71 protein-coding genes and 1 other RNA gene (1 of these 72 cut by a window edge) are annotated in these 115343 nt (G+C 33.3%); 11 read left to right on the forward strand and 61 right to left on the reverse strand.

The features are described from left to right. The first annotated feature begins 146 nt into the window (after positions 1–146). Entirely contained in the window at positions 147–896 is a 750-nt protein-coding gene (gene ppgK / locus Q0945_RS01460; RefSeq protein WP_299430039.1) for a polyphosphate--glucose phosphotransferase, read from the forward strand. Between the two features lie 46 nt (positions 897–942). On the opposite strand, the gene Q0945_RS01465 is transcribed toward ppgK, so the two are convergent. The 3 genes from Q0945_RS01465 to Q0945_RS01475 form a co-directional block, all read right to left on the reverse strand. After that, entirely contained in the window at positions 943–1836 is an 894-nt protein-coding gene (locus tag Q0945_RS01465; RefSeq protein ID WP_299430041.1) for a hypothetical protein, read from the reverse strand. A 113-nt stretch (positions 1837–1949) separates the two neighbouring features. After that, positions 1950–3749 (reverse strand): translational GTPase TypA, encoded by a 1800-nt coding sequence (gene typA, locus Q0945_RS01470; RefSeq protein ID WP_299430043.1) that lies wholly within the window; start codon positions 3747–3749, stop codon positions 1950–1952. A 114-nt stretch (positions 3750–3863) separates the two neighbouring features. Continuing rightward, entirely contained in the window at positions 3864–4409 is a 546-nt protein-coding gene (locus Q0945_RS01475) for a hypothetical protein (protein WP_299430045.1), read from the reverse strand. Positions 4410–4493: 84 nt separating this feature from the next. On the opposite strand from Q0945_RS01475, the gene kdsA reads away from it, so the two are divergent. The 4 genes from kdsA (at position 4494) to Q0945_RS01495 (ending at position 8096) form a co-directional block, all read left to right on the forward strand. Beyond that, on the forward strand, positions 4494–5312 hold the full coding sequence (gene kdsA, locus Q0945_RS01480; protein ID WP_299430047.1) for a 3-deoxy-8-phosphooctulonate synthase: 819 nt from the start codon (positions 4494–4496) through the stop codon (positions 5310–5312). Between the two features lie 21 nt (positions 5313–5333). Further along, entirely contained in the window at positions 5334–6242 is a 909-nt protein-coding gene (locus Q0945_RS01485; RefSeq protein ID WP_299430049.1) for a DUF3857 domain-containing protein, read from the forward strand. Positions 6243–6255: 13 nt separating this feature from the next. Further along, entirely contained in the window at positions 6256–7326 is a 1071-nt protein-coding gene (locus Q0945_RS01490; protein ID WP_299430308.1) for a transglutaminase-like domain-containing protein, read from the forward strand. Between the two features lie 113 nt (positions 7327–7439). Then, positions 7440–8096 carry a DUF1361 domain-containing protein gene (locus Q0945_RS01495; protein ID WP_299430051.1) on the forward strand — a complete coding sequence of 219 codons (657 nt, stop codon included), beginning with the start codon at positions 7440–7442 and terminating at the stop codon, positions 8094–8096. 3 nt (positions 8097–8099) lie between these two features. Here the strand turns inward: Q0945_RS01495 and Q0945_RS01500 are convergent, their stop codons facing one another. Beyond that, positions 8100–9305, reverse strand: coding sequence for an NAD(P)-dependent oxidoreductase (locus tag Q0945_RS01500; RefSeq protein WP_299430053.1), 1206 nt, complete (start codon positions 9303–9305; stop codon positions 8100–8102). Between the two features lie 267 nt (positions 9306–9572). On the opposite strand from Q0945_RS01500, the gene ssrA reads away from it, so the two are divergent. Then, positions 9573–9970, forward strand: a transfer-messenger RNA (tmRNA) gene (ssrA, locus tag Q0945_RS01505). Between the two features lie 212 nt (positions 9971–10182). On the opposite strand, the gene Q0945_RS01510 is transcribed toward ssrA, so the two are convergent. From Q0945_RS01510 to Q0945_RS01555, 10 genes are all read right to left on the reverse strand, one after another. Continuing rightward, positions 10183–11322, reverse strand: a complete 1140-nt coding sequence (locus tag Q0945_RS01510; RefSeq protein WP_299430056.1) for a lactonase family protein — start codon at positions 11320–11322, stop codon at positions 10183–10185. Positions 11323–11505: 183 nt separating this feature from the next. Continuing rightward, positions 11506–13932, reverse strand: a complete 2427-nt coding sequence (locus tag Q0945_RS01515; RefSeq protein WP_299430058.1) for a glycoside hydrolase family 2 TIM barrel-domain containing protein — start codon at positions 13930–13932, stop codon at positions 11506–11508. Positions 13933–14029: 97 nt separating this feature from the next. Further along, on the reverse strand, positions 14030–15211 hold the full coding sequence (locus tag Q0945_RS01520; RefSeq protein ID WP_299430060.1) for a glycoside hydrolase family 88 protein: 1182 nt from the start codon (positions 15209–15211) through the stop codon (positions 14030–14032). A gap of 15 nt (positions 15212–15226) precedes the next feature. After that, a complete protein-coding gene (locus Q0945_RS01525) occupies positions 15227–16744 on the reverse strand; it encodes a RagB/SusD family nutrient uptake outer membrane protein (RefSeq protein WP_299430062.1) in 1518 nt (505 codons plus the stop codon). Positions 16745–16761: 17 nt separating this feature from the next. Continuing rightward, complete coding sequence (locus Q0945_RS01530) at positions 16762–19782, reverse strand: TonB-dependent receptor (protein ID WP_299430064.1); 3021 nt, start codon at positions 19780–19782, stop codon at positions 16762–16764. Between the two features lie 184 nt (positions 19783–19966). Next, entirely contained in the window at positions 19967–24079 is a 4113-nt protein-coding gene (locus Q0945_RS01535) for a hybrid sensor histidine kinase/response regulator transcription factor (RefSeq protein ID WP_299430066.1), read from the reverse strand. An 84-nt stretch (positions 24080–24163) separates the two neighbouring features. After that, entirely contained in the window at positions 24164–25582 is a 1419-nt protein-coding gene (uxaC, locus tag Q0945_RS01540) for a glucuronate isomerase (RefSeq protein ID WP_299430068.1), read from the reverse strand. Then, positions 25583–26761, reverse strand: coding sequence for a mannonate dehydratase (gene uxuA / locus Q0945_RS01545; protein ID WP_299430070.1), 1179 nt, complete (start codon positions 26759–26761; stop codon positions 25583–25585). A 9-nt stretch (positions 26762–26770) separates the two neighbouring features. Next, a complete protein-coding gene (locus Q0945_RS01550; protein ID WP_299430072.1) occupies positions 26771–27745 on the reverse strand; it encodes a Gfo/Idh/MocA family oxidoreductase in 975 nt (324 codons plus the stop codon). 19 nt (positions 27746–27764) lie between these two features. Then, entirely contained in the window at positions 27765–28592 is an 828-nt protein-coding gene (locus Q0945_RS01555) for an SDR family oxidoreductase (protein WP_299430074.1), read from the reverse strand. A gap of 388 nt (positions 28593–28980) precedes the next feature. Between Q0945_RS01555 and Q0945_RS16100 the strand changes: the two genes are divergently transcribed. Beyond that, the gene (locus Q0945_RS16100; RefSeq protein WP_366135617.1) at positions 28981–29130 is read left to right on the forward strand and encodes a helix-turn-helix domain-containing protein; all 150 of its coding nucleotides are present in this window, start codon (positions 28981–28983) and stop codon (positions 29128–29130) included. Positions 29131–29566: 436 nt separating this feature from the next. Here the strand turns inward: Q0945_RS16100 and Q0945_RS01560 are convergent, their stop codons facing one another. Both Q0945_RS01560 and Q0945_RS01565 read right to left on the reverse strand, forming a co-directional pair. Further along, positions 29567–29734, reverse strand: coding sequence for a hypothetical protein (locus tag Q0945_RS01560; RefSeq protein WP_299430076.1), 168 nt, complete (start codon positions 29732–29734; stop codon positions 29567–29569). A 3-nt stretch (positions 29735–29737) separates the two neighbouring features. Further along, positions 29738–31129: a hypothetical protein gene (locus Q0945_RS01565; RefSeq protein WP_299430078.1), complete on the reverse strand. Its 1392-nt coding sequence runs from the start codon at positions 31127–31129 to the stop codon at positions 29738–29740. A 753-nt stretch (positions 31130–31882) separates the two neighbouring features. Between Q0945_RS01565 and Q0945_RS01570 the strand changes: the two genes are divergently transcribed. Further along, positions 31883–32029 carry a hypothetical protein gene (locus tag Q0945_RS01570; RefSeq protein ID WP_299430080.1) on the forward strand — a complete coding sequence of 49 codons (147 nt, stop codon included), beginning with the start codon at positions 31883–31885 and terminating at the stop codon, positions 32027–32029. Between the two features lie 79 nt (positions 32030–32108). Here Q0945_RS01570 and aldA read toward each other — a convergent pair whose 3' ends face one another. The 17 genes from aldA to Q0945_RS01655 form a co-directional block, all read right to left on the reverse strand. Next, positions 32109–33548 carry an aldehyde dehydrogenase gene (gene aldA / locus Q0945_RS01575; protein ID WP_299430082.1) on the reverse strand — a complete coding sequence of 480 codons (1440 nt, stop codon included), beginning with the start codon at positions 33546–33548 and terminating at the stop codon, positions 32109–32111. A 35-nt stretch (positions 33549–33583) separates the two neighbouring features. Continuing rightward, positions 33584–34732 carry an alpha-hydroxy acid oxidase gene (locus tag Q0945_RS01580; RefSeq protein WP_299430084.1) on the reverse strand — a complete coding sequence of 383 codons (1149 nt, stop codon included), beginning with the start codon at positions 34730–34732 and terminating at the stop codon, positions 33584–33586. Between the two features lie 11 nt (positions 34733–34743). Beyond that, positions 34744–36033 (reverse strand): class II aldolase/adducin family protein, encoded by a 1290-nt coding sequence (locus tag Q0945_RS01585; protein WP_299430086.1) that lies wholly within the window; start codon positions 36031–36033, stop codon positions 34744–34746. Positions 36034–36106: 73 nt separating this feature from the next. Next, a complete protein-coding gene (locus tag Q0945_RS01590) occupies positions 36107–37483 on the reverse strand; it encodes an FGGY family carbohydrate kinase (protein ID WP_299430088.1) in 1377 nt (458 codons plus the stop codon). A 10-nt stretch (positions 37484–37493) separates the two neighbouring features. After that, complete coding sequence (locus Q0945_RS01595; protein WP_299430090.1) at positions 37494–38774, reverse strand: sugar isomerase; 1281 nt, start codon at positions 38772–38774, stop codon at positions 37494–37496. Between the two features lie 95 nt (positions 38775–38869). Further along, positions 38870–40975 carry a bifunctional aldolase/short-chain dehydrogenase gene (locus Q0945_RS01600; RefSeq protein ID WP_299430092.1) on the reverse strand — a complete coding sequence of 702 codons (2106 nt, stop codon included), beginning with the start codon at positions 40973–40975 and terminating at the stop codon, positions 38870–38872. A gap of 271 nt (positions 40976–41246) precedes the next feature. Further along, on the reverse strand, positions 41247–43757 hold the full coding sequence (locus Q0945_RS01605; protein ID WP_299430094.1) for a heparinase II/III family protein: 2511 nt from the start codon (positions 43755–43757) through the stop codon (positions 41247–41249). An 86-nt stretch (positions 43758–43843) separates the two neighbouring features. Continuing rightward, the gene (gene rhaD, locus Q0945_RS01610) at positions 43844–44638 is read right to left on the reverse strand and encodes a rhamnulose-1-phosphate aldolase (RefSeq protein WP_299430096.1); all 795 of its coding nucleotides are present in this window, start codon (positions 44636–44638) and stop codon (positions 43844–43846) included. Between the two features lie 15 nt (positions 44639–44653). Beyond that, a complete protein-coding gene (locus Q0945_RS01615; RefSeq protein WP_299430098.1) occupies positions 44654–46078 on the reverse strand; it encodes a sulfatase in 1425 nt (474 codons plus the stop codon). A gap of 11 nt (positions 46079–46089) precedes the next feature. Next, positions 46090–47568: a sulfatase gene (locus Q0945_RS01620; RefSeq protein WP_299430100.1), complete on the reverse strand. Its 1479-nt coding sequence runs from the start codon at positions 47566–47568 to the stop codon at positions 46090–46092. A gap of 136 nt (positions 47569–47704) precedes the next feature. Further along, positions 47705–49201, reverse strand: a complete 1497-nt coding sequence (locus Q0945_RS01625; RefSeq protein WP_299430102.1) for a sulfatase — start codon at positions 49199–49201, stop codon at positions 47705–47707. A 22-nt stretch (positions 49202–49223) separates the two neighbouring features. After that, the gene (locus Q0945_RS01630; RefSeq protein ID WP_299430104.1) at positions 49224–51149 is read right to left on the reverse strand and encodes a hypothetical protein; all 1926 of its coding nucleotides are present in this window, start codon (positions 51147–51149) and stop codon (positions 49224–49226) included. 197 nt (positions 51150–51346) lie between these two features. Further along, on the reverse strand, positions 51347–52681 hold the full coding sequence (locus Q0945_RS01635) for a sulfatase-like hydrolase/transferase (protein WP_299430106.1): 1335 nt from the start codon (positions 52679–52681) through the stop codon (positions 51347–51349). 36 nt (positions 52682–52717) lie between these two features. After that, on the reverse strand, positions 52718–54133 hold the full coding sequence (locus Q0945_RS01640) for a BNR-4 repeat-containing protein (RefSeq protein WP_299430108.1): 1416 nt from the start codon (positions 54131–54133) through the stop codon (positions 52718–52720). After that, positions 54126–57632 (reverse strand): glycosyl hydrolase, encoded by a 3507-nt coding sequence (locus tag Q0945_RS01645; RefSeq protein WP_299430110.1) that lies wholly within the window; start codon positions 57630–57632, stop codon positions 54126–54128. The genes Q0945_RS01640 and Q0945_RS01645 overlap by 8 nt, the downstream gene beginning before the upstream one ends. Positions 57633–57647: 15 nt before the next feature. Further along, positions 57648–58760: an alginate lyase family protein gene (locus Q0945_RS01650; RefSeq protein ID WP_299430112.1), complete on the reverse strand. Its 1113-nt coding sequence runs from the start codon at positions 58758–58760 to the stop codon at positions 57648–57650. Positions 58761–58777: 17 nt separating this feature from the next. Further along, on the reverse strand, positions 58778–61807 hold the full coding sequence (locus Q0945_RS01655; protein WP_299430114.1) for a sugar-binding domain-containing protein: 3030 nt from the start codon (positions 61805–61807) through the stop codon (positions 58778–58780). Positions 61808–62018: 211 nt separating this feature from the next. Between Q0945_RS01655 and Q0945_RS01660 the strand changes: the two genes are divergently transcribed. Next, positions 62019–63656: a hypothetical protein gene (locus tag Q0945_RS01660; protein ID WP_299430116.1), complete on the forward strand. Its 1638-nt coding sequence runs from the start codon at positions 62019–62021 to the stop codon at positions 63654–63656. A 281-nt stretch (positions 63657–63937) separates the two neighbouring features. Here the strand turns inward: Q0945_RS01660 and Q0945_RS01665 are convergent, their stop codons facing one another. The 20 genes from Q0945_RS01665 to Q0945_RS01760 form a co-directional block, all read right to left on the reverse strand. Beyond that, positions 63938–66928, reverse strand: coding sequence for a sugar-binding domain-containing protein (locus Q0945_RS01665; protein ID WP_299430118.1), 2991 nt, complete (start codon positions 66926–66928; stop codon positions 63938–63940). 44 nt (positions 66929–66972) lie between these two features. Beyond that, entirely contained in the window at positions 66973–68415 is a 1443-nt protein-coding gene (locus tag Q0945_RS01670; protein ID WP_299430120.1) for a sulfatase, read from the reverse strand. 103 nt (positions 68416–68518) lie between these two features. Next, the gene (locus tag Q0945_RS01675; RefSeq protein WP_299430122.1) at positions 68519–70099 is read right to left on the reverse strand and encodes a sulfatase; all 1581 of its coding nucleotides are present in this window, start codon (positions 70097–70099) and stop codon (positions 68519–68521) included. 64 nt (positions 70100–70163) lie between these two features. Continuing rightward, the gene (locus tag Q0945_RS01680; RefSeq protein ID WP_299430124.1) at positions 70164–71687 is read right to left on the reverse strand and encodes a sulfatase; all 1524 of its coding nucleotides are present in this window, start codon (positions 71685–71687) and stop codon (positions 70164–70166) included. An 8-nt stretch (positions 71688–71695) separates the two neighbouring features. Further along, the gene (locus Q0945_RS01685; protein WP_299430126.1) at positions 71696–73705 is read right to left on the reverse strand and encodes a hypothetical protein; all 2010 of its coding nucleotides are present in this window, start codon (positions 73703–73705) and stop codon (positions 71696–71698) included. 6 nt (positions 73706–73711) lie between these two features. Then, positions 73712–76486: a family 78 glycoside hydrolase catalytic domain gene (locus tag Q0945_RS01690; protein WP_299430128.1), complete on the reverse strand. Its 2775-nt coding sequence runs from the start codon at positions 76484–76486 to the stop codon at positions 73712–73714. A gap of 3 nt (positions 76487–76489) precedes the next feature. Further along, on the reverse strand, positions 76490–79279 hold the full coding sequence (locus tag Q0945_RS01695; protein WP_299430130.1) for a family 78 glycoside hydrolase catalytic domain: 2790 nt from the start codon (positions 79277–79279) through the stop codon (positions 76490–76492). A gap of 284 nt (positions 79280–79563) precedes the next feature. Beyond that, the gene (locus Q0945_RS01700; RefSeq protein WP_299430132.1) at positions 79564–80385 is read right to left on the reverse strand and encodes an acetolactate decarboxylase; all 822 of its coding nucleotides are present in this window, start codon (positions 80383–80385) and stop codon (positions 79564–79566) included. A gap of 14 nt (positions 80386–80399) precedes the next feature. Further along, entirely contained in the window at positions 80400–81971 is a 1572-nt protein-coding gene (locus Q0945_RS01705; protein WP_299430134.1) for a nucleoside hydrolase-like domain-containing protein, read from the reverse strand. Next, complete coding sequence (locus Q0945_RS01710; protein WP_299430136.1) at positions 81971–84151, reverse strand: hypothetical protein; 2181 nt, start codon at positions 84149–84151, stop codon at positions 81971–81973. The genes Q0945_RS01705 and Q0945_RS01710 overlap by 1 nt, the downstream gene beginning before the upstream one ends. A 764-nt stretch (positions 84152–84915) precedes the next feature. Further along, entirely contained in the window at positions 84916–85623 is a 708-nt protein-coding gene (locus Q0945_RS01715) for a fibronectin type III domain-containing protein (RefSeq protein WP_299430138.1), read from the reverse strand. Position 85624: 1 nt separating this feature from the next. Next, positions 85625–87823, reverse strand: a complete 2199-nt coding sequence (locus Q0945_RS01720) for a BNR-4 repeat-containing protein (RefSeq protein ID WP_299430140.1) — start codon at positions 87821–87823, stop codon at positions 85625–85627. A 119-nt stretch (positions 87824–87942) separates the two neighbouring features. After that, positions 87943–88257 carry an L-rhamnose mutarotase gene (rhaM, locus tag Q0945_RS01725; protein WP_299430143.1) on the reverse strand — a complete coding sequence of 105 codons (315 nt, stop codon included), beginning with the start codon at positions 88255–88257 and terminating at the stop codon, positions 87943–87945. Between the two features lie 328 nt (positions 88258–88585). Further along, complete coding sequence (locus Q0945_RS01730) at positions 88586–89395, reverse strand: DUF1080 domain-containing protein (protein WP_299430145.1); 810 nt, start codon at positions 89393–89395, stop codon at positions 88586–88588. A gap of 104 nt (positions 89396–89499) precedes the next feature. Next, positions 89500–91263, reverse strand: a complete 1764-nt coding sequence (locus Q0945_RS01735; protein ID WP_299430147.1) for a glycoside hydrolase 43 family protein — start codon at positions 91261–91263, stop codon at positions 89500–89502. 47 nt (positions 91264–91310) lie between these two features. Next, positions 91311–93485, reverse strand: coding sequence for a beta-xylosidase (locus Q0945_RS01740; protein WP_299430149.1), 2175 nt, complete (start codon positions 93483–93485; stop codon positions 91311–91313). Positions 93486–93508: 23 nt separating this feature from the next. After that, on the reverse strand, positions 93509–94903 hold the full coding sequence (locus tag Q0945_RS01745; RefSeq protein ID WP_299430151.1) for a cellulase family glycosylhydrolase: 1395 nt from the start codon (positions 94901–94903) through the stop codon (positions 93509–93511). A gap of 145 nt (positions 94904–95048) precedes the next feature. Then, a complete protein-coding gene (locus Q0945_RS01750; protein ID WP_299430153.1) occupies positions 95049–96626 on the reverse strand; it encodes a RagB/SusD family nutrient uptake outer membrane protein in 1578 nt (525 codons plus the stop codon). A 10-nt stretch (positions 96627–96636) separates the two neighbouring features. Continuing rightward, a complete protein-coding gene (locus tag Q0945_RS01755) occupies positions 96637–99684 on the reverse strand; it encodes a TonB-dependent receptor (RefSeq protein WP_299430155.1) in 3048 nt (1015 codons plus the stop codon). A gap of 198 nt (positions 99685–99882) precedes the next feature. After that, positions 99883–102753, reverse strand: coding sequence for an alpha-L-rhamnosidase (locus Q0945_RS01760; protein WP_299430157.1), 2871 nt, complete (start codon positions 102751–102753; stop codon positions 99883–99885). 294 nt (positions 102754–103047) lie between these two features. On the opposite strand from Q0945_RS01760, the gene Q0945_RS01765 reads away from it, so the two are divergent. Next, on the forward strand, positions 103048–106107 hold the full coding sequence (locus tag Q0945_RS01765) for an RICIN domain-containing protein (protein ID WP_299430159.1): 3060 nt from the start codon (positions 103048–103050) through the stop codon (positions 106105–106107). Between the two features lie 483 nt (positions 106108–106590). Here Q0945_RS01765 and Q0945_RS01770 read toward each other — a convergent pair whose 3' ends face one another. Continuing rightward, complete coding sequence (locus Q0945_RS01770; protein WP_299430161.1) at positions 106591–109422, reverse strand: glycoside hydrolase family 2 TIM barrel-domain containing protein; 2832 nt, start codon at positions 109420–109422, stop codon at positions 106591–106593. Between the two features lie 127 nt (positions 109423–109549). Continuing rightward, entirely contained in the window at positions 109550–110965 is a 1416-nt protein-coding gene (uxaC, locus tag Q0945_RS01775) for a glucuronate isomerase (protein WP_299430163.1), read from the reverse strand. A gap of 180 nt (positions 110966–111145) precedes the next feature. Here uxaC (Q0945_RS01775) and Q0945_RS01780 point away from each other — a divergent pair, with 180 nt between their 5' ends. Continuing rightward, entirely contained in the window at positions 111146–112297 is a 1152-nt protein-coding gene (locus Q0945_RS01780) for a DNA-binding transcriptional regulator (RefSeq protein WP_299430165.1), read from the forward strand. A gap of 20 nt (positions 112298–112317) precedes the next feature. On the opposite strand, the gene Q0945_RS01785 is transcribed toward Q0945_RS01780, so the two are convergent. From Q0945_RS01785 to Q0945_RS01810, 6 genes are all read right to left on the reverse strand, one after another. Continuing rightward, positions 112318–113502 carry a UxaA family hydrolase gene (locus Q0945_RS01785; RefSeq protein ID WP_299430167.1) on the reverse strand — a complete coding sequence of 395 codons (1185 nt, stop codon included), beginning with the start codon at positions 113500–113502 and terminating at the stop codon, positions 112318–112320. Positions 113503–113551: 49 nt separating this feature from the next. Then, the gene (locus tag Q0945_RS01790; protein ID WP_299430169.1) at positions 113552–113827 is read right to left on the reverse strand and encodes a UxaA family hydrolase; all 276 of its coding nucleotides are present in this window, start codon (positions 113825–113827) and stop codon (positions 113552–113554) included. A 109-nt stretch (positions 113828–113936) separates the two neighbouring features. Further along, positions 113937–114161 carry a hypothetical protein gene (locus tag Q0945_RS01795; RefSeq protein WP_299430171.1) on the reverse strand — a complete coding sequence of 75 codons (225 nt, stop codon included), beginning with the start codon at positions 114159–114161 and terminating at the stop codon, positions 113937–113939. A gap of 22 nt (positions 114162–114183) precedes the next feature. Further along, positions 114184–114939, reverse strand: a complete 756-nt coding sequence (locus Q0945_RS01800; RefSeq protein ID WP_299430173.1) for a glucose 1-dehydrogenase — start codon at positions 114937–114939, stop codon at positions 114184–114186. A gap of 129 nt (positions 114940–115068) precedes the next feature. Further along, the gene (locus Q0945_RS01805; protein ID WP_299430175.1) at positions 115069–115224 is read right to left on the reverse strand and encodes a hypothetical protein; all 156 of its coding nucleotides are present in this window, start codon (positions 115222–115224) and stop codon (positions 115069–115071) included. A gap of 1 nt (position 115225) precedes the next feature. Beyond that, on the reverse strand, positions 115226–115343 hold the 3' portion of the coding sequence (locus Q0945_RS01810; protein WP_299430177.1) for a hypothetical protein. Its footprint extends 62 nt past the window's final position; the window shows 118 of its 180 coding nt (coding positions 63–180); its start codon lies off the right edge, out of view; its stop codon occupies positions 115226–115228.

Here is a 115343-nt window from a genome sequence, read left to right on the forward strand (position 1 = left end):
AAGAAAAACTTTTTCAAGTAAAACCCGACATCAAAAAGGTGTTTTTTTAACAAAGAGCTAAAAGCCAAATTCACTCAATTTAAATTAGTCAAACAATCTTTTTACATTTCTTTTCGTTATTTTGGTAGTTAAACAATAAAGTATTGATGGAAGTTTTAGGAATAGATATAGGTGGCTCTGGAATGAAAGGAGCTCTAGTAGATACAATAACTGGCGAAATGACTACGGAGCGTTTTAGAATACCTACACCTCCCGACAGAAAGCCTAAAGAAATGGCAGTAATAATAAAAAAGATTGCAGAGCATTTTAAATACAAAGGACCTGTAGGTGTTGGGTTTCCTACAATTATTAAACACGGAGTATGTAAATCTACTGGAAACTTACATAAATCTTGGTTAAATTTAAATGTACACGAACTATTTAGTGAAGTTACTAAACTTCCTGTTACGGTAATTAACGATGCAGATGCTGCTGGTTATGCTACCATGAATTATGGAACAGGAAAAGGCAAAGACGGCCTTGTAGTTATGATTACTATTGGAACAGGATTGGGAAGTGGTATGTTTTTAAACGGAGAACTAATTCCAAATTTTGAATTAGGGCAAATACCATATAAAAAATATAAAAAAATTGAACAATGGGCCGCAGGTTCTGCCAAAGACCGCGAAGACCTATCCTATAAAAAATGGGGGAAACGTTTTAATACCTTTTTAGAGTATGTTGAAATAATTACATGTCCAGACTTGATTATATTAGGTGGCGGAGTTTCTAAAGATTTTAAAAATTTTAGCAAACAAATAACTATTGATACTCCTGTTATACCTGCAGAATTAAAAAATAATGCTGGTATTATAGGTGCTGCTGCAGCTGCGCTGCACCAAGCTCCAAAAGATTAAAAAACAAAAAAAGCTTCACTTTTTTGTTTATTACAACTGCCTAATATTACTCTAAAACTTTTGCTCCTTCTGGTTTAGAAAAATAATTTTCTGGCACGGTTGAAGAAAAAGAAATATCGCTAATTTCAATTTTAGTGATGTATTCCCCTAAATCGCCATCTTTAGACCAGTGCGTTTTTAGCCCAGCGGGTAAATCAATACCATCTACTGTTTTCCAATCTACAATCTCCATAATCTTTTCTGGTGCATGTCCTCCATTAGGAAAATAGCCAGGGTACGAAACTATGTATAAGATAGCACTCATTTTATGCGTGGTCTTATTAAAATATAATTTATAATAATCATCTGGAGCAGCACCAGTACCAGAAGCAAATGTTACTTTAATAACATCTTGCATTGCTCCCTTATATTCTTTGTCTTCTAAAAGTTCTAAATTAACCCCTTCGCCATCTAATACAAATGGGTGTCCAAAAAGGTATATTGGTGTTAATGCCCAAAATTTAGTATCGTATTTAAAAGCAGTACTATCTGCTTTAATCCAAGCTTCTTTACCATCCCATCCAAAAATAGCATCTTTATCTTCCATACTATGGTGCCTGGCTTTATTATTCCAAGTATCTACCGTTTGGTATGAATCTCTTTGCTTTTTATCTTTTTCTAAAGGCTGATAGTTAAACCTAAAAGAAATATATCCGTTATTAAACCACTTTTCTAAACCACCTTGCTTTTCCATTCCATTCCATAAAACTCTTCCCGCATCAGTAGCATTTAATCTTGCTTTCGCTTTTTCAACTCTTTTCTGAATCCAAATATCTGGAATAGAATATCCCCCTTTCTCTATAATTACTTCGTTTTCTACTTGTTTTTTAACAGCTTCTTTACAGGAAACAAATCCTAATATTAAAACTACAGTAATAATTTTAAATATATTTTTCATCATTAAATATTTTGCTTAGGAAATAATAGTCGAACTCTTTCTATAACCTAACATAAAAACAAAAAAATCTCAAGAAATAAATTCTTGAGATTTTTTATAAATTATCTTAATTATAATTAAGCTATTTTATTACGCTTACGCTCATTTTCTGTTAAGTATATTTTACGTAATCTTAAGTAAGATGGAGTTACCTCTACATACTCATCTTTTTGTATATATTCTAAAGCTTCTTCTAAAGAAAATTTAATTGCTGGTACAATTTTAGCTTTATCATCTGCTCCTGAAGAACGTACGTTAGAAAGTTTCTTAGTTTTGGTGATATTCACCGCCATATCATCTCCTCTAGAATTTTCTCCAATAACTTGTCCTTCGTAAATGTCTTCTCCTGGATCTACGAAAAACTTACCTCTATCTTGTAATTTATCAATAGAATAAGGAATAGCTTTACCAAGTTCCATAGAAACTAAAGAACCGTTTTGTCTTTGCGGAATATCACCCTTCATTGGTTGGTATTCTAAGAATCTGTGCGACATAATTGCCTCACCTGCTGTAGCAGTTAATAATTGGTTACGAAGGCCTATAATACCTCTAGACGGAATTAAGAACTCGCATACCATACGGTCTCCTTTTGCTTCCATACTAGTCATTTCTCCTTTACGCATAGAAACAAATTCTACCGCTTTTCCAGAAACTGCTTCAGGTAAATCTATCGTAAGAGCTTCAATAGGCTCGCATTTAACACCATCAATCTCCTTAATAATTACTTGTGGTTGTCCTATTTGAAGTTCATATCCTTCTCTACGCATAGTTTCTATTAAAACCGAAAGGTGTAACACTCCACGACCAAATACTAAAAACTTATCTGCACTATCCGTTTCATTTACACGTAAAGCTAAATTTTTCTCAAGCTCTTTTTGCAATCTTTCGTTAATATGTCTAGAAGTAACAAACTTACCATCTTTACCAAAGAAAGGGCTATCGTTAATAGTAAAAAGCATACTCATGGTAGGCTCATCTATAGCAATAGTTTTTAATCCTTCTGGTGCTTCAATATCTGCTACGGTATCTCCAATTTCAAAACCTTCAATACCAGTAATAGCACAAATATCTCCTGTAGCTACTTCTTTTACTTTTAGTTTTCCTAAACCTTCAAAAACAAAAAGTTCTTTTATTTTAGATTTTACAATGCTACCATCTCTCTTTACTAAAGAAACTTGTTGTCCTTCTACCAAAGTTCCTCTTTGTAATCTTCCAATTGCAATACGACCTGTAAAAGATGAGAAATCTAAAGAGGTTATTAACATTTGCGTGTTTCCTTCTTTTGGCTCAAAAGATGGCACATGTTCTATAACCATATCTAACAATGGTTCTATATTTTCTGTTTCTTTTTTCCAATCTTCACTCATCCAGTTGTTTTTAGCTGAACCGTAAACTGTTGGAAAATCTAGCTGCCATTCTTCAGCACCTAACTCAAACATTAAATCAAAAACTTTTTCATGTACTTCTTCCGGAGTACAGTTTTCTTTATCTACTTTGTTTACAACCACACAAGGTTTTAAACCTAAATCAATCGCTTTTTGTAATACAAAACGTGTTTGTGGCATTGGGCCTTCAAAGGCATCTACCAACAACAAAACACCATCTGCCATATTTAATACACGTTCTACTTCTCCACCAAAATCGGCGTGACCTGGAGTATCAATAATGTTAATCTTTGTCCCTTTATAAACAACAGAAACGTTTTTAGAGGTAATAGTAATACCACGTTCACGTTCCAAATCGTTATTATCCAAAATTAAATCTCCTGTATTCTGGTTCTCGCGAAACAGTTGACAGTGATACATAATCTTATCTACCAAGGTTGTTTTACCGTGATCTACGTGCGCAATAATGGCAATATTCTTTGTTGTTGACATAAATAATTTATTTAATAGCAGTCTTAATAGCTATTTTAAGCGTGCAAAGATACTTTTATTTTTTTGATGCTAGCTAATAGTTGTGTTAATTTTACATGACTGAATATCAGCAAATTACTTCTTCTTCTTTCGAATCACCCATCCAAAGGTTGTATGCAGAATAACTCCAACCCCTTTTTCGTGGTTATTAAAGCTATAACCAACCCCTCCTTCTATTTTAAAATTAAATCCTTTTTTATAAGTACGTTGAAAACCATATATAGGTGCAATTACACCCGTAATATTATAATTCTTCTGTAAATCTCCCAATATTGGATTTCCACTTTGTAACCAAATACTACCTGAAACGTAATTACCTGTATTACCTGAAATATTTTTGTTCTTTCTTAATCTTCTTTCCATGTTATAGTAATAACGGTATTGTCCCACAAAAGCAGGATAAACTCCATATAATGTTTCGCAACCTGTACAACCCTTAGCTTCAAAACCTATAGTAAACTCTGTTGCTAAAGTTGTATTTTTAGATAACCCTTTTTCATAAATAAAGCCTGGTGTAAAAATATTTATAGCAAACTGATGGTCTTCTACATTTTTAAAAGATTGTGCTTTTGAAAGGAATGAAAACGCTAATAAACAAATTAAAAAACTGATTTTTTCCATAAGAATATTCTGATAATTATTTAAGTTTCCTATTTATCAAATACCAAGCCAAAATTGTATCTTTGCAAACTTAATTGTAAGAAAATGAAACTAAACTTAATACCTCAAATAAAACATACAGATAACAATAATTTTTTTTTACTTTCTGGCCCCTGTGCTATTGAAGGAGAGGATATGGCTTTAAGAATTGCCGAAAAAATAGTTTCTGTTACTGATGCTCTCAAAATTCCATATGTGTTCAAAGGAAGTTTTAAAAAAGCGAACCGTAGTAGAGTAGATTCTTTTACAGGTATTGGGGATGAAAAGGCATTGAAAATTTTACGCAAAGTATCTGAAACTTTTCATGTTCCTACAGTTACCGACGTACACACTAATGAAGATGCTGCAAGAGCTGCCCAATATGTAGATGTACTTCAAATTCCTGCTTTTTTAGTTAGGCAAACCGATTTAGTAGTTGCAGCTGCAAAAACTGGTAAAGTTGTAAACCTTAAAAAAGGACAATTTATGAGTCCGGAAAGCATGCAACATGCGGTGACCAAAGTAACCGATTCTAATAACCAACAAGTTATGGTTACGGATCGCGGGACTATGTTTGGCTACCAAGATATGGTTGTAGATTTTAGAGGCATACCAACCATGAAACAATTTGCCCCAGTAGTATTAGACGTAACCCATTCTTTACAACAACCCAACCAATCTTCTGGAGTAACTGGTGGAAGACCAGATATGATTGAAACTATTGCCCGTGCAGGTATTGTTACTGGAGTAGATGGAATTTTTATGGAAACCCATTTTGACCCTGCTAATGCTAAAAGCGATGGTGCCAACATGTTACATTTAGACCATTTAGAAGGCCTTTTAACTAATTTGGTTGCTATTAGGAAAACTGTGAATTTATTGTAAGAGTTTATTTAAATTAACTATTTGATTCAAATACTTTTAACATGCTTAAAAAAAATTTTAATACTTTTCTTTACTTTTCCTATATCTATTTTTTCACAAAATAAAAAACCTCATCCGTTTGGGGAACTTTTAAACTCTGAAAAAAATCTAGTAATTTATACTAAGGATACCACTGCCAGTGCCGTAGTACTATATGAACGAGGAGATAACTATTTTAAAGTTATTAAAAACCGAGTAAGATTAGTAAAAGATTTTCATATAAAAATTAAAATACTCTCCAAAAAAGGGTTTGATGCAGGAACAATTTCAATTCCTTTTTATCACAACGAAACTTCTACAGAACATATAAAAAACTTAAAAGCTATTACCCACAATGGAACTACAAAAACGTTTCTTCAACCAAATCATATATATACAAAAGATTTATCTGAAAGGTGGAAAGAAAAAACCTTTACCTTCCCTAATATTAAGAAAGGTAGTATTCTAGAATATCAATACCAGCAAGTATCCCCATATTTTTTTAATTTAAACGGTTGGGAGTTTCAATCGAGTATTCCTAAAATGCACAGTGAATTTAATGCCAAGATACCTGGTAACTATATTTACAATATAATACTAAAAGGGAATCATAAGCTAGATGTTAATGATGTAACTATTGAAAAAAATTGCTTTTATATAGAAGGGTTTCCTGAACCTGCAGAATGCGAAGTTTTAAAATATGTAATGAAAGATATTCCTGCATTTAATGAAGAAGAGGAATATATGTTGGCGGCATCTAATTATAAATCAAAAATAGAATTTGAATTATCAGAACATCATGATTTCAATGGAACTTCTAATAAATACACCAAGTCTTGGAAAGATGTAGACAAAGAATTTAGAACTGATAAAGACATTGGAAAACAATTAACAAAAAAAAAAATTCTTTGAAAAAAATGTTCCAATAGGTTTATTAACCCCTGAAAAAGACACTCTCAAAAGAGCTAAAAAAATATATAATTTTATACAAAATCATTTTACTTGGAATGGTAAATATTCTTCCTTCGGAAGAGCTCGCGTTAAAGAAGCATTTAATGCAAAAAAAGGAAATGCATGGGAAATAAACATGTCACTCATTAACCTGCTAAATACTGCTGGAATACCAACTAAAATGATGCTTATTTCCACTAGACAGAATGGTCTTCCCAAAACTTCGCATCCGGTTATGATTGATTTTAATTATATTCTCGCTAAAACAAATATTAATGGTGAAACCTATTTATTAGATGCTACCGACAATTATATACCTTTTGGCTCTTTACCTTTCAGAACACTAAACCATTATGGTCGAGTTATGGATTTTAAGAACGATAGTTCTTGGGAAAAAATTATACCTAAACATGGAAGTAGAGAAGCCGTTATAGGTGAAATAAAATTTGACCCTACCACTAAAAAAACAAATGGGACTTTAAGCATTGTTAATAGCGGATATAGAGGAATTAGTAAACATCAAGAAAAGAATGAAATAAACGAGGAAGAATACATTAACAAACTAGAAGAAAGTATTTCTGAAGGTTTTGTAATTACTGATTATCTTTTTGATGAAGAAAAAAACACTCCTTTAAAAACACAAGAATTAATTACGTTTGAACTGGAGGATAGTTTTAAAGAAAAGATGGTTTATTTAAATCCTTTTCTTGTGAAGTTCTTCAAAAAAAATCCTTTTTTAAGTGAGAACAGAAACTTTCCAGTAGATTTTGGATATAAAAGGAGATACACCTACATAATAAATATAGAAATACCAATAGGTTACATCGTACATGAATTACCTAATAATAAAAATATAAAATTCGGAGATAATTATGGTCTTCTCCGTTTTTCAGCGCAGCAGAATTCGAATAATATTGCTTTGTCCTTTGATTTATCATTAAATGAAACTCATTTAGAGGCTGAAAATTACTCCGCGCTCAAAGAATTGTTTAAATATGTAACTAGCATTCAAAACAACAGCCTTTTAGTGCTAAAAAAAGAATAAGCCACAAACAAGTATCTGTTTTATTAACCAAAACTAGATTAAACAAGTTTTTTCCTACAACAAAATTATTTAAAAATCGTTAATAGAAAAGCCCAAATAGTAATTCAATAAAAATGAAACCTACTTTTCTACGTAACAACCCTTATTACACAAAATTGTTATTACTTTCTTTTTTGTGTGCCCTAGCTTTGTTATACAGAGTAGTAACAACGCATAGTATTGATTTTACTTTTTTACTATGGAATTTATTTTTGGCGATTTTACCATTGGTTTTATCTAAAACTATTAGATATACTCCTAAAATACACGCTTCTAAACCAGTACTTTATTCATTGTTAATTTTATGGGTTCTTTTTTTACCCAATAGTCCATATATTATTACAGATTTTATTCACTTAGAAACAGGAAAACCTACTATGTGGATAGATCTTTTTATGTTATTTATTTTTGCTCTTAATGGGGTATTATTAGGTGCTTTATCTATGATAGATATTTTTTATTTTCTTACTAAAAAATACACGCAAAAAATAGCTAACTATACGCTATTTACAACTTGTTATTTAAGTGGCTTTGGTATTTTTATTGGTCGTTTTTTTCGTTTTAACTCTTGGGATATTATAGCTAGACCCAAAATTTTATTTTACTGCCTTTATAAATGCCTTTTCTTATGGGAAGCATGGCTATGGATAATAGGTTTTGGAAGTTTTATGTGGGTATCATTTTTGGTACTAAAACCTATAATGCGCACTACAAAACAAAATAATTTCTAGATTCTATTCTTTACCATCTACATAGTCTTGTAAATAAGAATACCGTTCTGTAAGTTTTCCATTTTGTGTCATTCTAGCTCTGTATAAAACACCATCTTTATCCGTATTAAAAAAAGCAGGAATTACATGTTTTACAAAAGCAGTCCCAAAACCTTCACTAGCATCTCTAGGAAGCTCGCAAGGCAAATTATCTACCGCCATTACAGCAATAGCCTTAGAGTCCTTAAAATCTATTTCTTTTTCTGTTTGTGGATCATAACCATACACAGGGTCTGCAATGGTTGAAGGTCTTATGGTTGTAGCCACAGGGCCGTCTATATCACAACTAACATCGGCTACTACTTTTATTTTAAAATCTAGATGTTTAGCATCTTCCCTTGTAAATAAATATGGAGCACCGTCGCCATAAAAATGGCCAGCAATATAAAAATCAGTTACTTTAGTAAATCTTGTAAAATTAGTTTTGTATTGCTCAGGATTTGCAAAAAAGTCTGCTTTATTACCACGTACACCATCTTTACGTTTGTTATAATCCGATGCATCTATTTGGCAATACACAGGTTCTTTATAATCTTCCTCTAAATATTGGGTAATATTTACTTTTCTAATTTGCATGGCATCTAACATTTCCCTGGCACCATTACCTACTCTCCCCTTTCCGGTTAGCATAATTTTTATGTTCGCCAGTTTTATTTTTCTTAGATGATTTATTAAATCTTCTTGGTCCTTTAAATTTTCTGCTTTCGGTAACTCAAAAGTATTGTATTTTAAACCATAAGTTCTAAAACCATTATACGCTCCTACAATCCCAGCATAACGGCCAAAAGCAACTACACGCTGCTCTTTTGTATTGGTAATAACCTCATGGTCGTACATTTCTATATTCTTTTCTAGAATAGCTTTTAAAAGTTTTCTATTGTAAGGCTGTTTTTTAATCGTATGCGAAAAGAAAAAGTATTTTTTATTCGGAAGTAATGCTTCAACAGGAACCTCTTTTACACCAATAAGAACATCACATTCCTCCATCGTAGATGCCACTGTTATTCCAGAAGCACTGTATTCTTCATCTTTAAAAACACGAATACTAGATGGTTCTACAATTATTTTTGCCTCTTTAAACTTATTTTGTACTTGTACGCAAGCTTCTGGTGATAATACAACACGGCGATCTGGTGGATTTTTACGTTCCTGAATAATTCCGAATTTCATAATTACAATTTCATAACTTATATTGTTATTTTAGTTGTAAAAATAACAACAGAAGAGTCTAACCGCAAAACTTTTTTTGGAATACTTTTTGAAGTACCTTTGTTAGCTACTTTTTAGTATACGTTCAAGATTAATATAAGTTTTATAATTAATAGAGCATAGTTCTTTGAAAAAAATAAGGAGAGAATTAAATACTGACTAGACGCCCTTCGGCTTCGCTCAGGATCTAATTCGTATACAATCGGCAAAGCCGATGTAACTCATTAAGGGGCCGACTGGTTTTGACAGCGAGACTAATTGGAATATAAGCATGCCGAGCTTTGTTATGTGGCTCGTTAATCTCATGTATCACACTTTTAATTGGCGAAAATAATTACGCTCTTGCCGCTTAATCTGAATTATAGTAAGATTAGCCTCGTCTCTACTAGGTAGAGAAGCGAGATGTCCCTGAATAGCCTCTGTCGACGGCGATTCAACTCGGGGCACCATAAATGTCGATATAAGGATATTGTTGCTTTGGCAGTATCACTAAAACTTAAAGAAGCTAAGTATGTATTGGGCGGTTTCTAGTCAGGTATGTATCTAAAATTAAATAGAAACTAAGCACGTAGAAAGTATTGTAATTACTTGTTTGGACGAGGGTTCGAATCCCTCCGGCTCCACTTTTTAAACATCAAATTAACACAAAACTCTGTAAATATTTATTTTACAGAGTTTTTATTTTTATTTTATCTGGTTTAGCAAAAAATTATATTCATATAATTTTTTCATATAAGAAACGTAAACAATCTAAAATGCCTGAAAATATTATAAATTATAAGATAGGTTTAAAACCTTGCCAAGGCAATATTTGTTTTAAGTACAAAAGTAAATAACATTAACGACCGTAGGATTTGAATACTAAGCACGATGGATTTGAAATCGTAAGTTCCTTTGGCAATTTTTTAAGTTTTCCAGTTTTAATATTACGACGAAAAACAACAACATTATCTGTAAATTGATTGGCAACTAAAAGAAAATTACCTGACGGGTCTATCGCAAAGTTTCTAGGATGCTCCCCAAAGGTATCTTGATGGCCTTGTAAAACCAACTTACCAGTTTTTTCATCAATTGAATAAATGGCAATAGAGTCTTCATCTGGCCCTCTATTAGATGCGTATAAAAATTTTCCATCTGGCGATATATGAATATCTGCAGCTCTATAAACATTTTGTTTATTATTGTATGTTAAATAATCCTCTATAAAATTTAAGGCTCCGTTTTTATAAGAATATGCTGTTACGCTTCCACTCAATTCTGCTATACCATAAGCAAAAACACCATTTGGATGAAAGGTAAAATGTCGTGGACCACTACCAGGCTTAACCTTTACAAAGCTATTAGATAATAAATTTAATGTATCTTCTTTATCTAACTGAACTTCAAAATTCCATATTTTATCAGACCCCAAATCTTGAGCAAATAAATACTTCCCATCTGGCGAAAAATTAGTAGAGTGTATATGAGCTTCATCTTGTCTACCTTTTACAATACTACTGTCCTTAAATTTTATGATTTGATCTAATGGGGTTAACTCTCCATCTTTTTTTATTTTGTATACAGAAAAACTAGCATCTGTATAATTAGAATTAACTAGGTATTTTTCATTTTGATGTATTGACAAATGAGCAGGATTTCGACCTCCAGAATCTTGCGTATTCAATAATTTTAAGTTCCCATCTAAAGAGTCTATCGCAAAAGCAGCTACTTTTCCATTATTTGGTAGTTGACTTTCTAAAACGGAGTACAAATATTTGCCGTTTGGTGCAATTTTTAAAAAAGAAGGGTTAATTAATTTCTCTGCTGTATTCAATAAAGTTAACTCGCCTGACGTAGTATCCAATTCATAAACATAAATACCATCACTAAGCACGCCTTCAGTAAAACTACCAATGAATAACAAAGTTTTTGAGGTATTTACATTACAAGAATTACATATAATTAATAGAAGTACTAAAAGCCTAACATATTTCTTCATAAACTTAAATTAAGGAATTAAAGGAGTATTATTTTTTCTGATACCAAATGTAATAATTGAAATAGATCGCACTATAAATAACTTAAGAAATTGTGTTCTCCTTTCTAAAAATATTTTTTTAAACTCTTTAATACCAATATTGATAGTTTGAGCCTAGTATTTAACTAACAACTCTAATCCATATTACTTAATAATAGTCAAATAAGTACCTTTAAAATTCTGATTCATTACCATTACCTTTATATCTGAAGGTGTATTATCAGGAATAATCTCTATCGATGCTTTACCGTTGGCCATACTAATAATTTCACTTCCTGTAGGAGTACCTTGATTCTTTAAACTACGACCACCCTCTAAAGTTTGAAAATATACTTTTTCTTCATAATCCAAACATCTTAGGCCATTTTCATCTATGGCTGTAGCGGTAATCATAAAGTTTCCGTTATCCATTTTTTCAGATGTTAATGACAATTCTTTAGCCACATTATTCTTCGTAAATCTATAATTTACGTCAAGAATATCTTCAACCACAGTTCCATTTTCATCTTTAGCCTTAGCTTTAAACTCATTTTTTCCTTCTAAAAATTGAATATCCCAAGTTAAACCTGAAGCCGGGAATTTACCAATATCTTTTATTCTAGTCCCCAACGATTTACCATTATGATATAATGTTACTTCTTTACAATTACTAAATACATTAATTTCTTTTACCAAACCTTCTGGCCCTTGTCTTTCTGTCCAACTATGTGATTCTATATATGCAAAAGGCTCTTTTGCCCAATAACTTTTAAATACATAAAAAGCATCTTTAGGCTTACCAGAACGATCTACTAAGCCTTTTTGGTTCATGTACGGTATATCATTTTCAGGACGTAAAGGGGTCCCAAAATCTTTAAACGCCCATTGGGCGTTACCTACAAAACTAGAGTCTGACTCAGAGATTCGTAAATGCCAATCAAAAAGGTCTACAATGTAATTCTCGCTCCAGTCACCTATTTGTGCAATATTTGCCACTTTGGTTTGTACAATCGCCTCTTCCCATCCATCTGAATTAATGACTCCTTCTCCTGTAATAGGGTTTTCTGTATGCCTACCAACATGACTTGACCCGCCATACTCAGCATGCAAAAAACTTTTATACTGAGGTTTATAGGTGTCTAATGCTTTTTGATAACTTTTATAGCTCCCTGAATACCAACCCGACCAAATAGAGGGCGAAAACACATCTACTATATTTGCACCTTCATAATACTTACGAATAGCTGTTTTTCTACTAGGATCCATGGTATGGGAAATGGTATTAAGTTCAGACAGAAAAGTGTTTATTTTTTCTGTATTATTACCGTTTTCAAAATCTGGCAACCAATATATTTCGTTACCCAAAGACCAAATTATAATACTTGGATGGTTGTAATTTTGGCTGATAATTTCTCGCAACATGTTCTTGGTATTAGTTTGCCAAACATCTCCTCCCAAACCACCACGACACCATGGTAATTCATCCCAAACTAAAAGTCCTAACTCATCACAAGCTTTATATATTTCTGGATCTTGAGGGTAATGCGCCAAACGAACAAAGTTTGCTCCCATTTCCTTGATTAGCTCCATATCCTTTCTATGAAGTTCATTAGACATTGCCGCCCCAACACCTGCATGTTCTTCATGTCTATGCGTACCACGAAGCAATAATCGTTTTCCGTTAAGGTAAAAAGCACCATGATCTTTAAATTCAAACCATCTAAATCCTACATGTTCTGAAATTTCGTCTTGGATCTTATCATTGTTCAACAAAGAAACATGTAAGGTGTAAAGATTAGGGTTTTCCGTATCCCAAAGATTAGGGTTTTTAATGTTTTTAAAGTTGATTTCTGAAACGCTTTTATTAACATCAAAAATATCTTCTAGAACAGTGTTTCCATCAGTATCAGTTAATATTGCTTTTATTTTTGTCTCTGATGAATTTTTAGCATTACGTATATTTACTGTTGCATATAGTGATGCATTTTTTTCTGAAACTTTTGGTGTTGTAATCTTAAGATTTGTAAGATGTTGAGTTGGTTTTTCCTCTAACCAAACATCTCTTGTAATACCACCAAAAATAAAGAAATCGCTTTTTTGTGATGGAATAACCTCAGGATTATAACTGTTATCAGCTCGAACTAAAACTTCGTTTTTTCCTTTTTTAATGACACTTGTAATATCTACTTCAAAGCCAATATAGCCACCAATATGCCCGCCTACTTTTTTACCATTAACATAAATTTCACTTTCAATATTTACGCCTTCAAAGTATAGACTATAGTTTTGCCCAATAATTAGTGTTTCTACATGCAATTCTTTTTTATACCAGCTTGCACTCCTTCTATAACCCGGTATAACATCAGTAGCATCTAACGCATTCCATGTATGTGGTAAATCTATAGAAATCCATTTGGTTTGTTCTAAAGCATCATCTAACGAGTTTGTATTATTTTCTATGTACAACCAATCATTATTAATGTTTGTTTTACTACGAATACTGTTATTTTCTGAATATGAATTGCATGATAACATCATAAAACTCATCCAGAAATATATAATTAACTGGGAACTGAAAGCTTTATATTTCATTTTGTGTTTTTATACTAGAGTAATAAAATAGACTTAACCCATAAACTATAGGCTAAGTTTGATTTACTTGTATTTGGCTTCTAATTGATGCTTTTTTTTACTTTAAAGCCTTTAAACGTAATAAAGTTTGTAAAAAATAGTAATCGCCATAAACAATAGGCTCATCCATTTCATGACGTTTTGACCAATCACCAAAACTATGGTCTAGTATAAATGGAATATTTATATCTTTTGGTAAAATATAATTAGAACTTTTTAAACTATTAACTACCTTTTTGCTATAGTTTAAATAAGCTTCATTTTTTGTGTATTGGTATAACTCTACCAAAGCTGAAGCCACAACTGTTGCTGCAGAAACATCTCGAGAGACATTTGGAATGTCTGGATGTGAGAAATCCCAATACGGAATACCATCTTTGGGCAAATCTTTATGATTTATAAAAAAATTGGCTGTTTTTACAGCTCGATCTAAATATTTTTTATCTTTTGTATATCGGTATACTGTAGTAAAGCCATTTATAGCCCAACCCTGCCCTCTAGCCCAAGCAGAATTGTCATTAATACCTTGATGGGTAACACGCCCTCTTACTTGTCCAGAATTAGTATCATAATCTAAAACATGCCAAGTACTATGGTCTTCACGAAAATGGTTTTTCATGGTGGTATTCGCATGCTTAACCGCTATTTTATGAAAAGTACTATCTCCTGATATTTTAGTAGCTTCAAACAAAAGCTCTAGATTCATCATGTTATCTATAATAACAGGAAACTGCCAAATATCTGCATTAAAATCCCAAGAACGTATACTACCTACTTTGTCATTAAACCTTGTAGATAAAGTTTTAGCACTCTTTATTATGATATCCTTGTAATTTTGATTGTCTTCAACTTTCAATCCGTTGCCAAAACTACAAAACACCTTAAAGCCCATATCATGGGTTCTGTCATTATGCTTTTCTTTTTCTATATAAGCAGTCCATTCTTCTGCTTTATCTTTAAAGCCTTCGTTACCAGTGAGCATATAAATTTGCCAAAAACTTCCAGCAAAAAAGCCACTAGTCCAATTTTCAGAAGGTACTTTTTTTATTGTAGTTGTTTTTGGGTTATAGCTTCTTGCAAAAGCTGTGGAATCTACTTTATAATTTAGAAACTTATTGTATCTAGCCTGTAACAAAGCTTCTATAGTTTCTTTACTGTCTACTACTTTATTTTTATCCTTGGATATACATGATACACATGTAAATCCAAGGATAATAAATATAAAACTAACTCTAAACATTAAACTCAATATTATTTAGTAACCAGTGTTTTGTGGCTCTAAGTTGGGGTTTCTTTGTAACTCGTCATTAGGAAGCGGGTATAAATAATCTCTTGAGGCCGTAAAATTTGGTCGTTCCTCAAAACCACCAGCACCAAATGCTGTGGCTCCTAAATCACGTCTCTTAATATCGTACCAGCGTTTAAACTCAAAAGCTAGTTCCCATCTACGTTCTTCTAGTACCATATCTCTAAAATCATCTTGAGATAAACCTGCTACATCTTCTGGAAATGCCGTCATAACACCTGCTCTATTTCTTGCACGAGCCCGCACTTTATTCACATAACCATCCGCTTCTGTAGTACCAGGAGTTACTTCATTTAATGCTTCTGCTGCTATTAATAACACCTCTGCATAACGTAGTTGTGCATAATTATGTTCCGAACCACGACCGTTTCCATTTGATGTTTGCCCAGTAAATCTAGAATATTTAGCTATATAGGCACTCTGGATGTTTCTGGCATCATAGGTTGGAAAATTCATAAAATTATCCTCCACTCCATTAAATATACCTGTTGTATCCAGACTTACTGCTTTTCTATAATCCCTACCATCCCAACGATTATATACTTCTATACTTGGTACAGCTACAGACCATCCACCACCAATATCTCCAAATTGATTTGCTCTAATACCAGTAAGTGCTGGCATATAATCTTGCCCATAATTACCATCTCTAAAACCATTAAAATCTAATGTAAATAATGCTTCTTTTAAACCACTTTGTTTTGTGGCATCAAATAAATCTTGAAAATCGTTTGCAAGTTCTAAACCAAATCTTCCCTCATTATCAATTACAAACTTTGCTTCATCATAGGCTTCTGGAAAATTATTCATGGTTAAATGTACCAATGCTAAGTACCCTGCTGCTGTAGCTTTAGATGGTAATGCGGATGACGATTGTGTATCTGGCAACCATTGCTTTGCAAATTCTAAATCTGAAATAATATTTACGTAAACATCGGCTGCAGGAGTTTTAGATATTTGCGAAGCTGCTGTGATGTCTTGTACTGGTGCGTCAAAATAAGGGATATCTCCAAAAAGTCTAACTAAGTGAAAATAAGTATACGCTCTTACAAAATAAGCTTGAGCTACTACTGGATTTAAAGTCTCATCAGCTAAATCTAGAGCATTTCCGCCAGCAATAGCCTCATTAGCTCCAGCAATAATCTGGTAAGTTCTTGGCCAAAACGCTGTAATCATACCATTGTCATCTGCCACAGCAAAATTATCATGATCTTTACGTCTACCTGCTGTTCCTTGGTCTCCAATGCCTACCATATCGCTTCTAAGCAACAATGGTAAAGAAAACTTTCTACCCCAAAAACTTTCTTCTGCCATATTACCATAACTACCATTAATAGCAGTTTGCACATCTTGAATTGATTTGAAAAAACCGTCTGGTGATAATACCGATACTGGCTCTTCTTCTAAATCTGAACATCCGATAATTGGTAACACCAACAAAAGGAATAAATATTTTAATTTTTTCATCGTTATATTTTTTATTTTTAGAATTTAAGATTCACACTAAGTGTTACAGATTCTATATTAGGGTAATTACCATAATCGAATCCTTGATTTACATTACCATTCTGCGAGCCTGATGCTCTGTAACTCACCTCAGGGTCTGTTCCTGGATAATCTGTAAATGTTAACAAATTTTGCCCACTAAGTGAAAATCTAATATTATCCATTCCTATTTTCTCAGTAATATCTTGAGGTAAATTATATCCTAACACTAAGTTTTTTAAACGAACATACGTACCGTCAAAAATAAATCTAGAATTCATGCGCTTCTCTCTAGTAGCTGGTGAAGGCACATTAGTATCTGTGTTAGTTGGCGACCATGCATTTATCGCTTCAGTAGTAGCATTTGAACCACCTGATGCTAACTCTGATAAAGTAAAGCTATATATATCGCCTCCTACTGCTCCTTGGAAGAAAACACCTAAATCAAAATTCTTGTACTTAAAGGTGTTATTAAATCCAAATGTCCAGTCTTGATTAGGGTCCCCAATGATTTTTCTATCGCTCGAACTAATTTCTCCACTACCATCTATATCTGTAAATAATTCATCTCCAGCAACAGCTCCGCTAAATGTAGCTGTTCCATCAGGCAACGCTCCGCCTTGATATACACCTCTGTATTCATAACCAAAAAACTGTCCAAGCGCTTCCCCTTCTCTTAAAATATGAGTTTCGTCTTGCAAAAAGTGTCCTGGTGCTGCTGAGGGTAAAAAGAAGTCTACATCATCTCCAAATAGCTTTTCTACGGTATTTCTATTTTTAGACCAGTTAAAATCTGTTGACCATGAAAAATTATCGGTACTTACGTTTCTAGTAGAAAGACTAATTTCTACACCTCTGTTATTTATTTCTCCAATGTTATCTAAGAAATTAGGGTTTAGGAACCCTGTATATTCTGGAGTATTACTATTACCTACTATTATGTCTTTAGTTTCGATATTATACACATCTACACTTAACGATATTTTGTTTTGGAATAAACCTAAATCAACACCAAAATTAGTTTGATATGAAGATTCCCATTTTAGGTTTGCATTTGCAGGTCTTCCTGAAACTACTGCATTTACAGTTTGATCTCCAGTTACTGCGTAAATTGACTGCAATGTAGCTAAAGATTGGTAAGGAGCAATAGATGGATTACCTGTGACACCATAACTTGCTCTTAATTTAAGGTTAGATATAGTTTCATTATCTAATAAGAAGTCTTCATTTGATATTTTCCAACCCAAAGCTCCTGAAGGGAAAAACGCATATTTATTATTCTTTGCGAAGTTTGAAGCACCATCTCGTCGTGCTGTGAATGTGATTAAATATTTATCATCATAATCATAATTGATACGTCCATACTGAGACTGAATCTCAAACTCACTTAAAAAAGAGCTTGGAAATAAAGGTGTAGATGCTGTTCCTAAATTAAAATAAGAAACACTATTAGTTACAAACCCTTCAGCTCCAGATGAATTCCTTACAGTTCTATCTTTTTGATAAGAATAACCAGCCAATAAGGTTAAATTTCCTTTACCTATTTCTTTAGTATACGTTAGGTAATTTTCAGTTAATAAATTTGTGTTTTTTAAGTTGGCAATTCCTGAAATTCCTCCTTGGTCTCCTGCAGAGGTTATTAAGGTTGAAGGAGTGAACTGACCACGAGTTTGGTTTCTAGAACTAAAACCGAATGTAGATTTAAACTTTAATCCTTCGATGATTTCATATTCACCATAAAAATTTGCTCTGTATATATCTTCTAAAGTTTCATCAACACGCTCGGAAGCTACAGCAAAAGGGTTATCAATATCATCACCTACTGAATTGAATGTATTATTTCTATTTTCATCTAAAACACCTAAATCTGGTGCAAACCTATATGCTATAGATATAACATCGCCACTTCCACGTCCTCCGCTATTGGCTTGCGTAGAAACACCATTTTTAGTACTTCTGCTTCCAAAGGCATTAAATCCTAGTTTTAGTTTATCACTGATTTGAGCATCTATATTACTTAAAAATGAAAAACGCTCGAAACCAGAATTGATTACCACACCTTTTTGATCAAAATAATTTCCTGAGACGTAAAAGTTAACATTGTCTGATCCGCCTGAAAATGATAACTGATGGCTTGTAGTATGTCCCGTTGTGTAAATTAAATCTTGCCAATCTGTATTAGCAGTGCCTTGTGTATATGAAGGGTTAATTGCTCTAGTGTAATCTGAAAATTGGCCAGCATCTAGCAAATCTAATCTGTTAGATGTACTTTGCACAGCGTAATTACTATTTAGTTCAATAGTCATTTTACCTTTTCTACCTTTTTTAGTTGTAATAAGAATAACACCATTAGCACCTCGGGATCCATAAATAGCGGTAGCAGAAGCATCTTTTAATACCTCAACAGATTCAATATCCCCAGGTTGTGGGTAAGTTGCTCCTACAAAACCATCTACAACAACAAGAGCTGCGCTACTAGCATTTATTGATGTATTACCTCTAATAGTTACATTAATTGGAGTTCCTGGTTCTCCACCGTTATTAGATTGAACAGCAACACCAGCAGCTCGACCTTGTAAAGCTTGTTGCGCATCTAAAACAGGAAAAGCTGTGACTTCATCAGATTTAATTGATGATACAGAACCTGTGATATCACTTTTCTTACGCGCACCATAACCTACCACAACTACTTCTTCAAGCTTACTAGCATCTTCTAAAAGAATAACATTTAATGTTTGTTGCCCTGTAATTTCAACTATTTTTTTAGCATAACCTATATAGGAAAATTCTAAAACGTCCCCTTTATTCACACTAATCGAAAAGTTACCATCAAAGTCTGTAGAAGTTCCTGTAGTTGTATTCTTGATAATAACATTAGCGCCTGGTATAGGTATTTTTAATTCATCGGTTACCATACCGCTCAAATTATAACTGTCTTGGGCTAAACCCAATTTTGTTATGAGTAGCAAAGCACTTAAAAGGAGTACTTTTACCCATTTTGTTTTTTCATGTTTTAACATAAGTTGATTTTTTGAGTATTGTTAATTATTAATTAAACTAGCTTAGTATTCAATCATAAAATGAAAGTATGAAAGTAGTTAGATATATTGTTGTCAAATTTAAAGTTCTATCTATTAACAATAATCCAAAATTAGGGTATCAAAAATACAGATTTAACCAAAAACCCTTTATTAATACAGGTATTTAATCCAAATCAAATAAATTTTCTGAGAATTTATCAATATAAGAAGAAGGGCTTAAACCATACTTTTTTTGGAAGCATTTACTAAAGTATTTAGGATTTTTAAAGCCTACCATATAACTTATTTCAGAAACATTTAGGCTTCCTTTTTCTAATAGCTGAGCAGCTCTTTTCATTCTAATTTCTTGAATGAATTCGTTAGGGGTAAAATTAGTCCAAGCCTTTATTTTAGTAAATAATAACGTCCTACTAATACCCAGTTCCGTAGTAAAGGTTATGATATCAAACTGATTATTAGAAATATTCTCTTCTACTATAAAAAGTGCTTTTTTAAATAATTGCTCATCTAAAGAGGAAATAGCAATATCATTGGGAGCAAAATTCTGATCTATAGAAAACTTTGCACGCATTCTACTTGAAGAATCTATCAAATTTTTTACTCTTAGCTTAAATTCTTTTATATTAAAAGGTTTACTTATGTAATCATCTGCCCCACTCTCAAGACCTTCATATTTATATAATAATGAGGTTCTAGAGGTTAATAAAACCACAGGAATATGACTGGTTTTTATATTCTCTTTGATTTTAGCACAAAGTTCTGTGCCAACCATTTCTGGCATAATAACATCTGAAATTATTAACGAAGGCACATATTTTAATGCTGTTACCATAGCCTCTTTACCGTTATTAGCTTCAAGAATGTTATAAGAGTCTTTTAATAAGTCTTTAATAAACCTTCTAAGTGGTACATTGTCTTCCACAACTAAAACAACATCACGTTCTTTATCTAATATTATTGTTTCCGAATTCAGAAAAGGTTTTTCTGGTAAAACATTGGATAATTGTGAAGTATATAAGCCCACGTCATCACTAAACTTAAAATCTTGAATTATTTCTTCATTATGAATATGGGCACTACCTAATTTAAGTTCTACAATAAAAACACTTCCTTTTTCTTCTCGATTCTTAAAAGAAATATAACCTTTATGAAGTTCTATAATACTTTTTGCAATAGATAAACCTATACCGGTACCAGTACTCTGTACTGTATTATCGGTTATATATTCGGGTATTTCAAAAAAACGTTCAAAAACTTTATTTTTATATTTTTTGGGTATCCCTGGCCCCGAATCAATTACTTCAATTTTTACTGATTGTTTTTCTTTTCTGACTACTATTTCTATGGAACCGTTGGCAGGAGTGTATTTAAATGCATTAGAAATAAGGTTGTAAAATACCTGCTCCAATTTAGATCTATCATAAAATACCAGAATCTCATCATGGCTAGTCTCAAAAGAATATGTATAGTTATTAACTTTTGCGAATTCTGAAAAAGATAAAAATATTTCTCTTAAAAACTTAACCAAATTACCCTCTGCAACTGCTAAGCTATATTTTTTATGCTCTAGCTTTCTAAAATCCATCAATCTATTAATTAACTGTAATAAGTGATTTGCATTACTTTCAATAACCAATAGTTTTTTGTAAACAATTCTACTACCCTTGTAATTTTCTAACAATTGTTGTAATGGTCCTGTAATAAGGGTTAAAGGAGTTCTAAATTCATGCGATATATTCGTAAAGAAACGCAATTTAGCATCATTAATCTCTTGATTTCTTTCATTTTCTAAATGCTCTAATTCTAATTTATGTTTAAGCTTAGTTTTTGATTTTATAATATTATATAAACCCAATAAGCCAATTAAGATAAATAAGGCATATAGCAAAAACGCCCAACTACTTAACCATGGTGCTGGCTTAACGATAATGACCAATGATGTTGGTTTTGAATTCCATAATCTATCGTTATTAGCTCCTTTTACCTCAAAAATATATTCCCCTGGCTTTTGTATTGTATAATTTGCTCTAGTAAGATTAGTAACCACCCAATTATCTTCTAAACCTACCAAACGATATTTATATTGATTACTTTCTGGATTAATAAAATTGGGTATAGAATAGTCTATTGAAAAGTTAGCTTTGTCATAATCAAGAATTATTTCTTTAGTAAACGGCATGCTTTGGGATAAAACCCCATTCTCTTCCCCAACAGAGACAGAGCTGTTTTTAATCTTTAAATTTGTTAGTATAACTTGAGGAACATAACTATTTCGGGCCAATTTACTTGCGTCAAAATAAGATACGCCCTCCGGCCCTCCAAAATAAAATTTTGATTTTCCTTTTTTTAGAGCTGCACCACTACTAAATTCATTACCAACAATACCATCTTTTTTTGTATAAACAACAAAGGTGCCTTCAGGTATATTATACTTTAAAATTCCTTGGTTACTACTCATTAACAAAGTATTATCTTCTCCTTCAAGAATTGAGTAAATGGAAGTAATTTGATTATTGAGTCCCAGCTTAACATTCTTAAACTTTCTACCATCATAACAATACAGTCCTTTTGCCCTTATACTAAGCCATATAACGCCATTACTATCTTGATAAATAAACAGAATATCATCACCAGAATCGGTTTCATTATCGTAAAAAAATCTAGTCACATTAGTATTAGAATACCCTTTTTCAGAATGTGGCAAAAGATTAAGTCCACTTTGGGTTCCAATCCAAATATTTGAATTTTTATCCACTAATATACTTCTGACCCTATTACTAGATAGACTATTTTTTATATTCGTTATATGACCAAATTCAGTTATAGTTTTATCTTTGGTATTATATTTAATTAAACCATACCCGAAGGTTCCCAACCATACATCTTGGTTTATACCTTTTTTTATTGTGTAAACACCTGTTTTACCCAGTAAATTCTTTAGTTGGTTAGAAACTAAATTGTTTTCAAATCTTTTATTTTGAATATTATACGTTTTTACTCCTTTGTTAAATGTCCCTATCCATAAAATACCATCTTCTAACATTAATGATTTAACATTATCACTTTGCAACAAATTTGAATTCGTTGTATTTATATAATTTGTTGTCTTTTGTTTTTCATTAAAAATAGTAAAACCTCCACCCTCAGTACCAAAGTATAAATTTCCGTTATCGTCGTTTACTATAGAACTGACTACTTTATGTCCTAAACGCTTTTTTCCAAAATTCTCAGTGTAATTAATAAAATTGGCATTAGAAATATCCCAAATATCAACTCCACCATAATAAGAACCAATCCAAATAGAACCTTTTTTATCCTTGTAAATAGATTTAATGTAATTATGGCTTAAACTATTTCTATTAGATGGTTCATATTTAATAGACTTTGCATTATCATATTTATCAAATAGTGTAATTCCGTTTGAGCTTCCTACCCAAAGCATTCCATTATCTCCAGCTTCTACAGCTCTTACATCCTCATTATCAGTATTTTCACTTGGTAAAAAACGTTCAGAAATTAAATCAAATTTTAGTAAACCCATATTTTTTGTACCAATACAAAGGGTGTTTTCATCGCAAGCAGAAATATCTTGTATATAAAGTTTCTGGTCAGTAGCTGCTGGTTTAAAAACAGTAAAGTCATAACTACTATCTTTTGTACCAATTACTTTAAAAAGTCCTTTAGAAGTGCCTATCCATACTGTACCATTTTTAGCCTCTTTTATACTTAGAACATAATTAGATGGTAAGTCGTCACCTTTTGCCTTACTGCTGCTAGTGTAAACGTTGATAAAGTTATCATTGTTTTTATCGTAAATTGAAATTCCTTTCGAGGTTCCTATCCAAATTTCTCCATTAGATAATTCTTCAATAGCCCATATAGTATTATTGCATAATGATGTTTTATCATTAAAATGATAAAACCGTTTAAAAGAATCTTTAACAGGATCATACCTATTTAAACCATTATAGGTACCTACCCATATGTAGCCCGAACTATCTTCTTTTATGGAGAGTATATCACTATTGCTTATAGAAGTACTATCTGAATTAATATTTCTATAAATTGTAAACTCTTTTCCATCGTATAGATTTAGTCCGTCCCTCGTCCCCAACCACATACGTCCTAATTTGTCTTGCTCAATTGCTATAACTGAGCTTTGCGACAGTCCATCAGAAGTATTTAAATGTTTAAAATGATAAGTATTCCGTTCTATTTGAGCAAAGCCTAAACAAACATAAAAAAGAAAGAATAAATTAAAAACCTGTTTTAGCATTGTATAAAATATTACAAATTAGGTAAACTATTTAATCTTTCAACTATATAAATAGCGTTTTTTAACTCTAACTATTAAAACTACTTACCTATCAAAATTAAAATAGTTTACCGCATTATTATAACAAATATCTTGCACCATTTTTCCAAGAAATTCTATATCATTAGGTACAAGTCCTTCTTTTACGTCTTGCGCTATTAAATTACACAAAATACGTCTAAAATATTCGTGTCTTGGGAACGATAAAAAACTTCTACTATCTGTTAACATGCCTACAAAACGACTAAGCAACCCCATATTTGATAATGTATTTAATTGTTTCTCCATTCCGTCTTTTTGATCTAGAAACCACCATCCAGAACCCCATTGCATTTTACCAGCTATATCTGAATTTTGAAAATTACCCATCATGGTTGCAAAAACTTCGTTCTGTGCAGGATTTAAATTATAAGTAATTGTCTTTGCTAGTTGATTACTTGTATTTAGTTTATTGAATAATTTAGACATGAACCCTGCCATTGGAAAGTCTCCAATAGAATCACAACCTGCATCTAAACCTACTTCTTGTACTAACAAATTATTATTGTTTCTAATTGGTCCTAAATGGTATTGTTGCACCCAATTGTATTCATGGTATTTTTTTCCTAAATAAATAAATAAAAATGACCGGTACTTATCTATTTCAGTAACAGAAAGTCTTTTTCCTTTTATTTTTTTATCAAAAATTGACATTACTTCTTCCTTAGTATGGTCTTCAATTCTTAATGCTTCTCCAACTCCAAAATCGGACAATCTACATCCATTAGTATTAAAAAATAAAATACGTGCATCAATAACTTCTAAAAAATCATCTAGAGTGCTAATTTTTATACTAGCACTAGCTCCCAATTTGGATAGGTATGCTATAAAGTCTTCCTTTTGGATAAAGAATAATTCATCGGATCTAAATGTTGGTAACACTTTAGTATAAAAGTTTCCAGATTTGGCTATTTGTTTATGATATTTTAAGTCATCACAAGGATCATCTGTAGTACAAACAACTTCTACTTTCATTTGTTCTAGCAACTGAGCCGGGGTTTGCTTAGCTAAAATAGAATTTGCTTGCTCATAAATTATCTCTGCAGTAGAGGGTTGCAAAATAGCATTAATATTAAAATAGCGTTTTAATTCTAAATGTGTCCAATGAAATAAAGGATTTCTTAACGTATTTGGTACCGTATCTGCCCATTTTAAAAACTTTTCTTTATTGGTGGCCGCACCAGTAATAAAAACTTCTTCCACACCATTAGCTCGCATACCACGCCACTTATAGTGATCTTCTTTTAACCATGCTTCTGTTATATTTGCAACAGGCATGTTTTCTGCAATTTTCTGCGCGGATAAATGATTATGATAATCAATTATTGGTAAATCTTTAGCATAGGTATGATATAACTCTTCTGCTACTTTGGACTGTAGTAAAAAATTATCGCTAATAAAATTTTCTGAATTTATGATACTCATCTAGGTGTAGCTTTTAGAGATTCCATATTCCAATCCACGAAGTTCTGCTAAGCCACGTAATCTACCTATTCCTGAATACCCTGGATTTGTTTTTTTCTGTAAATCATCTAACATTTGGTGTCCGTGATCTGGTCTTACAGGAATGGCATAATCCTTTCTTCCTTCTGCCTTACGCCTTTTTTCTTCTATCAAAACTTCTTTAACAACACTATACATATCTACATCTCCATCTAGATGATTTGCTTCATAAAAATTACCTTGTTCATCTCTCTTCGTACTTCTTAAATGTAAAAAGTGCGTACGATCAGCAAAGCGCTTAAAAATTTGCACCAAATTATTATCTGCTCTTACCCCTAAAGAACCAGTACAGAAAGTAATACCATTAGCTCTATCTGGAACATTAGTAAATAAATATGCATAATCTTCCTCGGTACTTACTACTCTTGGAAGCCCTAAAATAGGATATGGCGGGTCATCTGGGTGAATACACATTAATACATTATTTTTAGAAGCTACAGGAATAATTTCTTTTAAAAAAGACACTAAATTTTCTCTTAAAGCCTGCGCATCTATACCTTTATAAGTATCTAAAATTTCTTGAAATTGTTCTAAAGTATATCCTTCTTCTGCTCCAGGCAAACCAGCAATTATATTATTGATTAATTGCTTTTTTTCATTATCAGAAAGTTTTTCAACATAAACTTTTGCTTCCTCTTTCTGCACATGAGAATAACTATCTTCTGCTCCAGGTCTTTTTAATAAAAATAATTCAAAAGCCGCAAAAGCGATAACATCAAAACGCAATGCTTTAGAACCATCTTCTACCTGAAAACTTAAATCTGTTCTTGTCCAATCTAAAACTGGCATAAAATTATAGCAAACTATGGTTACGCCACTAGATGCTAAATTTTTAATACTTGTTTTATAATTCTCAATATATTCCTGAAAATTTCCTGAACGTGTTTTTATATTCTCATGTACTGGAATACTTTCTACAACACTCCAGTTAAGCCCAGCACTTTCTATAATTTTCTTTCTCTTTTGAATTTCTTCTACCGTCCAAACTTCCCCGTTTGGAATATGATGTAATGCAGAAACAATACCTGTTGCTCCCGCTTGTTTTATATCTTCTAAAGTTACAGGGTCTTTAGGACCATACCACCTCCATGTTTGTTCCATTTTACTTTATTATTTTTTTGTAAATTTATTTATAATTGCCAATACTACCTCTCCTTCTTTAACAGAACAAGGGTTATTTCTTTTACCTAAAAAGTAATTAACTGTTTCTTGAATAAGAGGTTGTTGGATATTTTCTGGATTACTAAAATTATATTCTTCTTTTTTTCCCTCAATATTTAGCTTCAAAAAATCCTTATAAAAAGAAAACTCTATAGTTCCCTTTTCTCCGTTAATTACACACCTATCATCCTCTAAAAACTTTGTTACACAAAAAGACCAAATACCATGAAACTGAATACCATTTTTAAAATTAATAATTCCATTAATAGTATCAACCACTTCATTCTTTTTTGATTGATTTACAGAAAATCCTTTTGCATCAATATAATCTCCAAAAAAATGATACATTAAATCTATTTGATGTGGAGCTAAATCATGAAAATAACCTCCTCCAGAAATTTTAGGATCAAGCCTCCAACTTGCTTTTGAATTAAAATTATAAGGCTGTAAAAAATTAATGTTTACATAATTTATCATACCAATCGCATTGGTTTCAATAAGCTCTTTAATTTTAATGTAAAGTGGTAAAAATCTTCGATAATGAGCAACAACAAGTTTTTGTCCACTATTTTCTATTTCTACACATAACTTTCTGGCTTCTTCTTCAGAAAGCACCATTGGCTTTTCTATATAAACATCTTTACCTGCTTTTAAACTTTGTACTGCATACTCAAAGTGAGTTGAAGGAGGTGTAGCAATATAAACCGCATTAATATCTTGGTTCTTTAAAAGTTCTTCAACATTATCGTACCACAAAGGAACGTTATGTCTTCTAGAAAAGTCTTTGGCTAATTCTCCATTTCTTCTCATTACAGCTAACAACTCAGAGTCTTTACTTTTTTGAAACGCTGGGCCACTTTTAATCTCCGCCACATCGCCGCAACCAATAATACCCCAAACAATTAAACTATTTACCCTTTTCATTTCACCAATTAGTTAATTATTATACACCACTATACGCACTAAAACCACCATCTATAGGCACTACAATACCAGTGACAAAAGAAGCTCCTTCTCCACACAACCATAAAGTTGTTCCTACTAAATCCTCTGGCTTACCAAATTTACCCATTGGAGTTTGTTCTATAATTTGATTTCCCCTAAGAGTTAATTCCCCATCCTCTTTTGTAAGTAAACTTCTATTTTGGTCAGTTAAAAAGAATCCTGGTGCCAGTGCATTAACTCTAATTCCTACTTTAGAAAAATGAACTGCCAACCATTGAGTAAAATTAGAAACAGCTGCTTTAGCTCCACTATAAGCTGGTATTTTTGTTAATGGTGTAAATGCATTCATAGATGAAATATTTAAAACACTACACCCTTCCTTACCCACCATATCTTTTGCAAAAACTTGCGTTGGCAACAATGTTCCTATTAGGTTTAAATCAAAAACAAACTTTATTCCTGCAGGATCTAAATCAAAAAAAGTCTTAAACCCCTCTGTTGTATCTTCTAAATCTTCTTCAAACAAAAATGGTTTTGATGTTGTTCCTAAAGGATGATTACCCCCAGCTCCGTTAATTAAAATATCACAGGTACCTAATTTAGTATTAACCTCTACTTTTGCTTTATCTAAAGAATCTTTTTCTAAAACATTTGCTGCAACACCGATAGCTATACCACCAGCCGCAGTAATTTCATTTGCAATACTTTCAGCAGCTTCTTTACGCAAATCTAAAACTGCTATTTTATGCCCTTCCTTCGCAAGGGCTCTTGCTAATGCACTACATAATACTCCTCCTGCACCAGTTAAAACAACTACTTTACTCATTCTATTTCTTTTAATTAATAATAAATACGTGTACGTTAACGTAAATATAATAAAAAATAGGAGACTAATCTTTATTTCAACTATTTGTATTAAAATTAAGGCTTTAAAAACGTATTTCTAAATTTTAGATTTCTTAGATAATTCTCTGTTAATGCACACGCTATTTTGGTTAATTTTTACTAAAATTTAAAAACAGAATACCGCAAAAAATCCATTCTGTGAGCATCGAAAATTATAAAAGAACAAATTTAGCAGCTATAAAATAGCTTGACTCTATAAATAGCAAGGTTAGCTCTTGCCCAACCTGATAATAATTTACATATTAATTCTTCTTTAAAAGCTCTATTTAACAACTTAACGCAACAAATCTAAAATATAGATTTGTAAAATGAGTAGTAAAAAACGTCAAAAATTAACACTGAAAAAAAGAGTTATTATTGAGATTTTATTGAAACAAAATAAGTCTCAAAGTGACATTGCCAAAACACTCTCCAGAGCTAAACCTACCATATACAGAGAGCTCAAAAAAAAATTATAGAGAAGAATATTCCGCAAAAAGAATCCGTCCCAGAGTACACTTTTAACCCCTAGTACTTATAAAAAATCTCCTTAACTATAATATTTTTAAGATTTTACTAGGGATATAGCTTGGAATAGAAATTGAGAATGAATATGGTTTTTGTTCGAATCAATCTCCAAAAAATGAATTTCATACCTATCTTGAATTGACAAACGTATTTTCTCTACAATTTTATCAACTTTTGAACTAAAAAAACACCTATACTTTATTAAAAAAAAGAAATTATAAAGCAGCAACAAAAAAATTATATCTCTTAGGAAAATCTAGGTTCACGCCCAAAGATTATTATTTTCTTCATTAGAAGCAAACCTCTGAGTATTAAACCCAATTAGGAATAAAAAATAATGACTTAAATAAAATAGTTAGTAAAAATAAAAAAAATCTTAACCATTTATTACTCTTCTTTCATCCAGAAAGGTGTAGTAACAAACCATAAAATTGTTCCAATTAGCATAAAAATATTCACATTAGCGGTATCTATTGTACCTAAAAACGAAAGTATGCTTACTAATAATATCAAAACCCCTATTGCTATTCCACTAATTATTTTCAGTAATTTCATAATTTAAGATTTTTGAAATTTCATAATGATTACATATAATGCACTAGATGCTATCCAACAAGGTATTACAGCGTATGCAGCAAACACACCTTTTTCAAAAATAAAGAACAACCCTAATGCTACAGGAATAACCCAAGCTAATAAAACCGCTAAATTAAAACCTGTTCTTTTTTCATCTGCATAATTTTGTATGAAATTCATTTTTTTTGCTAAGTAATGATTTACAAAAATTACTCCCCCCATAGGGCCTAATATGGTACCGTATAAACCTACAAAATCAAGAAGTTTACCTGAAAGGGCAGGAAAAATACCGGCTGCTGTTGCAACCAAACCTGCTAAAATTACACCTGAATAGGTTTTCGAATTTGAAGGAAATAAACTTTGAAAAGCAAGACCTGCTCTGTAAATAGTAGGATTAGCAGTTGTCCATCCAGCTACAATAACACAAATAATACCTGTCCAACCTACTGCACTCCAAGCTAAAGCTCCAGGATTTGCAGAAATATCTCCTGTTAGCTTAATTTGCGCTGCTAACATAAACGATGCACAAATCCATGCCATATAGTGTCCTAAAAACATCCCTATAGACGGTCCCCATCCTGCACGGCTATCTTTAGCAAAACGCATAATAGTTAAATCTGCCATTCCAAAATGCATTGCTGCATTACATAACCAAGAAAAGATTACAATTTTCCAAAAACCAAAATCCTGCTTACCATTAATAGACTGAACTACTCCTATCCCTTTATTCCATTCTGCAACTAAACTGTCCCAAGAAGTAACCTCCATTTGTGTTAATGCAGATAATCCACAAGCAGCAAAGACAACAATCATCCAAGGTGCCGCTATATTAGCAAATTTAGAAACTGTATTATAACCAGCAGCGGCAACTACTGTCATAACTAAACCTACTATAATTACAATTGTTGAAAATGCGGGAGTACTAAGTCCAAAAATATTTTCTGGAACGGTGAAATTTATATTAAATGGAATCCCTACAGCACTTGCAGAAACAGTAATCATAGCTCCTGCCAAAAAGCAAAAAAGCACTCCATTAACTACATTATAAACCTTTACCAAATGTTTTCCTGCTATTTTTTCTAGCTGATAATATAAAGTTAACTTACTTGATACAGCTATAGGAGCTACTAAATATCTCCATGTAAGAATAGCTAATATATTACCAAGAAGTAATCCTACAGCTAAATCTTTTAAACTGGCTCCGGCTGCTAAAAACAATGGCCCAATCATAAATTCAGTTCCAGCTGCATGCTCACCTGCATACATTCCTAAAAAAGATTTCCACCCTTTTAATTTTGATGAAGGCACTGGAGTTCTTTCAAACTCACCAACTTCTAACTGTTCAATGACTTCGTCAATATTGTTTTGATCCATAACACTTTAAAGTTAGATTAGGTATTTGATTGTATTTAGTAAAAAACTATAAACTGGCAAAAAAATGCCATTTACGAAAATATGTGAAGCTTCTATTAACTCTATCCTGTATTGTACCGTAGCTAAAATAAAAAATCATGACGTAAGAAAATTTTATTTTCATCCTATTGCTTCTTTTTAAATATATTCAAATAAGTACTTTTCTTTTAGATAATGTGCAATTAACACATAATTTAAAAAACATAAAAAAATTAGCCTATACCGTGTTTGCTATATTTATACTATCAAGCTTTCTGCAAACATCTGATATTAAAAAATACTATTAATTATACTTTCAAAATCGTGAAAATAAAACTTTTAAATTGACTTGAAGACTTACAACCGAAATTGGCAAGTTAAAAAGACTGCTTTTATAGCTTTCCAAAAAAAAAAAAAAACGAAAAGTAAACCGCCACTTCTCATAAGTTTACACAAACGCATTTAATAAATGGGATTCCTATACACTAAACATTATGTTGTACCATAAATTTAAGACCTATTTTGAAATAGATTAAAGTCGTATTTATGAGATGAATATAGCATGGTAGGCCAAGGTTCTTGGGATTGAATACAGCAATATCCAGAATGTTTTGCAGCTGCAGCACCTAAGTACTATATGGTGTTCGGAACATGATAATTTTGCGAAACTAGCTAATTTTCCTGTATTGGTATGGTAGGTGGTGAAGATGGCAATAACGTAGCATCAGTAAAAAAATGACCGACCTTTTAAAAGCTGCTGGTAATAAAAATGTAAAGTATGTTGCTTTTCCTGGTGCCAATCATCCTCAAGGAAACAAAATGCTGTTTAGCCACATTGAATGTATTGATTGGATGCTTAAATTTTCAAATAAAATTAAGTAACTGCTCTTATATCTAAAAAAAAAAAAGCTCAGCTATTAAAAAATATAGCTGAGCTTTTTTATGTATTAAGTACTACTTCTTAATAGTATTTGGCGTAAACTACTTTTGTATGTAAATATTCTTCCATACCATATTTTCCATCTGCTCCTCCTACACCAGACTTTTTCCATCCAGCATGAAATCCTTGAATAGCTTCAAAATGCTCTCTATTTACATAAGTTTCACCAAAATGAAGACCATTTGTAGCTTTCATGATATTATTGAAGTTTTCAGAAAATATTGACGAAGTTAAACCAAACTCTGTATCATTAGACATAGCAATAGCCTCATCTAAAGTATTAAACTTCATTACTGGCAACACTGGTCCAAAAACTTCTTCTTGGATGATTTGACTATCTTGACTACAACCTGTGATTACTGTTGGCTCATAAAAATAGCCTCTATCAAATTTATCTGGCTGTCCACCACCAACAAGCACTTCTGCTCCTTCTTTTTTAGCAAACTCTACCATTTCAGTAATCTTATCTAATTGGTCTTTAGATACCAAGCTACTCATATCTGCATTAGTTCCTGTTAAAGCATCTTCAATAGTTACTTCGCTCATCTTTTTAGTAAGCTTATCTACAAATTCATCGTAAATACTATCTTCAACATACACACGTTCTGCACAGTTACATACTTGTCCACTAAAAATAACTTTAGAAGATACTACAGAATTTATAGCCAAATCCATATTAGCATCTGCACAAACAATTGCAGGTGCCTTTCCTCCTAATTCTAAAGAAACTTTTGTAATATTTTCAGCAGCAGCACTAATTACTTTTTGTCCCGCACCAACACTACCAGTTAAACTAATAATACCTGTAATAGGGCTTTTAGACAATGCGTTACCTACTGTTCTACCTGCTCCACAAACAAAATTTAAAACTCCTGCTGGTAATTCTATTTTTTGAATGAAATCAGCAAATTCCATAATAGTATTTGGCGCTTCAGAACTTGGTTTAATAACACAAGTATTTCCTGTAATTAATGATGCCGCAACTTTACGTGCCATCACAAAAAATGGGAAATTCCAAGGACAAATACCCACTGCAACACCAATTGGCACCTTATGTAAATAAATATGCTCTTTTTCTCTATCACTTTGAATAATCTCTCCTTCTATACGTCTAGCCCAACCCGCATTATAGTCAAAATAATCAGCCGTTACATCTATTTCAACTTGCGCCAAACCAATAACTTTAGCTTGTTCTCTAGATAATGTTTCAGCTAGAAAAATTCTATTTTCTCTAATAACATCAGCCATTTTATGCAAATATGCAGCTCTTTGAATTGCTGGTAAAGCCTCCCATGCTGGTTGTGATGCTTGTGCAGCTTCCAGAGCATTATTAGCGTCTTCTACGGTTCCGGTAGATATAGTGCTAATAACTTCTTCTGTACAGGGATTTAAAATCTCAATAACCGAAGTGGCTTTAGAGTCTATAAATTGTCCATTAATAAATTGCTTGTAATGTTTCATAATGTTAATTGTATATTTTTGTATACTTATAGAATTTATTTTATTAAGTGATTAGGGAAATCACTGGTATTCTCACAACATAGTTGTTCCATAACTTGTTGTAGTTCTGTTTTTAGTAAAGAAATAGTGTGATTACCTCCTTTTTTACCCAATGCTGACACGCCGTACATAAAAGATCGTCCCATAAAAGTAAACTTAGCACCACTTGCCATGGCTCTAGCTACATCTGGCCCTGAGCGAACACCACTATCCATCATCACCTCTATCTTATCTCCATATTTTTCTGCAATAGTTGATAAAGGCTTTACTGTAGATTGTCCAGCATCTAATTGACGTCCTCCATGATTAGAAACAATAATACCATCCAACCCTAATCGGATTGCTTCTTCAGTATCATACTCTGATGCTACACCTTTTAGAACCAGTTTACCTTTCCACATATCTCGGATAGGCTTTATTTTTTCCTCATTTAATCTACCACTAAAAGTTTGATCCATAAATTTACCTAATTGCTTTAAATCCAAATTTTTAGGCATATACGGTTTTAAGGTTGCAAAATTAGGAATACCATGTTTTAATGTTTGTAAACTCCAATGTGGATGCGTGAAACCTTCTAAAATATTTGCTAGATTCATTTTTGGTGGCATTGCCAAACCATTTCTTATATCTCTAGGTCTAAAACCAAAAGTTGGCACATCGCAAAGAATAACTAAAACAGGACATTCTGCAGCTTCAGCACGCTTAATGATATCATCTCGTAAACTATCTTCAGAAGGATGATACAACTGAAACCAAGCTTTACCTTCAGTAAGTTCACTAGCACGTTCGATACTAGTAGTTGTCACCGTACTTAAAATAAACGGGATATTATGTTCAAAAGCTGCTTTAGCCAAAATCTCTGGTGAATTAGGCCACATTAAACCTTGCAACCCTACAGGTGCGATACCAAAAGGTGCATCATATTCAATTCCAAACAACTTAGTCTTTTGAGAAGACCCATGATGTTTACGAAGGTAATTGGGCTTTAGTTGTACTTCTCTAAGCTCAGAAGTATTTCTTATTAAATTAACATCTTCATTACAGCCACCATCTAGATATTCAAAAGCAAACTTTGGAATCTTCTTTTGAGCTTTAGTTCTCAAATCATCAATAGATGGATATCGGGTATCAAACTTTAATGCCATTATATTTTATATTATGATAAAAACTTTTTTCTTAAATCTTCTACTTGTTCATCATTTATTGGAACCATTTCTCCTAGGGAATGCCCTAATACAATTGATTTTGCGCTAAATTCTGCAACCTCCAAATAATCGAATGTTTGAAGTAGTTTATCTCCGGTAATGAGAACGGAATCATTTTCAATAATCAAAGCCGTAGCACAGTTATCAACAATTTCAGAATTATTATTTTTTCTGAAATGATCACCATACTTTACAGCGTTAATGTCTTGCAAAAAGATCCAACTTTCTGGAATTGTTCTTACATTTAAATAACTATTTGTAACGCCAAACGCCATTAGATAAGGTGATTGAGTCATAATAATGGAATTCACCTCTGGATTACGGTTATAAATTTCTTGATGAATCCAAGAGGCTCTACTAGGCGTTTTTCCAGCTTCACGTTTTCCATCTTTAATCTGAACAATATCATCTATACCCAAATCCCAACGATTAGCACCAGTTGGTGTAATTAAAAAATCGTCATCTTTCCAACGCATCGAAACCGTTCCGTAAGAACTTATCATTAGCCCTTGCTCACACGAACGTTGTACAATTTCACAAATCTCCAAACGTTTTTCAACTTCATCTGAAGGGTATTGGGTAGTTTCCATTTCTGGCAAAACACCTGTAGCTTGCGCTTCAAACTCTTCGATTTGCTCATCGGTTAAATAATTTGGTGTTCCTATTTGCGAGCCATATAAGATAGTACTGGCGCAAAACTCTAAAGCTTCAAATCGTTCATAGGCATCAGTTAAATCACTTCCTCCTAAAACAGTACCATGATTTTCCATAATAACAGCTTTGTACCCTTTTTTGAATTCATCAGCAATGACATCTCCCAAATCTTCACTACCGGGCAGTCTATATTTTGCGTATCCTATAGGTCCACAAATATGCTTTGCTTGTGAAATAATATTTGTATTGGGAATTTGACGAACTATACTAAAGGAAACTAATGCCGGAGGGTGCGCATGAATTACAGATTTAATATCTGGTCTTGCTTCATATATAGCTTTATGAAAAGGAAATTCAGAAGATGGTTTGTGCTTACCTATAACAGTTCCATCTTTCTTAACGCAAATAATATCCGCAGCTACTAAAGAACCCTTATCTACTGCTGACGGTGTTACCCAAATATCTTGATTACCATCCATTATAGAGATATTTCCGCCAGAAGTTGTAGTCATTCCCCTTTTATATATTCGACTAATAATTTCTGTAATCTGATCCCTTGGATGTATTAAATTTATGTTTTTAGACATTCTAAAATAGTTTGTTGATGAAATAATTCGGGCGAACTATTTCTTTATATTATCAGTATATTTTCATTTAAAATTACCCACTAATTATGAACGGTACATGCTTTTTAAGTGCATAATTCTTTCTCAAAAATTTAGAGTTTAATTTTGTATCCGAAATAGAAATAGCTGCTCCAAGAGCTGACCCTAAAGACGCCGTTGTTGTTCGTAATTTTTTATTTCTAAAATAGTGAGATAATAGCTTAATATACAAATCATTATCACTAAATCCCCCATCTACATAAAGCCTAGAAATATCATCATTCCCTATTGCCTTTTTAATACATTTAATTTGAAGTAAAACTAATTCTGTCATTAACTGATGATAAGCGTGTTCATATTTATCATACGACATTTCTGTTTTATTAGGCATATCTTCATCTATCAAACCTTCCCACTTAAAACAATGCTTAAAATCTTTTGTTATTTCAAAATATGTATCATAATTAAATTTAACATTACGATGATAATCATCATTTACTCCAAAACGCTCATTTAACTTCTCAACTTGCAATTTATATTCATTACCTAAAAACAAACGAGATGCTTTTACAGGCTTTCCATTAATTCGCATATAATTAATAGCATCCTTATCATCAGTATCCTCAGAAATTGGTTTTTCCGTAAATGGATTAAAAGCAATACTCCATGTACCCGTAGATATAAGTATAAATTTCTTTTTAATACTTCTAACATACGGTAATAACGCAGCTGAACTATCGTGAATGCCTACACCTATCTTAATTCGATTACCATTATAATTCATGTTAATACTTGTCTCTGTCGAAACTATTGGGGGTAAAATCACATCAAATCCTGCTTTATAAACCCAACTGTGGTAGTCTTTCTTTGCATAGTCCCATAGTGCTGTATGACATCCAATACTTGTATATTCACTTAAAGGAATACCTGTAAAAACGTAACTTAAGTATTGTGGTAAATGCATTGAGTATTTAATTTTTTTAAATACTTCTGGTTTAGTTTTTTTTAACCAATATAACTGCAATCCAGAATTTAACATACTTAAATCTGCACACCCTGTTTTTTTTAGAAATTCGTCTTTAGGACCATATTCTTCAAAAAAAGACGTAATTATTTCTTCTGGTAATGGCTTAGTATAATTATAAAGTGGTGTAACTGGTTTACCATTTTCGTCTATATGCACAAAACTTGCTCCATAAGTTGAAAAATTTATAGCTTTTACATCAAACTGCTCTGCAGTCAATATTCTATTAAAAACCTCTTTTAACCAACTTTGTAAAGCATATATATTTTCTGTTGGGTGGCCATCTTCATCCTCAATCTCATCAAAAGAAATATATTCCTTATGTACTTGCTTAAAATCCTTATTAAATAAGAAAAACTTTTTATTCGTTTTACCTATATCAAAAACAGCGGTTACTTTTTGTTTCATACTACAAAAATTAAAGCCCTGTAGCAACAGTATTTTTACCTCTTTCTTTTATAAGCGCTTCTCTTACACCTAAATTTCTGTAAGCACTTATAGGATTTATAACACCTCCTGTATTTAAACGTGCTTTCTCCAATAGTGGTCTAACATCTGTTCTATAAGCCCCTTGTAAAATCTCTTGACATTTTACAACGTCGTTATCTAACTGTGCTTCTTTTAATAAGTTTTGATCAATTAGCATAGCTTTAGCATATGCTTCTTGAATTGCTTCTAAAGACTGTATTAAATCCTCTAACGGATCTTTTACGTTATGACTTGCATCAATCATCCAAGCTAAATCTGGATTCTGAGGATTATTTTGCATACCATAAACCAATTCATTAAATATTAAGAATAATGCATAAGGTTTAATACTACCAACTGTTAAATCATCATCTCCATATTTACTATCATTAAAATGAAAACCTCCTAATTTACCTTTTAACTGTAAAATAGATACAATTTGCTCTATATTACTATTTGGTAAATGGTGTCCTAAATCTACTAAAGTATATGCTTTGTCTCCACATCCGTTGGCTAACATTAAAGAAGCTCCCCAATCTTGAATTACTGTACTATAAAAATTAGGTTCATAAGGCTTATATTCTACTAACATTTTCCAATCATCTGGTAAACCTTTGTAAATATCTATTAAGCTATCTTGCGTGTTTTGAAATGCAGTTTGAAAGTTATTTTGCCCTGGAAAACAAGAACCATCAGCTAACCATACAGTTAAAGCTTTAGACCCTAATTTATCTCCAATCTTTATAACGTCTAAGTTATGCTGTATAGCTTGCTCTCTAACCGCTTTACTTGTATTACTTAAAGATCCATACTTATATGTCTCTGAAGCATTTTTTTGATCTTGAAACGTATTAGAGTTTACGGCATCAAATTTAATATTTAAAGCATCAGCTTGTTCTTTTATTGCAGCATAATCTGAAGGGATATCCCATGGAATATGTAAGGATACAGCACCTGCAGTTTGTGTTAAACTATGCAAAACACCTATATCTTCTATTTTTTGTTCAAGACTAGAAGGCTCACCATAAAAGGAAAAACGTCCAAAACGAGTTCCTCCTGCACCTAATGCCCAACTAGGTATTGCTACTTGAAAATCTGCTAAATTTGATACTATGGCATCAACATCTTTACCTTGCTTTGTTAATTTATTTGCTAAAAAATCAAAACTATCTTTATGATTTTCTAGACCTGATTTATTTGACTCTGATACTTGCTCTTGATTTATTTTCATGTTTTATTGACTTCTTAAAAATAAAAAGATACTTCCAACAACATTTTTGAATGTTTCTGGAAGTATTCTTTTACAAAATAGTTTGAATTATGTACTTATCTTACAAATGCGTTTGCCATACCACCATCAACATTAATTATGTTTCCTGTAGATTTATCAAGTATTCCCACTAAAGAAAACACTCCATTCGCAATATCATCTGGAGTAATAATCTCATTTAATAAATTTCTTTTTGCATAAAACGCTGGCAATTCTTCAACAGTAATTCCGTTTGCTTTTGCTCTACCTTCTGCCCAAGCTCCTTCCCAAATTTTACTTCCAACAATAACACCATCAGGGTTTACTGTATTTACTCTTACTTTATCTTTTGCTAATTCCGCAGCTAATAAACGAACCATATGTTGTTGCGCTGCTTTTGCAGTACCATAAGCTACATTATTTGGACCAGCTACTAATCCGTTTTTACTTGCAATAGCAATATAATCCCCACCTAAACCTTGCTTACGCGTTATTGCTGAAAATTGTTTTGCTAAATCAAACTGACCTTTCACTAAAATACTTTGTAAAATATTCCAATCTTTATCTGTTGTATCTAACAAAGGCTTAGAAATTGCTAAACCTGCACTGTGCACAATAATATCCACACCACCAAATTCAATACACGCTTTATCATAAGCAGCTGCAATAGACTCAGTACTTGTTACATCACAAATAGCATACGCAGATACATCTCTTTTATAAGTAGCATGAGCCTCTATCAAACTTTGCTCATTAATATCTGTCAAAACAACATTAGCACCCTCAGCTGCTAATTTATCTGCAATAGCTTTTCCAATTCCACCCCCTGCTCCAGTAACCAAAGCTACTTTACGAGATAATGGCTGCTCCTTTGGCATACGCTGCAACTTTGCTTCTTCTAACAACCAGTACTCAATATCAAAAGCTTCTTGTCTTGGCAAAGAAGTATACTCTGTAATTGCCTCTGCGCCACGCATTACATTAATTGCATTAATATAAAATTCGTTAGCAACTCTTGTTGTTTGCTTGTTTTTCGCAAAACTAAACATACCAACTCCAGGATAAATAATAATCACCGGATTAGCATCACGCATTGCCGGGCTATTATCTTTTTTACATGTATTATAATAATCTGCATACTCTTGACGGTATGCCTCAAAAGCTGGCTCTAACTTTTTAAAGACTGCATCAGCATCTGATAAATCTTCATTTTTATCTAAAGTTAAAACTAAAGGTTGAATTTTTGTTCTTAAGAAATGATCTGGGCAAGAAGTTCCCATAGGAGCTAATCTTTCTAAATCATTACTATTAATATACTCCATTACAACATCTGTATCAGAAAAATGACCTATCATTCTGTTTTCAGAAGAACACAAACCTCTTAATAAAGGCATTATTTGAGCAGCTTTCCCTAAACGCTCCTCTTTTGGTAAGCTCTCTATTTTCTGACCACCAAAAACACTACCTTTTTCTTTTATTTTTGTTTCAATAAATTCAGAAGCCATTTCAATAACTTCTAAACTATTCATATAACATTCATAAGAAGTGTCTCCCCAAGTAAATAAACCATGAGAACCCAAAACGATTCCTCTAATCCCTGGATTATCTGCTAAACATTTTTCTATTTGAAGGCCTAAATCAAAACCTGGACGTTGCCAAGGCACCCAACCCATTGTATCTCCCCAAATCTCTTTAGTCACTTTTTCACTATCTTTTGCTGCTGCAACCGCAATTAAAGCATCTGGATGCAAGTGATCTATATGCGCAAATGGCAATAAGCCATGTAAAGGAGTATCAATAGAAGGCGCTTTACTATCTAAATCATAAATACAATGATTAAACAATCCAACCATTCTATCCTCATCCTCTATACCTCCGTACACATTTTTTAAATCGCGTAACCTCTTAGTATAGATACCTGCAATACCTGCCCTATTCAGAGTTCCGATATCACCACCAGAACCTTTTATCCACATTACTTCTACCTCTTCGTTAGTAAGAGGATCTTTCTCTGTAGTCCTGCAACTAGTGTTACCACCACCGTAGTTAGTTATTCTTAAATCTGCTCCTAAAATATTAGAACGATATAAAAACAAATCTACTTGGTTATCACCAAATGATGCTGCTTTTTTTTCGTCCCATAAATAATCTACGTATTTAAAATTCTTAACAATTTCTTTCATGTTAGGTTTTGAAATGAATAATATACCAAATTTACATCCACTAATAAACTTTTGTATCCTGTATTGTACGGTATGATATACTTTTTTGTTTAAACAAAAAGTATATCATGAAAACCTATTTTAAAACTGCAATTATAGAATATAAATGCCTATTTAAAATTTGTCATATAACACTAAAAATTACTACAACAGATTAATTAATCTTGAACACTAATATTGTTTAATAACTTATTATCTAAATATAAGTCTTAACATATAAATTATTTGAGTATTAGTTGTTATAAACCTTATATATAGTTTTAGATAAATTTAATATTATCTCCTCTTTTTTAAACTTTAATTCGTCTCCTTCTCCAATGTAAATACTTTGTAGCACCTCATCTTCATCTAAAGTGATTATTGCAAAAGTGCCTTTAAAATAAATACCTAGAGCTTTATCTATAAAAACCTGGTTTTTAGATTGTGTTATGATATACTGATGTACTTTTTTTGAAGGAGTCTTGCTTATAATCTTTAGCCCCTTATAAACTCCATTTTGTTCAAGTTTAAAAACCGACTGTATTGTTGGTTGTTCTTTCTCATTAAAGGGTTCGTAAACTACTACAAACGGATTTTTCCAAGCTTCACCCTCATTTCGAATAACTAAGGTTGGTGTTGGTAAATTATCATATGGTTTAGGAGCCTCAAAGGTGGTAGGTGCTTTTACTTTGGTAAACGTTCTGTTTTCAAAACTAGGTATATATAATTGCATAAAAATATCCCCTTTACTCAATCTTTTCGTATGAAATGTTGCTTTAACATCTTTTTCATAAGTTTTTGAAGTTTTTACATTCTTGAAAAAATGCCAACCAGGATTTTTATATTGTTTATTGCGTTTCCATACATTATTTGCATTTGCCATATATCTCTCAGGTGTTGTTTTAAAATCCATATCTGAATTTTCAAAAACTAGCTTATCACCTATATTGTGATATAAATAATCGTGATATTCATTAGGTAATTTAGATTTAGAACGAAATACATCCACATAATATCCTGTAGTTGGCGAGGTTCTAACCAAAGCCAAAGTACGCTCTTGGGTAGCTTCTGCTTTATTTCCTCTATCATCTTCAAAACTGGTTTGACTAAACGAATGATATGGAGAGACACCATCGACACCAACTTCGGGCTCCATTGAAATAAGCTGAACTTTATTGGTACCTAAATTAACCCAGCCGCCTTCACCTTGAGAACTCCCATTTACAATAACAGTATTGTGCGCTGCGAAAATTCTAGAATAGTTTTCATGAAGATCTACACCGTAACGATTTCTGCCATTATCTACACCTAGAACTTGTCCTTCACCATACAACTCTATATTCATACCTTCAGCATGCCCATGCACCATGTGCGCACCACCAACAAAACACATTAAACCATCTTTTGGATTATCTGCGCTACTTAAATTACGTTGTAAAACAATACCTGCGTGATAGACTCTATCTGTCCTTGATAAGTCTATAGTTGTAGATTCATTATCAAAACTATTATTATACCAAAATAAAGCTTCAGCGCCTTCTCGCTTATATTTCCCTTTACCAATTGCCCTATTAATAAGTGGTGCAAACTTATCTTGAATTGCAGTTAACCCATCCATTTTAGCTAAAGCATACGCATTTTCGTATGCTACATAAGGTACATGCGCATACCTATGTCCATCACCCCAGCGTACAATTTCATTATTAGGATATACAAAATAGTCTAATCGTGGTAGGGCATGTAAAACGTTTGGATATTTTTCTCCCAATTTCAACGATGGATTGTATTTATTAACAACCAACATTAATCTTGCTAAAATTGATGTCGTATGATTTAAATACTGAGAGGTTTCTGGCCAGATATCACCTTCATTTTTATAGTTTTTAACCATAATATTTAATGCATCTTGGTTCTCTGTACTCTCTGTTAAAAAATAAGACAACCATTTTTCTCGCTCAGTTTCATCATCCATAGCTAAAGCATTAAACACCAAACTGGGCGCTTCTAATGCACAATGGTTAGAACCATTTTGCCCATAATTTACCGTGATATTTGCATAGGCTTTAAACACATTTTGCGCTTCTTCAAAAGGAAAATTTACTTTTTTGTTTTGAATGATATCAAAAGCTTTTCCTTGTTTTCTTAGATATGGATGAATAAAATCATAGATTAACGGAAGTCTATAACCTATGACACGTACTTCTCGAAACCCATCATACGGAAACAACCAACCGCCTCTACCATGCCAATTGGACACTTTAGATTGCTGTACCGATTTTAAAAATGAGTATAGAATAGTGCTTGCTACGTAGGCATATTTTTCATCTTGGGTTAAATAATACATCTCCCCACAATCTAGAGCAACTTGCAAATGCTCTATCAAAAGTTCAGCAGGTTTCCAGTCTTCATCTGTAGCATTATCTAAGTTTTCTTGAACGCCATTTCTTATATGCGTTGTTTTAAAAAAAGGCGGGAAACCGTTGTTCTTTTTTTTAGACCAATTAAAAGGCAACTTTTTAATATATGTAGCTGGATCTTTATAAAATTGCCCAACCTGATAATTGGCTCTTAATTTTATGCTTTCATAAATTTCTTTAGCCCAAGGTTGTATATCTATTTTTTCAAGGATTTGATTGCGCTCACTAGATTTTACTAATATAAATGGGCGTTCTAAGGCTTGGGTATACCCCATTGTTTGAGCTAAAAAAATAAAGAAAAACATAACGTATTTATAATTTGAAATCTTATATTTTAATTTTCTCATATACATTTACGTTTATTCTAAAATTCTACTTTTTTTATTAAAATTTAGTTGCTAGAAAATTACACTATTATTTTTGCGAAGACAAATTATATAAATTGCTCTAATTCTTTTAATTGCTCATTAGAAAGCCCTTTGGGTTTATAACCTGCAGACCAACACATCATTAAAAGTTTGGCGCCTTTATTCGCTACATCTAAAAAATCCCATGCTTTTTCAACATCTGGTGCTGTTGCTGTAGCACCATGCTTTTCCCATAAAGATACATTTCTTTTTTTAAAAGCTTCAATAGTAACTTTAGCTAAATCTTTAGTGCTGGATAAAGCATAGGGAGTGCAATGAATACCTTTTGGAACAAACACCTTAACCTCAGGACACATCATCCATACTTGTCTATTTAGCTCTTCTTCATTATCAAATAATTCATGATGACTCAAACATATTAGTTCCAGTGGATGTGTATGAACAACTGCTAAGTTTTCTGGTTGATTAATTGAATTAAAAAGATGAATGCTTGCATGTGAAATCAACTCGCATGTAGGTGCGAAACCATCTCGTTTACCACCCCAAATTATAGCGTACGCATTTGATTGTTCGTTTATCCGAAGAATACAAGAAACGGTTTCAATTTTATCAACTAAATCTCTTAAATAACACCCTGTACCTGTTATATATATTACGAATCCTCCCATTCCTTTTGGAAAGTTAAATGGAATTTCTTCTCCTATACCTTGAAGGTCTTCTTTTATAAAAAATGAGGTTACATTCATGGATATATTACCTGCATTTCGTTCTGCCCATTCACGTTGCCATAAATATCCTGCGACTTTTGATACTTTTTTTAATTCATTCTCAACCTTTAGTGGTAATTTTATAGACTGCATAATTGTTCCTCAAAGTTATTTAAGAAAATCTTTTCCCCATTTAACTCGCAATTCTTTAGCGAGTTCCCCAACCGTATCTTGATATTCTGGTTTTTCTGCTAGGTTATCTAGCTCTAAAGGGTCTGTTTTATGATTAAATAGCATACGCGCATAGGCAACCCCATCATCTTTAGTCCATTCCGTATAAAACAAATCGCCTTTAATTAAAGTTACGGCATCTTTAAACTTACTTACCGCCCAGTCTTTCTCTTGCGTTTTACCATCCAAAATTGGCACAAAACTTTGGCCTTCAACTGTATTTGGCGCTTCTACCCCAACTAATTCAGTTAAACTAGGGTAAATATCAATAAACTCGGTAATAGCATCCGTTTTTGTACCTTGAGTTTTCCCTGGTACTTTTATCATTAATGGTGTGTTTAACGCTGTTTCAAAAGTAACGTGCTTACACCATAATTTATGATCTCCTAAATTCCATCCATGATCTCCCCATAAAATAACAATGGTGTCTTCATCCAATTCTAATCGTTTCAATTCGTCTAAAACTAAACCTATTTGGGCATCAACATAACTCACACAAGCATAATACCCATGAATGAGTTCTTTTGCCAATGGCTCTGGAACATCTCCTTTTTTGGGAATATTATTATACTGACGCAATTCGCCAAAATTATGAAATGCCTTTTGGGGTGTACTTTTAGGCTGAGTATAGCTTTCAGGTAATTCAATTTTACTTCTATCATATAAATCCCAATATTCTTTTGGTGCATTAAATGGCAAATGGGGTTTCATAAAGCCTAGTGCTAGAAAAAATGGTTCTTTTTTATTCTTTAGCATTCGTAAATCTGCTATACCCTTTTGAGCAATTTTACCATCAAAGTAAGCGGTATCATGAACTTGAGCCATTTCATGCGAAATTGCACCCCCTTGAGCTTGACCGGACCCTTCATTTTCTATAACATTCTTTTCAATTTGATAGTTACGAATATTACCTTCTGGAAACCATCTGCTATTCCAAGCTATACCATCATCTTCATTATTATGGTAAATTTTTCCATTAGAAATAGTTGTATATCCATTTTGTTTTAACAAGTTTGGTAGGGAAATTGCTTCAGAAACGTCAACATCTGCTCTAGTCATGTAGTTTATAAAACGATGCCTTGTAGGTCTCATTCCAGTTAATAAACTAGCTCTAGAAGCTCCGCATACAGGAATATTACAATACGCTCTATTAAACACCAAACTTTCACTAGCTAATTTATCTAAGTTTGGAGAATTTATATGATTGGCACCATAAAAATTAAGTTCAGGTCTTAAATCATCTACGGCTATAAATAAAATATTGGTAGGCTTTTTTTGTTGAGTTGTTGTATCTACTTTCTTCTCTTTACAAGACAAAAAAAATAAAGATAAACCTAATACATATATTAGAATTTTATTCATTTTAAAGGGTTTTACCAGTGGTTAATTATTATATAATCGTCTTTATTAAGTGTGTTTTTAATAGAATCAGGAATGTTTCGACGTGGTGTATCTTGATCTAGCTTAAATCCTTTTTTTCCTTTTGGGGTAATAATTGGCATATTTCCAATAGATTCGTCTAAAATATCTCCTTGAGATTTCATCCAGCTAAACATCGCTTCTCTTAAGCTTTCTTTTATAGATTCAAGCTCAGAGGTTTTAGCTAAATTATGTTGTTCAAATGGGTCGTTTTGTAAATCATATAATTCTTCAAAAGGCTCATCCTTAAATGCATTTGCTCCCCTCTTTAAAAAATAATCTACATTAGGTTTTCCTGTTAAATTTTGCTCTACAACTTCTAAAGCATTAAAGTTTCTGATATATTTATAACGTTTATTACGAATCATTCTTGATGGGAAAACTTCAGAGTTTAAAATATTTTGATTTGTTCTAACTCCATAAACATATTGGTTGATTTCAACATTTTTACCTTCTAATAAAGGTAAAAAACTACTACCATCCATATCTTCAGTTGATTTACCTCCTGCAATTTCCATAAATGTCGGTAGAACATCTGTATAATGTATCAACTGATTTGACTTTGAGTTTGGCTTGATAACTTTAGGCCAACGTACTACAAAAGGTACTTTTAATCCGATATCTTTTACTGTAAACTTTCCTGAGACACCATGGTCTGCACTGTAAATAAACAACGTATTTTCGTCTAAATGAGCATCTACAAACTTTAACACTTCCTCTATTTGTATGTTATCTTCTTCTATACTTCTATAATATCCTGCTCTAGATTTTAGGTAGTTCACATCATCTTTTTTATGGTTATCAAAAGGATAAAACTTGACATCTTCGGCTTTGGGGTTCTCAACATCAAAATACTTACCGTGTGGGTATTTAGATGTAATAAACATGCAAAACGGTTTGGTTGTCGTTTTAAAATAGGCTTCAATACTATCTAAAGGTATATAATCTCTAGGCACATTTTCTTTAGGAACGGGTTGCCATTCTTTATCCCACTGGTAAACACTAGATGGTTTTACGTGACTTTTTCCTGCAAGCACCACTTCGTAACCCAGCTTCTTCATTTTTGAAGTGACACTTTCAATCGTTGGTCTAGTAGCCGTGTGATTAGCAAAACAGCCATTCTTAACTGGGTATTTCCCAGTAAATAATTGCGACCTACTTGGTGCACAAATAGCCTGAGCTGTAAAAGCATTTGTAAACAGCATTCCCTCTTTTGCCAAGCGATCTACAGCTGACGTGTTTACTTTTTCGTTTCCGTAACAACCATAGTCATATATGTCTTGGTCGTCTGCCAAATAAAAAATAATATTGGGTTGACTAATATCTATTTTGGTATTTTTAAAGTCATTAGTTTTCTTTGAGGTTTGGGACGTTTTACATCCAAAAAAACTGAATGCAAATGCTCCAAATAATATAATAAGATTTCTATACATTTTTATTTTCTATAATATGATTTCATTTTTGGTTACTTTTTTTTCATCCTATGAAACGGATTTTACTTTACCTTCTTAATCAATTAATATAATAAAACTAACTATTACTATAAAAACAAGGGAAGCTTTCATTAATTTATTTCTCCGTACTTGTTCTTGCTTTTTGCTCTACAAAATAAGGTTGAAATGTATATTTAGACGCTTCATCCCACTTTACATTTGTAATGGGTAATAATTTCTTTAACTCTTCCATAGTTGCCTTGTGCTCTGGGTTACCAGCTACGTTTGTCCACTCATTGGGGTCATTACTGTGATCGTACAATTCTTGCGTACCATCTTCATATTGAATATATCTAAACTGGTTAGTTCTTACGGCATGATTGTTCATTCCGTAGGTTGTTAAGGCATAAGAATCATTAATACCTTCCTCATTTGTCATCATAGACACTAAGCTTTTTCCCTCATTTCTACTGTAAGCAGGAAGTCCACTTAATTCTAAAAGCGTTGGGTAAATAGATAGCATCTCTACAGGTGCATTAATCTTTTTCCCTTTTGGCAAACTAGGACCTGCAAATAGTAAAGGGGCTTTTGTAGCGGTTTCCCAAAGTCCGTGCTTGGCAAACGTTTCTTTTTCGCCTAAACGATACCCGTGATCAGACCATAATACAATTACTGTATTGTCAGCATATTTACTACTTTCTAAAGCATCTAAAACACGACCTAACTCATTATCTACAAAACTGACACAAGCTAAATAAGCTTGTACAATTTTTTTCCAATTGTCTGTTTTTTGAGCCCACTGTGTTGTTGGCATCATTGGTAAATCGTTAATTTGTAAACCAACATTAGGAATATCTGTCAAATCATCAGCTTTATATGGTGGTGTTTGAATATCTTCTAAAGGATATAAATCGAACCACTTTTGTGGTACATACAATGGTACATGCACACGTAAAAAACCAAGTCCCATAAAAAATGGCTTGTCATAATCTCTTTGTAAACGTTCTGCAACCCAATTTACAGATTGATGGTCGGGCATCAATGAATCTTGCTCTGGAAACGCTCCCCAATCGGTGCTTGTTCGTCCATGTGTTCCTCTAATTCCTTTTCCAAAACCATCCCAAACAAAACGTTCTTTAGGATAAGGGCCAAAGCCTTTAACACGTCCTCCAGATTCATCAAAAAGATTGTCTGGAGCATGAATGTGAAACAACTTACCTATACCCATAGTGTGATAGCCGTTATTCTTAAAATATTCTGGAAGAAAGGTAATATCTTTTGTTGCTGGATTACCATCTCGACGTACTTCATTATCGGGCGCCATTCCATAAACACCAGTGGTTGATGGCCTTAAACCTGTCATAATTGATGCTCTAGATGGGCCACAAAGTGGCGCTTGAACGTGCGCATTTGTAAATGTTACTCCCATTTTTGCTAACCTATCAAAATTTGGTGTTTTTACATTTGAAAAGTTATCTATGGGGCCAATCATATTGTTTAAATCGTCTACTGCAATAAACAATACGTTGGGTTTTGTTTTTTCAACTGAGCTTGCTTGATTTTGAGAAGATTTATCTTTACAAGAACTTATTAACAAACTAAAAATAGCTACGAAGTAAACTAGTTTTTTCATGGTTATTATTTTATTTGATTTTTTATATCACTTGTATTTTTATTTCTAGAGGCGTATTATCTTTCCTAAATTCTACAGTCAAAGGCAGTACTTCAACTCCAGGAACCATATTAAAGATTCTACTTTTTGGCATGTCTTTTATTTTAAGTGGTACACTAGCACTTACCTTTACAGTTCCTTTTGGTTTTGCTATGGTAATTTCATTTTCTGATACTTGTGTTGCTTTTTCCCCTGTTGGAGAAACGATAGGTAACACAAAAGATGTTGCAGTTTTAATATCTTGATTTGTAGCTGCAATAATTTCTAACGTTTCTTCGGAACATATATAGTTTACTATAAAATCTGATGCTGTACTTGAAACTGGCTCCTTTGCTTCATTTTTTAGCTGAACATTAGATTCATATTCAATTTTATCATCATCATCTTTAGAACTAAATGTTGCCTCTAAATCGAACAAATTACTGTACCAAACCTTATCCTTATACGTTTCAATTCTTGGAGTTAAGGCAAAATCTTCTCCTGGTTGTGGCTGCTGATTATAGGCTTCTAACATTTTATAAATTGCTACGCTGGCCGTACATAGTAAACCTACCTTATTATGAAACAATACTCCAAGTGAAGCTCCTGTAGCTTGTCTTACATCATTTCTTTGACTATAGATAGAATCATAAGCAGATACAGTGCCTCTCCAATCGCCTTTGGCAAATAATGATACATCTAATTCTTTAAAATAGGTTTCGCCATTAGCTATAGTTCTTGGTAATGGTGTAGATGTATCTATTTTCGGCAAATACTCCCAATGGTCTAGCAAAGTAGCCAATGGTTTTGCATGCGCAAACGTATGATGTACACAAGGTTTTATGCCATGAGACACATAATGTGGTCCACCATGTAACAATCCGTTATGTGTACATTGTTTTAAAAGCTCAATATTTTTAAAGGTAGCTGTACCCAAAGCTGGATTATGATTAGCCATAAAACTAAATGCTGGTTGCATACCGTCACTTGTTCTACTGCCCCAATAGGTCCATTTAAACATACGGTTTCCAAAACTATTATCTATGCCTCCATCTGGTAAAATAAATTCTAAATGCGCATCTAAAGATTTCTTTAATAATTTTAATAGTCCCTCATCATTTTCTTCTAGAGCATATAACACTAAATTATTTAAAGATTCTTCTATATTATAGCCTAAATCAATTCCATATAAGCCTTTGGCACTTTTTGCCTTCTTATTTTTTCCTTGAATTTCTCCAAACAACAACGCATTTGGTTCTGTAAAATAGCTTTTAACTTGCTCTACTAGTATTTTACTTCGTTTTAAATACTCAGGTTTATTTAACAACTTCCCAATTAAATTTAGCGCATAAATAGTTGTTGCCCCATAATTGATATTAGAAGCATCTACTTTCGTAAATCTTTTATACACAAAAGCTGTTGCGCTTTCTAAACGTGCAGTCCATCTTGTTCGAGTTTCATCGTCTAGTAAATCACCATGAAATTTTAAGGCTTCTGCTAAGGCTATGGCCCCAAAAACTGTGGTTCCATCCCAAGATTTTGGATCCAAATCGTTGGTCCATGCACCATCTTCTCTAGTTACATTTTCACCCCATTCAAAAGCTGCAATACCAGCGTCAAGATATTTTTTTTCTCCAGTGGCTTTAGCCATGTAAAAAAAAGGATAAACAGCATCCATAACTCTCGCATGTACGGTATCGCAAGCAGGACAATCAAATAGTCCATGGACTTTAGGGTCTGATGATCTTATGATTTGCGTTTTTATCATGCCATCACACCAATCTTTCAATAAATCAAAAACTAGTTTTCTATATTCAGATGAATGAAATTCTTTTATCGCTTTGGTACAAGAACTTAATAAACTAGTTGCGGAAAGTGACAGTCCAACACTAGTTATAGTTGACAATTGAATAAAATCTCTTCGCTTCATCTGAATACGTCTTTTTAGTTTAGTTATTGAAGTGATTTAAACCTTTTCTTTTGCTTAAAAAATGTTACAAATTCACTCACTTTTCGTTTCTTCTTTTGACCGTAGCTACGGCTATGCTCTTCAAAAAGAGCCTCAATTGAGCAAATTTTTATTCATTTTCAGCTTAAAACAAAAAGTTTAAATCACTTCATTTAAATTTATTCAGCTCTAAATGAAGCAATTTTATCTTTTAAGTCTTTTACAATTTCTGGGTTTGCTTCTGCAATATTATTTTTCTCAAATGGATCTTTTTCAATATTAAATAATTGCACTACTTCATCTTTCTTTCTTACCGGATCTGGTACGATAATTTTATACGGCGGAAAAATGGCCATATTGTAGAACATACTATTTTCAATTGTATCAAAATCGTGTGCATATACTTCTCCAAAAATACCTTTACGCTCAGCTAATGTTTTTTTATCTAAAACACTTACGCCTGGAAGGTTTTCTGGTTTTTCAATTCCTAAAACATCAAGTACTGTAGGCACCATATCTATACTACTCGTTATAGTACTTTTATCCATTTCAGGTTTTATTTTTCCAGCCCATTTATACATTATAGGTGTACGAATACCCATATCGTAAGGTGCGCGTTTGGAGTGTTTTAAATAGCCACTTTTCTCAGGGTTTTGCGCCCAACCATTATCACATACATAAACAAATAATGTGTTTTCGGTTAAGCCTTTATCTTCAATTAAATCGAATAATTGTCCACAGGTTTCATCAAACCACTCACACATTGCCCAATACTTTGCTAAATGCTCTGAATCTGTTTTCTTTTTATACTTTTCAAATAAACGTTGTGGAGGATTATGAGGTCTGTGAGGCAAAAAAGGTGCATACCATAAAAAGAAAGGTTTCTTTTCTTTTAATGCTAAATTTACATAGCTATTAATCGTATCTAAACCTTTTCTTCCTATTTCCAATCCATAATCTCCATGTCTTCCACCACGCGTTGGATCTCCATGTGTCATACCATAATCAAAACCACCTATTTTGTGGTTACCATGCCACCATTTTCCTGTTTGAAATGATAGATACCCTTTTTCCTTTAGCATATCTGGAAGTGTGGCTTGCTTTTCGAATGCCGAAATAACAGGCTTATAGGCTTCTGCTCTTTCTTTTCCGCGGATATTACCACGATCATAGACCTTATCATTTCCTAAAATTCCGTGGTCTTTAGGATACAAGCCTGTAATGATTGTTGCTAGAGAAGGCGAACACAATGGTGTTGGCACATAAGATTGTGTGAAAGCTAAACTTTCTGAAGCAAATTTGTCTATTCTTGGGGTTTCAATGTTTTCATCACCCATAAAACTATAGTCTGTCCAAGATTGGTCATCGGAAAGTATAAATACAATGTTAGGTGGTTGCTCTGTAGATTCAGATACTTCAATGTTTTTTTCTGTACTGTTCTTGGTTTTATTCCCACAAGAAAAAACTAAGACAGTGATTAAAAAGATAAAGCATGTGTTTTTTACTTTTTTCATTATTGTTATTTGATTTATGGTTTGATTTATTATTCGTTATTTTTTTAGTATTTGGGCTTTGTTTTTAGAGCGCTGTATTGGGCCATTATCCCCTAACAAATACATTTTCTTAAAATCTGTTCCCTTTTCTTTTGCTCCTACAATCATTCTAGCATCAGGATGTGGATTATCAATTAGAGCTGATATCACAAACCCAGAATTTTTTCGACTTAAAAAAACAGGACCTTTCTTAAATGATTCACCGCCATCAAAGCTGTCCCATCTACTAATTTCTCTAACATCTTCTTGGGATTTACTTTCTAAATATAAGCTAACTTCTGTGGTAGATTTCGCTTCAATATCTACATCTCCTTTAGGTAGGTTAAAATTCTCGCTTTTTAGCCACTCTTGTCCATTCCATCTAAAAAATTGTATGCGTTTCGGACCGCTTCTTTTTTCGCCTACATCTGGACCAACCAAAACCCCCACATGTGGATTACCATTTGGGTCTACATCAGTTATACCTTGAAACGTCCAATCTTCAACTATTGCTCTTACCAAGGTTTTTTTATCTGCCATTTCTTTAGTCAAAGGCATTGTTAAAGGTTCATTTTTAACATTTTTCCAAACATCCGTTTTTGTATCAAAGACCATATAATATAAGTTGTGTCGTTCTGGAATATGCCCACGTGCGTCTTGCGCATTATTTCTATCTCTACAAATATGATAGTCGAACGCTACGATAATATCGTCTCCATTACCCCTACTTACCCAAGGATACCATGAATCTTCGGCTTCGATATCTGTTCTTCTTTTATGTTTTAAAAAGGAAACTGGCTCTTCAAAAGTTTTACCGTTATCTGTTGATTTTTGATACACCCAATCGCTTCTATGCGCACCGTGGCGATAAAACAAATAGATATCGCCATTAGCCATTTTTATAAACTGACTATAGGTTCCAAATAATGAAATATTATCTAATGTTTCCCACTCAGAAATATCTAAAGGTTTTTTAGAAACCGCATGTAAATTTTTTCCATAATGATGATTCCCTAAAAGGTTTTTACCATCTTCGGGTGTCCCGCCATGCCCTCCAAAAGCAATATGAATATATCCCGCATCGTCAATAAGCAATGCTGGTTTACCATGATTGTCTATTTTTTTCTTTCGATTAGGGTCTTTCCCCATTTCGCTGACACCTGCTTTAAATGGGCCTTTCCATTCTTTAGTGGTATGATTATAAGAAGCCACGTAAGGGTCTTCAAAAGCACCTTGATAAGCAACATAAGTAATGCCTTTATGATATACACCTGATGGATGTTGTACAATGGCCACCGCATTGCCATAACCATTATCCGCGAAGTAATCTACCATTTTATTACCTCCCGTTATTGCTTGTTTGTCTTTGGGTTTCGTTACACAACCCAACAAACAAAAACAAATAAAAAGATTTATATAAAAATATTTAGTCATTAGTACTTTCTAGCTTTACAGTTTCAAAAAATATAAGTTTTACAGGGCCTAACAATCCAGAGGTTAATAAATCATCATTTTTATTATAATGATTCCAACTAGCAAATGTTGTTCTTTTTGATGGACGCTCAGTTTCGTTTAATAACCAATCTGGAAGTGGTTTCGCGCGTTTGCCTTGTCTTGGATAGTCTAACGATAGTTTTTCATCTCCAATCAATCGATTGGACCATAAATTAGTCACTTTAACTTCTAAGGTGTTCTTTCCTTTCTTTATAAAATCATTAATATTTACTCTGAAAGGTGCTTTCCAAAATACCCCTGCATTTTTCCCATTGATGATAACCTCAGCAATAACAGATACACTCCCTAAATCTAAAGTCAAGCTTTTATTCGATTGAAGGTGTTCTTCAGACAAGATAAAATCTTTCTTGTAAGAAGCTGTTCCTGAAAAATGTTGAATAACTTCATCTTTAGCATCTGTCCAAAATATCAAATTAGGAAACGTTTCTTTTTTTGAAGCTTCAGAGTTTATCGGAAAAGAAACTTCCCAAGCACCTGACAACTCTATTGGTTTTGATATAGATTTTACTTCTATCTCTTTTATTTCTCCTGATGCAATCTTGTAAATTATTTTTCCTGCATAAGGTGTTGTCCAGTTTATTGCATCATCTTTAAATTCTAATGCTGTTTTTGAAATGTCTTTAGACAATTTTAAAAGTTGCCCTTTAGGAATAAACATAGTGCGTTCTTCTCCATCAGTTTTATAAGTGATTTTTAAAACGGTTTTATCACCTTCAGGTGTTTTATTGTCGATTAATTTATCGGTAACTGGAATGTTATAATTTCCTGAACTTACTGAATTTTTTATTTTATTGGTAACATCAAACGTTTTGTAATTCTCAGGAATACCTGTTGTTTCCCCTTTAAACTTTCCAAAAACCGCTTTTAGTACTTTTAATTTTTGATGACCTGCATCTATTTCGATATGTTCACGTTCTTCCGCATAAATCTGTTTTTTAGTATCGCCAATTTGGTATTCCATTCGAAACTCCTTTTTGTAGCCCATGGCAGGATCACAATCGCAAAAAGCTCTTGACATTTTAAAATCGAGCTTGTTACCTTTAACCGCATTAGCAACTTTAGCAGTAATATCAATTAAACCCTCTTGCAAAAATGTACCGTATTCTGCTTTTACAATTTCTAAATTAGAAAGTGGTTCTGCCTTAGAAGGTTTTAGTTCTGTTGAAACTTCTAGTATATGGTTTGCATTCGCAGGCTTTTTAAAGATAATAAATACAGATTCTTCCATGCCTAAGGATAAAGGCACTGTTGTTGTTCCATCTTTATTTTCTTTAAAAACTACCACATCTTTTATCGAGCCTTTTTCTGAATCCCAGAGTTCTGGTTGCTTTCCTGAAACTCGAAAACGTGCTATAATTTCTCTAGCTTCTTTTCTAGCATTCGCAATAAAATAGATATCTGCATCAGCTGTTTTTCTATGGATGAAACTCAAATCTGAATTATCACTACTTTCAATTTTGAAATCGGAGATTTTATTACTTAATGCTTCTTTTATAGATACCTCCTTGACTAATTCTTTTATCCATAATTCATCAACATAAGTTTTAACTTCTTCATCACAGTTTGGATAATTGGTTAAACTTGGCGATTGCTTCGGTTGTTTTCCAATTACCTTTGCACCACCATCTACCAACTCTTTTATTTTTTCTAAAGTTTCTGGCTTTATAAAGTTTGATTCTGGTAATACCAAAAGTTTATAAGCGTTACCAACAGCCGAATAAATCGTTCCGTTTTTAACGGTTACGTCTTTTAATTTATTGGCACCAATCAAATCATAATCAAAACCCATTGCTTTAATTTCTGGTTTAATGAAGCCTGTATTTGGCGATGATTCTCCTGTAAACACTAAAACATCAGCAACATTTTTACCTTGTTGCAATAAATACTGAGAACGTGCCAAGTAGTCCATATAAGACTTACTTTGTTTCCACCAAGTGTTTAAACGGTTAAAATCAAAACCGTGATAACTTAACGCCAAACCTGGGGCTACATCCCAAGGCTGATGCACATAGGTATGAAAAATGAATCGTGTAATGCCTTCCGCCCAAGCGCGATCACCAATTGATTTTATGTTTGCCGGGTGTTTATCCCAACCTCCAATTCCGGTAAAAGACTCTGCCCCAACTATGGCACTACCATTTAAATGTGCTATGGATGACACAAATTTTGGCGAATCGAAAAACGGATAACCTCCACTCCAAAATTCGCACATTACAATATCTCCGGTTGCCCCTACTTGCATATTATCAAAAGGTCCCCAATACGGTTCTACAGAAAATTGCATCCCGTTTTTATTACATAAATCTCCAAAATGAGCATAGTAATTCTCTGCAATTAAGTCTCCAATGGTTCTTCTAAAATCCCAAAGAAAACGTTCTGATATTTCCCCACTTTCTACATAATAGCCTGCTAAAGTTGGCAAATATGCTGTTAAATCATAACCTCTTAAACTTTCAAATTGCCTATCGAAACCTGTAGTCCAGTTGGTGGTTTCTACTTCATAACTATCAATTATGCAATTATTTACAGTTGTTCCTACTAAAGTTCCTAATTTATCAATAATCGGTTGTACACCAGCTTCCCAATAAGCATCTACTGCTTTTTTATTCATTTTATCCACCTCTAAACCTTTGGCTTCTGGCGGGGCTGGTCTGTTGGTGGTACCAATTGGTGTATGTCCTAATCGTAAAATAACCCAATCGCCTTTAGGTACTTCCCAATTTAAAACGCCATCTTCAGATAGTTTTGAAGTTATATTGATAATGGTTTCTTTTTGGATAACTGCTTCTTTTGAAATCGTTTTTGTGTCTGGTAACAAATGATTTCGAATACGTTCGGAAAGCATTTTATAGTCTAAACCATCAATTTTTATAGTTTGATTAGGTCTTGGAAAGGCCAAAACTGCGATGTCTTTATAGTAATCAAATTTGGTTTTAGGTTTTGGTAAAGCTTGTTTGATTGTTTTTCCCCCTTTAATAGTAAGTTCACTAAAAACTACAGTTTGCATCGCATTTTCTTCGGTTACCCAAGGTCCTCCACTAGAAGACCAACCTGCGCTATTATGAAATGCCATTTCTAAGCCCAAACGTTGTGCTTCTTCCGCAGAAAACTTAAATAAGTCTAGCCATTCTTCACTAAAATATTTAACTGGCCCTTGTGGAAATCCTAAATGCACATTAAACAATTGTGCTTCTTGAATGCCAACAGCTTTCATCGCTTCTAAATCTTTAGTTATACCCGATTTAGATACGTTACCGCTAATCCAATGCCACCACGTTCTGGCTTTGGCTTCATTTGGTGGGTTTTGGAATCCTGATTCAAGACTAACTTCGTTTTCTGAACTATTAGACACTTTTGGGCTTTGGCAGGATACTAAAATCGAAACTACTAAGATTAGTGATATTATAGTTTTTTTCATTTTTTTCTTGAATTATTAATGCTTGTTGTTTTCCTGATTTACCTGCTGTAATACTTTATCAAAAGAAGTATCCTTTAAATTTTCACTAATGTATTTTAAATCTCTAATTAGCTTTTCTTCGGAGTGCTTTTTACTCTTAATTTGTTGATATTCCCATTTTTTTTCATCGGTTAGATACGTCGTTAAATATTTATAGGCAGCTTTTACACTTCTACCATCTTCAGAGGTAAACTCCCAAAGATTTATGTTTACTTTACGGCCTAATTTTACCAATTCTAAAAATGCGTTTAAATTCATTGTTGAATATGAAAAAGATTTGGTTCTCTTCAATTCATGAGGCTGGCTCCCATCAGGTTCAATCTGACTAAAAATTCTTGCTTTTGTAATAGTTAAAAGGTGTTTTTTAACAGCATCCTTTTTATTTAAATACAATAAAATATTAAGCAACTGTAAATCGTAATGTGTGCCATGATTGTTTTCTCTTACTATGGCTTCTTTACCTAACTTACTATTTTGCAACCAATTTACATATTCTGTAAACCAATTTAACATACCTATTTCGGTATTTTTGTCTAGAACTCTTCTTTCTTTTGCTAATTCTAAAAAATTTGTAATGTCTTTAAGCCCTGCAAATTCAATAATTCCAAAACACCTCCCCTCAGATCTTCCAGGAACGTATTGCCCATAATTCACATTGGGATTCATTTTTGTCTCGTCGTCTAAAAACCAAGCATTAATAAGTTCTAAACCTTTAAAGGCATACTTTTTTTCCTTACATAAATTATAGGCTTTAGCCAACACTTTTACAGCTGAAATAAAGTTCTTTTTCTCCACATAATCCGTAAAATCATTTCGAGTTTCTGGATTTATTTCTCCATCTTTTCTAACGTAAGGCAATCCATTATCAGCCGCAGGGTCTGGCCACCAATAAGGGCCAATACTCATATAATCGTGTTTACTTTTACTAGGAGGAATTCCAGTTTTATTTATTACCGAAAATGATTTTATAGTTAATAAAGAATCTGCTTTTTTCAAGAGCTGATTATCGTTTTGAGCATTAGTACAACTGCATATACTTATTAAAAATATAACTAATGTATTGATGTAAAATGCAGATGTATTACTCATAAAAAATACTTCAAAAACTAATCAATAAACAACTCGTCAATGTAAGGACCACTTTCTCCTGTGGTTTCTATTCTAATATTATTTGCTCCAGCTTTAAGCCTTAATATAGCAGGCACAAATTTCCATTCCTTTTCCCATCCTCCAGTTGGTTTAAACTCCAAAGTTCTTACAAATTCATCATTCAAATACAATTTCATAGTATGCAATTCTCCTTCATTATTATGCATATATCTAAAACGCATACTGTAATCGCCTTCTTCCCCATCGTTTTCTTGATAGAATGTGATTGCACCTTCTTTACCATCAAATCGAACAAAACCACTTCCTTTATAACGATGTGCCTCCTTACTTACTGTTGCATCACCTTCAAGAATACCCTCTTCTGCCGAAATATTTACACCTCTACCAATCCACATATCTTTAGAATGCTCATCTCCCCAAAATAAACCTTGGTTTTTTCCAAAAGTTTCTTCCATTTTTAATACAATTTTTCCATCTTGTTTTACAATGGATTTTACAGTTGTATTATCTTTAATTTTGAAAGCATCTTTGTATACTTTTCCATTAGTTTCTGGATTTTCTCCATTTATGGTATATAAAATTTCTAAATCAGATGCTTTTAATTTTCCTAAAACAGCAAACTGTTTAGCTTCTATTGTTATTTTGTTTGAAGTATACAAAGCTTTATCGCCCAAAATAGCTCCTGTAATTATAGATGCGTTTTTCGCATTGGGTTGTTTTCTTAAAAATAATCTTGTTTTTCCAAAAAATAAAGCTCTAAAGTTTGATTTTGTTCTACTCGTAGAATCTATAGGATTTCCGTTTTCCATAGAAATCTTTTTTACATCGCCTTGAATATTATAATAGACTTTATTTTCTCCATAAGGATACAAATTGTTTTTTTCATCTAAACTTTCTGATGTGATAATGTAACTTGTGGTAAAACTGTCTTCAGCATTCAATTTTTCTATACTTGTTTTCAATTTTGATGGTTGTTTACTCGTAGAAAAAGAAGTTCTTTTTACTTCTTTACCATCAATATAAGCAAAGGCTTCTAACGTTCCTTCTTCAAAAGGAACCATCCACTCGCATTGCATTTCGTTCCAAACTGTTCCTGGCTTGTCTTTCCCTAAGGATTTTCCGTTTAAAAACAACTCTACTTCATCCGCATTGGAATAGACCCAAACTGGAATAACCGTTCCTTTTTTCATTCTTGGATGTGTCCAATGTGGCAAAATGTGTACCATTGGTTCTTTTGTCCATTGGCTTTGGTAGAAATAAAATAAATCCTTTTTAAAACCTGCTACATCTAAAGTGCCTCCCATAAATAAGTTAAAAGGTAGCCCGCCATGAACCAAACCAGCTTCTCCATAATAATCAAAACCAGTCCATCTAAAATGACCACTATGCCATGGACGGTCTCGCATTACTTCCCAATACTTTCTAGCTGAAACTCTTACAGTAGCATTGTCATAAGATGAATTAAAACTTTGTTTTCTGTTTCTCCAATTTTTTGGATCTATCCCTTCATAGAAAAAGATTTCTTTTTCCGTTAGATTTGGCAACTCATAAGTCCCAGGTAATTCATTATCTCTCCACCAAGTTTGAGTTCTGTAATACCCTCGTGTTTGCCATGTATGAGGCGCTTCTGTAGAAATGAATGGTTTGTCAAGTTTTTTACCTTCAATAAACGATTTGGTTTCAGAACCACCGTTCACACCTTCAATATCCATATCTTCTGGATTACCAGCCCCTGAAGTAAATAAACGTGTTGGGTCTAAACTTTTTCCGAATTTGATCAACTCAGAGCCAATAGGGCTGTGTGTTTCATTTCCTAAACTCCAAACAAAAATACTTGGGTGGTTTCTATCTCGAGTAATCCACTCTGTAACATCGTGTTGCCACCATTCATCAAAAGCTTGCTTGCCATAATCTTCAGGTGCTTTTTTATGCCACCCATCAAAAATCTCATCCATTACCAGCAAGCCAATTTCATCACAAATATCGTAAAACATTGGTGGTGTTGGGTTATGGGACGGACGAATAGCATTGATGCCCATATCTTTTAGACTCTGTAATTTCCAGCGTAGCAATGGTTTTGTCCAGGCTCCACCAACAGGACCGCCCTCCCAATGTTCGCAAACACCTTTTAGTTTTACGTTTTCGCCATTCAACCAAAACCCTGTTTCAATTTTCCACTCTACTGTTTTAAAACCAAAAGTAGATTCTATTTGATCTATTACTTTTTTACCATATAGAATTTGCGTAACAGCTTTATATAATTTTGGTGTTTCTGGACTCCACAATTCTGGATTTTCAACTTCTAATTGAACATTTGGATTATTTAATTTTAGCTTTTCACAGCTCTTATTGAGAAGCTTTCCGTTTGGAGCGTATATTTTTACTTCATATTGTAATCCTTTTTGGGTTGATGTAACTTCTGCATCAATATTTACAATAGCTTTTTCCTTTTCAATTGACGGTGTAGTTATAAATATAGTATTAGGTTTAAAATGAACAGAGTTTACTTCAATTAGCTTTACCGCAGCATAAATTCCACAAGGGTGATACCAACGTGCAGAGGGTTCTAATGAATTATCTACCCTTACTGCAATAGTGTTCTTTCCTTCTTTTAAATATTTTGAAATATCATATCTAAAACTAATATATCCGTAAGGTCTTTTCCCTAAATAATTTCCATTTACCCAAACTTCACTATTCATATATACACCATCAAAATTGATGTATGTTATGTTTGAAAGACTTTCTTTTTCTATGTTGAATTGTTTTCTATACCACCCAATTCCACCATCATGGTACCCACCTCCTTGACCTTGGTCTCCTCCTTTTCTCACCCCTTTTTCAAAAGACCAATCGTGTGGAACATTTAAGTTTTGCCAAGAAGTTGTGTCTACATTTTCTTGAGAAAAAGATGCATTATCTTCTAAAATAAAATTCCAGTTATTATTGAAGTTTGTTTCAATTCTTTGTGCACTAGACACCTGTATACAGAAGATTAAAAATAAAGTGAAAAAAGTATTTTTCATTAGTCTAAATTGGTTTGTCATCATTATACAAACTTAATTTTTTTAAATTTATTTATAATCCTGTAGTGTCATGTTTTGTTATTTATTACGTCATATATGTAATAAGATAGTACAGGAAAGTTTATTTAGCTTTAACCTTTAAATTTGTTACAAAACAAACAATGTTATGAATTACTTAAAAAAGAACACACTATTTTTCTTTGTTTTACTGATGTCTATCAGTACAATTTTATATACCTGCTCAAAAGAAGATGGGATTAAAAAAGAACTAGAAGAAGAGATTATTGAAGAACCAAATCCAGATCCACAAACACCCGAAGTTATTAATGTTGACCCTGATAAAGTTGTATCCATAAATACTGGAAGTGTTGTTGGAGAGTTTTACAATTTTTGGTCTACACGACCTATGATAAATCAATCGCGGTTTAATGCTGCTGGTTTTAGAACGTCTTTAAACCCCATTAAAGATTATGTGAAAAGTTACAATTTGGTGAGAACTATGGGTGGAAGAACCGATAATTTAAATGACTTTTATAAAGGTGTAGATGCCTCTGGTAATATTATTACAGATTTTAGCGAACTCATATCTACTATGAGAAACTTTAGAAGTACGGGGTTTAAACCTAGAATTGTACTAAGTAAAGTACCTTGGGAAATGGTAGCTAACAAAGTGGTTAACACTTATGGAAACACAAGTCCACCAGACAATTATGACCATTGGAGGCAATATGTGAATGCTTTTTTAACCACACTGGTTAACGAGTTTGGGATGAACGAGGTGAAAACTTGGCGTTTTAGAGTGAGTACGGAACCTAATTTTACACCAAGCCATTGGAATGGTACTATGCAGGATTATTTTAGGCATTATGATATTACTGTTGATGAAGTTTTAAAGGTAATACCTGATGCCATTATTGGCCCTGGAAATATGCTTACTGAAGGTGCAGCTACTTATACAACTCAACTCATAGATCATTGTGCAACAGGAACTAATTATGCAACTGGTGCTATTGGTACTAAAATGGATTTCTTCAGTATTTCGTATTACGAGAAAATAGACCAAAATACGGTTTCACTACCCGAAAAAATTGAACCTTACAGAAATAAGTTGAACAGTTATACTCAGTTTAGCAACATACCTCTTGATATACAAGAATTTGGAATGCTGCGCGATGAAAATGCGGTTAGAGGTGTTAGTTTAACTGACGCTACAGAATTAGGTGCTAGTTGGTATGCTAGAGTAGCTGACTTGGCTTTCGAATATAGAATAACTGAAATATATGATTGGGGTCAAGAAATCGAGTCTAGTAATCTACCGCAAGGTAGAAGAAATGTAACTGAAATGTTTCAAATGATGGAAGGTGGTAATAGATTGCAAGCCGAAGACAACCTTAACTCTAATGTAAACGCTGGAATTATTCCTGTAACTAAAAATGGAAATATTTATATGCTAGTTTATAACCACAACACCTCAAGAAACAGTACCGCTACACGAACCTTTTTCCCTATATTAGAAGGAGGAGAAATAACTGGGAATACAGGGTGGAAAATGAATGAATGGACTGTAGATAAAGATCATGGTATTATGATGCATGAGCTTTATAAAGATATAAGAGCTGCTGGTGTGGGAGAAAAAACTAATGGGCGTATTTATGGAAATAGACCATCAGACCGTTTTGAAGATGCTTGGAGAGATGTACTAAATTCTAATTTAGCCAAATATGAAAACATATCTAAATTACCTAAAACTATTGAAGACAAAATTGTTAAAAAGATAGATGACAAGCTTACTTTGGAAGTTAAATTAGAACCCCATAGTGTTAAACTTATTGAGTTAATACCGGAATAATTAGCTGATAGTTTAAATTTTAAAACCCCATTTACAAATTGTAAAATGGGGTTTTATTAGTTTTATAAGTTTTTCTTTCAAAAAAAAACTCTAATTAATTTTGGGCAAATCATTTCTAAACAAAGGTTTTTCATGAAGAAGTATCTATATTTTCTTTAGAAAAAGTAGCATTATCTTCTAAAACAAAGTTCCAATTATCATTAAAATTTGTTTCGGAACGTTGCGCTATAACACTATTAATACACAACAGTATAAAGTCTTAATTTAAAATTGATTTTTATTTAATATTTCTTAGCAATTACCGTATACATTCTACAATTTTTTGGAGCATCACCATCACTATTTCCAGCCATGATAATACTTTCTCCTTCTTCTGCTACTCTATGAAAAACAGACATAACCACATCACCTACTTTTACATTATCCCCGTTATCTTTATAATCTTTCAGTAAAAACTCAGGTCGTGGCACGGTATCATCATGTAAAACATAAATATGCATCTTTACACCTGTTATAAATTGTAATTGATCTCTTGCCCAATACCTATTATCTGAATTAGGGGTTCTTACATATTCTGACTCATTCAAATATCTAGGAAGTACGGTATAGTTATATTCTAAATCTGTATACGCTTTTTTACCCCAATGCATGTTTGTTCTTAACATGGCTCTAGCATCACCTGTATAACTGAATTTTTTAAACAATTTACTCTTATTAGTAACACCAGGAACATATTCTGGTATGTCTGGTGTATATACAGGCATTGGTTCTTCTGTTAATACATCTTCATAAAATTGTGGCATTTCAGTTGTTAAGCCATTTTCTGTTTTCACAGGCAAGGATGTTAGTTCAATACTAGCAGCTTCTAATCCCTCTTGAATTGCAGTAATTTTCACAGTTCCTGCTTCTAAAAGCGACCGAACAGCAACACGGTTTATACCAGCTTCAATATCTAAATACAAATTGTTTGTACTATTTGCTTTTCCGCTATTATAGCCACCACGCCAAATTCCATTGCCAGACATTGTAAAATCTACACGTCCTTTTGCTAACGGGCATCTTCTACCTTCAGCATCAACAACCTCAACATCTATTAATACCACATCAGACCCATCAGCTTGCCAACCTTTTGGCCCCTTAATTGGTGTTAATTTTAATGCTACTGGTTTCCCTGTGGTAATTTTAGTTTGTGTTACACGAACTTCATCTTCAATTATGCCTTCCGCTTTTATATCTCCTGCTTCATAAGTCACATTTTTAAACTGATATACATAACCATTTTTAGGGGTTTTATTTTCGCCTAAAAGTTTTCCGTTTACGTATAATTTTACAGCAGCAGTATTTGAAATCACAAAAATGTCTTTTTTAGTGCCTGCCTCATAATTCCAATGCCCTACGATATGGACTTGAGGCTCTGGTCTCCACATGGCTTTTAAAGCATAAAAAGCTTCTTTTGGAAGGCGTACTCCATCTACTTCTCCACTAGCTCTGGTTACTTCGGTAGGACAACGCCCTCCATGCGGACCGTCTGTAAACACCCAGTTTGCACCACCAACATGATAGACTTTTCTACCCATTTTATCCCACCAATGGTAGGCTTGTTTTACTGCAAATTCTTCAGAATTTAACTTATACGTATTTCTATCAATATTTGGATGACTGTAAAAATTATCGTCTGGAGACTGTTTGTCCCAAATACGACGGGGTGCTTCCTCACGGTTATACTCACTCTCAATTAATGGTAAATCTGCATATTCGCGCTCCCAACCTTCGGTTCCTATCTCAATAGAAACGTAGCCTTCAGAATCATTTTTAACATCAGCCCTTCTATTCCCCATTAAACGTTTTCCATTAGGATCACACGTTTTAATAACCTCAAGAATTTCTTTATAATGCGCTTCAGTTTCTGCCCAATTACCGCCTTCCCAAATAAATATAGATGGGTGATTACGGTAATACACAATCATATCTTTAAACGCTTTTATACGAATATCCCAGGTTTCACCTTCATCTTCAGATTCACCACTCACACCTGGCATTAATGTTACAAAACCATATTTATCACCCATTGCAATTTCTGCTGGCGATCCTGCACAATGTCCCCATCTTATAAAATTCCCTCCTGCTTCATCCATCAATCGATACGTATGGTCGCGTAACCAATCTGGTAATGCAGCACCTAATCCTGCCCATGAGTTTGTTGGCTTTTGCCCCCAACCATGAAGTTTTGCGTATTCTCCATTATTATGAAACCCTGTGTCTTTATTGAAATCGAAACTTCTAATCCCTAATGGTGTTTCATAGCTGTCTAAAATAACGTCTCCTTCTTTTAAAGCAGTTATAACTTTATACATATAAGGATGGCGCGTGTACCATAAATTAGGATTTTTAATACTTGAAGTTGTTGAAAAAGTAAACTTTTCTCCGGCTGGTATACTTTTTTCAGTTGTTGCTGTTTCTACAACTTTACCATCATTATCTACTATTTGAGATATAAATATAATGTTTTTAGCAGCCTTATATTCATTTTGAACTTCAGCCGTAACAGTAACATCTGCTTTTTCTTTACTTATATTTTCAGCATAAACATAAGTCCCCACAGTTTCTAAATTATCATAAAGCGGTAATGTAATATGCACCGGATCCATAGTATGAAGAAAAACATTTCTATAAATACCACCGTGAGTAGGATGCCAATGTTCGTGATTCCAAACTAGAGGAAAATTATCTCTAAAATGGTCTCCGCGGTCATTATTGACTTTTACGGCTATAACATTGTCTTCATTACCAAATTTAAGGTGTGGTGTTAAATCATAACCAAACGGAATAAACCCTGTTTGGTTTTGCCCTAAATGAATACCATTAACATAAACATCTGCAATTTGACGCACGGATTCGAACTCGATAAATACTTTTTTATCAGAATCTGAAGCTGGGAGTTTAAAGTGTTTACGATACCAAACTGTACCTCTCCATTGATTATCTTCTCCATCATGATGTCCGTGACTTAAATCATCAAAAGTATCTACATCATTAAAGGTATGTGGGCAACTAATCGTTTTCCAGGAAGCATCATTGAACCCCAATTCTTGAGCGTTATCTGGATTTTCTTGAATAAATTTCCAATCTATATTAAAATTGTATTTGGTTCTATTGCTTTCTGTAATGGCTTGGTCTTCTTGGTTACTGTTTACGCAAGATGTTAAAATTAAGCCTGTTAAAATTGTTAAATAAAGCGTGGTTCTAAACTTTATTAGATGTATGTTTTTCATTATTTATTTTATACTAAGTTAGCTTTAACAAGTAAAATTATCTTCTATTTATCGTTTTGTATAAACGGCTCTCCATTACTTGGAAATTGAGTCTCAAGAAGCTTTTTCATTCTTTGCTCTACTGATTTGTACTTGCCTTTTCCTGATACATTTTCATAAGATAATAAGCTATTTTTATGTTCATATAACTCAACTCCTAAAACTTCGTGGGTTGTAGAATTTCGCCATTCTGTATATCTCCAATCTCCATCGGTAGTGGTTAAACCCATTATTTTTTTCCCCCTAGCATACACACTATATGCCGCTTCATCCCATTTTTTATTTGGATTATTTAATACAGGAACTATACTTTTACCATCTGACACAGGTGCAAATTTTAAATCACATACATCTACTAAGGTTGAAAAAATATCTACATTTTCTACCAAAGCATCTGATGTTTTGTTGGCTACTCTATTTTTATACGCTGTTTCTCTACTTATAATTAAAGGTACTCTTACATCAATTTCCATATTAGACTGCTTACACCAAGATGCATATTCCCCAATTTTATAACCGTGATCACTCATAAAAATAATCATGGTGTTTTTCTTTAAATCTAAATCCTCTAAGGCTTTCATTACTTTACCTACTTGAGAATCAATATAACTAACACTCGCATGATAGCCATGAATCAAATCTCTTGTCAAATCATCATTCAGATCGCCTTCTTTTGGAATATTTGAATACCCTTTTAACTCTCCCCAAGGACTTAATGCTAATTTATAAACACCTTCTGGTTTTTTTCGTGATGGTATTTCAAACTGGTTTTTATCATATAAATCCCAATATTTTTTTGGTGAATTAAATGGTAAGTGAGGTTTACTTAAACCTACAAACATGATAAATTTATCATCTTTTACTTTTTGCAAAGTTTCTATAGCATATTTAGCTGCACGACCATCTTTATAACCTTCATCTGGTACATCTGCATTTTCAAAGGCAGGTCCTTTTAATGATTTAACACCTTCTTCTTTTAAGCGTTTCATTAATGCAATATTCTCTGGTTTTAAATACGCATTAGATTCTTTTCCAAAATAAGTTGACCATTCTTTTTGGTCGTCTATACCATGATGGTATACTTTACCAATACTAATGGTTTTATATCCGTTTTTATTAAATAACTGCGGTAATGAAACCACTTCTTTGTTTACTCTACGTAATGGCGTAAAAATGCTATAAATACCCAACGTTTCTGGACGTAGACCCGTTAAAGTACTCATTCTAGAAGGTGCGCAAATGGCTTGCTGTACGTATGCCTTATTGAATATAACTCCATCTTTTGCTAGTTTATCAATATTAGGAGTTATGGCTGTTTTGCTGCCGTAACATCCTAATTCGGCTCTTAAATCATCTATATAAAATACTAAAACATTAGGTTTCCTTTGGGAGGATAACACTAAACTAAAACTTAGGTGTAGAATAAGAACTAAAATATTTTTTTTCATAAATATTTTCATTTATTTCTCTTTTAGTACATCTTGGCACAAAAGATGAATTCGATTTTTTTAAATTAATTATTTAGTTAATTCCAAAATGATTTAAACAACACTAATCAATGGTTTGCCTACTTCCCCACCACGTTTTATTTGGCTGCCAATCTTTATGCAACATATCTTTACGTAATTTTTCATGAAATTTAAACATATTTTCCTTCTTATTTAAAATGGTTATTTGTTCTTTTCTTTCGTCATAAAACGGATCTAGACTTGGGTATTTAGCACCAACCTCATTTAACCAACTTAATAATGTTTCAGACATTTCTTTAGTACGTTTTGGCTGTGATATTGCCAAATCTGTATCCTCATGTATATCTTCTATTAAATTATACAATTCATCATGCCCATCCTCCCAGTAATGAATAAGCTTCCAGTTGCCTTTACGCATTATTGAAACGGGTCTGCCTCCTTGATTTCCATAATGTGGGTAATGCCAATATAACGGACGCTCTTCAATCTTATCGCCTTGTAGTAGAGGCATTAAGCTTTTACCGTCAATATGCGCTTGCGGTTGCAAAGGCAAACGTGCTAAATCGAGTATTGTTGGGAAAAAGTCGCTTCCTGCAACAGGGGTATGACTCTTTTCTCCTTGATGATTCATCCATGGGACGTTTATAATATACGGAATTCTTATCCCGCCTTCCCACTGGTAACCTTTACCTCCTTTTAATGGCAAACAATTAGTGGAATAATTATCTCCAGAGGTTACACCTCCGTTATCTGAAGTAAAAATTACAATCGTATTTTTGTCTAAACCATTTTCCTTCAAGGCTTCTAAAACTTTACCAACTGCATCATCCATGGTTTCTACCAAACCGCCATACACTGGATTATCTTGATACTTACGCATTGGTAAAAAATAACCTTCCTCAAAGCCTTTTTCAGGAATACCTTTTTTTTCTGCTTTATCACGGTATTTTTCCCATTTTTCTTTACTTGTTTGTATTGGTCCATGAACAGCATAAAAAGACAGATAAGCAAAAAAAGGTTTTTCTTTTGATGCATTAATAAAATCAACTGTTTCTTTAGCCAATCGCATAGAAAGGTTTTCTCCTTTTTTTTTATTTTCTAATTTCGGGTTATTAAAGGGTGAAAAATATCCTCCAGCAGGACTTCCTGTATGGGATCCCCCTTTATTAATATCGAAACCATAATCTTCAGGACTATAGCCTATATTTCCTAGATGCCATTTTCCAGCAAAAAATGTAGAATATCCAGTTTTTTTTAAAGCCATAGGAAGAGTTACAGCGTTGGTATCTATATGATGTTTGTAATCTGCAGGAAGTACTTTAGAAAAACGTTTTTTACTTCGCCAATCTTCTCCTGTTGGAGCCCCTATCCAGTCCGTAATACCATGACGAGCTGTAAACTGTCCTGTCATAAGAGTTGCTCTAGAAGGGCTACATACCTGACAACCTGCATAGCCATTTGTAAAAACTATCCCATTGCTTGCAATAGCATCAATATTGGGTGTTTCATAATAGGTACTCCCCATGCAACTTAAATCAGAATACCCTAAATCATCAGCTAGGATAAAAACAATGTTAGGTTTTTCTATTTTAGTTTTTCTTTCTTCTGTTTTACATGACACAATAATTAACAAAAACAGCAAACAAGTAATTTTTTTAATCATTTTATGTTTTAAAACTGAATAGAGTTTTTCTATTGAACTGGTTTATTTAACTATTTTCAATTTATTACTTAACTGGTTTAGGCGACTGTATTATAGCTTTACCTTGCCCAAAACCTTTATTTTTTCCTGTTCCTTCATTAAAGCCCCAAAACGGAATAGCATGTTTCTTTTCATCAAAAATATAGTTGTATTTTTTAAGATAAAAATCTCTAGATTCAAATTCATCTCCTATTTGTGCTAATCGCTCATTTAACTGACTATCTAATTCTTTTTGAATAGCCGCTAGTTCAGGTTTACCTAACAAATTATTAATTTGAAAAGGATCTTTTACATTATCAAAAAACATACTTGGCCCCTCTGGTGTTCTTGCATAAGTATATTGCTTTGTTTTTATAGCACGGTAAGGTGCATCTTTAAAATTAGCTCCAAATGGTGCAACATTCATAACTAAAGCAGCGCGATCTGCATTTGGATCAGGGTTTTTCATTAATTTAGCTAAATCTTCACCTTCAATACCTTCGGGTATTTTAATATTAGATAAACTTAAAAGTGATGGCAAAATATCTGGTGTAGTTAAAGGTGCATTAACTACAGCTCCTTTTTGATTATTAATGCCTGGGTATTGTATTAAAAATGGAACTCTAATAGATTCATCCCAAGCTAATTGCTTTACAAATGGTTTTACTCCATGCGCACCCATCATTTCTCCATGATCTGCAGAAAACACAACAATTGTATTATCCGAAAGGTTTAACTTTTTTATTTGATCTAACAAACGTCCAATTGCCTCATCTGTAGCTGTAGCATGTGCATAATAACCTTGTAATTCCTTTCTGCTTCTTTCTTTAAATTCTTCAGTAATATTTGGGTTTAACGTTAAAGATTCTGGCGGGTACATATCTTTGTACTTCTTAGGTGCAGACTCATGTGGATAATGCGGTGTAGCTATTGAAACAACAGCTAAAAAAGGAGAAGTATCTTTTGCATGCGCTGCTAAATACTGGTTTACATCTTCTACTATAGCAAAAGGGGAATATTTATCCCAATGCTTTAATTCTTGATTATCGTTGTCATAATACGGCATTTTTGTATAATTATGAGAACATTCTAAAGCTCTCCAAAAATCGAATCCTTGACGTCTTTCTTTTGGTATATAAGTTGAACGCCCATGTCCATCCAAATGCCATTTACCCCAGTAAGCTGTGTTATAACCTTCAGCCTTATAAATTTCTGCCATAGTTAATTCTTCTGCCGGTAAATACAAATCGTTAACAATCATTCCTGTAGTTGTTGGGAACTTACCTGTTAATAGTGCCGCCCTGTGTGGTGTACAAACTGGAGTTACCGACACTGCATTAGTAAAGTTTACAGATTCTTTAGCAAAAGCATCTAAATTAGGTGTTTTAACATCTGGATTACCCGCATAACCTAGGGCAGAACCACGCCATTGATCTGTAAGAATATAAACTATATTAGGTTTTTTGAAAGTAATACTTTCACTTAGCTTTTCCTTTTTTTCTTTTCTTTTACAACTTCCTAAGGCTAGAAAAACCACTAATAAAGTAACACTTATTTTTACAAGTTTCATTCCTACATCTATTTATTTTCATTAATATAATTCAGCAAAATGCTTTTAACATCATCTACTGTACCTTGTTCAAGTCCATTATTTAAGTTGGCACCTGTTATCCAATACAAAATCATACCCGCATCAGAGCAATCCCATTTTCCTTTTTGAAACTTAACTACATCATCCACCTCAGCCATTTTACCATACAACCATACCTGTTGTAACCTTGGGTCTTTATGGTCTCTAGCCCAATCCCACTCAGCAATATTTACTTTAAGTTTTATGTTCTGGTCTGGAATTCTAACTTCTTCAACTCCAAAATCTAATATTTGCTGCCAAGTATAAAAATCTCCTGCGTCGTCATTTGCAGGGTGGTGTGTTATTACTTTTACATGTTTATGTTTGTCTTTAGAGCTCGCATCAAGTGCAAAACCAATTATATCAGGTTCGCCTGCCTCTATAATCCATAGTGGGTCTTCAGCTGTAGACGCGTTAATAGCTTTAGCTAAATCTTTAATAGTTTCATCTATATTCCATTTTGCATCTAAAAATTTAAGCCCATCAAAACCACCCCATCGTCTTGCTGTAACATCGCAAACACTTTGCATAAGAGCATGACGTTCCATTTCTGCTTTTTCAGAAATTCTGTTGACACGAACAATATCACAACTATGAGAATAGTGTACCAATGTGTTTTCTAAACCTGTGGCTCTTAATAAGGCTAAGGTAATGGCAGTACCACCTAAATCGTCAGGGTCGGGTGAGTTACCATCGGCAACAACAGCAATACGACCTTTAGGCGCTTTAATTACAGGTGCTGTGTTTTGCGCAACCTTTATTGCCCCATTATAAGGTGTTTTTATGACCTCTTTACCTTTACCAACTGGGGTAAAAATAATACCTGACCAACGTGCTCTTGCCCATTCTTTTCCGTCTGCACTTCCAATTTTGGCAATGACCATGATTTTATCACCTTTTTTAAATTTTACATTTTCCCAGAGGGCGTTGCTACTTTCCCCTTCTTCAAACACATCTTGTGTTAGTGGCGGTTTAAACGTTCCTAATTTTTTATCATTGATATGTATTGCAAACTCAGATTGTCCATCATTTTCACCAACTGCCACAAATACCAAGTCATAATTTCCGTTTTTAAACGTAAAAGGCGTTGTTGTTTGCGCTTCCTTTTGCTTGTTTGGGTTAATACCTAGCCATTTACCTTCAGCGTGTTTATAAAACCCTGTGCCTTTTATTGGAAAATCATCAATAGGTAGGGTTTTATTTTCAATATTAGAAGCTGCTATTTGTTTGTAATACGATTGCATAGGCCAAAGCGTGGTTACTTTTAAACCTTCGTCTTTTGGCGTGTACGTACTGTCTTTGGTTAAAATGAATTTATCAAACTCAAAACCATCTTCACGCATACTAAATTGTATATCATGAACACCTGCTTTTTCTATATCCAAATAGATTTCTTTAGCTATACCGCAATGCTCTTCTTTTGTTCTTTGCTTACTCTCCCAGGTCCATTTATTTTTGCCTTCACACCATTGCATGCGTTGTCCGTGCTCTGGCCACTCTCCATTTAAACCAACATGTATACCATTATCCTCACTCCCTGTGCTAAATGCACGTACCCAAACGTAATAACGTCCTGGATTACTAAATCTAACTTTATAATGCAAGATACCGATTTCACCTGCCTTATTGGAAAAGTTTTCGCCTTGGACTAGCTTATCGGAATGTGTTATTCTTGTATCTGGTAATATTTCAATGTAAGTATCATTACTTGCATTTATGTGATGTGGAGCGTCTTCATCACTACCTACATTAGATACAGCATTCTTTGAAGTGATATACCATTGTCGTAGTTCTGAATTGCTCTGTTTATTGAAGTATTCAGCTTCAACAGCAACCATACCGTTATTTTCTTGAAATATAACTTCATTATCAACAATAGGCGTATTGAATTTTGTGGACTGCGCGTTCAAAAATAAACTTGATACGATAAGCAAAAACGATACTAATTTTATTTTCATTTTTAATTATTTAAGTTTTGACTGAAATTCGTATGATCCAGCTTGTACTTCTAATACGAATGTATCTTTCTCAGTATTAACTAATTTTACATTTGAATTGTCTTCAAGAGTAGTGCCGTTTAACAAGAGAGATTGTTTCGTGTCTGCTGGAATAACAACTTTTGCTGTTGTATTTGGAGGAACAACCACTTCTAATTTAAAATCATTATCTGCGATTCTCCATGAAGAAGATATTTTACCGTAAGGCGAATTTAAATTTGCTGATGCCGATGTTAAAGGCTGTCTTACTTGAGGTGCAATACTAATAGTTTTATAACCTGGTTCTAAAGGCGCTATTCCAGCAATACGCTCATACATCCATTCTCCTATAGCACCATAAGCATAGTGGTTTAAGCTATTCATTTTCATTGGATTGAAACCATCTTTTTTACTGTAACTATTCCAACGTTCCCAAATAGTGGTTGCGCCTTGATTTATAGAATAGAACCAAGAAGGATACGTTTCATTGAACAAAATCTTATACATCAAATCTATTTCTCCTGTTGCATCTAAAACTTCAGATAATAACGGTGTTCCTAAAAATCCTGTTCTTAAATGATTATCGGCTTCTGCTATTTTTCTTAATAAATGTTTTTTAGCATTTGCATTATTATCCCCAGATAGTAAATCAAAGGCTAAAGCCAACAAATAAGAGGTTTGTGTCTCAGCAACGTCTTTTACTTTTCCTTTCTCAAAAAATTTGTTTTCAAAAGCATTTGCAACCGTTTTATATATAGCATTATATTTTTCAAATTCTTCGGTTTTACCTAAAGTTTTCGCTGTTTTTGCTGTTAAGTTTGCTGAATGTGCAAAAAACGCAGTTCCTATTAAGGAATGTGATGTATCTCCTTTAGGACTATCATTTTCAGGAAGTGGCTGCAACCAGTCTGCAAAAAAGCCCATAGAAGAGATGTAATTTTTAGTTACGCTTTCATGGTATTTTACCCAACCTTTCATGGTTTCAAAATTCTCTTCTAGAATTTTTTTATCTCCTGTTCTTTGGTAAATTTTCCAAGGAATAATAGTACATGCATCTCCCCAACCTGCACTTACTTTATTATTAAATAACACATCTGGTACTACCCATGGCACAGCTCCATTATCATATTGCGACTCGCCAACACTTTGCATCCAGCTTGCCCAAAATTTATATACATCGGCATTAAACATAGATGCTGGGGCAAATACTTGTGCATCTGCTGTCCATCCCATACGTTCATCACGCTGCGGACAATCGGTTGGAATATCAAAAAAGTTCCCTCTTAATCCCCAAACGATATTGCTTTGTAATTGATTTAACTTTTCGTGAGATGATGTAAATGTTCCGTTTTCTTCAAAATCTGAATATTGCACTAATCCTGTTACCCAATCTTTTGATGGGGTTTTTGAAGTGTCATATCCACTTAATTCTAAATACTGAAATCCATGAAATGTAAATTTTGGCATCCACTCTATTACACCATCTTCTGAAGCTGTATAATAATTCGTTGATAGTGCTGTTCTATAATTCTCCGTGTAAAAAGTTCCGTCAGGAGATAACATTTCTGCAAATCTTATTTTAAGTGTTTGTCCTTTTTTCATAGGTACTTTAAGCAACGGCACACCTACCATATTTTGTTGTAAATCAAAAACAGCTGTTCCATCTTTTTCTACAACTTCCTGCGTTGCTAACTCAATTTTAGTTTTAACAGTGGTATGTCTTTTTGGCTCTAAACGGATGTCATTCGTTACAGGAAACGTATTTACAGACTCCCATGTTTTATCATTAAAATTATTTGTAGTCCAATTTGGCATTTCTAAATTGGCATCATAGGTTTCTCCATCGTAAATCTCTGATATTCTAGTTGGTCCGTTTGTTGTACCTTTCCAAGTATCATCAGATAAAATCATTTCTTTAGAACCATCTTTCATCGTTAATTCTAATTGAAATAACATTTTAGGAGTTTCAGTATCAACCCACAACTCTTTTTCCCAACCTAAACGTCCTGAATGCCATCCTGCAGCAAGCTCAACACCTATGGTATTTTGTCCAGATTCTATTACATCGGTAACATCGTAGGTGATTGTTTCAATACGTTCTTTATAAGGCGTATATCCCGGAGGCATTACATCATCACTAACATCTTCTCCATTTATAGCCACATCAAATACTCCTTTTGCTGTAATGTATAATCTTGCTGATGCTACATCATTAGACAATTCGAAACCTTTTCTTAAGTATTGTGGTCTGTGAACGATATTTTCTTGGCTTCCTAAAAGCTTTTCCTTTTTGGTATCTAAGCCAATCCATTTTGCTTTCCAATCGTTATTCGTTAATAAACCTAACTCAAAATGATTCATTTCACTCCATTTGGAAGCTTCGTTATCTTGGTTCCAGTATTTCACTTGCCAGTATACTTTTTGACGTGATTGTAAAGCTGTTCCAGCATATTTTACCCAAGTAGATTGAGCTGTTTGTTGCTTTTCAGAGTTCCATAAATCTGCATTGTCAGGTAACAAATCTGGGGTACTAGCCACTACTATTTGATATGCTGATTGACTTAAAACGCCTTCCGAAACTGGCAATTGCCAAGAGAAACTAGGTGTTTTATCATAAAACCCTAACGGGTTTTCAAATCCTTCTGAAATGGTTAATTTTTGAGCTTCTGCTATAGTTGTTTGTTCTTTACATGACGTATAGCTCAAAAAAACACAAGCAAACAAAGCACATCCAAAATATTTTAAGTTCATTTTTTTTAACATGATTTAAAGTTTAGTTTGAAAGTTATAGGTTCCTGGTTCTGCTAAAAATATTACTGAATTATCATCAGAACTCATTAATTTTAAATTTGAATTCTCTGTAAAAATACTTCCATTTTCTAATAAATTATCCTTATTTCCATAAGGAATATGTACTTCTGCTGATGTACCAGGAGGAATAACAACATCAAGATTAAAAGAAGCATTCTCAATCCTCCAAGATGATGATACTTTTCCATAAGGTGTTTTTACACTTGCTGAAGCTGACGTTAAAAACTCGGTATTTGGCAAAGGTGCAATTCTAATTTTTTTGTATCCTGGTGTTAAGGATGCTAAACCAGCAATACGCTCGTACATCCATTGGCCAATAGCTCCGTATGCATAATGATTTAGACTATTCATACTTTGTGAATTGTAACCACCTTCTTTACTAAAGCTATTCCAACGTTCCCACATCGTCGTTGCCCCTTGATTTATAGAGTAAAACCAAGATGGATAGGTTTCTTTAAATAGAATTTTATACATCAAATCTATTTCTCCAATATCATCTAAAACCTTTGGTAAAATTGGTGTTCCTAAAAATCCTGTTCCTAAATGATAATTGGCATTTTTAATTTCTTCCAACAAATATTGCTGTGCTTTTAGTTTGGTTTCCGGTTTAAATAATTCTAAATATATACCTAGTAAATAACTTGTTTGCGTTTGTCTTTCTTGTTTAAACTTTCCGTTTTCATCAAAAAATTCATTTTCAAAAGTGTTGGCAACAGTTTTATATAAGGCTGCATATTTTTTTTCCTCGTCTGTTTTACCCAAAACACCAGCAATTTTAGATATTAAATGTGCGGAATGTGCAAAATAAGCGGTACTAATTAATTCCTTTGGTGTATCTCCTCTATTTGCTTTTTTTAAACTCTTAGAAGGATATGGCTGCAACCAATCTCCAAAAGAATGCATTATCGGGATATAAGGTTTCTTTTTAACTTTAGATTGGTAGTACCCAACCCATTTTTTTGCAGATTCATAACTATCTTCAAGTACAGTAATATCTCCTGTAATATTATAAATATCCCAAGGAACAATAACACAGGCATCTCCCCAACCAGAACCACCATTTTTGTTTTGCAGTACATCTGGCACTATAAAAGGCACTAAACCGTTTTTATGCTCAGACTGATTTTCTCTTAAACTTTGCAACCAAGCCGTCCAAAAAGCGTGAGTACTATAATTGAACAATGCTGTTGGTGCAATTACTTGTGCATCTCCTGTCCAACCCAAGCGTTCGTCACGTTGCGGACAGTCTGTAGGCACATCAAAAAAGTTATCTCGTAACCCCCAAGTAATATTATTTTGTAATTGATTCAACTTATCGTCAGAAGATGTAAACGTTCCGTTTTTCTCAAAATCTGAATGTTGTACTATACCTTGCACCCAAGAAGCGTCTGGTTTCGCATTTTTATCGTAACCACTTAATTCTAAAAATTGAAATCCGTGAAACGTAAATTTTGGAACATATTCTACAACACCATCTTTAGCTGCTACGTAATAATCGGTTGACTTTGCAGAACGATAATTTTTAGTATAAAAGGTATTGTCTTTCAGTAACATTTCAGAAAAACGTATTTTTAAGGTATCGCCTTTTTTCATCGGCACTTTTACTCTTGGCACACCTACCATATTTTGTTTCATATTAAAAACCGATGTATTTTCTTTAACCGAAACAATTTCTACATCGTTTAAAACGATTTGATTTTTTACGGTATGATGTCTTTTGGGAGCTAATTTAACATCCTTAGCTATTGCTTCAACTTCAACCGATTTCCAGTTAGAGTCGTCAAAAGCAACAGTGTTCCAATTTGGTATTTCAAAATTTGCATCATACACTTCGCCATCGTAAACACTCGCTAAACGTATTGGTCCGTTGGTTGTTCCTCTCCAAGATTCATCAGAAACAATGGTTTGTTTTGATCCATCTTTCAGCACAACTTCTAACTGACATAGAATTTTTGGTGATGCAAAATTTTCATACAATGCTCTACCTCTACTAATTCTTCCAGAATGCCATCCTGAAGCTAACTCAACCGCTAAAGCGTTTTTACCAGCTTGTAAAAGTTTAGTAACATCATAAGTCAATGTTTCTATACGATGATTGTATGGTGTCCAACCCGGAGTCATAACATCTTCACTAACGTCTTTTCCATTTAAATACACATCAAAAACACCTTTTGCTGTAATATATAGTCTTGCTGAAACAACATCCGAAGCTAACTCAAAACCTTTTCTTAAATATTGTGGTCTGTGCATTAAAAATTTACGAACGCCTTTAATGCTATCTTTTGCAGTATCTAATCCTGTCCATTGGGCTTGCCAATCGTCATTTTTTAACAAACCCAATTCAAAAGAATTGATTTCGCTCCAATCTGAAGCATTTTCATCTTGATTCCAATACCTTACTTGCCAATATACTTTATGTCTAGATTTTAGTTCTTTTCCTTGATATTTCACAAAAGTAGATTGTGTACTTTTTTGCTTTTTAGAATCCCATAAATCGGCATTACTAGGTAATAATTCTTTTGACGATGCTACAACTATTTGATAAGCAGATTGCGATTTAATTTGTTCTGAAACAGGTAATTTCCATGAAAACGTTGGATTTGCATTATAGAATCCTGTTGGGTTTTTAAAGCCTTCGGATAGTGTAAGTTCTTGTGGTTTTTCAACTATTTCTTGGACGCAAGATATCATTCCAATTGATAAAACCAATAAAGAAAAAATTAGCACTAGAGACTTAAGCTTCATAAATAAAAAAATAAGTTAAAAAGATATTATTGCAATTTCTCTTTTTTCAGTAATAAAACTGTCCTGTTGTATCTCGATTTATAATTAAATTATTTTAATTAAACTCAATTTACACAATACTTGCGTTTAATACTCTAGATTAAGAAAGTAATAAGGGAAGAACTACCATAACTGTCAATTGGCTAAAACATGTTCTTTTCTCACAACTTAAATTCATTAAAAATAAAGGCATACCATAATTTTATGCATGAAAGTTATCGCGCAAAAAATGGGTGTCATAAAGTTTAGTTATACTGGAACTCACTATCCAATTTTACGTTTTCAAAGGTTTTATTTTTAGGAAGGTCAAACGCATAGCTTGTTTTTTGGTCCCAAGGCACCTCTATATCATGCTTGGTTTTGAATTCCATAACATGTCCTCCCCACTTACGATCATCAGAAATAAAATGAAAATGATGACCAAAGGCGTTAATATTACCTATGTATTCGGGACAATAAAAACCAACTAAAGTACCACTAATATTTTCGGCTTCAAAAACTGGACGAATTGGTAATAGTACATCAAGCCCATCTGTAAATGGTTTTTCAACCTTGGGTACGCCACCAAGTTTTATATAATCGAGCTTAACAGGGACTCTGTATGCATAAAAATAATGCTCAGATTCCATTTTGGTATTTAGCATATTTTGAAAAGAAGGATAATCTACAGGTCCTTTTATTTGAAAAACACCTTCCTCATGAAAAAAAGTGGCATCAGCATAGACAATTTCATCCTCATCTTGCCCAACACTTATTTCTCCATTTTCTCTTATTCTGTAAGGAACTCCATCTAGCATTACTAATTCTCCATCGAGAGAATCAAAAGAGCCTAGACCAATATCCCCTTTTGTTTTGAGTTCTGAAACTTTTAAATCACCATCAAAAACCTTATTTACAAAAGCAAACCAAATAGAGTATTGGTAGAACACATCTGGCTTTGAGGCTCTATCAGTATTAGATGTTTGAGAAACTTTCCTCTCCTCTTCTGATTTAGTGAACTTCGATTTTTCTTTACAACCAAAAAGAAATGACACAACTAAACCGAAAAGCACAATTCTATTTTTCATAATATTTTGGTGTTTTAATAATTAGTAACAATAATAATCATGCGTTTATAATCAACCATAGGCACAATACTATTGTCATCTCTAACCTCTAAAATTACATGTAATTCCTTGGTTGCAGCATCAATTGGAATTTTAAACGAGGTTTTAATGCTAGTATCGTTTTTAATTTTAATAGGTTTATTATATGATTTTTTTCCTGCTTCGTGGTATACCCACCACTTGTAGCTTAAATTATCACCATCTGGGTCTTTAGAACCAGTAGCGTCTAAAACCACCTCTTCATGGTAATTGTATTTTGCCTTTACAATTTGATTCGAACTATCGCCATTTAATACGGCTACTGGACGATGATTTGCTTTACTAAAAGGCTGAATACACCAATCCATTCTAGCTTTTAAATCGTTCCAAACAGCTTCTCGCCAGCGCCAGGCTGGGGTATACTCGTTAGAGTAAACTTTGGCATCGTCTGGGTTTTTCCAAGTATCTGTAATAATGGCACCATCTCCATAAGCCTTATAGGGTAAATAAGCTTGTTCATCTACTTCAACAATTGAAAACCCTGAAGGTAGATTTGGCATTTTTTGAGCTGAATAACGTCCGCCCCATCCGCCCCAAGAGGGCTCGGAAATATCAGATAATGCCGGATTTACTAACACTAACCAAGGTATGGTACCGCCACCCCCTATAAAATGATAGGTTTTGTCTACTTTTCTATCCGGATATAGCGTACCAAGTTCACCGTGATTGGTTTGCACATTTTCTTTAAACCACTGGTGTTGTCCATTGGGACTATACTCGTAAGGTTGCCAAACATGGGGTCCAAGGTTTGAATTAGACGGACCACCAAAACTTTTATTTTGGTGGGTAGCCCGAATATAAAACAAGTCTGGAAATTCATGGCAAATCCAAGCACCACTTTCATCCTGTCCAGAATTATCAAAAACTCTTAATTTAGAAATAAATACTTTTAGTTCTTCTTTCGAATACTTTTCCCTAAGGGTGTATAGCGCTTGTGCAAGCGTATTCATACCACCATTTGATAAAACAAAAATGGGTCTATCATCATCTTTTAAAACAGCATCCATAATGCATTTGGCACCATCACTAGTACGTCCAGCCCCTACATCTTTCATTCCATTACCTTCTTGACCTGATGCTACTACACTATGTAAATATTTCGGAGTTTTCCATCCACTTTCGTGTAATTTAAGATTTGGATATACTTTTTCATACCCATCAATGTAATAATGAAACAATTCAGGCATCAATACTTTTACTGTATCTTTTGGATTTGGCCTAAAATAACGCCCCGTTACTGCTATAAGTCCTTCCAGGTCAAATTTGTTTGAATACATTAAAAGGTGGGTTAGTTGTTGCTCATCATCGGGGTCATGCCCAATGTCAGCCATTAAAATAAAGCGCTGCTTTATCAAGTCGTGATTAACCTGAGCGACATCTTTAAATTTATTAATCTCAGTATTCTCCTTTTTGTTATCAACTTCTAATTTCTTGTTTTTGTCTATACATGATAATACAGTGAAAACTATGAATCCAAAAAAACAAAGTATTTTATTGTAGTTCTTCATTATAGTTCTGTATTTGCTATTTCGATATCTTGTTTTACCCACTCGGTTATTTGTTTCCAATCTACAATACCTACTCTATTCGTCCATAGTGGATTGCGATTTTGTAACATGGCTTGCTTTGTATATTTTTCCCAAAACACCAATGCATTTTCTAAAGCCTTTACTGCCTGTTCTTGATTCTTTACCTCATTTGTTTTTCGATACAAGGCTACGTGCGTTGCCCCTTCAATTTTATAGGCATAATACTTCCCTAAAAATGAAATTGTTTTAATATCATTAATTGTTAATTTTAATTCGTTGTTCCTCTCATTATTAACAGCACTAATATCTAATAATGCTTTATCTGATAAATCATGAAGTTTTTCAGCGACATCAAAGGGTGTTTTTAGCGTTGTTGTATTATCTTCTAAAGTCATATTGACATAATCTGGTATCGATTGATTTCCAGATTTTGGATGTACACCTAATGTAATAAAACGATTTACATCATGAAACCCTGTTTCGTTATCCGCCTGACTTGGACGACTTTTACAGCCTTCAATATACCATTGGAAATCCAATTTTCCCCAGTGAAAACCGGTGGTAATTGGATACACCATGGATGCATTCTGCCATGCAGAAAACAATTTATTGGCATCAATCCCTGAAAATCTATTTGACAATAAATCTCGAAAACGATCATTAGATATTGTTGGATCATAACTTAATCTACCCCACAACAACCATTGATACCAATGTTTAGAAACTTCAATTTGATTGGAAATTTCTGGTTCTTTTGTTAAAAAATCGCGTCCCCAAATCCATTGATCGGAGCCAAAATAAATTCCTTTTGCCACATCATACGGCAGATTGTTTATAAATTCTCTTGTAAAATCAGGAGCTCCCCACCTAAAATAAAAGGTATCATCATTTCTTAAACCCCATAAAGTTTTCATACCCTTTATTTGTTCTACATAATTTGCATCTTCATGAAAGGGTTGTTGGGTTGCACTGTACACATGCGCTTTGGCATATTTAAAACAGAATAAAAATTCTACATTATCTGCTTCAACTACAGATTTAAACTTTTCAGCAATTTCTCTGGCTCCAGATTGATGTTGTCTATGTATAAACTTAAACTGTCGCTCTGGCATTTCTTTGGCTGCATCTAATATGCCTAAGGCATAAGTATCATAAGCCCATGCTTCACGTTCTTGGTGATTGACACCTTTCATATTTTCGCCTGTGGTTAATCCTATTCCTGCTAAATCTGGATAAGTAACAAATAATTGCTTTACACTTTTTCTAAAATAATCGGTCGTAATTTTATTATCTCTATCATCTGTAATGCCGTATTTTCCTTGAGTGCCGTAATCAAAAATATTCCAAGTAATGATATGAAAGTCTATATTTCGAGTTTTACCGTAGGCCATTACCTTCTTCCAAAATTCGATTTTTTCTTCAATACTAATAGTTTTTACAATTTCAGGATTCTTAAGAATCTCTGGTGCATCAAAACCAATAGCCATTAAATTGTAGTGTTCCTTCCATTTTACAGTTGAACGCTGTACATCATTTAAAGCAACCTCTTCATACCCTGGCACTTTTACTAAAGAAGGAAACGGATGTAAATTCCAAAGTGAAATATAATTATAACGATAACGCGCCATGGCATCTATATAGTCCTTCCAAAAACTAAAATCCCACATGTGTGGTATATTATGCTGTGCAGCATCACATACATCTGTATAGCTTGGTGTTCGCACGTCTAACGGAATATTAAACTTTGGCCCGCGCATTTCCATATACGGATTTTTTATTTCGCTTTTAACCCCTTCAATACCATACAATTTAATTTGTTCAGCCAACTCTAAAGTGCCATACATTAAGCCTGCTTCATCAAAACCGCTTACTATAATTTTATTGTTTTCGTTTTTAATAGAGAACCCTTCTTTTTTTAAATCAGCAGTAGACTCTACCTGAAGAATGATAGACGCTTTATCCTTTTTAGATATATCAACTTGTTGATAATTATTATTGTTTGTTAAAAATAAATCTTGCAGTGCAAAGATTACTTTGGAATCATTAGAACTAGAATAAACCCATAATTTATCAGACGTTTTATTAGAACATCCTAAAACAAAAAACACAAGAAATATACGAAGTACTTTAATTAAAATTATGTGTTTGGTTTTAAGCATAAATAAATCTTTTTTAAATATAATAATTGCTATCTAATTAACTATCCTGCCCTATATTGCTTTGCAATTACACATTCTTAAAAGACAAAAAAGTCAGAGAAATAAAATCCTCTGGCTTTTTGATTTTTTCAAAACTAAATTAAAGTTATTTACTTTACTATAAGCTTTGAATTGTATACGTTTTGACTATTCGTAAACACTCCTATTATGTAAACACCCGACTTTTAAAATTCTACTTTTTTCATCTATAGCTTCTGCAGATATGGGAGTTGCATGCATATCATAAAGCAAATCAGTACCATCTAATGGACTAAATACCAATGCTATAGTATTGTGGGACTCACCAATTCACCATTTATTATGATAACCAGTATGCCTATGTGGAAACTCAATAGTTGTTGCAATACTGTAATGGTGTTATACCGCGTTAACATAACATGTCTATTTCCCTTACCACCACGATACCAAGTCAAAAACACATAATCACTACAAGTTTTTAAACAATCGCCATGGGTAATATATTCACACCAAAAAAGCAATCATACGGTGCATTTTCGCCAGTATTAGAAGGTTAATATCAACTTTAACTCCATTGAAATGAAAACATTAATAATACACATAACAGAGTATAATTATGAAAGTAATTTTTTTTCATAGCCTTTTTATTAACCTGTTAACAGATTAGTTTATAAAGTTACTTTTATTTTATTGGCAAACTATCCTGAGCTATACTTGTACCCCAGAAAATTTCAAATAAAAAAATCTTATTTCGTAATAAAACTCCAAACTTGCCCAATACTTATACCTCCTTTATCATCTTTCACGACCACTTTAAAGTAATACGTAGACGCTGCACTTAAACCTATAGCATTATAAGTGGTCTCAGATTGGTTTTCAGAAACTTTAGTTATCGGATTTTCATTTGTATCCAAATACACATCAAAGGTTAATGGATCCCCATCAATGTCTAATGTTGACCAACTTAATGTAGCACTTGTACCGTCTATTTCAGAATTAAAAACAGGTGCTATTAAACTGGGTGCAAATGGTACATGATTACTCAACCCGTCTCCTTCTGTTAAAAACTGCATCACTGGGGAGTATGAACTAGCTGCAGATTTACTATCTGTTGCCTTAATGCGCCAGTATAAAGCTTTACCCTTTTCCAAACTAATTAATTTGGATAATGAAGCACTAGTTTCTGTATTTAATATTGGCGAAAAACCATTATTCTCAGCAATTTCAACGGTATAGGTTATTTTATCTCCCTCTACATCTGTAGATGTATCCCACTCAAATACAATATTGTTATCAATACAAATGGTATTATTTAATGGATAAACCTGGATTGGTACTGTTGGTGCAGTATTTTCTTCTGGCTTTTTTGTATCGTTTGAGTCATCTCCACCGCCACTACAAGACATCATAATCAATCCCACAACTATTATTAAATGTAAGTATGTCTTTTTCATTTTATTTCTTCATTACTTTAACAAATACTGGTTTCTTTAAATTCACTTTTACAAAATAGATACCATTTGGTTTGTCAGCTAAACTCAATTGGATCTTTCCAGCATTTACCATAGACGTTTTAGAATCTATTAATTGAGATTGCATATTGTACACTTCTAAATCAATAGTTTTTATGTTATTTGGAATATACATCTCAAATAATCCGTTTGTAGGGTTTGGATACGCCTTGAGTTCTTGAAACAAGTTGACTGTTTTTACCATCTCACCTTGACAAGCTTCCTTACTTTTTATTTGAATATTATCGCCATGATTTACATCTACAGAAAAGTTTGACTGGTAGGTTTCAAATAATTGTTTCCCATTTTTACTAACAGTGTATGGTGCTTTTCCTGATTGAACAGATACTGCTGCTGTTTTTTTAGCAATACTAATTTTTCCACTTAACGTTGGAGCTGCCTCAATAGTTAGCTGATAACAATGATTAAAATTTTCACCAACTACTTCTATACACAAATCATAAGTTCCAGGATTTAAGTCTTCAATAGTTTTATTTTTAGTAAAACTATAGTCGTCAATTCCATTAATAGTAGCTACATAATCATGAGCAGCCGCCCCGCTTATTATTAGCTTTCCATTACCCATACCCGAACAAGTCTCTCCTTTAGACTCAATTGTAAAGTTATTAGGATCTAAAGGATCTAATGGGACAATATCTAAATCTATAATTTGTAGATATAAAGGTTGAGCATTACCCGTTTTATCTTCCATTAGGTAATAATAAACTTTTCCATTCTCAATATGCACTACACCATGATCAAAAGATCTCCCACTTGTTGCTTCATATACCTTAGTGAAATTATTTGTCCCTCCTTCTGCTTTCTCAACAAATACACGACCACTACTATTTAAACCAATTAAAAAAACACTATCTCCAGATGTGTAAATTGCTGAACCTCCTGAAAAATCTTCTGAAGTAATAAAATCTGTACCTCCTGATGGTCGATAAGTATGTAAATTCTTGGTTACGTTATTTTCGCTATCTCTTACTCGACTTATAATATGCACATCTTCATTAGCAGTTACTGTCCAATCAAAACCACCTACAATGTATACTTGATTTGCTTGTGTTGTAGCAACATAATCTCCAGGTTCCATAACTTTTATAAAATCGGCATCCCATAATGGTAGACTAAAAGATTCTCCTTTATGATTTTTCCAACTTGTGGCTGCCGTTTGATCATCTGAATAGGCATAATATACCCCGTTTTGATAAAGATATTTATCATCATTGTTTTGAGACCTACGTTGAAAACCAATGCGAAACTTCCCGTTTACATATTTCATATCACCGTAAAGTCCCCAGTTATAATCAATTCCTGGTTGGCTTCTTGCATTTAATCTATTAAAATCTATGAAGTTACCCCATGCTCCAGTATTGGCGTCGTATTTTACAAATTTATACATACCATTATTATTTCCACCTTCACGCATGAGCATAAAAAGCTCTCCACCGTCATTTTGAAAGAATCTTGGATAAGTTAATGACAAGAATTCTGATTGAGCAGCAATTCCTGGCATTCTTAAATGTTTATACCCTCCTGTACCATTTGGAACAAATTTATCCAAAGTAAATTCTGCATCTGGCAAAGAGGCTGCATCTTTCACTGAATATGAATATCTAAAATAATCATTAGCTAAACTTCCATTGGAAGGTCTTGAAGCACTATAAGCATGCATATCGTACAACAAATGAATTGTTCCGTCTAAAGGACTTATACCCACCGCTATGGTATTATGAGATTCTCCAATCCAATATTGATTTTGATATCCCGTATGCCTATGAGGAAACTCTATAGTTGCGATGGCATCTGTTTTTGTATTATACCGTGTTAGCATCACATGGCGGTCTGCCTTACCACCACGATACCAGGTCATAAAAACATAATCACCATAGGTTTTTATGGCATCACCATGAGCAGAAATATTACGTCCAAAAAAATAATCATAAGGTGCACTATCTCCGGTGTTTGCAGTACCACTTGAAACTTTATTACCATCAAAATGCAACCCTAAGTCAGTAATTTTAACTTCTTTCTCTAAAACAACTTGGGCATTCAAAATACCCCTTGGTATTAATAATAACAAAAAAGCGAATACGCACCCTTTGCCTACCAATCTAATGGAGTAATTTTTTTTCATAGTTTTTCTTTTTACCCTAACAAGAAAGGTATTCTAGATACAAATTTGTACAATTTGAATAAAAAAATGTCCTGCAGTATACTGATGATTTTTAAACAATTAACTACCATTTTAGATAACTATTCTAGATAAAATAACTCTTCTAGTGGCACTGAAACAGGTGATTTGTCTGGATTGGTCTCCATAATATCAGCCATATAATTCCACCATTTTTTTACAACCTCATTATTTGCTAAATCTTGAGAACCGCCATCTCCTGATACCTTTTGAAAAGCAAAAAGCGTATTAGTTTCTTCATCAAAAAATATAGAATACTCACTAATACCGTTATCTTTTAATAATTTTCTGAGCTCTGGCCAAAGTTCATTATGCCGTTTAGTATAAGCGTCTTTTTGTCCTTCATTTAATTTCATTTTAAAGGCTAATCTTTGCATGGTATTTATTTTTAATTTATTCTGCGTTTACAAAAAATTACATAATAAAGAATTCTCTTTTCTCTTTGTGCTAAAATCTATTCCAAAATATTTTGAAACATTAAATTGAGTTCCTAATTCAAAGAACAAATCTCTTGTTTTTGAGTCCTCTTAAATTATAAATTTATTTATAGGATTATTTTAAAAGTGACAATATATTTATAATTTAAAACCTTTACAAAACACCTGTTAAATATGTTAGTTACATTTTAAATTTAATTACTGTTTAAGTTGTGGTTTGGAGCAAGTAGATTAATGCAATTATAAGGCATACAAAAAATTACCTGTGTTACAAATGCTTCAGTCTTATATTTCTATATTCAATTTTCATAGGTGGCCCCACATGAACTTGAACACCCAAATAACCTTTTTCTGACTTATTAATTAAATCTAAATCAGTGACTTCACTAAACAAAACACCATTTACGTAATGCTGCATTATAGAATCTTTTATTATAAGATGCACTTCATTCCAGTCATTAGCTTTTATATTTAATTTTAGTTGCGATTTTATTTTAATATCTTTTACAATTCTAGTTTGCCAACTATTTTTCTTTACATTTTTTCTTAAATTATTTTTAGATATCGTGTCTGGCATTTTTGGAATTATTACTGTTTCTCCTAAGTAAGCCAATGTTGTTCTTTTTTTTTCTTCATAATTTTGACCTGTAAATTTATTTTTACCATCAATATCACATTGATAGCCCCTTAACGCAAAAGGCATGTTATCCACAATTTCACTTCTGTAATTTATACCGCTATTCCCAGAATCAGTTATTCTATATTCCAATTTTAACTCAAAATTTTTGGGTTGTTCTTTTTTATAGATTATGAATGAATTTTGTTTTAAAATGGTTTCTGGTGTTACCTCTCCTGTTAAAACACCATTGCTAACACGCCAATATTTAGAATCTCCTTTCCAATCATTTAGAGTTTTACCATCAAATATATCATTAAAACCATGATTTTCATTCTTAATATTGGTTGCTGCTTTATCTTTATAAACTCCCTTTATTTCTTTACAAGATTGAAAAATTAAAATAACGCACAATAAGCCAACCCCTAATAAGAATGTATTTTTTATTTTTCTATTATGCATAAGGTTATACTATTTTATATCGTAATAAATACTACTATGCAACTAATGCGTTTACTTTAAAATTCTCGATTTTTACAAATACTATAATTACTGATAAAAGTATCTTACTTATTAGCTGCTTTAGGCCCATCGTAATCATAAAAAAACCAATCTATGTCTATATACCCTTTATCTTCTTTTTCATTCCATGAAAAGAACCCTAGTCTATCTCCTGTCCACTTACCAAAAGAAATAGTAAAAGTTGGTCCAAAAGAATTAAATTTCTCACCATTAATACTATATTCATAAGTAGCCTGATTACTATTATTTGATGTTCTTATATATAACTCGTTTCCTTTTATTTCTGGCCCCATTATTTTTTTAGCCATAGAATTCATATAAAATAAACTTTTTTTACCATCCTCATCTACTTCCACACCCAATAAGTTAAACGCTCCACCGTATCTAACAAAGCCAGCTAGTTGGTGGGGTTTCATGCCAGAAACATCAAATTTAGCAACAGCTGTACCTGTTGTAATCCCCATAATACGTTGACTTAGTGTATTACAAGCCCTCCAAAAATCTGAATCAGATCCATCATTATTTGTCCATTCATTTATATTTGGTCCATAGCCTTCTCCATTAGGTAATACTTTACTAGCCTTTAAACGTAACCAACCCGGTCTTTCTGTAAGTGACCAATGTGTATTTCTTGGGTTATGATTCCACTCCCATTGAAATCCTAATTTTGCTTTAGAAAAATCATCATCCGAACTAGGTGCACTAATAGGATATCCGTTAATAGGTTTTTTATATTGTTTTACTGGTTCTCCAATACCGTCATTATCTTCATCTACTCCAATTATGGGCCAACCATCAACCCAAGTAACAGGTGCTAAGCATTGTGGCCTTCCTTGAAAAGGAATATCATCATTCTGTATTAATTGGTGCATATACCACCAAGATTTATCAGGCGCTTGCATTAAACCTCCTTGGCTGCAACTACGATTATTAAACGCTGAACCTTTTTCTAATACAGTTTTTACTTCATAAGGACCATAAATACTTTCTTTTGATCGTAATACAATTTGCTTTCGGTCATTTTTTGGATTTTTAACCCCTGGTTTTGTAGAATTATCTCCCATAGTCCACTGTGCTAAAAAGATGTACCAAACACCTTCTATTTTATAAATTTTAGCAGCCTCAGCTCCCATTCCCGTATAAACTAATTTACCTTCTCCTAGAATTTTTGTCCCATCCCAGCTCATTTCATAAATTCTATTCTCATTCCCTTCTATAGTATTCTCTATACTCTTTTGTTTTCCTGCAGTATTAATTATAACATAGGCTTTATGTGTTTCTTCGTCCCAAAACACACCAGGATCATCTAAGACCTCTTCTTTTGGAAGCATCATAATAGGCTTACTCCAAGGCCCTTTAATATCTTTAGCTGTTGCAACCATTAAACCATGTTGGTAGTCAATTTGATAACAATACCAAGTACCTTCATGATAAGCTAAATCTCCTGCCCAAGTACCAAAAGAGTAGCCATTCATTCTATCCCAATTGTATTCTGGCGCCCATGATAGGCCATCAAACACGTGACCTACATTTGTCCAATTAACCATATCCTTAGATTCTAATATTGGCATTCCCGGTGACATGTGTTGCTTAGAAGTAATCATATAATACGTATCACCAAGCTGCTCAATATCAGAATCTGGATAATCTGCATTAAGGATTGGATTTACATAAGTACCATCACCTTGATCCCCAAAACTTCCAGTTTTAGCTTTAGCAATTTCTTTCATTGCTACTTCTTTTTTCTTCTTTGTTTGGCAGCTTATAATAAATAAACTAGCAAATAGTAATATTAATGAAAATCTCATACCTTATTAAAAATATATTGCTTTTTAGATTAAAAGAGTTTATAATTTTATTGAACTGTTAATTGAATTGTTTGTAAATCTTTTTCTAGAGAAGATGTACCAACGGATATTGTAAACGTTCCTGGCTCTACCACTTTTTCCATATTTTGATTAAGCACATTCAATTCATCAAAACCTAAATTAAATGTTACTGTTTTAGTCTCACCTGGTTTTAGTGTAATTCGTTCAAATCCTTTTAGCAATTTTAAGTAACGTCCAACTGAGGCAAAGTCATCACGAACATACATTTGTACCACTTCATCTCCCGTTCTATCACCTGTATTTGTTATATCAACCGAAACTAAAGTTGAACCATCAGCATCAATAGTGTTGTTTTCTAATTTTGGTGTACTGTACTTAAAAGTAGTATAACTTAAACCATACCCAAATGGGAATAATGGTGATTTGTCTTTAAATCTATATAAACCTTTGCCTGAACCAATGAAATCAGGACGCTCTAAATAAGTTACTGGAACCTGCCCTACTGAGCGAGGGAAAGACATGGTTAGTTTTCCACCTGGGTTTACATCGCCAAAAATAACATTGGCAACAGCATCACCTGCTCGCATGCCACCATACCACGTTTCAAGAACTGAAGGAATATTTTCGGCAATATAATTTATAGATAATGGACGACCATTAATTAGAACAACAATTACTGGTTTTCCTGTTTTATAAATCAACTCTACTAATTCTTTTTGAACGCCGTACAAATCAAGATCAGAACGATCTCCACCTTCGCCACATGTTTTGTGAGAACTACCCACAACTAAAACAACAGCATCCGATTTTTTTGCTGCAGAAACAGCATCTGAAAATCCATCTTTCGAAAAACTATCAATATCGCAGCCTTTAGCGTAGTTTATTTTTACGTTTTTACCTACTTTTTTCTTTAAACCATCTAAAACTGAAACATAATATGGTGGCAATCCTGAATAGCCACCCAATAATTTATATGTTCCTTTTTTAGGTCTTTCTTCATGAGCGTTAGGCCCAATGACTGCTAAGGATTTGATTTTTGATAGATCTAGCGGCAAAAGATTGTTATCATTTTTTAGCATGATTATAGATTTTTCTGCCATTTCCAATGCAAACTCACGATGTTCATCAGTACCAGCTTCTACAGTTTCCTCGTCAATCTGTTTTGGTTCTGTATCAAATAAACCTAATTTATATTTTGCTGTCAAAATACGTGATGTGGCTTTGTCTATATACTTCATCAATGCAGGATCCTGCGTTATTGTATCCTTCAATACATTGATGTGATAAGTAGATAGGTCAACATTTTTCCCAATTACCAAGTCCATATCAACACCCGCCTTTAATCCCAAAATAGCTGCTTTAGCTCTGGTTTCAGGAATAAAATGCATAGTCTCTAACCTCCCAACATCATTATTATCAGAAACAATAAAACCGTCAAAACCTAGTTCATCTCGTAAAATATCCTTTAATAACCAGGTATTCATGTGGCATGGTACACCATTAAAATCTTGATGACCAGGCATAACAGAACCTACCTGAGCTTCCTTTACTGCGGCCTCAAACGACGGAAGGTAAACCTCACGTAAACGACGTTCAGACATATCGCTAAATCCACCATTTATACCACGGCGGTTTTCAGGATATCCAACAAAATGTTTAGCTGTTGCAATAACATGATTTTCATCAAATTGCTCATCGCCTTCACCTTGCAAACCTTGGATAAATGCAACGCCCATTCGAGAAACTAGATAAGGGTCTTCTCCATAAGATTCTTCAACGCGACCATAGCGAGCATCTCCAGCGAAAACATCTAAATTAGGAGAGTAACAATGTGTTACCCCTAAAGCACGAGCTTCTTTTGCTGTTTGAGTAGCCATTTTTTTTATTAACTCTGGTTCCCAGGTTGAGGCGCACGCCACTGCTTGTGGATAAACCGTTGTATTACCGTAATAATCAAGAACGAGCCATAGTCCATGCAATGCTTCTCCATATTTCATAACAGGAATACCCAACCTTTCATTGGCAGGTGCATCCTGAATCATTTCTGTCATCTTTTCCTCTAAAGTCATCTGACTTATTAAATCTTCAACTTTTGAGGCGATTTCAGAATCTTTTTTACTTGTGGTTTCTGTTGTACTATCTTTTGAATCACAATTTAATAATGTGGTTATAACAAAAACTACTAATACTAATTTCTTCATTTCTTTAAAATTGGTTATACTATTTAATCAAAATTCCGAAGCCCTGGAACAATTTTTATATTTAAATTTATTCTATTATTTGGCCATTTTAAAACAATTAGTTTTTGGCTTTGTGGGTCCCAAATAAAATTTGATGGATTTACGTCTTTGGAGCATTTATAAATTTCAAGTCCTACGTTTTTTAAAGGATTGTAATACATAACAATATCGTCATCAATTAAAATGGAGAAACCATCAGGATAATGCCTATTAGCACCAATAAATATTTTTGATGCGCCTTTACTGTTATCTGGTTTTATTTTAAGACCTAAAGTCCTCGTAGCATGATTGAACAAAAAGGAATCAATATCACCTGCAATAGTTTGAGGAAAGGGTCTTGATATTACATCGGTAATATATTTACGCTCTACGGTTCCTGCATCAGTGCTATCGCTAAAAATTGACCAAGTTGATGGCCCTCCTGACAGAAAATGTTGCATCGTTCTGTTTCCTAAAAACCAAGCTTTTATGGAGCCTACTCCCATACGGTCAAAAACTTCGGCTGTTCTAATATATAGTTCACGATATTTTAGTTGCCCTAATTTACCATCTATAAGGGTGTCAGTTGTTGCAAAAGTTGGAAACCCCCATTCTCCAATTAGAATTGGAGCTTTTAACATATCAGATTCTTTATCAAATCTGTCCATATTTCGCTTAATAAAATCGATATCATTTTGGTATATATGAGGTGCAAAAATGATATTTTTTCTGTTAATAGGCGCGGTTATTTCAGAATACTGGTTGTTATCTATTTTCTCTCCTTTATTCATAAAAATAGACTGAAACAGTATCATTTTATCCACATTTATTTTTTGACTCTCATCAATTATCTTTTGATAAAGCGGAATAAGGTATTTATTTGTAAGATTTTCATAAGAAATATCCATGGTTAATTTCCTTGGTTCGTTAACGACATCATACCCCAAAACAGCAGGGTCATCGGCATATCTATTCCATATCACTTTCCATGCATCTATATAAGTACTATATTCATTCTTTTTATTTTGCCAGAATTCTTCCCAGATAAATTTATCAACGCCATAAACCGTCATTTTAAAAACAGTTTTAATGTCGTGATTTTTACCTAAAGCTACTAGAGAATCTAATTTCCGAAGATATTTTAGCTCAAGTTTACCTCCTGGAAAACTACTAAGCTTACCCAACTCTAAACGAATTACTTGCGAATTAGCACCCATTCTTACCATACGGGCATAATCATCACTATTAAAAAAGACTTCCCCTTTATGGTCATTTGTATTTACAACAAATCCACGAGGTATTATATGGCGTCCTTGTTCATCTCTTAAACCATGCTTTATTTGCGCAAAAGATAAAAAAGATGCAAAAAGAAACATTCCTAAAACAAATTTGATTTTCATTTAGATAGTATATTTTAAGCAATATACACTTCATAAATAAAATTTGCAACCTGTACTATGCCTATGTATTATTAAATATATTTAAAAAAAAGACCAGAATAAAATTATTCTGGTCTTTTTAAAAAAACTAACTCAAAAATAACTACTATCTATATCCATTATTTGTTGGATCTGATTCTAACAAAGCTGGATTCTGTTGTAATTCTTGTAAAGGAATTGGTAATAAAACATGATAAGGTCTTATGTTAACATTAGGTTCCCAAAAACGGTATTCCAAATTTTGAACAACATCTAACAATATACCCCAACGAATTAAGTCATATCTTCTATGCGCTTCTGCAGCTAATTCCCACTTTCTCTCATCATAAATGGCTTCTCTAAACTCTGTCTGAGTTAATCCCAAAATAGCTTCCGCTTCTCCAACTGTAGCAAAAGCACGCTCTCTTACATCTCTAATATATTCAAAAGCATCATTAGGGTTTCCTCCGGCACGTTCATTTTCACACTCAGCTGCCATTAAATGCACATCAGCCATTCTAAACACCATTCTATTATCAGAATGATTAAAACGAGGTGAAGTATCTAAATCAAGATTCCAAAATTTAGCCATGTAAGGGAAATTTAAATCAAAACCTAAATAATTATCTACAATATTTAATTCTCTTCTTAAATCGTTTAAAGGAAATTTTTCTGCAAAATCTTTAGATGCAACTTGTAATCCAGTACCATTAAAGGCTTCACCTCTAGCAGTAAGAGCTTCTCTTAAAGCATTTCTTTCAGAAGTATTTGCAGGTTCATCTCTTAAACGTGGATTAAACATACTTGGTCTCCAACTATTATTCCCAGCAAAAGAAAAACCTGGAAATGCAGGGTCATATATACCTTCTATATCTCTGGCAAAATCTAAGGACCAAATAATCTCATCATTATACTCGTTTAGAGGATCAAAAACTTCATTATAAGTCGGTAATAATCTATGAGGCGATTGGTCAATGATTTCATTACATTTTGCTAAACCGGCGTCCCAATCTTGCTGTTTCATATAAATCTTAGCCTCAATAATAGCCGCTGCCCATTTGGAAGCCCTTCCTCTATCTGCATCTGAATAAGAATCAGGTAAATGGGTTTGCGCAAATTGCAAATCTTCTATTATAAAATCAATTATAGTTTCTTTATCTGTTCTTCCTAATTGGCTAATTTCTTCAAGAGTTAATACTTCTGTATAAAAAGGAGCATCACCCCAAAGGTTTGTAATGTGCCAGTAACAAAGAGCTCGTAAAAATCTTGCCTCTGCAATCATTAGAGTACGCTCCTCTTCTAAAATAGCCTCGTTACCTGTAAGCCTATCAATAATAATAGTAGAATTAAATACTACTCTATATAAATCTTTCCAAGTATCGGAAACACTCATTTTTTGAACAGATACATCGGCTAGCGCTTCATTTAAAGTATAGTTACCTATAGGTTGTACAAAATTTGCCGCACGATTTGGCTCTATAATATCCGTACCATTATCATAAAAATGATCTAAACCTACTTGCCCATAAATGGAATTATTCTTTAATATGGCATAAGTACCATTAATTGCTTGTTTTGCATCATTCTCCGATGCAAAAAACGTTTCTGGTGCAATAATTGCTCTTGGCTCTTCTTCTAAAAACTTCTCACATCCAAAAAAGGAGAATACTACGAAGATGTATAAAAATATATTCTTTGTTTTCATATTAATTTTATTAAAAAGTTACGTTAAGACCAAGGGTTACAACTCTTGGATTTGGATATTGTGCACTTAAATATCCTAGCGCTATATTACCATACCGAGTATTTGATGAGTTAAAGTTGTTAGCCTCAGGTTCAATCAATCTCGTTTTAGAGAACAACAATAAGTTACTTCCTGATAGGTATAAAGTTGCATTTTTAATACCGTCTAAGCCCATTTTATCTGTTGGGAAGTTATATGCTAATCGAACTGACTTAAGACGAATATGAGAACCATCTTCTACATATTCTGAATTAGGAGGTGTATTCGTAACAGAATCAGCACCTGCTCTAGGAATATTAGAGGTTGGGTTATCCACCGTCCAACGATCACGTAAATCTCCAAACTTAACCGCTTCTCCACGATTAAAATAATTGTTTCTCATGTTTAGGTTGTAAACCTCATTACCTGTTGTTCCTTGAAAGAAAAATGAGAAATCTAGATTCTTGTAAGAAAAGGAGTTTTCGAACCCGAAAATTAAATCAGGAAATGGACTTCCCAAAACTACATTATCTTCAGTCGAAATAATGCCATCACCATTTAAATCTTCATATCTTGCTCCTCCAACAACTTGTGCGGTTAGCCCAGAAGCGTCAATTTCTTCTTGACTTTTCCAAGTTCCTAAATAATTTACCCCTGTAAAAACTGGAACTGATTCACCTACTATTAATCGTGTATTTCCAGAACCTATGATTGGGTCTACAACAAGATCTTGAGATTGCTTACCACCAAGATCTAATATCTTATTTTTATTTGCAGCTAAGGTCAAAGTAGTATTCCAGCTAAAGTTATCATTTGTTACATTAGTAGAATTCACTAATAATTCCCATCCTTTATTTTCTAGTGCACCAATATTTTGTAATTGACTTTCAAAGCCAGTTTGTCTTGGTATAGTAACATCTAATAACAGGTCGTTTGTTTCTTTTTGGTAATAGTTAAACTCCGTAAAAAGTCTTCCATTGAACAAAGATGCTTCTATAGCAATATCAAATGAAGTGGTGGTTTCCCAAAATAGGTTTGGATTTGCAGGTCTACCTAAAGTTAATCCAGGCACTTCCGATCCATTTAGAGTCGTATTTGCTTCTTCATATACACCTTTTGTTCTAAAAGGGTCAATTGCCTGATTACCAGACTTACCCCAACTAGCTCTTAACTTTAAATCTGAAAACAAGTTCTGATTTTGCATAAATTCCTCTTCACTAATTTTCCAAGCTGCTGCTACAGAAGGATAGAATTCATATTTATTTCCTGGTGCAAAAACAGAACTACCATCTGTTCTTCCTACTAAGGTTAATAAATATTTATCTTTATAATCATAGTTTATTCTTCCAAAAAAAGATGCAATTTGAAATCCTCTATAACCACTACTTACAACAGCTCTAATTGGATCAGAAAACCCTAAATTATTAAATCCAGTCGCATCACTGGTAATACCAGCCGCTTCAGCTTCCGTAGTTTCTGTAGATACTTTTTGAAAAGAAGCTCCTGCAAGTACCGTTAAGCTATTATCTTCATTAATATCCGTCCTAAACTGTATAGTATTTTCGTTATTCCAACCCGTACTTGCTACCGTTCTTACACTCGCTGTTCCTCCATCGGTTACACCTATAGCAAGATTACCTGGTAACTGACTAGAATTAAATCTATTTCGCTTTGTATTATTAAATTCCGGGCTAAATGTAGAACGTATAGTCCAAGCTGGCGCTGGTTTATATTCTAAATAAGCTGTAGCTAATAAGTTATTTGTAAAAGTTTCATTAGTATTCAGCTCAAAATTTGCAAGCGGGTTGTTAAAAGGAGAACCAACAACATCGTTAAAGCCATTATAAGTACCATCATCATTAAACGCTGGTTGCGTACGCAATGTTCCAAATGCATTAGCTGCAAAAGAAGTAAGTGCATTGTTTTGTTTTATTCTAGAGTAATTAATACGGAAACCTGCTTTTACTTTATCACTTAGGTTTATATCTAAATTAGATCTAAAAATAAACTTTTCTATACCAGAACTCTTTACAATACCTTCTTGATTAAAGTAGTTTAAAGAGTTATAGTAATTAACATTTTCAGATGCACCTGCAATAGATACATCTGCATTATAAATTGGCGCTGGACCCGTTGTTAAATCAACCCAATCATTATTAGGATAGGTAGACGCTGCATCAGGAAATGGAGCTGCCACTGACCTAAACTCTGCATGTTCATTAGTAAAGGCAATTTGCTCTTCTTGTGTAAGTCGGTCTGGAAGCTCAGGTAACATTTGCATACTAGTGTATAGATTAACACTTACTTCTGGTTTTCCTGTTCCAGCACTACGACCACTTTTGGTTGTAACTAAAACCACACCGTTTGCTCCTCTTGAACCATAAATAGCAATAGAAGAAGCATCCTTTAATATTTGAATAGACTTGATGTCATTCGCGTTAATATTGTTTAAATTAAAGTTGTTTCCAACTACAATTCCATCAATAACCCAAAGAGGCTCATTACTTCCTGTAATAGAATTTCCACCTCGAATTCTAATAGCTGTACCAGCACCAGGAGAACCACTTGATTGTGTTACTTGAACACCTGCTGCCCTACCTTGTAATACTTGATCTACCCTAGAAGAAGGAACCTGAGTAATATCTTCAGAGCTTACTGAAGCAACAGAACCTGTAAGATCCTTTTTCGTTGAAGTACCATAACCAATAACTACTACTTCATCTAGTGCGTTATCTGCTTCTAAAATAACATTAATTTGTGTTTGGCTACCAACAAGAATTTCTTTTGTAGTATAACCTACATAAGAAAAAACAAGCGTACTTCCTTCATCTGCTTTTATTGTATAATTTCCATCAAAATCAGCAGTTGTTCCAACTGTAGATCCTTTAACGACAACAGTTGCCCCTAGTAAAGGTTGCCCATCTGCCATTATACTTCCTTTTACTGTCTGCTCTTGTGCCATTGCCAAGTTGGACAATAGAAAAAAAGCAAATATCCAAGATAGTTTAAGTCCCAGATATTTTTTGAGTGTTAGTTTCATAAAAATTTAGTTTAATTGTTAATATTTTCCTAAATTATATACTAATAAATTACGAACTATCCTGCTCTGTACTGTTAAGAAGAATAAAAAAAAATATTTTACTGTTTTCTTAATGTTTAGTTACTTTTTAAATGTGTTGACTTGCATTTTTTTTAAAATACCATGTACAAGTCAACACCATTAAGTATATAAATAATTTTATTTCGTGGCGGTAGACTTTAAATAATTAATTTTATAGGAACCAGACCCTAATATTACAGTAGAACCATTTATAATTTTTACTTCGCTATTTTTTATAAACTCCTCTAAAAACTTTCCATTTAACTTAAACGACCCTAACTCTTTCTCATTTAACACAAGTCGAGCTTTTGTATTAAATGGTACTTCAAGGCTCATAGTCAAACTTCCTTCATTAAATATCCAATCATTATTAATTTCACCATAAGGTGTTGGAACAGAAACATTAGCGCTTGTTATTTGACTTGAAAACTCGGGATTAATGATAAATTCTTTATATCCTGCTCCTCCTAGTGTAGATTTAACGCCACCCAAAGACTCGTAAAAATATGCAGCAAAACCACTATGCATAGGATGATTTAAAGAATTTGTAGGCCCTTCCATTTTCTCCCATTCAAATTGACGCTCTGGCCATGTTGTAAAACCTTTATTCATTACATACGTTTGACTTGGAAATTCTGGTGTTGTTAAAATTTGGTGTGCTAAATCTGCTTTTCCGTATTTAGTTAAAACTGTATAAATGTACCTATTACCATGTATCCCTGTAGCATGGTGCCCTCCTTTTACATCTTTAATGTCATGAACTAAACCGTTAACAACACTTTCTATTTCACTCTCTGGAACTATCCCAAACTGTAAAGCCTGCACTGTTGCTGTTTGACTTTGATACCATTTATGATTTGTATTAGAAATATTAACTAAAAACGCTGTGTTAAAAGCATTTTTTAAGTCTTGCTTTTCTTTTTTCATTTGCGCTTCGTACAAAGTATCATTATTTATTTTTGCAAAATGCTCCATAACACCTAATACATCATAAAAATATGCATTAGCAGAAATAATAGGATCACACTCCATAGCACTAGGGTTTTTTCTTCTATCCCAAAGTGGTGGACACCAATCTCCCATGCCGTCTTGAATAATACCATTTTCATCTTTATATGACAAATAGTAGTTTGTTAACCCTTTCATATCTGCATAATACTCTTTTACAATAGCATCATCTCCATAATACAAATAATTATACCATGGCAAATACATAGTTGCAATACCCCAGTCTAATTTAGCATAGCTTGATGTTCTTTTCCCTGGAGCTATCATTGTTGGTACTTGAAATTTAATTTCTGGATTATTATGTCCTTTTGTTGGGCGCATTTGCGTACGTATGTCTTCCATATATTTTTTATAGAAATCATACATATCGTAATTATATAGTGCGTATTCGCAAAATGCATGTGCATCTCCTAACCAACCACATTTTTCACGGTGTGGACAATCTTCAGGTATACCGTGCACATTATCTACAATCGTCCATTTACTAATACTGTGCATTTTATTTAATAAGTCATCCGAAGATGTAAAACTTCCAGTTTCTTGAATATCTGTGGCAACTAAAACTGCTTTAATCATATTAGCATCTGGTTTTCTAGAAATACCTTTAATTTTAGCATACTTAAAACCATGGTAACTAAATTTTGGTTCCCAAGATTCTATACCATCTCCTTTACATATATATTTATAAATTTGAGGCATGCCATTTGCGCCTCCACCTGTTGAACCTTGAAAAATATCTTTTCCATTGGTTAATAAAGCTTCAGTAGTCGTAACTTCTATAACCTGACCTTCTTTTTCATTCACATTTAACTTTACCCAGCCCGCTATGTTTTGTCCAAAATCTACAATCCACTCTCCATCAGCCCCCTTAAAAACTTTTTGCGGTTCAAATTCTTTTAACTTCTTAATTGGAGGAATTTGTTGTGCACTTATTTTTTTAAGTTTCGGAGATGTTTCTTTTGCTAGCCCCCATTTTGTATCATTATATCCTACAGTATTCCATCCATTAATTTCATAACGCGCATCATAAGTATCTCCTCCATAAATATTATTAAATACAATAGGTCCTGTTGACTCTTTCCAAGTTTCATCTGTATAAAAATCAGATTCAGTACCGTCAGTGTATTTTAATTTAACCAAACAACGTACTGCTGGAGGCCCATAAGCTAAATCTTTTTCTGATTCGGGGTCCTGTTTCCAAGAAATATTTTGTCCATAAAACCCATTCCCTAAAATAATCCCAAAAGCATTTTTTCCTGATTTAAGGGTTTCGGTAATATCATAATTTACATAATAAGCTTGCTTATCGTAATTAGATGGAGCAGGATCTAAAACATGGTCTCCCACCTTTTCTCCATTTAAATACAACTCATAATACCCTAATCCACAAATATAAACGCTTGCATTTTCTATAGTTTTATTAATAGTAACCTCATTCCTAAAATAACCTGCAGCAAAACCATCAACAGGTTCTGGAGTTTTCATTTTACCCGTTATATAATCTCTAAAACGATGTGGTGAAGTTCTGTTATCTTTATTTAAGGTAATCCATTTAGCATTCGCCCAATTATCATTATTCATTAACCCCATTTCAAAGTTTTGAGCATCTGACCATTCTGAAGACGCCCCTTTTTCATCCCAAATTTTAACTTTCCAAAAATATTCCTGCATGGCTTCTAAAGCACTTCCATTATATTTCACAAAAGCTGACTTAGAATTATCAACTTTATTAGAGTTCCAAAGGTCAGCATCTTCTTCAGTTAACTTATCTTTTGATGATGCCACCAAAATATGATATGCTGTTTGTGATTTATTAAATCCGTCAGTATTTATAATCCAAGAAAAACTTGGATTTTCACTTTCTATAGTTGAAGGGTTTTCTTTTGAATTAACTAATAATTTATCAAAAGATATTGATGCTATAGATGGTTTCTCCTTATTACATGAGAAACAAAAAAAAACCAATAATGCAATTGATAAAAGAAGGTGTATTTTTTTCATTATTAATATTGTTAATTGAATATTTAGTTAATTGTTTAATATAATTTTTAAAGATATTAGGTATATACAAAACTACTATCCTGCACAGTCATGTATACAAATTGCAACAATGCATTAAATAAAATTCCTAATTCCTCCTAATACCACGAATAAAAGAATAATGGCAATTCCAGCTGTCATAGTCCATTTCTTAAATATAAGTACAGCGGAGTTCAGCATGGAACAGGAAAGAGCAGGACAGTGCGGGTCAGTATTAAAAAAACATTACTATAATTTTATAAAAAACCTCACAATATGAATAAAATTACTCTTAAATCATTATTAATTTGCTGCTTTACGCTCTTTTCATTTATAGTGACTGCGCAAGACTCACCACCTTCTGATGGGATTTTTAGATTACAGAATGTTGCTACAGGGCAATTCTTAACAGATGCCGGTTCAAGCACATCCCCGGTTACTATCTCAGATTCAGGTGACGACCCAAGCACACATTTTACATTTGTAGAAAGTGGAGCATATTATAATATAGACAGTGAAATTTCAGGAATTTTACGTGCGCCAGGCGCTGGTGGACCTGGAGGTCCCTATGTAGTTGTAAGTACCCTAAAAAATCCCCCCGCTGCGGATACAGATAAAACGTGGACAATACGACATAATACAACTACTGATACCTATAGGTTTGAATCTAGAACCGCTGGACGATATTTGTATCAAAATGAAGATGGAACTGTAACGCATTCTGAAGTCGAAGCTACAGATGATCGGAGCAATTGGAAACTTATTCCTCTTTTGCAAATCCCTCTAGAAACCACACTAACATTTCAAAATGTAGAAACTGGAGAATTCTTAACCACCGCAGGGGGAAGTAATCAGCCTGTTACAATGTCCACTTCAGGAGAAGCTGAAAATACACATTGGACGCTTGTAGAAAGTGGAGACTATTATAATATTGATAGTAAAAGTGAATCTAGTGCTACTGGAATACTACGCGCACCAGGTGCTGGTGGTTCAGCAGGTCCTTATGTAGTTTTAAGTACCTCAAAAGCACCGCCGGCAACCGATACTGATAAAACGTGGACGATTACGTACAACGGTTCCAACGATACCTACAGATTTGGCTCAAGAACCTCTGGCAGATATTTGTATCAAAATGAAGATGGAACGGTAACCCATTCTGAGGTCGAAGCTACAGATAACAGAAGTAATTGGAAACTCATCCCTTTTGTAGAAGGACCAGTAGGAGCAGCTCCAGATGAAGATACCAATCCAGATTTGTCGTGTACAGGAGAATTCGACAATAACAATACTCGAAATTTTGATATTCAAAACCCTGAAAATGTAGGGTCTATGGATGACAGAACTTGTTATTCTGATTATAGTGAAGTTTCTGTTTATGGCAAAACTTGGGGGGTGTATAATATTACTGACGGATCTAACCACATTGATGCCCCCAATACGTTGCAACCCAGAATGGAGCGTTCTCTATCCAGATCTCAAGAAACTGGGGTGGGGAGTTTTGCAAGATTCAAAGGAATTGTAAGAATTCTTGAAGTAGGCGATGCAGGCTCTTTTAACCAAGATGGAAGCTATTTAATACAAGCCAAAGGAAAACATACAGGTGGTGGTGGTTCTCCAGATCCTGCTATCTGTTTGTACTTAGCAAAACCAGTTTATGGTACTGGTGACGATGCAGATAAGCAAATAGCCTTTGATATTTATGCTGAACGTATCTTAGAACGAGGAGGATCAGGTAGTGGTAGAGAAGTTGTACTCTTAAAACGTGTAGCGAAGAATGCTGAGATTGATTTTGAGTTGGAAATTGGTTTCAGGGAAGATCCAAACGATGCTTCAAAGAAGATACATTATTGCGATGCCGTGATAGGTGGTGAAGCCTTTAACTGGAATATTCCTGACCCAGAAAGAGGACTGCAATCTGGTATTAGATATGGTGCCTATCGTGTAAGAGGAGGTAGAGCTCAAATAAGATGGGCAGAAACCACCTACGAAAAAGCTGAAGTTGTAGACGAAAACCCTAATCCAGGCCCAGAACCAACCGCTGATGTTGTTGCATTAAGAAATGTAGAAACTGGAGAATTCTTAACCGCCGGAGCAGGAAGCACTCAACCCGTAACCATGTCAGTTTCAGGAGGAGCAGAAAATACACAATGGACATTTGTCAAAAGTGGCGCATTTTACAATATAGATAGTGAAAGTGAAACTGGGGGTACTGGAATTTTACGAGCACCAGGTGCTGGTGGTCCTGGAGGGCCTTATGTAGTTGTAAGTACTACAAAAGCCCCGCCAGCAGGTGATACCGATAAAACGTGGATTGTAAATTATGATGAAACTACAGATACGTATCGATTTGAATCTAGAACCTCTGGCAGATATCTATATCAAAATGAAGATGGAACGGTAACACATAGTAAAGTACCAGCAACTGATAACAGAAGTGTATGGAAAGCTATCTCAACAGGTGAACCTTTACAATTAGATTTAGTTTCTACAAATGTTAGCTGCGCTGCAGCAGATGATGGTACCGCTAGTGTAACGGTTACTGGAGGAATAGCACCATATACCTATTTATGGAGCGATGGCCAAGAAACAGCCACTGCAACGAATCTATCAGCAGGAGATTACGACGTAATCGTAGTAGATTCTCTTGGAAATGAGTTGATGTCAAATAGCGTTACAATTACGCAACCAGAAGCAATTACACTGACCTTGATTGAAAATCAAACTGTTTATTTTGGCTATGGTCCTAAAGAGTCCACTATATTAACTTTTGATACGCTAGAAGGTGGTGATGGCACTTATAGTTATGAGTGGAGTACTGGTGAAACAACTGATGTTATTGAAGTTGCACCAGAAGAAACAATGCAATATACCTTAACTGTTACCGATGGTACAGGGTGTTCGGTTACCGAAACAGTTACTGTTGAGGTTGTAGACGTGCGTTGCGGAAATAATCCACATAGACCAAGAGTAGAATTGTGTTTTAAAGGAAGAACAATATGTGTTTCAAGTAGAGCCGTACCATTCATTCTTAGACAAGGTGCTACTTTAGGTAGTTGTGATGCAAGTCAAGAATTAGTAATTACTAACCTCAAGGCATTCCCTAATCCTTTTAGAAGTCGAATTAATATTTGGATTAGAAGTACGCAGGATACCCAGGTAGATGTCGTATTATACGACTTTAGTGGTAACACTGTTCATCAAATTACAGGAAAGGTAAATCCTGGATTATGCAGATTTAAAATGAATGGATTAGGTGGTTTACCACGTGGCGTTTATTTCTTAAAAGCAATTGTTGATGGTAAGGAACAGATTTCTAAGAAGATGATTAAATTCTAAAACTTAATATTATTAATCTAGAAAAACCTGCGGACCTTTAGTTTGCAGGTTTTTTTGTGAGCATTCCCCAATATTCAGGATAGGTTTAGATTAAATCAAGTACCGTTTTCTTTACAATGTACTTCTCTTAGTTCTGTTAAATACCTTATACAAGGTATTTGATTGTCGATTCCTGAATGCCTTCTTCTATTATTTGTTTGCATCCTAATTTTCTTAGAATCAATTCTAATTAACTAAATAGAATTTCCAATCCCTACTAAAAACACGGATAAAAGAATAATGGCAATTCCAACTGTTATAGTCCACTTTTTTTATTTAGCAACCCCTTTCCATTCTTTACTGTAAAACCATTCTTATTAACATCTGTAAGTCTAACACCATCTGCTCCACTAAAAGTTAAATCTATTACATACCCTTTTTCAAATAGATAATTGCGTACTAAGTTTACCTATTGGTAAAACAATAACAATTAATAATCTTATTTTATTCCACTTCAAGATCAACACGTTTTGCTTTCTTATCAGATTTATTCCAATTGATAAACATTGAAACCGTACCTGTAATTTGTTTATCAATAAGAACAGGTTGCGCATCTGGACCAAATACTTTTGCAGGTTTCCATTTAGACCCCACAGCAGAAATCACATCAAAAAAGAAAAAACCTTCTTGCTCAGGATAATACCATGTTGCCTTTTTAGGATTATCCCCATTAACTGGGTTTAGCACTCCTAAAGTAACATCTGTTCTATTTTTAAAACCTACATTTAAATCGTTGTTTAAATAAAATACAGCCCAGTTCCATGGTGCAAAAAAACCTTCAAACTCTGGGCCATTATAAATCTTCCCAGGTTTATTTATTTTTTTATCAATAGCATATACATCTAGTAGTCCTCCTTCGGTTCGGTTATTATAAATTCTCCATGGACCTTCACCTAACCAGCGTTTTCTGTTCACATCATTTGCAGCAACCTCAATTCCTATACCCGCATAATGATATTTTCCTGAATTTAGAGTATACCCATAGTCTAAAGTAATTTCACCGTTTGGTTTTAAAAACCATTTTATATAATCAAAACCCACCGTATTTTTAGCTTCAATAACATAAACATCGCCTTTTTTACTTACAGTCGCTATCCCTGTTTTTGTAGTTTCATTTGTTAAATTAACATCATCTGCTTTGTAAGTTAAAAATGGAAAATTCTTTAAACTAGTCTCCTTCCCTTTATCTAAAACGGAAATTAATATCCCGTTATTTTCATCAAAACGCAGCGTTGTTTTTCCGTGAGTAAATGTAAAGTCATCCGTTTTACTTTGTGTAAAAGGGTTGTTTAATGCTACTCTAAAGCCGTTTTTAGGTTCCGTAATAGGCATGCGTTTATCATATACTAAACGCCCATGATTATCATAAACTTCTATAGTAAGTGCATCATTTCTAATAAAAGATTTTGGTAGTTCAATATTCAATTCTCCTTTTTCTCCTGCCGCAATATTTTTTACTGCAACAATGCCTTTAGCAACTGTTCTATGCCCGTTTAAGGATGCATCTGGATTTGCAAAATCTATCAATTTCCAATTAATTTTACATTGGTTTAAGTTTACAAAAGAGAATTCATTGCAGATATTCAAACTCCCATTAAATTCTTCATCTATTCTGTCATTATCAATAACGACGGGGGACCAAATTTCGCGAACAGCATCAGAGCTTCCCTTTTTCTCACCATGAGGCCCAACGATACCATCGGGCGCTTTATTACCCTGATTATCTACCGCATACCCCAAATCATTTCGCATCATTCCTTCATCAAACAAGGCCCAAATGGTCATACCTCCCCCTACTTTAGATTTTTCAAACATATCCCAATAGGTCTTTAAATTTGCGGCACCACCGCCATCATAAAGCGCATGTAATACTTCATTGGGCAAGTATATATGATTCATTTCAAAAAGATTCTTTTTTGCAGTAGCATAATCTGGATAATAGGTGGTGTTTACAATGTCCCAGTTGGGACTATAATTTGCAAAAATATCATTTGCTTTGGCTTCGTTCTTTAATGGTCTTCTTTTTTGAATATCCCATTTAGCAAACAAAGGATCAAACTCTGGGGTATGCGCAATATGATTTCCATTTCCCCATAATATTATAGACGGATGATTGACATCACGAACCACCAATTCTTTTAATATTTTGGGGCCAACGTCCTTATCTAAAGGTCTCCACCAACCAGATAATTCACTTAAAACCAACAAGCCTTTAGAATCGCATAAATCATAAAAATAACTATCTGCGGGGTAGCAAGATGAACGCACAAAATTAAAATTCATAGTCTTCATGAGCTCTAGGTTTTCTTCCATATCTATTTTAGAAATAGTTCTACCTGTTTCAGGACGAAAACTGTGCATACTTGCACCTTTTAGCAATATACGTTTCCCATTTAAATAAAATCCATCGTGGTCACGTACTTCAAAAGTTCTAAATCCGAACTTCTGCTCATAGGTATGTAATACTTCTTTTTTATCATTTAACTCTAGTTTGACCGAATACAAATTTGGAAATTCATGAGACCATAATTCTATATCTTTAAAATGTAATTTTAATAGTGTAAATTCTCCCGAACCTACTTTTGCACTAAAAGATTTACCCACTTTATTTTGATTAGCATCGTATAGTTGCGCAGTTACACTTTGTTTTTCATCAGCACCATTTGTAAATACCTGCATTTTAAAATCTCCAGACATTTGAGCATCTATAGCAACACGTTCTATAAATTGATTAGCCACTTCCTTAATATAAACGGGACGAAAAATTCCACTAAACAACCAATAATCTGCAAAACGCTCGGCGGCATTTATGGATTCGTTACTTGAATCATGATTTACATTAACTTCCAATAAATTACTTCCATTTTGTAATTGATTAGTTATTTCAAACTTAAATTCGGTATGCCCACCTTGATGTAAACCAACTTCCTTGCCATTTAGTTTCACCTTTGTATCAGTCATGGAACCCTGAAAAATGATAAAATATCTTTTATTTGATACTTTCTTAAAATCAAAAGTATGTCGATAATCTGCAATACCAGATAAACGGTCTTCTACCTTATCCATACCATATAGGTAGTAGCCAAAACCCTCCATTTCCCAGTTTGATGGCACAGGAATAGTAGTCCAAAAACCACTATTTCTCCCTTCATCTATTTTAAAATCCCAATTAACTGCCGTAGATGCATCTTCTCCAGACAAATACACTTTTTTTTGCGCCTGAACACTGGTCGCAATAAAAAGCAGCATCACGATTACTATAAAATATTTTTTCATTGTACTTTAAGTTTATTTTTGTTTCGTTTGTATATAAATTACGTTTAACCTCTATATTTTCATCAATATGACAAAACCAATATAAATATGACATCGTACGCACTACAACATGTAACAATTTTATATTTTAAAAACCTTCAAAATAATTTTTGGCATTATAATAAGAGATATCTTGAATAATTTTCCCTAACCATTTTTCATCGTTTGGTAATTCACCATTTGCAACATCATTACCAATAAGATTACAAAGTACACGCCTAAAATATTCGTGTCTTGGAAAGGACATAAAGCTTCTAGAATCTGTTAACATTCCAACGAAACAGCTTAATAACCCCATATTCGACAATGCATTTATTTGTTTTTCCATACCATCTTTTTGGTCTAAAAACCACCAACCGGATCCAAATTGAATTTTACCTTTAACACTACCGTCATTAAAATTTCCTATCATAGTTGCAATTACTTCATTATCAGCTGGATTAAGATTATACAGTATTGTTTTTGTTAATTGATCTGTTTCATCTAAATAATTTAAAAACTGACCTAATGATCTAGCTTGCGGAAAATCACCAATAGAATCCCATCCTGAATCACTTCCTCTTAGTTTTAACATTCTAGAATTAACATTACGCAACGCCCCCAAATGAAACTGTTGCACCCAACCTAATTTGTGATATGTTTTACAAAGGTGCTTTAATATCTCACATTTAAAATATTTTATTTCTTCTTGAGATAGCAGTTTACCGTTTTTAACGGCATTAAATATTACATTTATATTAAATGTTCCTGTTTCATAATACGGCAATATTTCTAAACCATGATCTGAAAGACGACAACCATTTTCATGAAAGAAAGCCATTCGACTATCTAATGCCGATAATAAATCATCTACACTAGAAATACTTATCCCTGAAGCATCTTCTAATTGTTCTAAATATTTTAGATAGGACATAGAATTTTCTATGGCAATGGCTTTATCTGGTCGAAATGCTGTGGACATTTTTAAATTAACACCCTGTCCTTTTAAATCTATATGATGTCGTAAATCATCAATTGGATCTTCTGTCGTGCATACAACTTCAACATTTTGAAGTTGTAACAACCCTCTTGCACTATGAGACTTTTGCTGTAACTGCCTAGAGGTTTCTGCATAAATTTTGCTTGCATTGTGTCCCGTGAGCAATTCTTCTATACCGTAATAACGCTGTAATTCTAAATGACTCCAATGATATAAAGGGTTACGTAAAGTATAAGGCACCGTTTCGCCCCATTTTTGAAACTTTTCTTCATCTGGCGCATGCCCTGTAATGTATTGCTCATTAATACCTAAAGTTCGCATAGCTCTCCATTTATAATGATCCCCTGCCAACCAAACTTCAGAACAGTTTGTAAATTGATGATTTTTCGCAATCAAATCTGGTGGTAGATGATTGTGATAATCTATTATTGGAAGCTCTTTAGCATAATTATGATATAAAGATGCAGCTGTATCAGAATGAAGTAAAAAATCTTCGTAAAAAACACCTTTTCCTTTTTGAAACATATTCATTATTTACCTAAATATAAAATTACTATTTGTCTACAAAATTAATTTATACCTCATGCTTTTTTAAGCCTATTTACGATATAAAACAACCATTTTGTGCAAACAGTTTTAGTTTTGCTAAATTAGCTCTATTGATTCCTATTGGATTACATAGAAACTTAAATTTAAGATAAATACATGAAAAAGGTTTTTGTTCAATTAGAGTCTGGGCGTGGTTACGGTAGAGATATCCTAAAAGGCATACATGACTACAATAATCAATATTCAAAATGGGAAATTATATTTGAAACTGCTTATTACTTAAAAACTAATAAGAATAGAGATATTATAAAATTAGTTTCAGAAATACGTCCAGATGGATGTATTCTTGAAAATATAGATAATATTGAAAGTTTTGTGAAACTTGGAATTCCTATTATACAAACGAGTTCAATAAACGTTAACACCACCAATACACCTTATTTACAAGGAAATTATGATGCCGATGGAAAAATGGCCTTTGATTATTTTTCGTCCAAAGGGTTTAAAAACCTAGCTTTTTTTGGAGTTAACAAAGTATCATGGTCAGATAATAGACTAGAAAGTTTTAAAAAACATGCTAAATTAAGAAATACCAATATTCACAACTATGTTCCTACGAAAAAGATCAAAACAAAAGGGCTTAGCCATGATTTAAAAGATATTATTATTTGGTTAAAAGCACTACCAAAACCTATTGGAATTCTATGTTGTAATGATGACCTGGGTTTAATACTTATAAATGCTTGCTCTATGGCTGGCCTAAAAATACCTTATGAAATTGCTATTCTAGGCATCGATAATGATGAATTATTGTGTAACATAGCAAACCCGAAACTATCCAGTATTGCTAGGAATCATACTAAAGTGGCCTTTAATGCATGCAAAATTCTTGATGACTTAATGAATGGTATTCCTATAAAGAACAATATTATCCCAACAGAGCCACTTAATATTGTTGAACGCACCTCTACAGATACTATTGCTAGTAAAGATGTAGAGGTTATAAAAGCACTAAATTTTATTAGAAGCAATACACATTTAAATTTGACTGTAAATGATGTTGTTGAAAAAACAACTATTAGTAGAAGAAGTTTATACACAAGATTTAGAAAAGTAACTAACCGAACTATTTTAGAAGAAATTCAATTCCATAAGATAAAAAAATTTAAAGAACTGTTAATAGCACAAAAATTATCTGTTAAAGAAATTGCTTTTTGTCTTGGTTTTGATGATATAAGTCATATTAGCAGGTGGTTTTCTGCTATTGAAGGAATTACACCAATAAAGTGGAGAAATGATAATATTTAAAATAATAAAGATGCAATAAACTACATATCACAATTTTTATTACTCGAATGAAAATACTTATAACCTAAACCAAACTCCTGATGCCCTAATTGTTCAGATTTTGTTTGCTCTCCATTTATTACTGCTTTTATAGCATCTACAATTTCTAAACCTAGCTCATCTAAAGATGCTCCTTCACTAATAATCCTACCTGAATTAACGTCCATATCACCAGAAAGGTTTTCATAGGTTTTAGGGTTAGCACACACTTTAATTACAGGAGAAATTGCAGACCCAACGACTGACCCTCTTCCCGTTGAAAATAAAATAATATGACACCCACTAGCAATCATCTCTACAATTTCTGTGTTATCATTTATATTAGGAAAACCCCATAATGCAGGACCATCTGGCACAACATCCATAAAATACAAACCCGATTCTGTTGGCAAATCTCCTGGACGTATTAAAGCTTTTATTGGAGAACTTCCACTTTTGGAATAGGAGCCTAATGATTTTTCTTCTATTGTTGTTAATCCGCCAACAGCATTTCCAGCAGAGAAACTATCATGTCCCATCTTTTTATAATAAGTATCTGCCTTTTTAATACAATCAACCAACTCTTTAGCTACTATTTCATTTTCAGCTCGCTCCGCCATTAAATGCTCGCAACCCATAAGTTCTCCTGGTTCTTCAAACATACAAATAGCGCCGTCTAAAATTAGTTTATCAAATGCTTTTCCTATAGAAGGGTTAGCCGTAAAACCACTTGTAGCATCAGATCCGCCACATATAGTTCCAACTATAAGATCTTTCATATTAAAATCTACACGCTTTACATCTTTTATCTTTGATATAAAATTTGCGATAATAGCTTTTCCACTCGCTACGGAACTAAGTGTACCACCAGATTCTTGAATGACTAATTTTTCAACAGGGCGCTCTGTATTTAAAATATATTTATATAACTCATGACGTTTAAAATTTTCACACCCCAATGACACTAATAATACAGCTCCTACATTAGGATGCGTACATAAATTCTGCATCATTTTATGCGCGTAATCGTTAGGAGCACAACCACTAAAGCCAATTAAGTGTACATCGTTATCTGGAAATTTGGAAACAATTTGACTTGCTACATGATGGGCACATTCTACTAAATATGCAACTACAATAACATTTCTAATTCCTTTTCTTCCGTCTTTCCTTAAGAAACCTTTCATTTTTTCAATTTTAAATTTAACCAGCTAAATTTATATTAACAAATACTTTTTATTTAATATTATTAATCAAATAATCTGTTGTTAAATTATGGCTATGCACATGTTCTCCTACAGTTATATCTTGAGTAGCACTCCCTATCGACAAACCGTATTTTAATACTTTTGAATTAATTGCAATTTTTTTAATTGCAATTTTATGTCCAAAACCAATCGCCTCTTTTAATACAATTTCCTGATTATTTAATTTAATAATACTACCCAATTCAAACGTTGTTAGAGCAATTATTATATTATCGTTTTCATGTAATTGAATATAGTTTTTCATTTTAGTTTTCTATAGGTTTATTTTAAGAATCATTATTTTTAACACCAACCAAGCGAGTATATACATAGAACTAGCAATTATAAATATAAGTATTCACTACCACTCACATCTAAAACAAACCCAACAAACGAAACCCTAAAGCTCCTGAAAATGTAGAAACGCCAACCATTTTTGCTACTGCTTTTTTAGGATGAATATCTGAGGCAATTGTAAAGATACCAGAAGCCCAACCTTGATGTGCAGTTATTGTAAAACCTATAATTATAGTAATTACAACCCATCTTATTTTAGAATCTTTAGAAGTGAATCTTACGGTATTGAATGGATTTGACATCTTGTTCCTGTATTACTATAAACTAAAAACCTCCGGCTGCTCCACCATCGACAGGAAGGAAAACACCATTCACATACTTGCCAGCATCTGAGGCTAAATAAAGTGCCGCATAGCCAATATCTTCTGGCTCTCCAAAAATACCCGACGGAATCCTGCCAATAATTTTCGTTTTTCTTGGCAAATCGTTATCTGTAGCTTTGTAAAGCATTGGCGTTTTTATCCAACCAGGCGCTATGGCATTTATTCGAATATTGTCTACAGCAAGCTCTGAAACCATACTTCGCATAAGCCCTATAACAGCTGTTTTAGCGGTAGAGTAAGCTACTACTTGCTTCATACCCATTACCGCTGTCATAGAACTAATAAGAATTATAGAACCTTTTTTTCTCTTTATCATACCTTTAGCAAACTCTCTAGTAAGCGCAAAAACACTCAATAAATGTACATTAAGTACTTCTAAAAATTCGCTATCGGATGTATCTACTGCATTCTTTTTTAAGTGGGTTCCTGCACAGTTAACCAATACATCAAGACCACCCCAATCCTTTTCAATATTTTGTACTAAAGCAGGAATTTCATCTAATTGAGAGACATCAAAAGAAAGATATCGGCACTGTTCTCCTAATTCATTTTTGGCTTTAATGAGTTTATCTTCATTTCTACCAACTATTAATACCTCAGCCCCAGCTTCTACAAAAGTCTTTGCAATACCAAATCCTATACCACTTCCTCCTCCAGTAACTAGAGCTTTTTTTCCTTGTAAACTAAATATTTTCATTACTATACTTTATTTTTATATGTGATTTATTATTATATGATTCCAAATTTTTCAAAAGCATCTATTATACTCATGTCGTTTTGAAGTACTTTTTTTTCTATAATCTTTTCTAAAGCTTTATCAAAAACTTCATCTTGAATTTATTTCATAAGGGATAACAACTACGCCGCCTAAATCTCCATAAATTATACCTTCTGGATTAATATTTACCCATCCTATTTCTATAGAAACTCTATAATCTATTACTTTACCTCTCGAACCTTGGCCCTGCGGATAAGTACCCATACTAAAAACAAGACAGATTAACGTAATACTTCATCTCTGGAGTAGCCATATAAATAGCTCCTGAAGCCTTTAATTGGATTGCTCTAGTGCTCATAAACCTCCCCCACAACGCATACCAT

Source organism: uncultured Maribacter sp. (genome assembly GCF_947500405.1).
In the GTDB taxonomy this organism is placed as follows: domain Bacteria; phylum Bacteroidota; class Bacteroidia; order Flavobacteriales; family Flavobacteriaceae; genus Maribacter_B.

Excerpts from the sequence above, each read along its gene's own strand:
- ppgK (WP_299430039.1), top strand. The coding sequence starts at position 147 with ATGGAAGTTTTAGGAATAGATATAGGTGGCTCTGGAATGAAAGGAGCT.
- Q0945_RS01465 (WP_299430041.1), bottom strand. The coding sequence starts at position 1,836 with ATGATGAAAAATATATTTAAAATTATTACTGTAGTTTTAATATTAGGA.
- typA (WP_299430043.1), bottom strand. The coding sequence starts at position 3,749 with ATGTCAACAACAAAGAATATTGCCATTATTGCGCACGTAGATCACGGT.
- Q0945_RS01475 (WP_299430045.1), bottom strand. The coding sequence starts at position 4,409 with ATGGAAAAAATCAGTTTTTTAATTTGTTTATTAGCGTTTTCATTCCTT.
- kdsA (WP_299430047.1), top strand. The coding sequence starts at position 4,494 with ATGAAACTAAACTTAATACCTCAAATAAAACATACAGATAACAATAAT.
- Q0945_RS01495 (WP_299430051.1), top strand. The coding sequence starts at position 7,440 with ATGAAACCTACTTTTCTACGTAACAACCCTTATTACACAAAATTGTTA.
- Q0945_RS01500 (WP_299430053.1), bottom strand. The coding sequence starts at position 9,305 with ATGAAATTCGGAATTATTCAGGAACGTAAAAATCCACCAGATCGCCGT.
- Q0945_RS01510 (WP_299430056.1), bottom strand. The coding sequence starts at position 11,322 with ATGAAGAAATATGTTAGGCTTTTAGTACTTCTATTAATTATATGTAAT.
- Q0945_RS01515 (WP_299430058.1), bottom strand. The coding sequence starts at position 13,932 with ATGAAATATAAAGCTTTCAGTTCCCAGTTAATTATATATTTCTGGATG.
- Q0945_RS01520 (WP_299430060.1), bottom strand. The coding sequence starts at position 15,211 with ATGTTTAGAGTTAGTTTTATATTTATTATCCTTGGATTTACATGTGTA.
- Q0945_RS01525 (WP_299430062.1), bottom strand. The coding sequence starts at position 16,744 with ATGAAAAAATTAAAATATTTATTCCTTTTGTTGGTGTTACCAATTATC.
- Q0945_RS01530 (WP_299430064.1), bottom strand. The coding sequence starts at position 19,782 with ATGTTAAAACATGAAAAAACAAAATGGGTAAAAGTACTCCTTTTAAGT.
- Q0945_RS01535 (WP_299430066.1), bottom strand. The coding sequence starts at position 24,079 with ATGCTAAAACAGGTTTTTAATTTATTCTTTCTTTTTTATGTTTGTTTA.
- uxaC (WP_299430068.1), bottom strand. The coding sequence starts at position 25,582 with ATGAGTATCATAAATTCAGAAAATTTTATTAGCGATAATTTTTTACTA.
- uxuA (WP_299430070.1), bottom strand. The coding sequence starts at position 26,761 with ATGGAACAAACATGGAGGTGGTATGGTCCTAAAGACCCTGTAACTTTA.
- Q0945_RS01550 (WP_299430072.1), bottom strand. The coding sequence starts at position 27,745 with ATGAAAAGGGTAAATAGTTTAATTGTTTGGGGTATTATTGGTTGCGGC.
- Q0945_RS01555 (WP_299430074.1), bottom strand. The coding sequence starts at position 28,592 with ATGAGTAAAGTAGTTGTTTTAACTGGTGCAGGAGGAGTATTATGTAGT.
- Q0945_RS16100 (WP_366135617.1), top strand. The coding sequence starts at position 28,981 with ATGAGTAGTAAAAAACGTCAAAAATTAACACTGAAAAAAAGAGTTATT.
- Q0945_RS01560 (WP_299430076.1), bottom strand. The coding sequence starts at position 29,734 with ATGAAATTACTGAAAATAATTAGTGGAATAGCAATAGGGGTTTTGATA.
- Q0945_RS01565 (WP_299430078.1), bottom strand. The coding sequence starts at position 31,129 with ATGGATCAAAACAATATTGACGAAGTCATTGAACAGTTAGAAGTTGGT.
- Q0945_RS01570 (WP_299430080.1), top strand. The coding sequence starts at position 31,883 with ATGACCGACCTTTTAAAAGCTGCTGGTAATAAAAATGTAAAGTATGTT.
- aldA (WP_299430082.1), bottom strand. The coding sequence starts at position 33,548 with ATGAAACATTACAAGCAATTTATTAATGGACAATTTATAGACTCTAAA.
- Q0945_RS01580 (WP_299430084.1), bottom strand. The coding sequence starts at position 34,732 with ATGGCATTAAAGTTTGATACCCGATATCCATCTATTGATGATTTGAGA.
- Q0945_RS01585 (WP_299430086.1), bottom strand. The coding sequence starts at position 36,033 with ATGTCTAAAAACATAAATTTAATACATCCAAGGGATCAGATTACAGAA.
- Q0945_RS01590 (WP_299430088.1), bottom strand. The coding sequence starts at position 37,483 with ATGAAACAAAAAGTAACCGCTGTTTTTGATATAGGTAAAACGAATAAA.
- Q0945_RS01595 (WP_299430090.1), bottom strand. The coding sequence starts at position 38,774 with ATGAAAATAAATCAAGAGCAAGTATCAGAGTCAAATAAATCAGGTCTA.
- Q0945_RS01600 (WP_299430092.1), bottom strand. The coding sequence starts at position 40,975 with ATGAAAGAAATTGTTAAGAATTTTAAATACGTAGATTATTTATGGGAC.
- Q0945_RS01605 (WP_299430094.1), bottom strand. The coding sequence starts at position 43,757 with ATGAGAAAATTAAAATATAAGATTTCAAATTATAAATACGTTATGTTT.
- rhaD (WP_299430096.1), bottom strand. The coding sequence starts at position 44,638 with ATGCAGTCTATAAAATTACCACTAAAGGTTGAGAATGAATTAAAAAAA.
- Q0945_RS01615 (WP_299430098.1), bottom strand. The coding sequence starts at position 46,078 with ATGAATAAAATTCTAATATATGTATTAGGTTTATCTTTATTTTTTTTG.
- Q0945_RS01620 (WP_299430100.1), bottom strand. The coding sequence starts at position 47,568 with ATGTATAGAAATCTTATTATATTATTTGGAGCATTTGCATTCAGTTTT.
- Q0945_RS01625 (WP_299430102.1), bottom strand. The coding sequence starts at position 49,201 with ATGAAAAAACTAGTTTACTTCGTAGCTATTTTTAGTTTGTTAATAAGT.
- Q0945_RS01630 (WP_299430104.1), bottom strand. The coding sequence starts at position 51,149 with ATGAAGCGAAGAGATTTTATTCAATTGTCAACTATAACTAGTGTTGGA.
- Q0945_RS01635 (WP_299430106.1), bottom strand. The coding sequence starts at position 52,681 with ATGAAAAAAGTAAAAAACACATGCTTTATCTTTTTAATCACTGTCTTA.
- Q0945_RS01640 (WP_299430108.1), bottom strand. The coding sequence starts at position 54,133 with ATGACTAAATATTTTTATATAAATCTTTTTATTTGTTTTTGTTTGTTG.
- Q0945_RS01645 (WP_299430110.1), bottom strand. The coding sequence starts at position 57,632 with ATGAAAAAAACTATAATATCACTAATCTTAGTAGTTTCGATTTTAGTA.
- Q0945_RS01650 (WP_299430112.1), bottom strand. The coding sequence starts at position 58,760 with ATGAGTAATACATCTGCATTTTACATCAATACATTAGTTATATTTTTA.
- Q0945_RS01655 (WP_299430114.1), bottom strand. The coding sequence starts at position 61,807 with ATGAAAAATACTTTTTTCACTTTATTTTTAATCTTCTGTATACAGGTG.
- Q0945_RS01660 (WP_299430116.1), top strand. The coding sequence starts at position 62,019 with ATGTCTATCAGTACAATTTTATATACCTGCTCAAAAGAAGATGGGATT.
- Q0945_RS01665 (WP_299430118.1), bottom strand. The coding sequence starts at position 66,928 with ATGAAAAACATACATCTAATAAAGTTTAGAACCACGCTTTATTTAACA.
- Q0945_RS01670 (WP_299430120.1), bottom strand. The coding sequence starts at position 68,415 with ATGAAAAAAAATATTTTAGTTCTTATTCTACACCTAAGTTTTAGTTTA.
- Q0945_RS01675 (WP_299430122.1), bottom strand. The coding sequence starts at position 70,099 with ATGATTAAAAAAATTACTTGTTTGCTGTTTTTGTTAATTATTGTGTCA.
- Q0945_RS01680 (WP_299430124.1), bottom strand. The coding sequence starts at position 71,687 with ATGAAACTTGTAAAAATAAGTGTTACTTTATTAGTGGTTTTTCTAGCC.
- Q0945_RS01685 (WP_299430126.1), bottom strand. The coding sequence starts at position 73,705 with ATGAAAATAAAATTAGTATCGTTTTTGCTTATCGTATCAAGTTTATTT.
- Q0945_RS01690 (WP_299430128.1), bottom strand. The coding sequence starts at position 76,486 with ATGTTAAAAAAAATGAACTTAAAATATTTTGGATGTGCTTTGTTTGCT.
- Q0945_RS01695 (WP_299430130.1), bottom strand. The coding sequence starts at position 79,279 with ATGAAGCTTAAGTCTCTAGTGCTAATTTTTTCTTTATTGGTTTTATCA.
- Q0945_RS01700 (WP_299430132.1), bottom strand. The coding sequence starts at position 80,385 with ATGAAAAATAGAATTGTGCTTTTCGGTTTAGTTGTGTCATTTCTTTTT.
- Q0945_RS01705 (WP_299430134.1), bottom strand. The coding sequence starts at position 81,971 with ATGAAGAACTACAATAAAATACTTTGTTTTTTTGGATTCATAGTTTTC.
- Q0945_RS01710 (WP_299430136.1), bottom strand. The coding sequence starts at position 84,151 with ATGCTTAAAACCAAACACATAATTTTAATTAAAGTACTTCGTATATTT.
- Q0945_RS01715 (WP_299430138.1), bottom strand. The coding sequence starts at position 85,623 with ATGAAAAAGACATACTTACATTTAATAATAGTTGTGGGATTGATTATG.
- Q0945_RS01720 (WP_299430140.1), bottom strand. The coding sequence starts at position 87,823 with ATGAAAAAAAATTACTCCATTAGATTGGTAGGCAAAGGGTGCGTATTC.
- rhaM (WP_299430143.1), bottom strand. The coding sequence starts at position 88,257 with ATGCAAAGATTAGCCTTTAAAATGAAATTAAATGAAGGACAAAAAGAC.
- Q0945_RS01730 (WP_299430145.1), bottom strand. The coding sequence starts at position 89,395 with ATGCATAATAGAAAAATAAAAAATACATTCTTATTAGGGGTTGGCTTA.
- Q0945_RS01735 (WP_299430147.1), bottom strand. The coding sequence starts at position 91,263 with ATGAGATTTTCATTAATATTACTATTTGCTAGTTTATTTATTATAAGC.
- Q0945_RS01740 (WP_299430149.1), bottom strand. The coding sequence starts at position 93,485 with ATGAAGAAATTAGTATTAGTAGTTTTTGTTATAACCACATTATTAAAT.
- Q0945_RS01745 (WP_299430151.1), bottom strand. The coding sequence starts at position 94,903 with ATGAAAATCAAATTTGTTTTAGGAATGTTTCTTTTTGCATCTTTTTTA.
- Q0945_RS01750 (WP_299430153.1), bottom strand. The coding sequence starts at position 96,626 with ATGAAAACAAAGAATATATTTTTATACATCTTCGTAGTATTCTCCTTT.
- Q0945_RS01755 (WP_299430155.1), bottom strand. The coding sequence starts at position 99,684 with ATGAAACTAACACTCAAAAAATATCTGGGACTTAAACTATCTTGGATA.
- Q0945_RS01760 (WP_299430157.1), bottom strand. The coding sequence starts at position 102,753 with ATGAAAAAAATACACCTTCTTTTATCAATTGCATTATTGGTTTTTTTT.
- Q0945_RS01765 (WP_299430159.1), top strand. The coding sequence starts at position 103,048 with ATGAATAAAATTACTCTTAAATCATTATTAATTTGCTGCTTTACGCTC.
- Q0945_RS01770 (WP_299430161.1), bottom strand. The coding sequence starts at position 109,422 with ATGAAAAAATATTTTATAGTAATCGTGATGCTGCTTTTTATTGCGACC.
- uxaC (WP_299430163.1), bottom strand. The coding sequence starts at position 110,965 with ATGTTTCAAAAAGGAAAAGGTGTTTTTTACGAAGATTTTTTACTTCAT.
- Q0945_RS01780 (WP_299430165.1), top strand. The coding sequence starts at position 111,146 with ATGAAAAAGGTTTTTGTTCAATTAGAGTCTGGGCGTGGTTACGGTAGA.
- Q0945_RS01785 (WP_299430167.1), bottom strand. The coding sequence starts at position 113,502 with ATGAAAGGTTTCTTAAGGAAAGACGGAAGAAAAGGAATTAGAAATGTT.
- Q0945_RS01790 (WP_299430169.1), bottom strand. The coding sequence starts at position 113,827 with ATGAAAAACTATATTCAATTACATGAAAACGATAATATAATAATTGCT.
- Q0945_RS01795 (WP_299430171.1), bottom strand. The coding sequence starts at position 114,161 with ATGTCAAATCCATTCAATACCGTAAGATTCACTTCTAAAGATTCTAAA.
- Q0945_RS01800 (WP_299430173.1), bottom strand. The coding sequence starts at position 114,939 with ATGAAAATATTTAGTTTACAAGGAAAAAAAGCTCTAGTTACTGGAGGA.
- Q0945_RS01805 (WP_299430175.1), bottom strand. The coding sequence starts at position 115,224 with ATGGGTACTTATCCGCAGGGCCAAGGTTCGAGAGGTAAAGTAATAGAT.